Here is a 114542-nt window from a genome sequence, read left to right on the forward strand (position 1 = left end):
GAGGCGATTGCAGCCGTATCCGGCGCTTACGTGACGATTTCCGGCGGTTATATCGGGACGAAGAACCCTGATGCGGCGATGATCTGGAGCGGAGCAGCCCTTGACCCGGCGTACTGGAGCATCACCGGAGGGTATTTCACTTCGAAATACTACAGCGATGGCGGCCAGAAGGAGATTGCCAACTTCGTAACACAGGGTAAAGTGACCGAATTGGATGCAGCCCAGACTTATGCTGCCATCTCGGGAGCTACGGAGTACAAATATCATCTGACGATGCCGCGTACGGTTGCTTTTGACGGCAATGGCGGCGACAGCCCGGTGACAACGCTGGTGACCGATTTGTCCGGCAAGCTGGACGCACTGCCTGGAGCTGCCGTTAAGAGCGGAGCCGAATTCATCGGCTGGTTCACTGCGGCAGCCGGGGGAGAGCAAGTTACTGCGGACTACATTTTCAACCGGGATATGACCGTGTACGCGCAGTACCGGGGACCCGGCATTGATTACAAGGCAGAGCAATTAAGCGGCCTGACACCAGGCGCAGGCTATAAGCTCACTGATGCATCAAGTGTAACCGGGGCCACATATATAACGGCTGACACATCCGGCAATATTGCGGTAGAGGAAGCCTGGCTTAGCGGCTCTTGGTCCCTGGAAGAGGACACTGGAGGCGGGACCCCGGCTTGGTCCGTCCTCCTTCCGCCCCGGCCCGCTGCACCAACCGGCGTTAACGCCGGAAGTGTATCGGAAGCAGGTGCGGCAGACGGCAAGCTCACGGGCCTGAACAAGAATATGCAATACCGTATCAAGGGGACAGGCCCGTGGACCACAGCAACAGGCCCGGCGGCCACCGGACTTGCTGCCGGCATGTATGAGGTGCGGACAAGTGCGACAATGTCTTCCTTCGCTTCTGCACCGGTTGAAGTAACCGTAGGTGTTCTGGTTCCGCCCGCTCTAAGTGCTGTCGGCGATAACGAGAACAACCTGGTGAAGCTGAACTGGACCTCCTCTCTGGCAGGCCAGGAGTATTACATGGTGTATCAGAGAGATACCGGCGGGGACGGGCTGGATGAATTCCAATCCATTCCGCTGAAGAATGATATCAAGGTGCTGAATGTGTACCCGGATATGCCCGGCTCTGACGGCCTGCAGAACTGGATGAGCACTTGGGGCAATCCGAGCGGTTATACGATGCAGGTGGACAAGGTGTCCATGAGCGACTTCAACGGCGATGATCCCGCGGTCAACTACGCCCATTATCTGGCGAAGGATGACAACGGGGCTTACGCTTATGATGTGCTCTACTTCGGCGCATGGGATGCCAATAACCGGAGAGACCTGTCGGGAGCGTCCCATGAGGCAGTGGAGGCTTTCATCCGCTACGGCGGAGGTGTGCTGATGGGACATGACACGGCCAGCTTCAACCATGAGCATCTGATTGATCTGGCAGCCAAGTATCTCAATCTCGATGTGAAATTCCAGGAGGGATACCCTGACCCTGAGATCCCGACAACCGGAGGGACCCGGGTCGTTGTTGAACGCCGCGGCTTCCCGATGAACTATCCGTATGCGCTGGGCGATGTCGGGACGGTTCTGAGTGTTCCGCAATCGCACAGCTACTTCCAGTTTGCCAAAGGCGATGTATGGTTCAAATATTCATCACCTGACTGGGGAAGCACCCGGGAGATTACAAGCTACAACGGCAATTCCGGCACCAATAACTTCTACCTGACCACCTGGAACAATGCGGCTCTGATTCAGACGGGGCACAGCAATGGCCGGGCAACAACGGATGAGCAGAAGATTCTGGCCAACACGCTGTTCTACCTGGCGCAGACCTCCACCTCGAACAGCTTCGCTGACCGGATGTCGCAGGATGTGGCAGCGCCTGACGCGGTCAGCGGTCCGGTCAGACTGACTTATGACAGTGTTTCAGGCAGACCCATGCTGTCGTGGAATGAACCGAAGGATAACGGCAGCAGCTATGCCTACTATCTGAAGGCGGTATCCTATGTGGACGGCAGCAGCCGTCAGTCATCTGAGACTACTGCCACTGTAACGACAGGTGTACAAGGATACGCTGTGACCATTGACACCGACCCGGAGGGGAATGATCCCGGAAATACGGTGACTACTGCAACATACAGCTACGTGATCCCGGGTACTCTGGACCGGGGAGTAACCTATTACGCGCATATTAAAACGATCGACCGTGCCGGCAATATTTCGCAGGTCTACACGCTTCCGTTCAATGCGGACGCTTCCGGCTTGACAGCGGTGTCCACCGATCCTGCCGGCAAGAGCAATGACGGCAAAACAAAGTTGTCCGTCCTGGAGACCGTGATGCCGGGTAACCGGCTGGTGTACCTGAATGTTAAGGACGGCAATGTGGAGATTCCTGCCGTCGGCGAGGAATTAAGCGGTTATACCGCCATCCCGGACAATGGCTTGGTGGAAGCCGCCAACGGCGATAAGATCGCAGTGGCTGAACTGGATGCCAGCGGCAAGGTTGTCCGGTTCGGCCAGACGGTAGCCAAGGTATTGCCTTCACCTGCTGCGCTTCCGGTAGCTTCAGTTGATCCGGCCGGAGCCGTGAACGATGGTAAGACCCGGATGATCGCCGGAGCGCGCAGCGGCAACAAGCTGGTGTATGTGAACTTCGCCAGAGGCGAGGTCACAGAGCCAAGCTTGGGTGAGGAACTGACGGGCTATACCGATCTGCCGGCGGATGGAGTGATTCCGGCGGAGCGGGGCGACAGGATCGGAATTGCCGAGGTGGATGCAGACGGCAAGGTGATCCGCTACGGGGTTGCCGAAGCGGAGGTGTCCTCTGAGGCGGAAGCGAAGGGCCTCAGCGCTGCGGCCAGTGATCCGTCCGGCAGCGGAACCGACGGCAAGACCCGGGTGAGCGCCAGCGCGGCCAGCGGCAACAAGCTGGTAGTTGTGAACTTCAAGCGGGAGCCGGTGCGTGTCCCGGATACCGGCAGCAGTCTTGAGGGTCTGGGATACACAGAGCTTGCGGCAGACGGTCTGGTGGATGCGGATCACGGGGATTACCTTGGAATCGCCGAGGTGGATGCCAGCGGGAAGGTCGTCCGGTTCGCAGCGTTACAGGCAGTTGTGGAAGCGGAAGATGCAGCTACAGGTCTTAGTGCCGTCACAACCGACCCGTCTGGAGCAGGCACTGACGGCAAGACGAAGCTCAGTGTCCAGACTCCGGCCGCAGACGGCAATAAGCTGGTCTACATGAATTTCGGCAGATATGCCGTACAGAAGCCAAGCACAGGCGATACCCTGGAGGGTTATCTTGTTATTCCTGAAGACGGCCTTATTCCTGCCGCTGACGGGGATCATATCGGAGTTGCCGAAATCGATGCCAGCGGCAAGGTGGTCAAGTATGGCGTCACCACAGCACTTGTTGTTTCCGATTCCGCCGCCGGCGGGCTAACCGTGACCTCTTCTGATCCGGCTGGCGCAAGCAATGACGGCCTGACGCTCATCAGCGCACAAGCGGAGACAGGCAATACGCTGCTGTATGTCAATTTCGGGCAAGGCCTGCTGCTGACCCCTGAGACGGGCGAGCTGATGTCCGGTTATTTGAAATTGCCGGAGAATGGCCTGATTGCGGCCAGAGAAGGGGACCGGATTGCTGTTGCTGAGGTAGATGCCGCTGGACGGGTGGTACGCTTCGGCTGGGTGAATGCTGTTGTGGCAGATGAACCTGTTGTCGTGCCGCCTGTTGAGACTACACCGACACCAACGCCTATACCGTCCGCAACTCCGGCGCCAGGCGGAGGGACGGGTCCGGCTGTAACGCCAGCACCGGCTGCTTCTGTTAAGCCGAGCACCCAGAGCGTGGAAGTGCTGGTCAACGGCAAAGTGGAATATGCAGGCATTGCGTCTATTACCCGAGTGAACCAGCAGGTGGTCACCACCATTGATGTAGATCCGGCTAAATTGCAGGCCAAGCTGGATGCAGCAGGCCGGGGAGCGGTAGTGACGATTCCCTGGACCGCCGCTTCAGACATTGTGATTGGGCAGTTAACAGGCCAAATGATCCGCAACATGGAGGAGCAGGAAGCGACCCTCGTTCTGGATACTCCTGCCGGAGCCTACAAGATTCCGGCTAGCCAGATCCGTATGGCCCGGCTGGCGGACCAACTGGGCAGCAATGTGAGGCTGGAGGATATTACGCTCCAGGTGCATATAGAGCTGTTCAGCGCCGAGGCTGCCAAGGCCGCAGAAGCCAAAGCTGCCAAGCAGGGCGCAACCCTGGCCGCAGCTCCGGTTACTTTTACCGTTAATGCGGTATACGCGGGCAAGAGTATCGAGATTAAGGATTACAGTATCTACGTGGAACGAACGGTTGCACTGCCTCAGGGAGTGGACCCGAACAAGATCACTACCGGAGTGGTGCTTGAGCCCGATGGCACACTGCGCCATGTGCCAACCAAGGTGACCAAAGTAGCTGAGGTGTATTATGCGCAGATCAACAGTGTGACGAACAGTGATTATGCTGTGGTCTGGCATCCGCTTGAATTCGCGGACGTGGCGTCCCACTGGTCCAGGAACGCCGTTAACGATATGGGCTCACGCCTTGTCGTTAATGGTGTAGACGAAGGGGTCTTCCAGCCGAATGCAGATATTACCCGTGCTGAATTCGCGGCCATTCTGGTCCGCGGCTTAGGGCTCCGCCTGGAACAAGGAGCGGCTCCGTTCTCTGATGTGGACAGCTCCCGGTGGTATGCCTCCGCCGTGAACACGGCTTACCGGACGGGGCTGATCTCCGGGTATGAGGATCATTCCTTCCGGCCGCAGGGCAAAATTACCCGGCAGGAAGCGATGACCATGACCGCGCGGGCGATGAGCATCACCGGTCTTAAGGGCAAGGTGGCCGGCGCCGATGCTGCGAAGGTGCTTGAGCCTTACAAGGATGCTTCATCAGTAGCCGGCTGGGCTCAGGAAGCAGTAACGTATTCTGTAGCTGCACAGGTGATGAAGGGAAGAACCGCTTCAACGCTGGATTCCCGGGCATTCATTACCAGAGCAGAGGTGGCAGCAGTCGTTCAGCGTCTTCTGCAGCAATCCGGCCTGATCTAGAGCAAGGCAAGCTTTATAGGGGGGTCCTTTCCTTGGTCTTCAGGGGAGGACACCTCTTTTCTGCGTGTTGCCAGGCGTAAGCGATGAGGTATAGATAACTGGTTACAAACAGGATTGTTTCGGGTAAAGAATATAGTTAAATTGTAATGAAACGTAGAGGAATTCCTGCCTGTTGTATGGCAGCAGGCCAGGGATCTGAAGGAGGAGGACAACATGGATTACCGGCCATATCAAGGTGGAGATTACCAGCCGCTTGTGGTGAAGGGTTCCAAGGTGAAGATCTTTTTGCTGTTTGCGGGATCGCTGATGTTTACGTATGTGGGGGTCCAGTTTCTGGTGTGGTCAGGAGAGGTGCAATCGGATCTTGCTAATCTTCTGCGGACGCTGGGGATCGCCTGCACCGCAATGTTCGGCCTGGCGACTGTAATCTACCTTATGATGCTGCTGCGCCGTTCGCCGCTGCTTGTAGTGGATGCCCAGGGCATCGATGACCGGTCTTCCGCGATTCCCGGAGGGCGCATCATGTGGGAGGATATTACGGATATCCGCCTGATCCGCTTCTCCGGACAAAAGAACATTTGCATCCATCTGGCTGATCCCAAAGCATATCTCGCCCGGCAACGCGGAGTTAAGCGGTGGCTGATGGCGATCAACTTCCGTCTCTCCGGCACTCCTGTAAATATTACGGGCCAGTCCATGGGGATGTCCCTGGATCGGGTATATGAAGAGATGGAGCTGAGAAGACGGCTGTGGGCGGGGCAGTGGTAAGCGTGAGAGTATAAAAAAGATCTACTTCTTCATCACCAGCGGAAGGTACACCTCGTCCACAATATTGGCGATCGTCTCTTCCGACATGGGGGCGTTATACAGCATCAGCTCATGGCGGGCCAGATCAGACGGCAAAGTGAGCATTCGGGGAGTAACGGATTCGGCTGACACTTCTCCACGCTCAACAGCCCGTTGCAGCAGTATTGACATCGTCCGGTTTTGACGCCCATTGGGAAAAATGTAGGAGGCAAGCGGCATATCGCCCATTTCTGCTACCAGCCCGTAAAAAGCGTTCAACATCACTTGAATATTATTGTGATTCATGGCCCGCAGCACCCCGCATATGTCATCCCTCAGGTTCCCGTTATCGGGCACCTCCTCCAGCGGCAGGGGCACACGTTCCCGGATAGCCGCAAGCACAAGCTCCGCACGGTTAGCCCAGCGCCGGTAGAGTACAGCCTTGCTTGTTCCCGCCCGTTCAGCGACGCTATCCATCGTAAGATTGGCATAACCCTGCTCCTGCAATTCTTCCCTTACGGCTTGCAGAATAGCTGCCTCCAGCTCCTTGCCTCTGCGTCTGTTCTTCAATTTATCCTGTTCTTGAGAAGTGGACATGTCTATATCAACCTCCATTGGAGAATTTCGTTGCGTTTCCTATGTGGATAGTATATCATAGGCTCAAATAAGAAACTTCAAGTTTCTTATTTGGTATCCCAAGGGAGGTAATTCACTTGCCAAAACAAGCCGCAACAGTCCATGAACCTGCCCGGCAGCAGGCGTCCGAGACCAAATTACTGTGGATTCTAATGCTTGGCATCCTGGCCCCGATGTTTGATACAACAATAACGAATGTGGCAATTGACACGCTGGCACGGGAATTCCAGAGTCCGGTGTCCATCATTCAATGGGTGATGACCGGTTATCTGCTTGCACTGGCGATGGTGATCCCTGTGACCGGCTGGGCCGTAGAGCGGTTCGGGGGGCGGACGATGTGGCTGTTCTCGCTGAGCCTGTTCTTTCTCGGCTCGGTGCTGTGCAGCATGGCCTGGAATTTGGAGAGCCTGATTGTGTTCCGGGTATTCCAAGGGATCGGCGGAGGCTTGCTGATGCCCATTATGCAGACCTTGGCCGTGCGCGCCTCAGGAGGGCAGAATATGGGGAAAAGAATGGCCACCGTGTCGCTCCCTGCGCTGCTTGGGCCCATTCTCGGACCGGTGCTGGGCGGATTGATTATCAATCATCTGAGCTGGCGCTGGATCTTCTTCGTCAATATTCCGCTGTGCCTTGTTGCCATCGTGATGGCCTGGAAGGGACTTCCCGGGGAGCAAGCCGGCGCCCGGACACTGCGGCTGGATCTGCCGGGACTGCTGCTGTTGTCGCCAGCTATCGTACTGATCATTTATGGTCTTGGCGAAGTCAACAGCAGCCACGGCTTCGCGCATATGAAGGTTCTCGTTCCGCTGCTGGCCGGAATCCTGCTGCTTGCCTTATTTACAATTTATGCCCTGCGCAAAGGAAGCGAAGCGCTGATCAATGTCATGCTGTTCAAGGAACGCCCGCTGACGGTATCCTCGGTTCTGTTGTTCCTCTCCGGGCTGACCAGCTACGGAGCGATGCTTCTGCTGCCGCTGTATTTCCAGCAAGTCCGCGGGGAGTCGGTGCTGGTCTCCGGCTTGCTGCTTGCCCCGCAGGGCATCGGAATGCTGCTGACCCGCTCCCTGGCCGGCAAGCTGACCGACCGGATCGGTGCGAGACCTGTGGTGCTGGCCGGAACACTGCTGACGATACTGGGAACCTGGCCGCTGACAACGCTCAGTGCGGAGACCAGCTATTATTTTGCGAGCGCGGTATTGATCCTGCGCGGGGCTGGACTGGGAGCTGTGTTTCTGCCGGTGATGGCTTCCGCTTATACGGGCCTGACGCCCGGACAGATTCCCCATGCCAGCAGCACCACCCGTATTATGCAGCAGATCGGCGGGGCGTTTGGGGTGTCGGTCATCGCGGTTATTTTGCAGAATCAGCTCCAGTCTGTGCTGCCGCACGACCCTGCAGCTATGGTTATTGCCTTCGACCATACGTTTATGTGGACGATTGCCTTCTCGGTCTTGGGACTAATTCCTGCGGCGTATCTGCCCAGAATACGAAGATCATAGCTCAGGTGTATGGATGAGGCTGGTGCTATAAAGCGAAGAGCAGTAATCCTCCATTACTGGAAGATTACTGCTCTGTTAGAATGTATGATACAGACTTTAGATTAAGAAGAAAATGGTCGAGACGACAGGATTCGAACCTGCGGCCTCTTACTCCCGAAGCAAGCGCTCTACCAAGCTGAGCTACGTCTCGACGTCTGAACAACTAGTATTATACGCCTCGATGTAAACGCTGTAAACACCCTTTTTAGCGTACAATATGTACTTATCGGCTGTCCGCCGCTGGCCCCTGAACCAGTCCTGATTGACAGAACCCGGGCCGCTGGCTATACTTGAGGTGTTATTGATGCATATCGGACAATACGTTGATGAGAAGAAGTACGCCGGGGCATGGCTCCACCAGAGAACAGGTTCCTTTGCGGATTCCGCATTGGCTGTGAGAACCTCGAAGACAGGCCGGCAGAAAGCTACTCTCGGAGTGCGGTAACAACCGCCGGGGGCCCCCGTTAACAGCCGCACAAGGCGATCGTCTGCAAGCTGCCCGTAAGTGTAAGTAGCGGGTCCAGGCGATAACCAGGGTGGTACCGCGATAATCATCGTCCCTGAATAACATTCAGGGGCGTTTTTTTGTTTTGATTTTTCGGGTAACCTTGAGCTTTCCGGCCGGCAGGCCATATTAATCAAGAGACAGGAGCTGTACATGATGAAAGCAAGTGAAATCCGTTCCAAGTGGCTGCAGTTTTTCGAGAGCAAGAACCATAAGATTGAACCAAGTGCGTCGCTCGTGCCGCACAATGACCCTTCGCTGCTGTGGATTAACGCAGGCATGGCGCCGCTGAAGCCGTACTTCGACGGCCGGGAGGTTCCCGAGAATCCCCGCCTGACCAACTCGCAGAAGTGCATCCGCACCAATGATATCGAGAACGTGGGCAAGACGCGCCGCCACCATACCTTTTTTGAGATGCTGGGGAACTTCTCCATCGGCGACTATTTCAAGGAAGAAGCGATTACCTGGGCCTGGGAATTCCTGACCGGCAAGGAGTGGATCGGGTTCGACCCGGACCGCATCTCTGTTACCGTCTACGCTGAGGATGAAGAAGCCTTCAAGCTGTGGAATGAGAAGGTCGGCCTGCCCGCAGAGCGCATCATCAAGCTGGGTGACGACAACTTCTGGGATATCGGCGAAGGCCCTTGCGGCCCTTGCTCGGAGATCTTCTATGACCGCGGTGAAGCCTATGGCAGTGATATGAGCGATCCCGAGATGTATCCGGGCGGCGAGAATGAGCGCTGGCTGGAGGTATGGAACCTCGTATTCTCGCAGTTCAACCATAATAAGGACGGCAGTTACACGCCGCTTCCGAACAAGAATATTGATACCGGTGCCGGTCTGGAGCGCTTCGCGTCCATTCTGCAGGATGTGGATTCCAACTTCGATACCGATCTGTTCCAGCCGATTATTCAGAAGACCGCAGGGCTTGCCGGAGTGAAGTACAAGGATCAGGTTGAACAGGACATCGCGTTAAAAGTCATTGCTGACCATGTGCGTACCGTTACATTCGCTGTGGGTGACGGCGTGCTTCCTTCTAATGAAGGGCGCGGCTATATTATCCGCCGTCTGCTCCGCCGCGCCGTACGCTACGGGAAGACGCTGGGCCTGGACCGTCCGTTCCTGCATGAGCTGACCGAGACGGTTGGTGAGATTATGGGCGTGTACTATCCGTCCGTGGTGGAGAACCGTGAATACATTGCCAAAATCATCCGTCTGGAAGAGGAACGCTTCCACGAGACGCTGTCCGACGGCCTGGCGATTCTAAGCGAGATCAGTGCCAAGGCCAAGGCTGACGGCTTAAGCACCATTGCCGGCGCCGATGCGTTCAAGCTCTACGACACCTACGGCTTCCCGTTTGACCTGACTGAGGACTTCGCGTCCGAGCAGGGGCTGACGGTAGACCGCGCCGGCTTCGATGCCGCGATGCAGGAGCAGCGCGACCGGGCCAGAGCGGCCCGCCAGGACAGCGCCAGCATGAAGATTCAAGGCGGCGCACTGGCCGATCTGACGGTTAAAAGTGAATTTGTTGGATATAATGACACGGTAACCGAATCCAAGGTGCTGGCTATTGTAGTAGATGGCGCGCTTCAGGATACGGTCAGCGAGGGCGCCGAGTGCCAGGTGGTTCTGGAGAGCACTCCGTTCTATGCGGAGAGCGGAGGCCAGGTCAGCGATACCGGCGTATTGACCGGCGGATCCGTGACCGCCAAGGTGACCGGGCTGTTCAAGGCTCCGCACGGCCAGCATGTTCACCTTGTTACGGTAGAAGCCGGCGATCTGAAGGTAGGCGATACCGTCCGTGCCGAAGTGAACCGGGCTGAGCGTGAGGATATTGTGAAGAACCACACCGCTACCCACCTGCTGCACAAGGCGCTGAAGGAAGTGCTCGGCAGCCATGTGAATCAGGCAGGTTCTTTAGTAGAAGGCTCGCGTCTGCGCTTCGACTTCTCGCACTTCGGAGCGATCACGGCGGAGGAGCTTAGCGACATCGAGCAGCGTGTGAACGCCCAGATCTGGCGGAGCCTCCCGGTAGTTATCGAGAACAAGCCGATTGATGAAGCTAAGGCAATGGGAGCGATGGCACTGTTCGGTGAGAAATACGGCAATATCGTGCGTGTGGTGCAGGTCGGCGACTACAGCCTTGAGCTGTGCGGCGGATGCCATGTTGCCAACACCTCGCAGATCGGCATCTTCAAGCTGCTCAGCGAGAGCGGCATCGGCTCCGGGGTACGCCGGATTGAGGCTGTGACCGGCCGCTACGCTTACCAGTTCACGGAGAGCCAGCTGGATCTGCTGAAGCAATCCGCTGCCTTGCTGAAATCCTCGATCACCGATGTGCCGAAGCGGATCGAAGCCCTTCATGCCCAGGTGCGTGAGCTGGGCCGTGAGAACGAATCGCTGCAGTCCAAGCTCAGCGCAACCTTTGCTGCTGAACTGACCAGCAGTGTCATCACAGTGGGCGGAGGTACACCGCTGCTTGCGGTCTCTGTGCAGGCCGGAAGTATGGACGCTCTGCGCTCCACGGCGGACGAGCTGAAGTCCAAGCTCCCGGATGCTGTTCTGGTGCTCGGGGCTGCGATGGACGACAAGGTCAACTTTGTGGTAGCCGTGCCTCAGGAGCTGGTCAAGAAGGGCTTCCATGCCGGCAAGCTGGTGAAGGAGATCGCCGCAGTCTGCGGCGGCGGCGGCGGCGGCCGGCCTGATATGGCACAGGCCGGCGGGAAGGATGCCTCCAAGCTGAGCGAAGCCCTGAAGAAGGCAGAAGAGCTGGTAGCCGCACTGGCATAGTATTGCTTGCAAGAAAATATTAATATCGATTAATAAATGGAATGAGGCGGTACTGGGGGCAAGGACTCAGTACCGCTGCTTTATTCACAAAAAAGTTGTTTTTTTGGGGTATTCATCATTGACCTCAGGCTTGCAATAGCTCAAAACCCAAAAAAACAGCTGGTTTTGTAGACAAAATGCCAAAAAAAGCGCTTTTACAGCAGGAGGATTTCCTCGCCGGGGCATGAATATGTTATGATGAAGGCAGCAAGTGAGCTGTACAGCAGCAACTTTGCGAAGCCGCCCGCAGCAGGGTGATTTTGCAGAAGGAAGGTGTCACCAGATGGACTCCATGGACAAAACGGTCAAATTCAATGTGAAGGGCGACGAAAAGGAAGCCTCTCCCCAGGAAATACTGCTCGCAGTGTACGATGCACTGGTGGAGAAAGAATATCATCCGATCAATCAGATCGTAGGATATCTTCTTTCCGGAGATCCGGCTTACATTCCGCGCCACAACAATGCGAGAAGTTTAGTCCGGAGGAAAGAGCGTGATGAGCTGATTGAAGAACTGGTCCGGTTCTATCTGGCTAATCACCGGGTGGACCAGCCGAAATGAGCAAGAAGCTGGGACTGGACTACGGCGACCGCAGAATCGGCGTCGCCACAAGTGATATTTTCGGATGGACAGCGCAGGCACTGGAGACGATCGAGCGGCGCGGGAACGGCAAGGAATTCGACCGGATCCGCGAGCTGGTTAAGGAGCATGAGATTGCTGAGATTGTCGTTGGGCTGCCTAAGAACATGAACGGCTCAGTAGGACCCCGTGGCGAAATATGCATCGAATTCGCCGAACAGCTACGGGAGCAATTAGATCTGCCCGTACACCTATGGGATGAGCGTCTGACGACGGTATCTGCCGAGCGGGTGCTGATTGACGGGGACGTCAGCCGCAAGAAACGCAAAGGGATTGTGGACAAAATGGCCGCAGCTCTGATTTTGCAAAATTTTTTGGATGCTAACAGTAAAAGGTGAGGGGTGTGCGGATATGACAAACGAACAGATCGGCCAAGAAGAAGAACCGGAAATTATCTATATTCCCGATGAGGAAGGTAATGAAGAGGAATTCGAGGTCATCATGAAGTTTGAAGTGGACGGATCGGATGCCAAGTATATGATGGTGGTTCCGCTCGATTCCGAGGACGAGGAGACAGATGAGGTATATGCCTTCCGTTACGAGGAAGACGGCGACGATTTGCAGCTCTTCATGATTGAGAATGATGAGGAATGGGCCATCGTGGAGGAGACCTTCAATACGCTGGTCGATGAGCTGGACGGAGGCCCGGAGAATGGCTGAGTTCTCCGCTGCAGAGGCAGTATGGACTTCGAAGCTCAAGGATGTATATGGAGAAACAGTAGAACTGGAAGATGAGCAGGGGAAGTCTTCCGTTTACGATATTATTGCCGAATTTGCTGTCGGTGACCGTGCTTACGCTGTTCTGGCCGGCCCCGGGAGAGGCGCAGAGCCGGAGATTCTGCGCATCGTTGTCTCCCCGGACGGGCTGCCTGAGCTGGAGAGCATCATGGATGACGAAGAGTGGGAGGATGTTTCCGAGCTGTATGATGAGCTTACCCTTCCCTCTGAAGACAGCCAGTAGGTCAGCGGCAACTTCATCTAGCACGGGTACGGAAGAGGGCGGAATTTTTCCGCGCTCTTTTTGCTTATTTGCTGCACGCAGCATTCTGTATAGATTGAACTAAAAATTTAAGTTAAAGGAAAAGTGGCGGAGGGGAATTTTGGAACTGGAGGAGCGGTAGCGTCCGCCTTTGTATGCGGATTTCAACCCTTAATAACGGGATAAATTAAGAAATCTGCAGAAGGGCAGCGGCCGGAAGTCCAAAACTTCTCTGGAGTCACGGCTAATCCTAAAACCTAAAAACATTAGTTCAATTTATATAGGACTGAAAAAATAAGTTGAATTTTAGACAATACAATTTTATACTTTATAGTCGGAAAGTGAGGCGTAACATTTGAAAGCCGTGATCCGCACTGTGCTGATCCTCATTCTTGTCCTGGTGCTCGCTGCCGGGGGAGGGGCATGGTACATTTGGAAGGGAATGCAGCCGGTAGAGCCCGCCGGGCCCGCCGTAACGGTAACTATAGAGAAGGGTATGGGCAGTGCGCAAATCGCCGATCTGCTGAAGCAGAAGGGTATTATCAGGAACAGTCTGTTCTTCAAGGGGTATCTGAAATGGGTGCAGGAGGGCTCAAGCTTCAAGGCGGGAACCTATAGCCTGAGTCCCGGCGACACCTATGATACGCTGATTAGCCGGATGAATGCGGGTGATGTTGTGAAGGAAGAGACAGTTGTATTCACCATCCCCGAAGGATATACCGCGGTCCAGGTGGCAGAGAAGCTCGCAGCGGCCTGGAACCAGAAGCCCGAGGTGTTCCTGCAATTGATCGATTCCGGCAAGGGGCTGGAAGCCGTAAGCAAGCTGGAAATCCCGGACAATCCGCAGCTGCGCCACCGGCTGGAGGGATATCTGTTCCCTGAGACCTATGAGCTGGCGAAGGACAGCACGCCGCAGGAGGTCATCGAGGCCATGCTGGAGCAGCTCGTGAAGAAGCTGGATACCATTCCGGAATGGAGAGCGAAGCTGGCGAACCGGGGGCTTACACTCCATGAACTGCTGACGGTGGCATCACTTGTGGAACGTGAAGTAGTTGTGGATAAGGAGCGCCCGCTGGTGGCCGGCATTATCTATAACCGCCTGGACAAAGGTCAGAAGCTGGAGATTGATGCTACCGTCCAGTATCTGCTGGACAAGCAGAAGGAACGGCTGTACGAGAAGGATCTGAAGGTAGACAGCCCTTATAACACGTATAAGCAGGCCGGCCTGCCGCCCGGGCCGATCAGCAGTCCCGGTCTGGCTTCCATCGAAGCGGCGATGACCCCGGAAATATCGGATTATTTCTTCTATGTGACCAAGAAGGACGGTTCTCAGGGGCATCTGTTTGCAAAGACCTACAAGGAACATTTAGCCAATATTCAGAAAAGCAAGCAAAATCAATAGCAACAGGCGTAGAATGGTATAGATGCGCTAGGCACAGGAGGTAACACAATCATGAATAAAACACCGGAGCTGCTGGCGACAGCAGCTTCTCTGGAAGAAGCCGCGGCCTTACTGGATGCGGGGGCTACAGCTCTGCTGATCGGTGATGACCGCTTCGGAATGCGGCTGGCCGGGCACTTCACGCTGGAGGATACCGCAGCTGCTGTTAAGCTGGCTCATGGACGGGGCGGCAAGGTATACGCCAGCATCAACGGGCTGATTGCCAATTCCATGCTGGGGGAGCTTCCGGCTTATGTGAAGGCAATCGGGGACCTTGGAGTGGACGGCGTGGAGTTCGGAGACCCGGCTGTGCTTGCGGCAGTGAAGGCGGAAGCGCCGGGGATGAAGCTGCACTGGAATGCGGAGATGACTTCAACCAATTATGCTACAGCGAACTATTGGGGCCGCAAGGGGGCTTCACGGGTTGTATTGGCCCGGGAGCTCAATATGGATGAAATGACCGAGATGGTGCCGCATCTGGAGATCGAGGCCCAGGTGCAGGTGCATGGCATGACCAATATCTATCATTCCAAGCGCAAGCTGGTCGCAAGCTATATGACCCACCAGGGCCGGCCGAGTGACGGCGGAAGCCTGGGCAAGGAGCGCGGGCTGTTCCTGATTGAAGCCGAGCGCCCGAATGAGAAGTTCCCGATCTATGAGGACGAGAACGGCACGCATATTATGAGCTCGGATGACATCTGTATACTTGAAGATCTGCATTTCTTATTGAAGGCGGGTGTTCACAGCCTGAAGATTGAGGGACTGCTGAAGCCGGTAGCCTACAATGTCGCAGTCGTTAAGGCATACCGTCACGCCATGGACGTATATGCCGCTGATCCCGAAGGATATGCCTTCGATGAGGCTTGGCTGGAGGAGATCCGGGCCTTACAGGACCAGGAGCGTGAGCTGTCATTCGGCTTCTTCTACAAAGAGCAGGTCTATTAATATATAAAAAAGGTATTGTCTCAGCTCTTGCAAGGTTTTTCCGGCAACATAAGGGTTAGCAGCGGAGGGGGATTTGGAACTGTAGGAGCGAATGCGTCCGCCTTTGTATCCGGATGTTATCCGCTAAGTGGAATAAACAAACATCTGGAGACAACAGCGGCCGAAAGTCCAAATTCACCGCAGCAGCGTTTATACCCGATGTTAGTCTTTTATCTTGCACAAGATGAGACACAGAAAGGAGAACAGGAATGGGAACTATGACGAAGCCCCAATTCAAGGGCAAGCGTTACCGTCTGGACAAACCGGAGCTCCTGGCTCCGGCAGGAAACCTGGAGAAATTGAAATTCGCCGTGCATTATGGTGCGGATGCAGTATATATCGGAGGACAGAAATACGGCTTGCGCTCGGGGGCGGATAACTTCACCTTCGAGGAAATGCGCGAGGGCGTGGAATTTGCAAAGAAATACGGGGCTAAGGTATTCGTCGCTACCAATATTTACGCGCACAATGAAGATATCGCCGGCATCGAAGAATACCTGCGCAATCTGTATGAGGCCGGCATCGCGGCTATTATTGTTGCCGATCCGGTGATTGTGGATACTGCCCTCCGTCTGGTGCCGGGCCTGGAGGTGCATCTCAGCACCCAGCAGTCCACGCTCAACTGGCAGGCTGTCTCCTACTGGAAGCAGGAAGGGCTGCCGCGGGTCGTGCTGGGCCGGGAGACCAGCCTGGAAGAGATTGCGGAGATTAAGCAGCATGTGGATATCGAGATTGAGAGCTTCATCCACGGAGCGATGTGCTCCTCTTACTCCGGCCGATGTGTGCTGTCCAACCACTTCACTGACCGCGACTCCAACCGCGGAGGCTGCTGCCAGTCCTGCCGCTGGAAGTATGATCTGTTCGAGGATGCCCGTCCGGAAGGAACATGGGTATCAGAGGAGGAGCAGGCGGATGCGCCTCAGGCTCTGCAGCCAGGAGTTACCCAGCTGCCGCTGCACCAGCCGGAGGACAATCCTTTTACCATGGGGTCTAAGGATCTCTGTATGCTGGAGAGTATTCCTGACCTGATCGAAGCCGGAATCGACAGCTTCAAGATCGAAGGCCGGATGAAATCCATTCATTACGTGGCAACTGTTGTGAATGCCTACCGTAAGGCCATTGATGCGTATATGGCGGACCCGGAAGGGTATGTGCTGCAGCCGGAATGGCTGGAGGAGCTGCAGAAGGCGGCGAACCGTCCGCTGAACACGGGCTTCTTCTACGATACGCCGGATCACGAGGATCATATCTATGAGCCGGAGGAGAAGGCGGCTCCTTATGATTTTGCCGGTCTGGTGCTGGAGTACGATGCAGAGAGCGGCACGGCGCTGGTTCAGCAGCGTAATCACTTCAAGCCGGGGCAGGAAGTCGAGTTCTTCGGCCCGGATCACACCTCCTTCAAGCAGACAGTAGGCGAGCTGTGGGATGAGAACGGCAATCCGCTGGATGCGGCCCGCCATCCGCTGCAGCGGGTGCGTCTGAAGGTGGAGCAGCCTGTAGCTTATTTCGATATGATGCGCAAACGTAAATAATCCGCTTACAATCCGAGGGATGTCCGTTTACAATGGGACATTCCTTTTTTATATGCCATTTGACTTATGCATTTCGACAAATATTATGAAATATTGAAGCAAAATATCTAAAAATGCTAAGAAATATGAGTCTTTGTGCCGATATATATGTCAGTTAACGCTTACATACGTCTTCTAATCTAAGGGATAGGTAGGGTGAGGTAATGGAGGCTCCAGATCCGGAAAGTAAGAGAGACAAACTGAAGGAGAGAAGGATTAAAGTGGCAAAAAACAACAAAAAGCCAAAGACTGTACAGAAGACCGAGGCAGGGAGTAAAAACGATTCACAAAGTGTAAAGCAAATCGAGCAAAAGAGCGGCTTCAAGGGCGTGTTAAACGGCTCATTACGTCAGGTGAAGAGAGTGAACCCGATGAAGTCTGTCGGGGTGAAGCTGTTTCTGATCTTTTTATCCTCCATTGTAGTTGTAGTGTTATTCTTGGGGTTCCTGTCGTTTAACAAAGCCAAGAATACAATCAAAGACAATGTTGCTGAAGCTAACCGGCAGACGATTATTCAGACCTCGGAGAAGCTTGATATTACTCTGAAGCAATATGAGAATCTGGCGCTTCAGCTCTATTTCGATACACAGATGCAGGCTACACTGACTGAATTGTCCACAGCGAAGAACAGCTATGACAGCTTCGTAGCTACGGATGCGATCAGCAAGAAGCTGTCCAGCCAGACAACCACTGATGCGAATATTGTCGCTATTTCGCTCATTCCGCAGGATCCGAAGATGGCGATTATCTCCAGCGGAAGCTCCGGCTTCGATGAGGATGATCTGCGTGACCAGGAATGGTTCAAGAAGGTAGTCGAGAACTCTTCGACCTATGAACCTTATTATACAGCGGAGGCCAAGGCCGCTCAGAACTATTGGTTCCCGACGGCCGTTGCGGGCAGCGGCGGGAAGAATATTGCCATGGTGAGAACGCTGAAGAACCTGGGCTCCAATGCTACTTATGTAGTGATGCTGGAGCTGAAGAGCAGCCTTCTCGAAGAAGCGTTCAAGAGTGTGCAGCTAGGCGATGGCTCACGGATTCAGCTGGTGGCCCCGGATGGAATGGTAGTCGCTTCCTCGCAGCCGGAGGAGGACGGGCAGGCCTCGGCGCTGGCCTTCATTAAGGACAGCAAGCAGAACAATGAGAGCAAAGAGGCCAAGGATGAGAATGGCAAGGATATCCTTGCGGTCTACAATCCGATGCAGAAGGCAGACTGGAAGCTTGCAGGCGCAGTGCCTACAGGGGAGCTGGTTCAAGCGGCGACGCCGATTCTCACCACTACCTTCTTGGCTGCCGGAGTTGCAGCACTGCTGGCTATTCTGGTCGGCTTCTGGATGGTGCAGCTGATCGCCAAGCCGCTGGCCCGTCTGAAGGATCTGATGCTGAAGGGCTCCGAAGGCGATCTGAGCGTCCGCACCGAGTTCGTCTCCAAGGATGAGATCGGCCAGCTGTCGGCTTCGTTCAACCTGATGATGGAACGGATTACCGATCTGGTCGCGCAGACGAATGATACGGCCCGCGAGGTGCTGGAAACCGCCGGCGAGCTTGGTGAGGCCTCCCGAAAGACAGCTATTTCAGCCAAAGAGATTGCTGCTGCTACAGAAGAGATTGCCGGAGGGGCCGGAAGTCTGGCCCAGGAGGCAGAACGCGGCAATGAGCTGACCGATCTGATCGGTACGCAGATGCAGAGCGTGATTGCGGCGAATGCCGAGATGGATCAGGCTGCCCGCGGTGTCGGCGAAGCCAGCGGCCAGGGAGCGACGCAGCTGGAAGAGCTGCTGGAGCAGACCGGACGCACCGGCGAGATGACTTCTGCCCTTGTGGAGAGAGTCAATAACCTGAAGGAAACGGTCTATTCCGTCATCAAGGTGCTGGATGTCATGAAGAATATTACCCAGCAGACGAATATTCTGTCGTTGAATGCTACGATTGAGGCAGCGAGAGCAGGCGAAGCCGGCCGCGGCTTCATGGTTGTAGCCGGGGAAGTGCGCGAGCTTGCGGACCAATCCAAGCAGTCCATTGCCCTGGTGGCCGGAATTACGGACAAGATTATCGCTGAGATGGATGAGACGGTGGTGGTGCTCTCAGAGGTAGCTCCGCTGTTCAAGCAGCAGATGGCTTCCGTGAAGGACACCAGCGAGATCTTCGTATCGGTGAAGGGACAGATGGAAGACTTCATCACCAGTCTGGAGTCTGTTACCGGTGCAATCGACAGCCTGAACCATTCACAGGGCGTGCTGTCGGAGGCGATGGGGAATGTCAGTGCGGTCGCGCAGCAGTCCTCAGCCACCTCCGAAGAGGTAGCTTCCCTGAGCAGCGAGCAGCAGAATGTCAGCGACCATCTGGTATCGCTGTCCGGCAAGCTGGAGAGTGCTTCAACCCAGCTGGAGAGCAAATTGTCGCTGTTTACCATCAAATAAACATCAGAGCCGTTCAGTATCTGAAGCAAGGGCGTCACGCAAGCCGAATAGGGCTGCGTGGCGCTTTTTTAGGTTGGCCTAAAATACAACTGAATGAAATCACAATAAGCGGATAATATAAATCAGGTGTTGACAAGAAAGATGAATGTAACTATTATAATTACATGTAACTGAATTGGTTACAGACTGAAAAGTACATTATAAAGGATGGTATTAATAATGGCAAAAGTACTATATATCACAGCTCACCCACATGATGAATCTAAGTCTTACAGTATGGCTGTCGGCAAAGCGTTCATTGAATCCTACAAAGAAGTAAATCCGCATGATGAAATTATTACTGTTGATTTGTACAAAGAGCATATCCCATATATCGATGCAGATGTATTTAGCGGCTGGGGGAAACTCCGTTCAGGTACAGAATTTGGTCAATTACCAAAAGAGGAACAAGCAAAAGTATCACGTCTTGCTGAATTATCTGATCAATTTATCGATGCCGATAAATATATATTTGTAACACCTTTTTGGAACTTCTCATATCCGCCCGTTATGAAAGCTTATATTGATGCGGTCTCCGTAGCCGGGAAATCGTTCAGATATACTGAGGAAGGACAGCCTGTGGGGCTTTTGACAGATAAAAAGGCATTACACATTCAAGCGCGCGGCGGGTTTTACTCCGAAGCACCGGCCTCGGAACTTGAAATGGGGCACCGTCATCTCCAGGTCATGATGAATTTCTTTGGCGTCCCGTCTTTTGAAGGGTTATTCGTTGAGGGTCATAATAAAGCCATAGATAAAGCTCAGGAAATTAAAGAAAATGCTATCCGCCGTGCACAAGATCTTGCCCAGACGTTCTAATGACTATACATGGCGGGAACAAGGGAACTAAACAAACACTTTGTAGTTGTTGGTGAGCGAGTCAGCAAAAACTGATTTGGAAGGAGTCCTCATGAATACTGATAAAGAGCTTATATATGCGTGGGATGCCTATTGCGGATGGTGCTACGGGTTCTCACAAACTATCCGCAGTCTGCATGAAAATCACCCCGAATTGCCACTTACCGTGTTGAGCGGAGGTCTTTTTGTTGCTAATCGAAGTTATTCTATCGGATCATTCCCTCATATTCCAGAAGCAAATAAGCGGATTAGTCTGCTTACTGGCGCCGAGTTTGGAGCAGCTTACCAAGAACTCTTAAGGGAGGGCAGTTTCGTTTTGGATTCTGAGTCCGCAGCAATCGGATTTAATGCTTTGCGTTCTCTGGCGCCTGACCGTGCTCTATATCTTGCCTCTGCCATGCAACATGCATTCTATTACGACGGGTTGAGTCTCAGTGATCCAGAGACTTATCATAGTATTGCCTTGGCCAATAATATAGATCCAAACGCAGTCATGGAACTCTTAGATGACCCGGCTGCAAGGACCGAAGCCCGCACAGACTTCATAAAAGTTAAGGAGCTCGGGGTGAATAGCTATCCTACCCTCCTTCTCCGTAACGGGAATGAGTTAATTTCGCTTGGGGGAACTGTGGGTATTGAGGAGCTTGAAGAGCGTCTGGCTAGCACGAACTTAATTCAAGATACAGCAGGGGAACATTGTTCACTGGATAACAAGAACGGCTGTTAAAATCAGCCGAGAAGAAAGCTCTGATTCTGCATTCGTGCGGTCAGAGCTTTTTAATTTGATTCTGATGACAGTACTTCTGTCCTTGTGTATCCTTAAACGAATGCGTATAATGATTTTGTTAGGGTTTTGTTATCGTTGTTTGCTGAATTAGTTATGGATTTTGAACCAGGGAGAAGGCAGAGTGAAAACAGCACGCAGCTACAACTGGTGGTCTTATATCGTGGACATGTCCATGGAACGCAAGCTGTTCCTGGTCTTTCTGCTGATTATTACGCTCCCGCTGTCTTTTATCAGTGTGATCAGCTTCAAGAGCTATTCTGCATCCATCCAGGCGAACACGATTGCCTATTCCGAGAAGCTGATTGACCAGATGATGGATTCCATCGATGATTACATAGAAGATATGAAACGGATCTCTTCCATGCCTGCCTATGTGAATGAGATCAAGCAGAATCTGATCCGCTCGAACCGCTATTATGAGCAGAAGCAGAGCATGGAAGGTAGGGCAGGTACGGCTGCGGTTGCACCCGGCGATATGGATCTCCTGCTGTCCATTCAGCGGGGGATTGAGGAGAATATATCGTTTATCAACAATATCAAGCGGGGAACCAATTCGGTCTATATTTTTGACAGCTACGGGAATGGTTATTATTCGGCCAAGGATGGCGGTGTCCGGCTGGACCTGAAGCAGAGCTACACCTACTGGAGCGGGCAGACCCAAGACTCCGGCGGAGAAGCAACCCTGCTGGGAACGCAGGCGTATACGAGCAATCTGCAGAGTACCCGCTATGCCTTCACCGTAGTACGTAAAATTCTGGACGGGCTATGGAAGCCTGTCGGGCTGATCGCTGTGGAGGCCAACTTCAGTAATCTGGAGACTCAGGTGGCTGAGCTGGATAAGGTGACCCATGGCAAGTCTGTTATCGTGGATCAATCCGGCAAGGTCATCTATGACAGTGACCAGAAGCTGCTGACTGCGGATATCTCCCGTTCCGCCTTGTTCCAGTCCGCAGCGGGGAGCTCCGGCAGCTTTTATGATACGGTATCCGGGAAGGATAGGCTGAATATCTATTCAAGCTCATCCAAAACAAACTGGAAGGTCATTATCTCGATTCCGGTGGACGAACTAACTCATGGGGTGAAGCTGACCCGTAACGCTACGATAGGCGCGACTCTTATCATCATTGTGCTGGCTCTAATTATCTCCATTATACTGTCGTTTGCCCTGACCAAGCCCTTGACCCGGATGATACAGCTTATGAAAAGAGTGCAGGGCGGCGATCTGGATGTAACCTTCCGCGTCAAGCGCCGTGACGAGATCGGTCTCCTGGGGCATCAATTCAACCGTATGCTTGCCCGCATCCGCCAGCTGATCCAGGATATCTACCGGATGGAGGAGCAGAAGAAGGAGGCGGAGCTGCAGGCGCTGCAGAGCCAGATCAATCCGCATTTCATCTATAACACTCTTGAATCCATACGGATGACAGCGGAAATTAATGATGATACGGACGCGGCGGACATGATCTCCATCTTAGGGAAGCTTCTGCGCTATAGCACCAGTGATGTGTCCGGCTGGACCACAATGAAGCAGGAGCTGCTGTATGTCCGTAACTATGTGGAGCTGCTGGGCTGCCGGTACCCGGGGAGATTTGAGCTGATGATTGATGTTCCAGACGCACTCGGCGACTATTCTATGATTAAGCTGGTGTTTCAGCCGATCATCGAGAATGCCGCGTATCACGGGCTGGATGATACCAAGCCGCAAATGCACCTGAGCATCACATGTGAACATACGGAGCAGAAGCTTCTGTTTCATATCCGGGATGACGGCTGCGGCATGGATCAGATCACGCTGGATAAGCTCAATCAGAGGCTGAGACACGATGCCCCTCCGAAGAAAAGCATCAATGGCGGAATTGGCATGATCAATGTGCACCAGCGCATCCGGCTCCATTACGGGCCGGCCTATGGAATTCAGGTGTTCAGTACGCCCGGCGAGGGGACGGATGTCATTCTATCGCTGCCGCTGCGGGAAGCTGAGCGCCGGTAATGGAAGGGAAGATCCAGCAAGGGGGAATTGGCTTGATACGGATGATGTTACGCTATCGGGTACATACGGCGCTGCTGCTCCTGCTGATTCTGCTGCTGGCGGGCTGTGACAGCCGGAATAGCAGCCGTGAGGCATCTTCAGCCTCCTCTGCCGGAGAGGAAGCGCCCGCTGAGCTGTCCGGCACCATCGTCATGCTGACGAACCGGATTGATCTGATTGAGAACGGGACCTTCAAGGCTTATGCAGAGACTTTCAGAAAACGGTATCCTGAGGCTCATGTGGAATTCGAAGGACTGTCGAGCTATGCTACTGATATTCTGGTCCGCTTGTCCACCAAGGATATAGGGGATGTTCTGCTGCTTCCGGTCAATCTGCCGGCGAAGGAGCTGGGACTGTTCTTTGAACCGCTGAGCGGGGAGCTGGCGGCACAGGAGAGGTTCACTACCTTCGCCAGCTTCGGGGGCAAGAGATACGGGATGTCTACAGGCACCAGTACGAGCGGAATCGTCTACAACAAACGGGCGTTCGAGCAAGCCGGAATTGAACGGGTACCGCAGACCCTGAATGAATTCTACGCTGCCTGCGCCAAGCTGAAGCAGTCGGGGATTATCCCGCTGTATATGAATTACGGGGCCGTCTGGCCGCTGCGGGAATGGGGGAATAATCTGGTTAATTATATGACGGGGAACCCCGATTATCTGAACGAGATGGTCCATGAAGACAGCCCCTGGAAGCTGGATAACGAATGGGGACAGGCTTTGGGGATCGCCAGAACTTTGATGGCCAAGGGCTACACTGAGGAGCAGCTATTCTCCAACAACTGGGAAATATCCAAGACCAAGCTGGCCAAAGGAGAGGCGGGCATGGTTCTGCAGGGGAACTGGACCATCCGGCAGATCATGGACGCAGGAGCTTCCCCGGAGGACATAGGCTTTTTTCCATTTCCATATAACAATGATCCGGCCCACTATGCTGCGCTCAATCCCGATTGGTTCATGGGCGTCAGCAGGTTCAGCGACAATAAAGAGCTGGCTATGGCCTGGCTGGAGTATTTCATCACGGAGACCTCATATGCGAAAGACTGGGGATTCCTTCCGGCAAATAACTCGGACGAGCCTGCTCTACCGCAATACCGTGAATTCCTCTCCTATCATCCGAAGCTGGTTGAGGCTACAGTGCAGACGGATGCGTTCATTGACATGGCGAACCGGGCGAAGCTGAGCTTCTGGTCGGGAGATTACATTCAGGACCTGCTCGCTGCGCCGGATTTACAGAAGTCCTTCGACCAGTTGAATACGAAATGGAGGGAAGCGCGCATGAGCCAGCAGACTTTGCCCTAACCGCAAGGCTCTGCACAGGAAGCAAGTTCATATTCTGGAGGTAGTATTGTGGCCAAAAAAGTAACGATGCAAAAAATAGCCGACCATCTGGGTGTATCCAAGTTCGTGGTCTCCAAATCACTATCCGGTAAGGAGGGGGTCAATGAAACCACCCGGGAACGGGTCATTCAAGCCGCCTCCCAGCTGGGGTATTTCACCCAAAAAAACGCCTACGGGCAAAATCCGCTGCGCCGGCCGTTAACCGGAGCGCATGACCGCAATAAGCAATCCGTGCTGGTACTGATGCCTAATATCCGTTCCCAGACCCAGGATTCCCTGTATTGGGGCAAAATTGTCGACGGCATCGCGCTGGCTCTTGATCAGGAGGGGCTGGGGATGGTGATCATCTCCGAGCACCGGGCTGATCATTTTGTCAATGTGCTTAATCCTGACGGTCTGCTGGGTCTGATCGGAGTGGGCGCGATCTCTACCCCGCAGCTACTAGAGGTGCGCCGGATCGGGCTGCCGATGGTCATGATCGACCATGAGGATGCCTTAATCCCCAGTGATACGGTATTTGCGAATAACATCGATTCGATGTCCCGGCTCGTTAATCATCTGATTGGCACCGGACATACGTCATTTCACTTTATCGGCAATATCCGCTACTCCCGCAGCTTCCGTGACCGCTGGATCGGCTTCCGCAGCGCGCTGGAGGAGAATCATCTGAAGGTCCCGGATATAGATGGTGATCTGCTGCTGGAGAGAATGGAGGATTACGATATGCTCCGCGAAGAATTCAGACGCTGGGTAACGGCCCGGAAAGAATCGGATACCCTGCCAACTGCACTGGTGTGTGCGAATGATTTTACAGCCCTGGCGGTCGGTGAAATGCTCCGGGAAGCGGGGCTTGATATTCCTGGTGATGTTTCACTGACGGGCTTTGACAATATTGAAGATTCCCTGCGCGGGGTTACTCCGCTTACCACCGTTCATGTTCCCAAGGAAGCTATGGGCCGGGCTGCGGTCGAGAAGCTGCTGAACCGGATTCAGAATCCCGCTGCGCCGCTGGAGAAAATTCTGATCGCGGCAGATATTGTTCACCGGGACTCTGTAGGGAATCCCCGGGGTTGAGCAGCAAAACAACCCCCAAAACATATAAATTCTTTCAAAAAGAAACGGTACTGTCCTATGAAAGGAGGGTACCGTTTCTGCTTGTTTACGTTATTTTATTTCGTTATTTTAACTGTAAATTCCGGTCAATTAATGCGATCCGCTGCTGTACGCAGGCATAGGAGCGAAGCGGATCTTTCGGAGTATTCACAACATAATCCAGCAGCTGGTTCACTGTGGTGGTGGCTACATGGATACGGGTATCGGAGGAAGCATAATAGATATACACCTCGCCGTTGTCACGGGCAATGACACCGTTGCAGAAGACAACGTTAGATACGTCGCCGAAGCGTTCTTCGCCGTCCGGAGCAATGAAGTGTCCACCCGGGGCATGGGTAACCCGGTTAGGCTCAGCAAGGTCGGACAAGAAGGCATAGAGCACATAGCGCAGCCCGGCAGCGGTGCCCCGGACACCATGGGCGATGTGCAGCCAGCCGAGCGGCGTTTTGATCGGGGCCGGGCCTTGACCGTTCTTCACTTCTTTGATGGTATGGTAGTAGCGCTGGTCGATAATCGTCTCACTGGTAATAACGGCGTGCTCAATCTGTTCCGCTAAGCCCCAGCCAATACCGCCGCCGGAACCGGCGTCGATGAACCCGTCCTGCGGACGCGTATAGAAGGCATACTTGCCGTCTACGAATTCAGGATGCAGCACCACATTGCGCTGCTGGGCGGAGCCGGTCTTGAGATCGGCGAGCCGCTCCCAGCTCTTGAGATTCTTGGTGCGGGCAATGCCGCATTGGGCAACGGCGCTGGACAGATCGCCGGGGAGAGCGTCCGGGTCCTTGCGTTCCGTACAGAACAGGCCGTAGATCCAGCCGTCTTCATGCTTCACCAGGCGCATGTCGTAGACGTTAATGTCCGGGTCTGCGGTCTCGGGAAGCACTACCGGGTGATCCCAGAAGCGGAAGCCGTCCACTCCGCTGCTGCTCTCGGCAACGGCGAAGAAGGATTTGCGGTCATTGCCCTCCACACGGGCAACGAGGTAGAAGTTGCCATTCAGCTCAATGGCACCGGGATTAAATACGCCGTTCACTCCAATTCGCTCGGCGAAGTAGGGATTGCTCTCCTCATTGAAGTCGTAACGCCAGATCAGGGGGGCATGTCCGGCTGTGAGCAGGGGATACTTGTAGCGGTCATAGATACCATTACCGTAAGGCTGCTTTGCATTGGGACGGCCGATCAGTGCTTCATAGCGTTCAGTTAATACCTGCTTACGTTGTTCAAAGATTGTGCTCATTGAATAGTCTCCTCTACATGTGATGATTCGCCAAGCCGTCTGATCATCTCAAAGCAGGCGCGGCCGTTGTGGTATGGACATTTCCAGGCGCTAACCTTCGGGGCAGAGGCCAGCGGCTGCAGGGATGCATCCACACCCCAATACCATTCGCCCAGCTTATGATCAATGATATAGTTGTCGATGAAGCTCCAGGAGTTCTCAGCAGCCTGCAGGAAACGCAAATTTCCGGTTAACTGATATGCATTGTAGAATCCGACCATGGCTTCAGCCTGCGGCCACCAGTCTCTGGTCTCATGGGCTTTGTCAATGAAGCCGTTAAGATCGGCCTCATTCCAGATTCCGCCATCCGGCTCTGTCCCCTCTGCCAGCACGGCTTCGGCCATTGACAGTGCTACCTTGCGCGTACGCTCAAGCAAGGCAGTGTCCCCAAGCACCTCCGCAGCCTCATAGAGCAGCCAGCTTCCCTCGATGTCATGGCCGAAGGAGATATGCGCTGACTTCACCCGCCACGCTTCATCCATGAACAGATGGAAATGCCTGCCGTCAGCATCAAGGATATGGTCTAGCATCGTTTCGATCAGTTCTGCCAGCTTGTTCCTCAGCACCTCTGATTTCCATACCCGGTACAAGCCGGTGTACCCTTCCAGCACATGCAGATGTGTGTTCATGGATTTCTTCTCATTCATATCCTTCGAGCTGAGACATAAGGCCTCAGTCATCTCCCATTCCCGTGACAAGGCTTCAATATACCCCTGGTGAATAGGATCATAGCCGTATTGCTCGATCAGGTGAAATAGATCAGCGGCTTGCTTAAGAGAGTCTTCCCGGCCGGTAGCATGATGAAATTCAGCCAAGGCGTAGACGGTAAAAGCGAGTCCATAGATTTGTTTCTTGGTCTCTGCAGGCCGGCCGTGTTCATCCACCATCCAGAAGAACCCGCCGAACTCCCGGTCGGTGAAATGCTGAATCAGATAGTCATAGGCACGTTCAGCGGTGGCTAAATATTCTGCGGCATGATAGATTCTGTAAGCACTTGCAAAAGTCCAGAGAATTCTGGCATTCAGCACAAGGCTCTTACCGGCGCCGGGGATCACCTTCATCTGGTTGTCCATTTCACCAATAAAGCCGCCATAAGTATCATCCGGTGTGTGCTTCATCCAGAAGTCCAGAATATTGGCCTTCAGCTCGGCTTCCAGCCGGTTGCCCCACACGTTGGTTTCATCTTTCATTCTGTTCACTCCTTATATTCTGTTATTAATATGTTAGTATATAATGATAACGAGTTATAAACATGTTATAACCCTTTTCAGGCTGCAATTCAAGCGGCAAAACGATAAAGTAAATTGAAGACTATAAAAGTGAATACGGACACATTTTCTACTGTGCCTGATAAGGCTATAATTAAATTGAGAGCGCTATCATGGCGTAAAAGATGATGGAGGCGATAGGGTGGTAATCCGGATCATGATTGCGGACGATGAGGAAGTGATCCGCCGCGGGCTTGAGAAGATTGCTTCCAGAATGGATTTGGAAGTCAGTGTTACGGGTTCATACGGCAACGGGCTTGAGGCCTGGAACCATCTGCAGAAGCTGAGCCGAAATGAGCTTGATCTTCTCATTACAGATATCAAGATGCCAAGAATGGATGGATTCAAGCTGATTGAAGCGGCGAGAACTCATCTTAAGCAGCTGCCCATAGCTGTGCTGAGCGGCTTCAGTGAATTTGATTACGCCCGCAGAGCGATGCGCTTCGGTGTGCTTGATTATCTCCTGAAGCCCATTGATAAGGCGCAATTATATGAATTGCTCCGGAGTGTCGGAGAGAATAAGCAGACGGCTGCGGCTGCTGTCCCTGATCATATGCCGCCGCAGCCGCCCGAAGGCGGGGAGCATTATGTGGTAGAGCAGATGAAGTGCATTCTGGAGCAGGAATACGGACTTAATTTCGAGCTGGAGCGTCTGGCTGAGGGGGTAGGAATGAATGCGAGCTATATCAGCCGGCTGTTCAAGCATAAGACTGGGCAGACCATTACCGACTACCTGATCGGTATCCGGATTACGGAGGCCAAGAAGATGCTGCTCGATCATCCCGATCTGAAGAACTATGAAATTGCCGACAGAGTCGGCTATAGTGATCCGGTCTATTTCAATAAGCTGTTCAAGAAGATGTGCGGTATGACGCCTAAGGAGTATAAAGGCCGGTACAGATCCTGACCATCGCCTCTTTGATTATTGCACTACCCTATCACTTCTTAAGGAGTGGCAGGGTAGTGTTTTTTGTTTCAGACATATTTTAAATAACAAAAATAACAAATACAAGACCAGAAAAAGCAATTCAAACCATCGTTTTAAGCGTTTTGGCGGACTATACTTATTTTGTAAGCGATAACAGTGGTATGACCGAAAGATATTGTTATTATTTTTGTTAGTGTTGCATTCAGTTCCAAATGAAGAGAGGGGTCAACAAGACGATGAAAAAGACCAAAGCAGTTACCGGTTTGGCAGCCTTGACGTTAATGGCAGGCTTGGTTGCAGGCTGCGGCTCGGGCAACAACGGGTCTACAGATGCAGCAGCAACCAATGCGGGCGGGAACACAGGCACCGCTGCGGAGGCAACTGCCGCTCCGGCGGGAGATGCCGCTAAGGATATCAAAGGTGATATTACGGTCATTACACAGCGGACGGATATCGTGGATACCGTGTTCAAAGACTATGCCGCTAAGTTCAACGAGAAATATCCGAACGTCAAAGTGAATTTCGAGGCCTTATCCAACTATGAGGATCAGATCAAAATCCGCATGAGCACCAGTGATTACGGGGATGTTCTGCTCCTGCCGACCAGCATTGCAATCAAAGATCTGCCGGACTTCTTCGAGCCGCTGGGTAAAAAGTCTGACCTTGAGCAGCTATATACAGGCCTTGAAGAGCGGACGGTTGACGGGATCTCCTACGGCATTCCGATTACGGTTAATTTCTCCGGCGTGATCTATAACAAGCAGGTGTTCAAGGATGCGGGGATTACCGAGGTTCCAAGAACCTTCGACCAGTTCTCTGCCGCACTGAAGAGTATCAAGGAGAAGACCAAGGCTGTTCCTCTCTATACGAACTACGCTGCGGGCTGGACGCTGACACAGTGGGAGGCAGATCTGGCGACCGTTGCCGGAGACCGTGAGTATGTCAATATCGGGCAGGTGGCCTCTGATGATAACTTCGTGCCGGGCCAGCCGCACTACGAGCTCTACAAAGTGATGTATGACGCAGCCAAAGACGGCCTGATCGAAGAGGACCCGACAACCACAGACTGGGAATCCTCCAAGGCGGATCTGGCAAGCGGCAAAATCGGTACGATGATGCTTGGCTCCTGGGCCATCGGGCAGATTAAAGGGCTGGCGGCAAACCCGGATGATGTAGGCTTCATGCCGTTCCCGACCAATGCCAACAAGATTCTGGTTCCGCTGTCTGACGACTATAACCTGGGCATCAGCATTCACAGCAAAAACAAAGAGGCTGCCAGAGCGTGGGTAGACTGGTTCATTAATGAATCTGATTATCCGACGGTGCAAGGCGGAGGCATGAGTCCGGTAAAAGGAGCAGAGCTGCCTGAAATTCTCAAACAATTCGAAGGCACAGACATTACCTTTGACACGCTGGCTCCAGCCAAACCGGGTGAAGAAGGCTGGGTGGACGCCATTGATAAAGAGGCTGAAATCGGCCTGTGGCAGCCTGACTTCAAGAAAGTCATCATCGAAGCGGCGATCGGCAACCGCAAGCAATCCTATGATGACATCATGAAAGAGCTCAACGATAAATGGAAAGCGGCCAGAGCGAAAATTGTTAATGCTAAATAGCATGTGAGCCTGTCTGCAAAAGTGAAATAAGCGGGACAAGAACGGGGAGATGCCGGCAAGGCATGATCCCCTTCACTTTTGCAGGGGGCAAGCTTGGCAGCAGCAAGTTCTCAGGAGGTGTGGGGGAGTGCCCAAATTATCGGATATGAGCTATAAAAATCAACGGATTCTGATCATCTTTCTATTCTCGCTAATACCTGTAGTTCTGCTGGTAACGTTCTCTTATCTGCCGGTATTCAAAATGTTCCAGTACAGCTTCACGAGCTGGGACGGCCTCAGCAAAAAAATGGAGTATATCGGCTTCGACAACTACAAGACAATCTTCACCAAGCCGGAGTACTTCGCCGTGTTCAAGGTCAGCCTGTACTACTTCTTCGCCACCTTTGTCCAGATGGGGCTGGCGCTGTATTTTGCGACTATCCTCAGCTTCAATGTCCGGATGAAGAACTGGTTCAAGGGGATTCTGTTCTTTCCGACCCTGCTGAACGGGGTGGCCATCGGGTTCATCTTCCTGTTCTTCTTCAAGCCGGAAGGCACCCTGAATACCATTCTTGATCTGCTCGGACTCGGGGCGCTGCAGCAGAAATGGCTGCTGAATCCGCAGCTGATTAACATCTCGCTCGCTTTTGCCTCGGTATGGAGATATATGGGGATGAACTTTATTATCTTCCTGGGCGCGATCTCCTCGATCGGCAGCGATATCTATGAAGCCTCGGAGATAGACGGCGCGAACCGCTGGCATCAGTTCCGGCATATTATCATCCCCAGCATCAAGCGCATCCTGCAGCTTAATCTGATCCTCGCGGTCAGCGGGGCGATCGGTGTATTCGAAATCCCGTATGTCATGACCGGCGGCTCCAACGGCAGCGGCACTTTTGTCATCCAGACCGTCGATGTGGCCTTCAAATACAGCAAGCTGGGGCTGGCTTCGGCAATGGCTGTGGTGCTGCTCGGCATCGTTATTCTGGTAACGATTCTGCAGCGCATTCTGATCAAGGAGGAGAAATAGAGCGATGCATACCTTGAAATACAACCTGGCGGCCTTCTTCAAATATCTCTCCCTGGTGCTGGGTGCACTGATGGCGCTGATCCCGATTATCGTCGTCTTCTTCGCCTCCTTGAAGACCAATGCCGAATATGCCTCAACCGGTCCGCTGACCCTGCCGGAGAACTGGCTGAATTTCGCCAACTATTCTAAGGCCTTCGTAGACGGGAACATGCTGCTCGGCTTCATGAACACGATCATTATCGTGCTGATTTCCATTGCGGGTGCTACGCTTACCGGTTCAATGATGGCTTATATTCTGGCCCGGTTCAAATTCAGAGGCAGCAAGGCGCTGATGGGCGCTTTTCTGCTGGCCACGCTGATTCCCGGAGTCACTACGCAGGTAGCCACTTTTCAGATCATCAATGCCCTGGATTTATTCAACACCCGCTGGGCACCGATTCTGATGTATCTGGGAACCGATATTATCGCTGTCTATATCTTCATGCAGTTCCTGGACTCGATCTCTGAATCGCTGGACGAATCGGCCATGCTGGATGGGGCCTCCTACTGGACGATCTACTGGAGGATTATTCTGCCGCTGCTGAGTCCGGCCATTGTAACGGTGATTATCGTGAAGGGCGTTAATATCTACAATGATTTCTACACCCCGTTCCTGTATATGCCCAAAAGCAGCCTGCAGGTCGTGTCCACTGCACTCTTCAAATTCAAAGGGCCCTACGGCTCCCAGTGGGAGGTCATCTGCGCCGCGATTATGATCGCCATCATTCCGACGCTGATCGCGTTTGTGGCGCTGCAGAAATACATTTATAACGGCTTCGCCCAAGGGTCGGTCAAATAAAGCGGTCCGCCGGGGAGCAACACATAATCGCAGCGGCTGCTGCAACAATCATTCTGGAGGGATACGTGATGATGAGAGAAGTTAAGCTGACCGGCAGCGACAGCCTGTCGAATATACCTTGGCAGGACAGACCTGCCGGGAATGACAATCCGGTCTGGAGACATAGCGATAACCCGGTGATTAAGCGCAATCCGGCCAAAGGGGTTGCCCGTATTTTCAATAGCGCAGTGATCGCATACGGAGACAGCTTCCTCGGAGTTTTCCGTGTGGAGGACAACACCACCCGACCTCATCTGCGGATGGGCCGCAGCGCGGACGGACTGGATTGGGTCATTGATGAGCAGCCGATCCAGTTCAAGGACGAGGCAGGTAACCCGTATATGCCGCGTTACGCGTATGATCCCCGTCTGGTGAAGGTAGAGGATACGTATTATATCATCTGGTGCACGGATTTCTACGGGGCGGCGATTGGCGTTGCCAAGACTCAGGATTTCAAGAGCTTCGTCAGTCTGGAGAATCCGTTCCTGCCGTTCAACCGTAACGGCGTGCTGTTCCCGAAGAAGATAGGCGGCAATTTCGTCCTGCTCTCCCGTCCAAGCGACAGCGGGCATACGCCGTTCGGCGATGTTTTCCTTAGCGAGAGTCCAGACTTCGTGTACTGGGGCAAACACCGGCATGTCATGACCAAGGGCGGACAAGGCTGGTGGCAGAGCACTAAGATCGGCGGCGGGCCTGCGCCCATTGAGACCTCGGAGGGCTGGCTGATGTTCTACCATGGGGTTACCGGGACCTGCAACGGTCTTGTCTACAGCATGGGCGCCGTTATTCTGGATGCGGATGAGCCTTCAAGAGTGAAATACCGCTCCCGGAATTTCGTGCTGACCCCGGAAGAGTGGTATGAGGAGAGGGGGTTTGTCAATAATGTGCTATTTCCTTGTGCGGCGCTGAGTGACGCGGATACCGGCCGGATTGCCATCTATTACGGGGCTGCGGACACCTATGTTGGTGTTGCCTACACCACTGTCCAAGACATCGTTAACTACGTCATCGATACTCATGAAGAGGTTGGCGATGACGCCGGCCCCGGCAGAATCTAGCCTGTTACCCTCTGTCCGCCGTCGACACAATTTGCCGCATAGAACAAAATCACAGCCGTAACAGATCTGTTGGTATATCATATATAAAGTTATGAATATCAAGAATACATAGAATCTGGCGGTGATTTTTTGAGCAAGTCAACAGTTCGAAGTAAACGTTTGCTTACTCGGCTGCGTCCCTCCAAGTCGCTGGGGATGCGGCTCTTTCTCGTGTTTTTCATAGCGACCATGGGAATTGTGCTGTCTCTGGGTTACACCTCTTACTCCGTTGCCAAACATACGATTGAGAACAATGCCCTGTCTGCTAACCAGCAGACCGTTGAGCAGACCGCCGAGAAGCTGGATGTGGTTCTGCAGCGCTACGAGGATAATCTCGGCCAGCTGTTCTATAACAAGGACGTCCAGGAGGCTCTCTCTAAGGGAAGCCTTGCCCCTGCAGGTTCTCAGGAGCGCATTGAACGGTTCAATAGGATTACCGCGGAACTGAGCGAATGGCTCTCCGCTGTGTCCGGTGTGCAGGCTGTCTATCTGATTCCGCTGAATGAAGCGTTGCCTGTAGCGGCCGCCGGTGCATCCGACCAGGAATTCCTGGCAGGGGCCCGCAGCACTGACTGGTACAAGCAGCTGCAGAAGGAGCCGCAGAAGCTGTGGATCACAGAGGCGCTGGGGCAGGGTGAAGCCTCCGGGGTGTTGCGCTTCGCCAAGTCAGCGGTTGCCGAAGCCGGGGGCTCCGGCTATCTGGCTGTCTGCGACATCAAGTCCACCGAACTGGACAGCCATCTTGGCATGGTGGATCTGGGCCAGAATTCGTATGTCCAGCTGTTAACGGCCAGAGATGAGCTGATCGCTTCTTCCCAGCATGAGAGCACCGATACCTATCTGCGTCTGGGCGGAACCTTATTCAAGGGCCTCAGCGAACGCGCCGGCTCGCTGCCGACCAAGGACGAGCAGGGCAACTCTATTCTTGCCGTATACGGTACGCTGCAGAGCTCCGGATGGAGGCTGCTCGGGGTAGTGCCTTCGGCGAATCTGATCAAGGATGCAGGGCGGATTCTGAATACCACCTACATCGCGGTGGCTGCCGCTGCTGCCGTAGCTGTTCTGATCGGCTTCTGGATGGTACGGATGGTCTCCCGGCCGCTCTCCTGCCTGCGGGATCTGATGGTCCGAGGCGCAGCGGGGGATTTGCGTGTGCGCACACAGACGGTCTCCCAGGATGAGATCGGCCAGCTGTCGGGCTCCTTCAATACGATGATGGAGCAGATCACCGAGCTGGTCGTCCACACTAATGAGACGGCCCGGGAGGTGCTGGAGACAGCGGACTCCCTGAGCCAGGCCTCCCATGAGACAGCGGTGGCTGCGAAGGATATCGCTGCTGCCACGGAAGAGATTGCCGGAGGCGCAGGCAGCCTGTCGCTGGAGGCAGACCGCGGCAATGAGATGACTGCGCTGATTACCGAGCGGATGGATGCGGTTACGGCGGCGGCCCATGAGATCGGCGGAACAGCCCATCAGGTCGAGCAGGCGAGCAGCGAGGGGGTAGTCAAGCTGCAGGAGCTGCTGGGCCGGACACAGGAGACAGGTGATAGAACCGGCCATCTGGTGATTAAGGTGAACGAGCTCAAGAACTCGGCCTCGTCCGTCATTCAAGTGCTGGAGGTCATGCAGGGTATTGCCCAGCAGACCAATATTCTGGCCCTGAACGCTTCCATTGAAGCGGCCCGGGCAGGCGAGGCCGGCAAAGGCTTCACTGTGGTCGCCGACGAGATCCGGCAGCTGGCGGAGCAGTCCAAGCGCTCGATTGAAGTTGTGGCCGGGATTACGGACAGCATCCGTAAGGACATTCATGAGACGGTAGAGGCATTGACCGAGGTGGCTCCGCTGTTCGGGGAGCAGATCGCCTATGTTCAGGATGCCAGCGACATCTTCGTTAACGTCCAGGGGCAGATGCATCAGCTCATTACCCGGCTGGATTCGGTATCAGCCTCCATTGACGGACTGGACCATTCGCAGAAGGTGCTGTCGGAGACCATCGGCAATGTCAGCTCCTTCGCCGAAGAGTCCTCCGCCGCCTCCGAGGAGGTGGCCTCCCTTACCGGAGAGCAGGAGAACGTCAGCGAATATCTGGTTAATCTCTCCGCCAGGTTAGCAGGCGCGTCTGCCCGGCTCGAAGAACGGCTATCCAAATTCAGCGTGTGAGCTTAATTCTATATAAGGCCGCTTTCCTAAGTGGAGGGCGGTTTTTTTGTTTGCGAAAAACCGAACACAATGAGACCGGGGGCAGCGTGCAGGCCGAATGTAATCGAAAAACCGATTACATTGCGCTGGATGGTGACGTACGGACCGAATGTAATCGAAAAACCGATTACATTGCGCCGGATGGTGGCGTGCAGGCCCAATGTAATCGAAAAACCGATTACATTGCGCTGGATGGTGGCATGCGGACCAAATGTAATCGAAAAACCGATTACATTGCATCGGATGGTGGCGTACGGACCGAATGTAATCGAAAAACCGATTACATTGGCCCGGTGCGGGGCGTGTGGCATCCAAACTCCCCCGTGCGGCGCCGCTCCCCTGGTTAACGCTAGCGCCCGCCAGAATGCAGCAGATGAAGAAACGTGAAGGACTGCCAATGCGTGGCATGAGGCATCAGCATCGTTACCCGTTAGGGTTATTTTGCTTTTAGAGCTGGGTATACTAATAGCCATGGTTTTCAGCCCACTGGATGGAGGAATAGCATTTGCACAAGCGGATTCATATACGTATCTTTTGGGGAGGGGCGATCCTGTGTATTCTGCTGGCCGGTCTTATGATCCGGCTGGCCTGGGTACAGCTGCTGCTGAAGGATCAGCGGGTCAACGGTACCCGGTACACCATGACTCAGATGGCAGAAATCCAGAGTGAGCGGGAGACAGTGCTGGACAGCGGGCGGGGCCGGCTCTATGACAAGCATGGAAGAGCGCTGGCCGGTGAGACGGTCTGGACGGCTGCGCTCTTCCCGCCGGAGGAGAAGCTTCCCGGCCAGCACGGTGCGGAAGCTACGAAGGATGACCGGCAGCTGCACCGGCTGGCCGAGATTCTCGGCGTCAGCTTCAGTGAGCTGAAGGCCCGGCGCACCGGGCTGAAGGAGCCTCTGCTCTGGCCCTCCGGCCAGGGAAAGGCTCCGCTAGCCCTGACCCTGCCGCAGGCCAGGGAGGTGGAAGGGCTGAAGCTTGACGGCGTAAGGGCGCTGCCGTTCGCCCGCCGGTATGATGGCCTCTCTACCGGCAGGCAATGGCTCGGGTACCTCTCGGAAGCATCGGGCGAAGCGCTCCGGCAATCGCCCACCGGCCTGAGAGTTCCAAGAACAGGGACTGACGGGCTGGAGAAGACGCTGGAGCCGCTGCTGCAGGGCGTAGGGCACACCGAGGCGGTGGCACAGGTGGATGCGCGCGGCAACCGGGTTCCGGGCAGCCCGATCACGATTAAGGCACCGGGTAATCCTTACTATCCATTGTCTTTGTATACCACCATTGATCTTAGGCTGCAGGAGGGCATTGAACAGCTTGCCAGAGAAGCGGGTGTGAAGGAAGGGGCGATTGTTGTACTGGACAGCGAGACCGGGGATATTGCAGCGATGGTCTCCTTGCCTTTTTATAATCCGCAGCAAATCTCTCCGCTGGGCGGGGAATGGAATAACCGTGCGCTGCAGGCGGCAGCCCCCGGCTCAATATTCAAGATCGTAACGGCTGCTGCGGCACTGGAGGCCGGGCTGACGGAACCGGCGGAGCCGTTCTTCTGCAGCGGGGACTACGGCAAATACGGGCTGACCTGCCTGCACGGCAAAGGACACGGCGCCCTTACGATGGCGCAAGGATTCGCCGTGTCCTGTAATACGGTATTCGCCACGCTGGCCGAGCGGCTGAGCGGGATGCAGCTCCAGTCGGCTGCGCTTGCGCTGGGGCTGGGCCGGGATATCGGGTGGCAGGCCGAGAATACACTGGGCCTGTCCCTGCTCCGCCCGCTCTCCGGGGAGCAGCCGGGAACGATCTTCACTACCCTGCTGCCCGATGACGGCGGGGCCAGGGTCCAGACTGCCATCGGGCAGCGCGATGTACGGATCACTCCGCTGCAGGCGGCGAATCTGGTGGTTACGCTGCTGCACGGCGGTGAGGTCCGGGCGCCGCGGATTCTGCAGCGGGTTGCTTTTGCCAACGGGCAGACGCTGAAGGAGCTTCCGGCACATCTGGCACCTGCGCCGGGCGGCAGAATCTCTAAGGCCACAGCGCATGTGCTGCTGGATATGATGCGAAGTGTGGTGACGGAGGGGACCGGCAGAAGCCTGAACCGTTCCCGCTGGCCGCTCGCAGGCAAGTCAGGCACGGCCCAGACGCTGGTCCAGGGCGCTGCCCGCAACAATCAGTGGTTCATCGGTTACGGCCCGGTCGACAAGCCGCGTTATGCGGTGTCTGTTGCAATTGAGAATGTTGCTCCGGGCAGTCCGCATCTGGCCACCCGGCTGTTCGGTCAGGTGTTTGGATTGTTGTCTGAGCCGGAGCCGGGGTCTACCGGAGCCTGAGTGCCCGGCGCGGCGGGTACCGGGTCCGAAGGAACCTCCGGTGCCGGATTACCGCTTACCGGACCGCCTGCAGTCGAGGCCTGAGAGGCGGCGAAGGGGGATACGACGAATTCCTCCTCCGGCAGGTGAATCCACTGCTGCAGGTAACCCTGCTGGATCAGCTCCTTCAGGAGAATCAGCAGAATCGGCGACAGGATGAGCCCGGCGATGCCGAACAGGGACGAAGACAGAATGACGAACGAGAGCATCAGGAAGGCGGAGGAGACGCCGATCGAATTCCCGGTGATTTTGGGCTCAAGCAGCTGTCTTACCACCATCACCACCGCCAGCAGCACGATTAGGCCAATCGCCAGCGGCGTGTTGCCGACGATGAACAGATAGATGATCCAGGGGATCAGCACCGCCGGTACGCCGAGCAGCGGCAGCACGTCGACCAGCGCGCAGACCAGGGCTATGGTGAGCACATTGCCCGTGCGGAGAATCAGCAGGCCGGCAAGAATAATCACAAAGGTGATACTGATCAGGATCAGCTGGGCTTTTAGATACGAACCGATGGCCTTGAACACATTCCCCTGCAGGAAGGCGTAAGCGGTCTTGAACGTCTTCGGCAGCTTCTCATGGGCGATTCTGCGCCAGTCCTTGATCTCCATGCTCAGGAAGAAGGCGAGAATGATCGCAATCCCGAAATTAGCCATGAAGGAAGAGAAAGAACCGAGCACCCCGACCATATATTTGAAGAAGGTGACCATCCACTTTGAGAGAATATTGGTGGCATCCGTGAAGTAACCGTTCAGCTTCTCCGTCATGTCGGCGGGAAGCGCATCAATTTTATGCTGAAGATAGTTGGTCGTTTCGGTGAATTGCTGCTGTACAATGTATGTATATTGAGGCAGATTATGCTGAAGGCGGATCACCTGGGTCGTAATCAGCAGCCCGGCACCGAACAGCACGCCCAGCAGAATGACCAGGAACAACACCACAGAGATCGCGGAGGCAAAAGGCTTGGCCATCCCCTTACGGTTCAGGAAGCGGGCCAGCGGCTCAATGAGCAGAAATACAAAAAAAGACAGGAACACCGGCGCGGCCAGCTGGTACAGCTTGCTGAAGGCAAGCATCACGAGGTATACCGTAAGAATGACCAGCCCGATGTCGAAAAAGGTGCGCCAATATTTTTTGTACAGTGGCAGCATAGATATAAACGACCCCTTTTTTAAATGATTTGTAGTCCGACCTTCCACCCATTGTACACGATTTTAATAAAAACCGTCTATTTCTTTGATACCTGTGTTAAAATAGGGGGTGATGCTTTTGGCCGTATCACTTCTTTTTATGCAGACGTAGGGCGAGCCAAAGTCAACTCAGGAAAAGCGGTGAATATACATGCAGACTTTGCTGCTCTGGCTATTTTACATTTCTACCTTTTATGCTTTTATTCCCGGCATGATCAGCCGCCTGTTCGGCTATCGTGTCTTCCGCAAAGGAATCAGCCGCACGGACTACTGCTTAACCTTCGATGACGGCCCTGATCCGCATTACACGCCTTTACTGCTCGATCTCCTGAAGCGCTACGGGGCGAAGGCTACCTTCTTCGTAGTTGGCTCCCATGCGGAGCAGCATCCCGAGATTATCAAGCGCATGCATGAGGAAGGGCATCTGATCGGGATTCATAATTATGTCCACAAGACCAATTGGCTTATGCGTCCGGCCACGGTGCGGAAGCAGATTGACCAGACCAGCGATATTATCTTCGCGATTACCGGTGAGCGCAGCACGTATTACCGTCCGCCCTGGGGAATTGTGAATCTGTTTGACTTCTCCAAGCGGCGGCAGGTACAGATTGTGTTATGGTCTGCGATGTTCGGCGACTGGAAAGAGAAGCTTGGGGTGGAGCGGCTGACCGAGAAGCTGCTCGCCAAGCTGGGACCCGGTGAGGTCCTGCTGCTGCATGACTGCGGGACAACGCTTGGCGCTGACCCGAATGCACCGGAGCATATGCTGATTGCGCTCGAACGGATGCTGGAGGAAGCCAAGAGCCGCGGTCTCAGCAGTGTACGGATTGACGAGATGATCAGGGCGGTGCGCAGCTCCCCTGTTGCAAGCCTGTCGTTCGGCAAACGGCTGCTCGTCGGATTATGGCTGGGCTGGGAGAAGCTCTTTCAGCTGCTGTTCCAGATCAAGACGGTTTCCAGGGAAGATCCGTTCCTGCATTACCGTCTGCGCAAGTATCAGGGCCACACGGTCCACATGGATAACGGCGAGACTTTAAGCAAGGGCGACAAGGTGATTGAGCTGCATTTCGATAACAGGCAGCTGTTCGAGCTGGGGATTCATTCCCGCTCCACTGCCCAGCTGGCGATCCGCCTGATCCGCCGGATGGAGAAGGATCTGCCGGTGCTGGCCGAGCGGATTGCCGGTGATGTGGAGCTGGCTGAGGCCAAGGCGCTCTACGGCGTCAGCATGATCAACCGCGGGCCGGAGAAGTTCGGCTTCATGGTGCTGGATCTGCCTAGTGGTCTGTTCGCCAGCAGCACCAAGTTCTACCTCAGTATTCTGCTGAGCGTGATTCATCCGTCAGGCGGCGCAAGACTCAAGGAGCGCAGCGACCAGCTGGTGCCCAAGATGATGCTGATGCCGGTATCACAGCTGCTGGACCAGATGAACCACCAGCGTCCGCAGAAGCCGGTGCCGCAGGAGCGGATATTGGAAGATGAGCTGGCGCTTAACGCCGAGCTGCCTGGAGCAACGGTTGTTCATTGAAGCAGCCAATGATTGCAGTGATTTAATGCAGATATTGAATGCAGAGATTGATCGCAGAAATTTATTACAGCTATCATAGGATTCGCCCCGCCGGCCCATTGAGGGTTGGTGGGGCTTTTTGGTGCGATGGCTCGGTGGACAAATGAGGTGCACAAGTACACTTGATTTCGGCAAAATCAGGGTAGGATAACGAGCCGTGATGGGGTACGGGACAAAAAAGAGCAGCCCCGGCCGCATCTGCGGCAGGAACTGCTCTTCAATATACGCGACTGATTAGATCTTCAGTACGCCGCCCTTACTTGCGTTGGTAACCAGCTTGGAATAGCGGGCCAGGTAGCCGGTCTTCACCTTCGGCTCGAAGCCCTTCCAGCCCTGGCGGCGGACCGCCAGCACTTCCTCGTCTACCAGCAGCTCGATCTTGCGGTTGATGAGGTCCAGCTCGATGATATCGCCATCCTCCACGAAGGCGATCGGACCGCCCTCGGCGGCTTCCGGCGAGATATGGCCGATACTGATACCGCGGGATGCACCGGAGAACCGGCCGTCCGTGATCAGGCCAACCTTCGCGCCCAGCCCCATACCGACGATCTGCGAGGTTGGTGCCAGCATCTCAGGCATCCCCGGGCCGCCCTTTGGACCCTCATAGCGGATAACAACAACATGGCCTTCCTTGACCTTGCCATTCGCGATCCCTTCCAGCGCTTCCTCCTGGGAGTCGAAGCAGATGGCCGGTCCTTTGTGATAGCCGCCGACGGAAGCATCCACCGCACCCACCTTGATGATGGAGCCTTCAGGCGCCAGGTTGCCGTAGAGCACAGCCAACCCGCCGACTTCGGAATAAGGGTTGTCCAGTGTATGAATGACTGAGGTATCCTTGATCTCATGGCCGCGGACATTCTCGGCCAGTGTCTTGCCGGTAACGGTCATGCAGTCGCCGAAGATGGCGCCCGGCTTCTTCAGCAGCTCGTTCAGCACAGCGCTGACGCCGCCTGCCCGGTCCACATCCTCAATGAAGATATCGGAGGCTGGAGCCAGCTTGGAGAGGTAAGGCACCCGGTTAGCAACTTCATTGATGCGCTCCAGCGGATACTCGACCTCTGCTTCCTGAGCCAGGGCAAGGGTATGCAGAACCGTATTGGTCGATCCGCCCATTGCCATATCCAGTGCGAACGCGTTATCGAGGGATTCCTGGGTGACGATATCACGCGGCTTCAGGTCCATCTTGATCAGCTCCATCAGCTGGGTGGCCGATCTGCGGACGAACTCTCTGCGTTCTTCAGCAACCGCCAGGATCGTACCGTTGCCCGGCAGTGCAAGGCCCATAGCTTCAGCCAGACAGTTCATGGAGTTCGCGGTGAACATCCCGGAGCATGATCCGCAGGTAGGACAACCGTATTGTTCCAGCTCGAGCAGCTCAGCGTCATTGATCTTGCCGACCTGATGCGCACCAACGCCCTCAAATACGGAGGTCAGGGAGAGCTTCTTGCCCTTGCTGTCCACGCCGGCCTTCATTGGCCCGCCGCTGACGAAGATGGTCGGAATGTTCACGCGCAGGGCGCCCATCATCATGCCGGGGGTGATTTTGTCACAGTTGGGGATGCAGACCATACCGTCGAACCAGTGCGCCGAGACTACGGTCTCCAGGGAATCGGCAATGATCTCGCGGCTCGGCAGCGAATAACGCATTCCGATATGGCCCATAGCGATTCCGTCGTCTACGCCGATGGTATTGAATTCGAATGGAACCCCGCCGGCTTCGCGGATCGCTTCCTTCACGATTTTGCCGAATTCCTGCAGATGCACATGACCTGGTACAATATCAATGTAGGAATTGCAGACCGCGATGAACGGCTTGCCGAAATCCTCCTCCTTCACGCCGGCAGCACGCAGCAGACTGCGGTGCGGAGCGCGGTCGAAGCCCTTTTTGATCATGTCTGAACGCATTTTCTTGTTTGCCATGATGACATTTCCCCTTAAAAGTATTGGTCTAGCAATTATATTGCCGCATTAACGCATTGCAATCCCGGAATTCGCGAATCTGCGGTTTATAGAATGTTCACGGTCCAGCTCCTGTGTTGAACAGAAGTGGGGCAGAGCCGTTCTATAAAATAAAAAGGGCAATAGGATACGAACGTTAATAGAGAGTCTATCACAAAAAGCCTGTTTTTTCTACCGGACAATGTGAAGTTTGCCGCAGGAAGAATCAAGGAAAAGCCTGTGCTGGAACGAAGAAAAGCCCATCCCGGCGGGACAGGCGGCAGTTAAGCAGTAGCTGGATTCAAGGCGGGTAGACTGAGCACTAGAGTGAACGTCTTAGTGCTGCACGCCGCAGGGAGATCATCCAGCCGACAGACGGTTCTACCAGCGGATGCAGCGCACGTCTGACGGCAGGCAGGGCGAGAAGCACCGTGCATCCTGTTGCGGCGGCGATCAGCACGGCTGCGCCTGCAGGATTGCTGATATAAGCGTACAGGCCGGATGCCGCTGCCGCGCGGACAACCAGTCCGTGAAGCAGGAAGACGTATAAGGTGCGGCGGCCCAAATCAGTCATGCGGCTTAACCCGTAAGGAACCAGAGCCAGGAAGCCCAGGGAAGAGACCGCTTGCAGCGCGTATATCCCCAGTCGGAACACACCCGCATACCACTCAGGGACGCCAAGCTGCGTATAGGTCAGGCTTCCGTATAACCAGCCAAGCGGAAGGGTGCGGCCCAGCATTCCTATGGCGATGAACATGACCAGGGAGATTACAGCGGCAAGAATCCGGAAATACCGCTGGTACAGCTTCAGGAAGGCAGCGAAGGAGAAGTGATATCCGATTACAAAAAAAGGAAGGTACACAAAGGTGCGGCTGAGGCTGAACCAGATGCCGTCCACGTGCAGATAACCCACAGCCGTACCGGCGGCAACGGCGAAGGCGAGCTGGGCGCTCCGGCTCCAGCGGCCCATGCCCAGCATCAGCAGACGCCAGCAGGCATGGCTGGCCAGGAACCATAACAGCAGATAGGGGGCGAAAAAGGAGTGATGAATGCTGCTGACCTGGAAGAACGAGACGTCGAGTACGGAATACAGGCTCTGAAAAATAAGGTATTGCAGTCCAATCTGCAGCAGGACCTTACGGCCGGCCGGTCCGCATAAGGAGGGGCGGGCGAAGTAACCGGTTACCAGCACAAACAGCGGCATATGGAAGCTGAAGATCCAACGGTACAGGGTGTCCAGCCCGCTCATTGCGGAAATCAGGGGTTCGGCCGCATTGGCCACAAAAACAGTAACAATAAGCATAAAGCGCAGGTTAAGGAAAAAAGTCTCTCCGCGCCGGTCAAGCGGGCGTTCCCGGGTCATGACGTTACCTCCGTATATGGGATATGCGACAGGCTGACTTTTTGGGATTGCATCTTCGGATAGCTATGGGGGGACGTTGTGAATTGCGTTTATAATTGCAGTGAGTGATACTTTAATTTTAAACTACATGATTTGCAGCAGATTAATTGTGAACTTCATCACTTTGATCAGCTTGGTAAGCGCTATCACTGCGGAGAGTTGTGGCGAACTCTTGAAGGTTGTTTGATTTCTGCGATTACTTTATAATTTTCGTATGCAGTATACCGGGAGTGAACGCTATTGAGAAGAAGCCTTACCAGACGCCGTGTGCTTATAGCAAGTGTAGTTATTTTAATGGTTGCAGGTGTGCTTATATGGAGGTATTTGACCCCGTACAAGCCTGAAGAGCGTGCAGAGACAGCCATGGTTTCTGCCGGGAGCATTGCTGTGGAGGAGAACGACAACTGGATCTCGTTCGAGCCTTCTGCCGCCCGCGGCACAGCCGTCATTCTGTATCCCGGTGCACTGGTTAAGCCTGAAGCTTATGCCCCGCTGGCCAGAGCCATTGCACAGGCCGGGCACCCGTTCTATATTGCCAGAATGCCGCTTAACCTGGCGGTGATCAAGGGGGATGCCGCAGAGGAGATTCTCCGTGTCCATCCGAAGCAGAGCTTCGTCCTTGGCGGCCACTCGCTCGGCGGCGTTATGGCTTCGCGCTTCGCTGCGGAGCATGCCGGCCAGCTGGAGGGCGTTTTTTTTCTGGCCTCCTATCCGGATGAGAAGGGGAGCCTGAAGGACACCACATTGTCCGTATTGTCTGTGCTGGGCACGGAGGATAAGGTGGTTGACCGGGACAGCTACAACAAGGGCCGGGCTTATATCCCGTCCAATACCGTATACGTGTCCATTGAAGGCGGCAACCATGCCCAGTTCGGAAGCTACGGTCCCCAGAAAGGGGACGGCACCGCTACCATTACAGAGGAAGAGCAGCAGGCGCGCACCGTGCGGGCCATGCTCGATTGGATGGGCAATCTGCGCCAGAGCAAGTAATAATATAGATCGCACGTAATGTACTCAATGCAGAGGAGGGATGGAATGCCTGTATTGCATATTCATGAGCATTCGGTTCCCTGCAGCGGCATCCTGTTCGACAAGGACGGTACGCTGCTTGACCTGCTTGCTACCTGGGGCAGCTGGGCCGGGCTGGTGCTGGAGGGGCTAGGCAGCCAGCTGGCACTGATCAAGGGCCAGCCGGTGCACCGGGAAGAGCTGGCCCGGGTGCTGGGAACGACCCATGACACGGATGGGCGTATCACCGGCTATGACCCCGCCGGACCGCTCTCGATGGCGACTGCCGAGGAATCAACCGGGGTCCTTGCCTGGCAGCTGTATTCGGCCGGTGTCCCCTGGAACGAAGCGGTGACGCGGGTCAATGCTATATCCAAGGAAGCTATGACTGAGCTGCGCCGACAGCGCATTGCTGTACCGGTGCCGGGGCTGCTGCCCTTCCTGGAGCAATGTGCGGCAGCCTCTTTGAAGCTGGGAGTCGTGACCTCGGACAATCAGTCCACCACCCGCGAGCATCTGGAGTGGCTCGGCATTGCCGGGTACTTCGGGACAGTCGTTACCCGTGACCGGGTGAAGTACGGCAAGCCTGCGCCTGAGATGGCGGAGACGGCCTGCCGCGAGCTGGGCCTGCGGCCGGAGGCGGCGGTTATCATCGGAGACAGCAATGCGGATATGCAGCTTGGCAGAGGGGCCGGGCTGAGGCTTGCTGTCGGCCTCTCTCCCGGCGGACCGGGCGGACATCTGCTGGATGCCGATGTGGTGGTGTCTGGTTATGGGGAGCTAAGGCTAACCATCTGAATTCATAACGTATAGAGAGGAAACGTGTGAAGACTATGGATCAATTTCAGCAACTGGCTTCATGGATCAAGGACAGCGGGAATATTGTTTTTTTCGGCGGTGCAGGAACATCGACCGAGAGCGGCATACCGGACTTTCGCTCTGCAGCGGGCTTATACCAGACCCAGCATAACTCTCCCTATCCGCCTGAGGTGATGCTCAGCCGCAGCTTTTTCATGTCCTCACCGGACATTTTTTTTGATTTCTACCGCAGCAAAATGATTCATCCCGAAGCGAAGCCAAACGGCGCACACCGCCTGCTGGCGAAGCTGGAGGATGAAGGTAAGCTCAAGGCGGTAATCACGCAAAATATTGACGGCCTGCACCAGATCGCGGGCAGCCGCCGGGTGCTGGAGCTGCACGGCTCCATCCACCGCAATTACTGCATGGGCTGCCGGCGGTATTACAGCCTGGAGGAATGGCTGGCGATGACAGAGGCTGTACCGCGCTGCCCGGACTGCGGCGGCATCATCAAGCCGGATGTGGTGCTCTATGAAGAGGCGCTGGACCAAGAAGTGCTGGTGGAAGCCGTGGACTCCATTGCACGGGCAGATCTGCTGATCATCGGCGGCACCTCGCTGACGGTGCATCCCGCAGCCAGTCTGGTCACTTATTTCAGCGGCCGGCATACGGTGCTGCTGAACAGAGACCCAACCCCGTACGACGAGCAGGCCGATCTGATTATAACGGAGCGGATCGGGGATGTAATGGGAAGGCTGCAGGGACTGCTGGCATAACCGCCGTGCTTTTCGCGAGGAAGAAGATTATAAATTCCGCCAAGCGTTTATTATAGGGTATTGCAGCACACAGGAAACGAGAGGCAGGGATAGATTATGGGATATACAGCTAGTGATGAACGGTATGAAGGGATGCGTTACAACCGCACCGGCCGCTCCGGTCTGAAGCTTCCGGCGATCTCACTGGGCCTGTGGCATAATTTCGGCGGCATCGATGCTTATGAGAACGGCCGTGCAATGATTACCCGCGCTTTTGATCTCGGTGTTACCCACTTTGACCTGGCGAATAATTACGGGCCGCCGCCCGGATCGGCGGAAGAGCTGTTCGGCAAGGTACTGGCCCGTGATCTGCTGCCTTACCGTGATGAGCTGGTGATCTCCACCAAGGCAGGATACCGAATGTGGCCGGGTCCCTACGGGGACTGGGGTTCACGCAAATATATGCTGTCCAGTCTGGATCAGAGCCTGAAGCGGCTGGGGCTGGATTATGTCGATATTTTCTATTCCCACCGCCCGGACCCGGAGACACCGATGGAAGAGACGATGGGCGCCCTGGATTATGCTGTCCGTTCCGGCAAGGCGCTCTATATCGGGTTGTCCAATTATACGGCTGAGCAGACTCAGCAGGCGCTCGCCATTCTGAAGGAGCTCGGAACACCGCTGCTGATTCATCAGCCGAGGTATTCCATGCTGGACCGCTGGATCGAAGGCGGGCTTCAGGATGTGCTGGAGGAGCATGGAGTAGGGACGATCGCCTTCACCCCGCTGGCGCAGGGCCTCCTGACCAATAAATATCTGAACGGCGTCCCTGCGGATTCCCGCGCCGCCGGACCATCAGCGGCGCTGAACGAGAACGGTATTACCCCGGATGTGTTGCGCAAGATTCATGCGCTGAACCAGCTGGCGGTAGCGCGCGGCCAGAGTCTGGCTCAGCTCGCACTGCTCTGGACACTGCGCGGGGGCAAGGTCACCTCGGCACTGATAGGTGCAAGCAAGGTCAGCCAGATTGAAGATAATATTGCCGCACTCTCCCAGAGTGAGCTGTCACAGGAGGAACTGGAGCGGATTGAGAAGATTCTGAAGACAGACAGTGAAGCCTGAGCTTAGCCATATTCTGAATGAAACAGCCCGTCTCCGGTTACAGGAAGCGGGCTGTTGGTCTATCATGTCTCGCCTGGCTTCACCGTAGCCAGGCGGTAGGCGCTGGGAGACTGGGCGCAGAAGCGCTTGAACTGCCGGGAGAAGTACAGGGCATCGGTGAGCCCGACGGAAGCGGCCACCTGCTCCACCGACAGCTCGGGACGCTCACGCAGCAGCTGGCGCGACTTCTCAATCCGCAGCTTCAGCAGGTAGGTCACCGGAGACAGCCCGGTCTCCTGCTTGAAGATGCGGGACAGATAAGCACGGTTATACCCGAGGCTGCTGCACATTTGTTCAATGGAGACCGGATGGGCATACTGTGAAGACATGTAGTTGATCATCTGCTTCACAGTGCGCTTGACCTGGGATTCTGCGCCCTGCAGCCGGGATGAGGAGACCAGCAGCTCAGCAGCCTCGCCTGCGATCAGATACAGATGGCCGAGGGCTGTGAGCGAGGCGCTCTCTGTGTGGTTATAGAAGGCTGTCATCATCCCGGCAAGCGCGCCGGGAATGACACTGTCCCCCGTGGTGGACAGCACCGGGGCCAATGGGGTGAAGCCCGCCTGCCGGGCCAGTGCTCCGGCCTCTTCCCCGGTAAATGCCGCCCAGCGGTACCGCCAGGGCCTCTGCTGATCCGAGACATAGCTTACGAGCTGGCCGGGGTGGATCAGGAAGCAGTTGCCCGCTCCCAGCTCATAGGTGCGCTCCTCGGTCCGGAAGACCCCGGAGCCGGATTCAATATAATGAAGCAGATAATATTCATAGATTTTGGGGCCGGCCTGATGCTGCGGCAGGGTCTGGCTCTCTCCGGCAAACAGGACATGCAGCGGCTGCTGGCCGAAGTATACGGGATTTGATCCTACGGAATAGGTATGTTGCATTTGCCGTCCGCCTTTCTGGAATGGATCGCTGCCGTAGCCTTACAGCCTGAGCAGCATGAATTCACGGTATAATCACTATAGGAATAAAAGTCACATTTGTCCATACATTGCACACATGATTGCATTATCAGGGCAAGTCTGATTTTATTATAATGTAACCATGAAGGACGCAAGTGAAAGGCAAGGCCCAAGCACAAGCAGCGAAAGGATGGAGTGGCAATAATGAGCATACAGGAGCTTAACAGCAAATTTATCGAGAAATACGGGGAGAGCGGGGAGCAGGCCCGTGTCTTCTACGCCCCGGGGCGTGTGAATCTCATCGGAGAGCATCTGGACTACAACGGAGGTTACGTCTTCCCGGCCGCACTGGACTTCGGAACGACACTGATTGTCCGCCCGCGCACAGACGGCAAGGTGCAGTTCGCTTCGACCAATCTTCCTTATGAAGCTTCTATCGACTACAGCGAGATCGGCAAGTCCAAGACTGGTGAGTGGGTAGACTATCCGATCGGCGTCATGGTTGAGCTGGCCAAGAAGGGGACTCCGGTATCCGGCGGCTATGACCTGCTGTTCCACGGCGAGATTCCTAACGGCTCCGGCTTGTCTTCATCGGCCTCGATCGAGGTCGTGACCGGCTTCGCCTTCCTGACGCTGCTTGGCGGGGATACGGATACCGTAGAGATCGCCCTCCTGTCCCAGCGTGCGGAGAACCAGTACGTGGGCGTGAACTCCGGCATCATGGACCAGTTCGCCGTAGCCAACGGCAAGCGCGACCACGCGATCCTGCTGATGTGCGACACCTTGGAGTACAGCCTGGTGCCGTTCGTGACCGGCAGCTATAAGCTGGTGATCGGCAACACGAATAAGAAGCGCGGCCTTGTAGATTCCAAGTACAATGAGCGCCGCAGCCAATGCGACGAAGCGCTGGCCATTCTGAAGCGGGAGGTTCCAGCCCTGTCTTATCTGGCGGAGATGAAACCGGAGCAATTCGAGCAGCTTCAGGCGTCCATCCCGGATGAGACCGTCCGCCGCCGCGCCCGCCATGTGGTGGAAGAGAACCAGCGCGTGCTTGACTCGGTTGAGGTGCTGAAGAAGAATGACCTGAAGCAATTCGGGCTGTACATGAATGATTCCCATGTCTCGCTCCGCGACCTCTATGAAGTCAGCTGTGAAGAGCTTGACGTGATGGTGGAAGAAGCACAGCGCATTCCGGGAACCCTCGGCTCACGGATGACCGGCGCCGGATTCGGCGGATGCACGGTATCTCTGGTGCATGAGGATGATGTGGAGCGGTTCATTAAGGAAGTGGGCGAAGCCTACAAGAACAGAACAGGTCTTACAGGTGAATTCTATGTATGCAGCATCGGCAACGGCGTTGAAGAACTGAAGGGAGAGATCTAAGATGGCGATTCTGGTGACAGGCGGGGCCGGGTATATCGGTTCCCATACGGTGGCGGAGCTGCTGGAGCGCGGAGAAGAGGTTGTGGTGCTGGACAATCTGGTGACCGGACACCGCGAAGCACTGCTGGGCGGCAAGCTGTATGAAGGAGATCTGCGCGATAAGGCGCTGCTGAAGAAGCTGTTCGCAGAGAACAGTATCGATGCGGTGATTCACTTCGCAGCCAGCTCCCTCGTAGGGGAGAGCATGAAGGACCCGGTCAAATATTACGACAACAATGTCTACGGCACACAGTGTCTTCTCGAAGCGATGCAGCAGGCAGGCGTGGACAAAATCGTCTTCTCCTCCACAGCTGCCACCTACGGCGAACCGGAGAAGGTACCGATTGAGGAGACCGACCGCACGGAGCCGGCGAATGTCTATGGCGAGACCAAGCTGACCATGGAGCGCATGATGGCCTGGTTCGACAAGGTGCTCGGCATGAAATATGTGGCCCTGCGCTACTTCAATGCCGCAGGCGCACATGCCAGCGGCAAGATCGGCGAAGACCACCGTCCGGAGAGCCATCTGGTTCCGCTGGTGCTGCAGGCGGCACTGAAGCAGCGGGAGAACATCGCAGTCTTCGGCGATGACTACCCGACCGAAGACGGGACCTGCATCCGCGATTACATCCATGTCAGCGATCTGGCGGATGCGCATGTCCGCGCTGTAAACTATCTGCGCAGCGGCAGCGCCAGCAATGTCTTCAACCTCGGCAACGGCCACGGCTTCTCGGTGAAGCAGGTCATTGAGACGGCGAAGAAGGTCACTGGCCTGGAGATTCCGGTCGTAATTCAAGAACGCCGAGCCGGAGACCCGGCGGTGCTGGTAGCTTCTTCTGCGAAGGCCCGCCAGGTGCTGGGCTGGGACCCGCAGCACGATGGTCTGGAGGACATTATCCAGAGCGCCTGGAACTGGCACTCTGCCAAACCGCAAGGGTATGGGGAGTAAGCTGAAGATAAGGAGAATAAGAAATGCAGAATGATAACATGACGGCTGCCGCCGCTGAGAAGGCGCTCTATGCGATCGAACAGCTGGTCCTGTTCGCCGGACACTCCGGGCTGATTCAGCCCGCAGATGTGGACTACAGCCGCAATGAGCTGCTGGACCAGTTCGGCTTCAGCGAGCCGTATGCCGGTGAGTTTGCAGAAGCTCCGCTCAGCAGCCCGCAGGCCCCGCTGGATCAGCTCATTGACTACGGGTTCGAAATCGGGCTGATCCCGGAGAATACGGATACGTACCGCGATCTGCTCGATGCCAAGATTATGGGCCTCCTGATGGCCCGTCCGTCCGAAGTGAACGCCGAGTTTGCCGCGCTCCGGGCGGAGCAGGGGATTCAGGCGGCTACCGACCGCTTTTATAAGCTGAGCATTGATTCCAACTATATCCGTATGGACCGCGTAGCCAAGAATGTGTATTGGCTCCAGGATTCGCCGTACGGCCAGATTGAGATGACGATCAATCTCTCCAAGCCGGAGAAGAGTCCGAAGGAAATCGCCATGGCCCGGCTGCTCCCGCCGCCGGTCTATCCGAAATGCCAGCTCTGCCGCGAGAATGTCGGCTATGCCGGACGGGTCAATCACCCGCCGCGCCAGAATCTGCGCATCATTCCGCTCTCAATGAACGGTGAGAAATGGTTCTTCCAGTACTCGCCCTACGTGTACTATAACGAGCACTGCATCGTGTTCCACCACGATCATGTGCCGATGAAGCTGACCAAGGATACGCTGAAGCGTCTGCTCAGCTTCGTGGAGGCCTTCCCGCATTATTTCATCGGCTCTAACGCCGATCTGCCGATTGTCGGCGGCTCCATTCTGACCCATGACCACTTCCAGGGCGGACGGCATACGTTCCCGATTCAGAAGGCGCCGGCAGAGGATACCTTCAGCCACGCTTCATATCCCGGCGTCCGCCTGAGCACCGTGAAGTGGCCGATGTCTGTCCTGCGGATGCACTCGGCGGATCCGGCCGTGCTGCTGGAGGCAGGCAATCACATCTACGAGTCCTGGAAGGCTTATAGCGATCCGGCTGCCGATGTGCTGGCCTTCAGCGAAGAGGATGGCGGGTCCGTGCCGCACAACACGGTTACACCGATCGTCCGCCGCGCGGAAGACGGCGGCTACGAGATGGATCTGGTGCTGCGCAACAACCGGACCAATGAGGAATATCCCGAGGGGATCTTCCACCCGCACCGGGAGATGCACCACATCAAGAAGGAGAACATCGGCCTGATTGAGGTGATGGGCCTGGCGATCCTGCCGGGACGCCTCAAGGAGGAGCTGGATACCATCGCCGGTGTACTGGCGGGCGATACCGCGCTGCTTGCAGCGGTCCAAGCAGGAGGCGCGGATCATCCGCTGGGACATCATGCCGCCTGGATCACAGAGCTGGCTGAACGGTTCGGCACTTCGCTCGGGCGCGAGGAAGCGGTGAAGACCATCCAGAATGAGGTGGGCATCAAGTTCACTCATATCCTGGAACATGCCGGTGTCTACAAGCGCACGCCGGAAGGGCAGGCGGCGTTCCGCCGGTTCTTGAACAGCAGCGGGTTTAATTGAGGCTGTATAGCTGTATATTGGTTTTGAATGTCCCTGCCGGAGTCGGCGGGGGCATTTTTCATTGGGAAATGATAATATGCGCCTCTAATGATGATACGCGCTGCTATTGTGGGTTGATTACTGAAGCCTGCGGGTGAAGCGGACTGAGAAGCGCTTATCTTGTTCATTTGAGCGTAAAATGACGGGTATCAGGGCGCTTAACGGAATCTCAGTCCGTTTATCCTGTCAGTTGATCAGGTTTGCCACGATAACGGAATCTCAGTCCACTTACGAGTGGAGGAGTCGAGTAAGCTGTCTCCGTCTGGCTCCATTGCTCGATTTGAATGAGGCAATCAGGAGGACTATAATAGACAAGTGCTTCACAATCACATACTCATGGAGGTTTACACATATGCGTAAGTTTGAATTTTATAATCCGACCAAGCTGATATTTGGGAAGGGAACGCTGCAGGCGCTCCGCACCGAAGTGCCGCAATACGGCAAGAACGTCCTGCTGATGTACGGCGGCGGCAGCATCAAGCGCAGCGGCCTGTACGACAATGTTATTGCTGAGCTGGCTGCGGCCGGAGCAGCGGTTACCGAGCTGGCCGGGGTGGAGCCGAATCCGCGCCTGTCCACGGTTCATAAGGGTGTAGCTTTGTGCCGTGAGCACAGCATCGACCTGATTCTGGCTGTCGGCGGCGGCAGCGTGCTGGATTGTGCCAAGGCGGTGGCGGTCGGGGCGAAGTACGACGGGGATATGTGGGACTTCGTGGAACGCAAGGCAGCTCCTCAGGGCGCACTTCCGCTTGGTACGGTGCTGACCATGGCGGCTACCGGCTCGGAGATGAACAACGGCTCGGTGATTACCAATGAAGTGACCAAGGAGAAGATGGGCTGGGGCAGCGTGCACGCCTATCCGGCCTTCTCGATCCTGGACCCGGAGAACACCTTCTCCCTGCCGAAGGATCAGACGGTCTACGGCATGGTGGACATTATGTCCCATACGCTGGAGCATTACTTCCATACCGACGGCAACACGCCTGTACAGGACGGCTTCTGTGAGACCCTGCTCCGCACGGTCATCGAGACCGGGCCGAAGCTGATCGAGGATCTGAACAATTACGAGCTGCGCGAGACGGTTATGTACTGCGGAACGATGGCGCTGAATGGCATGGTAAGCATGGGCTTTGCCGGTGACTGGGCTACGCATAATATCGAACATGCGGTATCCGCAGTGTACGATATTCCGCACGGCGGCGGCCTGGCGATTCTTTTCCCGCAGTGGATGAAGTATAATCTGAGCACCAATCCTGCCCGCTTCCGCCAGCTTGCCGTGAACGTATTCGGCATTGATCCTGCCGGCAAAACGGATGAAGAGACCGGTCTCGAAGGCATCGAAGCACTCCGCCGCTTCTGGGATTCCATCGGTGCCCCGAAGACGCTGGGCGATTACGATATTGACGACAGCGAGATTGGCGTTATGGCGGACAAGGCGGTCCGCTTCGGCCCGTTCGGCAACTTCCGCAAGCTGGAGCGAGAGGATGTTGTAGAGATTTACAAGATGGCGCTGTAAGCCACGCAAGGAGCTATATAATTTGTATACAAGCCGCTTTCCCGCCGTTTCAATGGGGAAGCGGCTTTTCATGTCATTATAAGGTGCCTGCCTGGGTAAATATAGAGGAACACCGTTAATTTTGCCGCTCCCTACATACATTAATGAGAGGAATCCCCAAGTTTGTGAAACCAAGGACGTGGTTGCTGCGTTTATACTGGTATGGCAGTCCGGAAGTAACGACGGGAGGAGAATGATATGCAAACGCTGTATTTGGGCTGTTTGGTACTTGGGATCTTATTTGCCGTTGTCAGTGTAGTTATAGGCGACCTGATCGGGAGCGCGCTGGACGGGATCTTTCACATGCCGTCCTTCGACTTCTTTAACCCCTCGATCGTAGCGGGAGCGGTGACGGTCTTCGGCGGAGCAGGCGTGCTGCTGAACCGCTACAGCGGGCTGGAGGATGGCATCATCCTTGCTCTGGCGCTGCTGATCTCGGCCTTCATGGGGGTGCTCATGCATCTGCTCGTGGTGAGACCGATGCGCAACAGCGAGATGTCGAACGGCTTCTCCATGAGCGAATTACCCGGGCGGATCGGTGAGGTTACCGTACCGGTTCCCGCTGCGGGCTATGGAGAGATTATGGTGAAGTTCGGCGCAGGCAACAGTCTGCATACAGCAGCCAGCTTCGAAGAGCAGGCACTGCCGGCCGGCAGCAAGGTGGTTGTCGTGGACGTCCGCGAAGGCGTGGCCCTAGTGTCAGAATTTGAAAAGAGAAGAGGAGAGGATTCATAATGCTAGAGAATATTCCAGAAGCCGTACTTATCCCTGCCGTTGTCATCGGCGTCCTGCTTGTCCTCGGACTTGCGTTCTGGGCGCGGTACAAGACCGTCGGACCCGACGAGGGCATGATCGTAACCGGTTCCTTCCTTGGTAAGAATCATATTTCGGATGACGGCTCCGGCCGCAAAATCAAAATCGTCCGCGGCGGCGGTGCCTTCATCCTGCCGGTCTTCCAGAAGGCGGAGTTCATGTCCCTGCTCTCCCATAAGCTGGACGTAACGACCCCTGAGGTCTACACCGAGCAGGGGGTGCCGGTTATCGCCGACGGGGTAGCCATCATCAAGGTGGGCAGCTCCACTGAAGATGTGGCAACGGCAGCCGAGCAATTCATGGGCAAGCCGATTGACTCGCTGAAGAGTGAAGCACAGGAAGTACTGGAAGGACATTTGCGGGCGATTCTCGGGACGATGACCGTAGAAGAGGTCTACCGGAACCGCGACCGGTTCGCCCAGGAGGTTCAGGGCGTTGCCGCCCGCGACCTGAAGAAGATGGGACTGCAGATCGTCTCCTTCACCATTAAGGATGTCCGTGACAAGCACGGATACCTGGAAGCGCTCGGGAAGCCGCGGATTGCCGCAGTGAAGCGTGATGCGGAGATCGCTGAAGCGGAAGCGCTGCGCGATGCGCGGATTCAGAAGGCCAATGCTGAAGAGCAGGGGCAGAAGGCGGAGCTGCTGCGCGATACCAATATCGCCGAAGCCTCCAAGGAGAATCAGCTGAAGGTTGCAGCGTTCAAGCGTGACCAGGATACCGCCAAGGCGGAAGCTGACCAGGCGTACCACATTCAGGAAGCGCGTGCCAAGCAGACGGTGGTAGAAGAGCAGATGAAGGTCGAGCTGGTCCGCAAGGAACGCGAAATCGACATTCAGGCGAAGGAAATCCAGGTCCGCGAGAAGCAATATGACGCAGAGGTCAAGAAGAAGGCCGAAGCGGACCGCTATGCGGTTGAGCAGGCGGCAGAGGCCGACAAGGCCAAGCGGATGCGCGAAGCTGACGCCCTGCAGTACAGCATCGAGAAGCAGGCTCAGGCAACCTCCGAGCAGAAGCGTCTGGAAGGTCAGGCCGTTGCGGATGCAGAGCTGGCCAAAGGTAAAGCGGAGGCAGAGGTTATCCGCCTGCGCGGTCTGGCCGAAGCCGAAGCCAAAGAGAAGCTGGCCCAAGCCTTCGAGAAGTTCGGCGAAGCGGCCGTACTCGATATCATTGTCAAAATGCTGCCGGATCTGGCGGGACGTATCGCCGAGCCGCTGGCTTCCATTGACAAGCTGACGGTGGTGGATACCGGTAACGGCGAAGGCGCTGCCCGGGTCAGCAATTATGTCACTCAACTGATGGCAACCGCTCCTGAGATGCTGAAGAGCGTATCCGGAATTGATGTTGAGTCGCTGATTAAGGGACTCACCAGCAAAGGAAGTAAGCCGGAGCAGAACAATGTGATCAGACATACGGCTGAACCGATCACCTCTGTGGTCTCCAGACCGGTCCCGGCCACCCCGGCCCCTCCAGCCCCTAAGGCGGATATAAGTGATAAGGGCGTGCACCCGGAAGAGTAAGAGAATGAACATTCAGGCATGGCCGGCAGCAGCATCAAGCCTGCCATGCCTGTTTGGTACATAGAGAATGGAGGGATAGCGTGGAGCTTATCTTGGATAATATACGCAAGAGCTTTGACGGTAAGGAAGTGCTGAAGGGGATTGATTTTACGTTCCAGCAAGGTAAGATCTACGGCCTGCTCGGCCGCAACGGCGCAGGTAAAACCTCGCTGTTCAACTGTCTGAGCGGGGAGATTCCGATGGATAGCGGCGGTGCTTTTCTGAAGAGGAATGAGGTCAGCCTGCCGCTGCTGGAGGAACATATCGGTTATGTCTTCTCGCTGCCGATCCTGCCGGATTTCCTGACTGGCTATGAGTTCGTGAAGTTCTATATGGATATTAATAAGGACAAGATTGAGCCCGGGCGGACCATTGAGGATTACTTCGAAATCATCCGCTTCGAGGAGGAGGACCGGCACCGGCTGATCAAGGGCTACTCCCACGGGATGAAGAACAAAATCCAGATGCTCTGCTTCATCATTACCCGCCCGCCGGTTATCCTGCTGGATGAGCCGCTGACCTCGTTCGATGTTGTGGTGGCGCTGGAGATCAAGAAGCTGCTGCGCGAGATGAAGCAGGATCATATTATTATTTTCTCCACCCATATTCTGCAGCTGGCCGCCGATCTGTGCGATGAGCTGGTTATTCTGAACAACGGCTCGCTGCGGGAGATTCCTGCGGAGACCCTGCACAGCCCGGAATTTGAGGAGCAGATCATTGGCCTCTTGAAGGATGAGCACCATGATTAAGACACTGAAGGCCATACTTGAAATACGGGGGATGTCCGGTGCTAACCGGCTGATGTTCTTCATACGGAAGCTCCCGCTGATCGGCAGGCTGCTGCCGGCTTCAGTCTACTCCAGAACATCCATGAAGCGGAAGCTATCCGTAGTGGTGCATATTCTGAAGGTGCTTCTGGCATTCATAACCAAGTTCGCCTATCTGGGAATCATGATCTATCTTCCGGTGAAGCTGGCCGCGCGTGAATCAAGCTTATCACTCCCCGTCCAGTATCAGCTCTATCTGCAGATTCTGCTGTGCATCAGCTTCCTGACAAGTGCGGTGTCCAGTGCCATAATTCTGGAGCCGAAGCGGGACAAATATATATTCGTGAAGCTGATGAGACTGCCGGCAGAGCGGTATATGCGGACTACCCTGACCTTGCGCGGCATCAGCTTTCTGGTCACGTTCCTCCCTGCGATGCTGCTGTTCGGCAGCCTGCTGGGCGCTCCGCTGTGGCAGTCGGCCGTGCTTGCACTGCTGCTGACGTTCTGGCGGATCGCCTGCGAGGCGGTACATCTGCTGGTATTTGACCGGACAGGCATTGTTATTGTCAAAAAAACAAGCTGGGTCTGGATCTCCATTGGCGTAGGATATCTGCTGGCATATCTTCCGCTGCTGCCCGGCTTCGTTGTCGTGGACAGCGGGATGCTGTTCAATCTTCCTGTGCTGCTGGGTGTGCTGATTCTGGGCTCCTTAGGTTTAGTCTATATCGCACGGTATAGAGATTACCGGAAGGCTGTCGATGCCGTTACCAAAATCGATGATCCGCTGCTCGATCTCGGACGCATGATGAAGGAGGCGCGGGTGAATGAGGTTGCTACCCGGGAGCAGAAGTATACGGTAGAGCAGCTCAGGCCCGGCCAATTCTCCGGCAAAAGCGGGTACGCGTATCTGAATGCTATTTTCTTCGCGCGCCACCGGCGTTTTCTGATCCAGCCGATTCAGCGGCGTCTGGCGATTATCGGCGGGCTGTTCGCCGCCGGGGTGCTGACGATGCTGTTGTCCGGGGAGGCTTTTTCCATACTTGTGCAGCTACTGATCCGTATGTTACCGGCCTTCCTGTTCATTATGAATTTCACCTCCATCGGAGAAAGGGTCTGCAAGGCGATGTTCTACAACTGCGATCTCAGCCTGCTGCGCTACGGCTTCTACCGCGAACGCAAGGCCATTCTAAGCAATTTCCGTATCCGGCTGCTGCGCATCAGCCTGCTCAATCTGATTCCCGCTGCGGCCATCTGCCTGGCGGTGAATGTGCTGATCCTGCTGTCGGACGAGAGCTGGACGGCAGCGGATGCTGCCATCTTCAATGTGACCATTGTAGCGCTGTCGCTGTTCTATTCGGTGCATCACATCTTCATGTATTATATCTTCCAGCCGTACACTACGGAGCTGAATGTAAGGAATCCGTTCTTCACCATTGTGAACAGCATTGTGCTGGGGGTGGGCATTGTGGTGATGCAGCTTCAGAGCGAGCCTGGAATATTGGCCTTGACTGTTGTAATCTTTGCTGCCGTTTATATGCTGCTTGCCCTGATTCTGGTCAGCCGCTTCTCGGTCCGCACCTTCCGGGTGAAGTGATCCGGCACCTGCCTTGCCGTACACTTCTATTTTGCGGGGCCTGATGGTATGATAGTAGCTCAAGGTTAACATGAGATGCAGACCCGCGAAGCTGCAGTGACCGAATAGATGGGAGATTCAGAATGCAAAGAGGTGTGACCCGTGAGCAGCATAACCGTGGCTAAGGTGCTTAATAACAATGTAATCATTGCCGAGCATCCCCAACATGACGAGGTTGTGGTGATTGGCAAGGGAATTGGCTTCAACCGCAAAATGCGGGACCGGATCAGCCTGTCCTCCGTAGAGAAGATGTTTATTCTGCGCAGCCAGGAGGAACAGGAGCAATATAAGCAGCTGGTGCCGCAGGTGGACGAGAAGCTGATTGAAGTGGTGCAGGAGATTGTGCTGCATATTATGCAGAAGAGCCATCAGACGCTGAACGAGCATATTCATATTGCGCTCACAGACCATATCTCCTTTGCGATCCGCAGAAGCGAGCAGCAGATGGCGATTCATAATCCGTTCCTGTATGAGACCCGGGAGATTTATCCTGAGGAATACAGTCTGGCCGAGTATGCCGTGGACCGGATCAACAGGGCGATGGGGGTGACGCTGCCGCCGGATGAGGTCGGCTTCGTGGCCCTGCATATTGTCAGTGCGCTGAGCAATCAGCATATCTCCGAGGTCAAGCAGCATTCCCAGCTGATCGGCGATCTGGTGGGGCTGGTGGAGGATAATCTGGAGTACCGCATCCCGCGTGATTCCCTGGACTATTCCAGGCTGGTCACCCATTTGCGGTTCGTTCTGGAGCGGCTCCGCCGGGGGGAGACCGTGCGTGAGACCTCTTCCCTGGATGGGCTGATGAAGCGCGAGTATCCCGAGATGTATATGCTTGCCTGGAAGCTGACCAAGGTGATTGAGCAGCGTGTTCACATCCCGGTATACCCTGCCGAGGTGAGCTATCTGACGATTCATCTGCAGCGCCTGACCCAGAAGAAGGAAGATGAGGCAGATATGAAGCCGCAGGAAGACGTTTAGTCGATTTTGCCGCTTGCAACTTCATATCATTGATGCTACAATGTTCCCTGTTAAGATATTCAACAGAATAACAACGTGTAACTGATACGATCAGGCATGAGTGATTTACAGTATTATGGTTGTCCTGCCCCGGCTTGGGGTACGCTAACGGTAGCGTTAGTAGGGCGATCAGTGTACTGTATTGCTCATGCCTTTTTTGGCTTTCTGTTACAAGAAATTCAGGGTAAGGAAGTGAATTCAATGTTCAAAAAGTTATTCGGTGTCCTGCAGAGAGTCGGTAAAGCGCTCATGCTGCCGGTCGCCATTCTTCCGGCAGCGGGACTGCTGCTCGGAATCGGGAACATGCTGGTCAATCCGGACTTCCTGCAATACGTGCCTGCCCTGGAGAACCATATCGTACAGGCAATTGCCACGGTGCTCATGAATTCCGGGCAAATCGTGTTCGACAATCTCTCCCTGCTGTTTGCAGTCGGCGTAGCCATCGGGCTGGCCGGGGGCGAGGGTGTCGCCGGACTTGCGGCTATTATCGGCTTCCTGGTCATGAACGTGACCATGGGTACGGTAGTCGGAGTTAACGATTACGTGCTCAGCTTAAAGGACTTCGCGTATGCCCGGGTCCTGGGGATTCCGACCCTGCAGACCGGGGTGTTCGGCGGTATCCTGGTAGGGATTCTGGCCGCATCCATGTACAAAAGGTTCTTCCGCATAGAACTGCCGTCTTATTTGGGCTTCTTCGCAGGGAAACGCTTCGTACCGATCATGACGGCGGTGACCTCGCTGCTGCTCGGCCTTGCGCTCACGATTGTATGGCCGCCGATCCAGCATGGGCTGAACTATGTGTCGCAGAGTATGATCAACACGAACCTGACGCTGTCGGCCTTCATCTTCGGGGTCATTGAGCGTTCACTGATTCCGTTCGGGCTGCACCATATTTTCTATTCACCGTTCTGGTACGAATTCGGCAGCTATATCGACAAGGCAGGCGATCTGGTCCGCGGGGACCAGCGGATCTTCATGCAGCAGCTTCGCGACGGTGTGGAGTTCACAGCGGGAACCTTTACTACCGGTAAATATCCGTTCATGATGTTTGGCCTTCCGGCTGCTGCACTGGCGATCTATCACGAGTCCAAGCCGGAGAACCGCCGGATCGTGGGAAGCTTGATGATCTCGGCCGCACTGACCTCGTTCCTGACGGGGATTACAGAGCCGCTGGAATTCTCTTTCCTGTTCGTGGCACCGCTGCTGTTCGCTGTACATGCGGTATTCGCCGGCTTGTCCTTCATGACGATGCATATCCTGAATGTCAAAATCGGCATGACCTTCTCCGGCGGCTTCATCGACTACGTGCTGTTCGGTATTATTCCGAACCGCACCGCCTGGTGGCTGGTCATTCCGGTAGGTCTGGTGCTTGCGGTCATCTACTACTTCGGCTTCCGCTTTGTCATCCGCAAGTTCAATCTGAAGACGCCGGGCCGTGAGGATGCGTCTGAGGATGAAGAGGAAGTAAGCACAGCGAGCGTGTCCAAGACGGGCGACGATCTCCCGCGCAACATTCTGTCCGCTCTGGGCGGCACGGAGAACATCACTCATCTGGACGCCTGCATCACCCGCCTGCGCGTGGAAGTGAAGGATAAAGCGGGTGTGGACAAGAACCGGCTGAAGAAATTAGGTGCTTCTGGAGTTCTGGAAGTGGGTAACAACGTACAAGCGATCTTCGGAACCCGTTCGGACACCATCAAGTCCCAGATTCAAGATGTCATGAACGGCAAAACACCTGCCGCAGCGCCTGTGGCTCCGCAGCCGGAGCTGGAACAGGCGGCGGGCGAGCAAGGGGACGCCATTATCGCGGAGGATATCGTCTCCCCGGTGAACGGCGAGCTGCTGGATATTACGGAGGTTCCGGATGCGGTCTTCTCCCAGAAGATGACCGGTGACGGCTTCGCGTTCCTGTCCGCAGACGGCAAGATTGCTTCGCCGGTATACGGCAAGGTATTCAACGTCTTCCCGAGCAAACACGCCATCGGCATTATGTCGGACGGCGGCAAGGAGGTCCTGGTGCATATCGGGGTCAATACGGTGAAGCTGAAGGGTCAGGGCTTCACGGTGCTGGTTGAGGAAGGCGAACTGGTTGCTGCCGGACAGCCGATTATGGAGGTCGATCTGGAGTATGTGAAGGCGAATGCGCCTTCGGTCATCTCCCCGGTCATCTTCTCTAATCTGCCGGAAGGCTCCAGCGTCACCTTGAAGAAGCCGGGCCGGGTATCGATTGGCGATAAGGACATCATCACCATTCAGTAGCATGTGCAATGGCGAAGCGCTTCCATTATAATGAAAGGAAGCGCAAGCCTTCACCATAAATAATGAATCCAAATTACAGAAAGCGAGATGGATGATATCATGCAGACAACTTTCAGAATTATTGACGAAGACGGAATTCACGCACGCCCGGCAACCGCGCTGGTAAATACAGCTACGAAATTCAAAGGCACTGAGGCTTTTGCTGAAGCCAAAGGCAAGAAGGTAACCCTGAAATCGATCCTGGGCGTGCTGTCCCTGGGCCTTGAAGCCGGAGATACGCTGACGCTGATCACAGAAGGCAGTGAAGAAGCAGAAGCACTGAGCGCATTGCAGGAAGTTATGGTCAAGGAAGGGCTGGGAGAAGTTCATGAGTAAACTTTCAGGAATCGCGGCTTCCGCAGGGATTGCAGTTGCCCGTGCCTTTATCCTGGAACATCCGGACTACACCATTACCCGGACCGAAATTACTGATGTGGATGGTGAGCTTGCGAAGCTGAATGCCGCCCTGGACCAGTCCAGAGGCGAGCTTCAGCGTATCAAGGAGCGTACGCTGGCAGAGCTTGGGGAGAAGAAGGCGGAGATTTTTGAATCCCATCTGCTGATTCTGGATGACCCTGAGCTGATCACCCCGGTAATGGACAAAATCCGCGAGGAATCCGTGAATGCGGATTACGCCCTGCATGAAGTAGCCAATCAGTTTGTGGAAATGTTCCAGAACATGAAGAGCGCCTATCTGCAGGAACGTGCCGCCGATATGCGTGACGTGACCAAGCGTGTGCTGAACCATCTGCTCGGCATCCACTATGTGAGCCCGGCAGAGATCAGCGAAGAGGTTATCGTGATTGCCCAGGATCTTACCCCGTCCGATACGGCACAGCTGAACCGCAATTTCGTCAAAGGCTTCACCACCAACATTGGCGGCCGGACCTCCCATTCGGCAATCATGGCCCGCTCGCTGGAGATTCCGGCGGTAGTCGGAACCAAGAACGTCATGTCGCTGGTCAAGGCCGGAGATCTGGTCATTGTGGATGGTCTGAACGGCGATGTGCTGATCAACCCTTCGGAGGCTGAGGTTGCCGAGTATACAGCGAAGCAGGAAGCTTACGACCTTCAGATTGCGGAATGGAAAAAGCTCCGTGACGAGCCTACCGTATCTGCTGACGGCAAGCATGTCGAACTGGCGGCCAATATCGGCACGCCGAACGATGTGAACGGCGTCATCGAGAACGGCGGCGAGGGCGTCGGCCTGTACCGGACCGAATTCCTCTACATGGGCCGCGACAAGCTGCCGTCCGAGGAGATTCAGTACAACGCCTACCGTACCGTGCTTGAGAATATGCAAGGCAAGCCGGTAGTTGTTCGTACGCTAGATATCGGGGGAGACAAGGAGCTGCCTTATCTGGAGCTGCCGAAGGAGATGAACCCGTTCCTGGGCTTCCGCGCGATCCGTCTCTGTCTGGACCGTCAGGATATCTTCCGCACCCAGCTGCGCGCCCTGCTCAGAGCAAGCGCCCACGGCGACCTGCGGATTATGTTCCCGATGATCGCTACGCTCGGCGAGTTCCGGGCAGCCCGTGAGCTGCTGCTGGAGGAGAAGGCCAAGCTGCGTGAAGAAGGCAAAGAAGTGTCCGACAACATTCAGCTCGGCATTATGGTGGAGATTCCTTCCACAGCGGTGCTGGCTGACCAGTTCGCCAAGGAAGTCGATTTCTTCAGTATCGGCACGAATGACCTGATTCAATATACTATGGCCGCTGACCGGATGAATGAGCAGGTATCCTACCTGTATCAGCCGTACAACCCGGCGATTCTCCGTCTGGTCAAAATCGTCATCGACGCGGCCCATGCCGAAGGCAAATGGACCGGTATGTGCGGTGAGATGGCCGGCGACGCAACAGCGATTCCGCTGCTGCTGGGCTTAGGCCTGGATGAATTCAGTATGAGTGCCACCTCCATCCTGCCGGCACGCAGCCAGATTTCCAAGCTGTCTGCTGCAGAGATGAAGGAGATGGCTGCCGAAGCGCTGCAGCTCGGCACCGCTGAGGAAGTGGCTGCCCTTGTGCAGTCCCGCGCGAAGTAATCCGTTAGCTCTGTTTTCCGTCTTTTCAACTTTTCCAACAACATTTGCCGGTTCCCGCTCCAGGGGGCCGGTTTTTTTGTGGGTTGTTTTGCAGGAAGACAGCAATTCTGGAACCGTGTGTTCTACGGAATTTTTATATAATGGGTCCATTACTTCCGGAGGTGGAACGATTCTTGCACAAATTCAGCGCTTCACAAATTTACTTGTTGATTACCTTTATGATGTCTTTGGCCGCGAGCACGATCTTCACAACCTACAGCATCTATTACGTAGTGGAGCTAGGACTTAACCCGCTGCAGCTGGTGCTGATCGGGACGGTGCTTGAAGTTACCGTGCTGATCTTCGAGGGAATTACGGGGGTGGTTGCAGATACATACAGCCGCAAGCTGTCGGTAATTATCGGCATGCTCGTATTAGGGATTGCTTTTGTCCTGGAGGGCAGTATTGTCTGGATGATGCCGGCTGAGATTCTGCCCGCATTCGGCTGGCTGCTGATCTCCCAGATGCTGTACGGGATCGGCTGGACGTTCTTCAGCGGTTCGGATATCGCCTGGATCGTAGATGAACTGGAGGAGGGGCAGACAGGGAGGCTGTTCATGCGTTCCAAAAGGTTCGGGTTAAGCGCATCTCTGCTGGGCATCGCCGCCAGCGTGGGCTTATCACTCATTGCGCCTAACATGCCCTTCCTGGCAGGGGGAGCCATCTACATCCTCCTCGGCCTGCTCTTGATCCGTTATATGAAGGAGACGGGCTTCACCCGCCGGGAACGGGCGCCGCAGTCTTCGCCTCTGCGTGAGCTTGGCAGGACCTGGGCCAGCGGCGCATCCATTCTAAGAAGTCACCCGCTGCTGCTGTTGCTGACGGTTGTAACTTTATTCAGCGGTGCTGCGTCTGAAGGGTATGACCGGCTGTGGCCAATCTACCTGATGAACGACATCGGCTTCCCGGCGGGGATGCTCTCGATGGCCACCGCGTTTGGGGCGATCAGTGCAGGGACTGCATTATTGGGGCTGTTGGCGGTTCATCTGGCGGAGAGACTGCTGGATTTGAACAAGGAGCGGACCGTCGCCGCCGCCCTGTTCCTGCTGACCTTGGCCCGGGCGGGCTGTATTCTGATGCTGGCGCTATCCGCCAATTTCTACACTGCGGTCGGAGCTGTGCTGCTCCTGGGCGTCCTCGGTTCTGTGAGCGATCCGGTCTATACGACATGGCTGAACACGAAGCTGCCCGCCCGCAGCCGGGCGACGCTCCTGTCGATGATCAGCCAGACCGATGCACTGGGTCAGAGCGCAGGCGGTCCGGCTGTAGGCTATATCGGCAGCCGCTTCTCGATAAGAGCCTCCCTGCTGTCCGCCGGCTTCCTGCTGCTTCCTGTCATCGCGCTGTACGGGAGGGTGCTGCGCAAGTCTAACAAGGACATCAAGCAGTCACAGAAGTCCTGAACACCTTGGTTTAGGTCTTAATTCCCTGGCACCGGATGCCGATATTGGATAAATAGGACCAATGTTTCCTCTAACCCAAACCTGTAAACCTATGGTTACGTATGATAAGATGAACCCAGTAACCGAATTCGGGCAAGACCCGGCTGCAGAGCGGTGCAGCCCCGTACAAGTATTAGTTGCCGGCAAAGTGGAAATAGCTTGGACTACTAGCAATATAGGAATTCGTTCTCTGCGGTTCCTGCGGAGAGCCTGGGGATGGTGAATATTTATGAGCAGCAATTATATAAATGCAGAATCCGATGTCGGAATCTATGAAGGCAATGATCTGGGCTTAACGTATACTGCGGAATCCAGCCTGTTCAAGGTCTGGGCACCTACAGCCTTTACCGTCTCTCTTGTATTGTATGATACGGGAGGGAACGGACTGGCCGCCGGGACCGGGAGCTACCGGGAGGGCAGCAAGATTCTAAGGATGCAGCGCGCAGACGGCGGGGTGTGGGAGCTTAAGGTCCCCGGGAATCTTAAGGGCAAATATTATATGTACCGCGCTGTATTTGCAGACGGTTCAATTCATGAAGCAGCAGACCCTTATGCAACCGCTGTATCGGCCAATGGTCTGCGCACAGCGGTCGTAGACCTGGCGGAGACGGACCCGGACGGCTGGGCGCAGGATGTTTCCCCGGCTCTGCCTCATCCGGCCGATGCGGTCCTCTATGAGCTTCATGTCCGTGACTTCTCCATGCATGAGAGCTCCGGGCATACGTATAAGGGGAAATTCAAGGCATTCACAGAGGGCGGACTCCGCGATGCGGCAGGTCACTCTCTGGGCATTGACCATCTGGCTGAGCTGGGCATTACCCATGTCCATCTGCTGCCGGTCTTCGATTATCAGACCGTTGATGAGCTTGCAGCAGAGGGTGCGGAACCGGCATCCCCGCTCTTCACCGAATACAACTGGGGGTATGATCCGCAGCATTATAACGTGCCTGAAGGCTCCTACAGCACTGATCCGGCTACGCCGGGAACACGCATCCGCGAGTTCAAGGAGATGGTGCAGGCGCTGCACAGCCGCGGCATCTCGGTCATTATGGATGTGGTCTACAACCATACGTATAGTCTGGAGCAGGGGCCTTTCCAGCCGCTGGTGCCGGATTATTACTACCGGCATGATTCCAGCGGCAGGCTATCCAACGGCTCGGGTGTCGGCAATGAGCTGGCGACAGAGCGCCCGATGGTCCGCAAGTATATTAAGGATTCCTTGGCCTACTGGGCGAAGGAATACCATATTGACGGGTTCCGCTTCGACCTGATGGGCCTGATCGACAGTGTCACTATGCGCGAGATTACGGAAGAGCTGCGGCTCAAGATCAATCCGAATCTGCTGCTCTACGGCGAGCCTTGGACAGGCGGCGACTCTCCGCTGGGGGCGAAGACGCTGAAGGGCGCACAGAAGGGCAAGGGCTACGCGGTCTTTAACGATAACTTCCGCTCCGCCATTAAGGGAGACAGTGACGGCTGGGGCCGGGGCTTCGCCACAGGCGAGCAGGGGAAGGAAGGGGCAGTGGCCGCCGGTATTCTGGGGGCGATTCATGATTTCACCGATTCGCCAGTTGAGACCGTGAACTATGTAACCGCCCATGACAATCTTAATCTGTGGGACAAAATTCTCGCCACGCAGGGTCTGCGCGGGGAAGCGCGTCTGCCCGAGCTTAGTAACGGCAAGCTGCGGGCCGGCGGTGATCTGCAGGCTGCCCTTGCACAGGCTGATCCGTACTTTGCGGTGGATACCCGGAATGTGCTGGAGAATGAGACCGTACGCCGCTCCCTGCTGGCCAGCGGGATTATTCTAACCTCACAGGGCATTCCGTTCCTTCACGCCGGAGATGAGCTGCTGCGCAGCAAATTCGGCGATCACAACAGCTACCGCAGCCCGGACGCGATCAATGCGATCCGCTGGGAGAACAAACAGAGATTCATCCCGGTCTTCCAGTATTACAAGGGCCTTATCGAGCTGCGGCGGGCCCATCCGGCCTTTCGCCTGCACGGGCGCCAGGAGATTGAACGCAGCCTGGAGTTCCTGCGCTGCGACGGCGGTGTTGTGGCCTATATCCTGAAGAATCATGCCGGCGGCGATGCCTGGCAGAATATTGTGGTCATCTGTAATGCCAACATGGGACCGGTGACCCAGGCTCTGCCCGAAGCCGCAGGCGGCTGGAATGTAGCCGTTGACCATACCCGTGCGGGTGCGGAGGCTTTCCGGCAGACGGAGAGCGGCTGTGTAGAGGTCGCCGGTCTGTCGATGATGGTACTCTACGATCAATACGGCGAGCCGGGACCAAGGTCGAAGCTGGTGGAGGTTCATTATGAACGGCCTGACGGCGATTACCGGGGCTGGAATCTATGGGTATGGGGTACAGGCATTCAGGATGGCCAGCGCGACTTCCAGCATATGGAGAACGGCCATGCGGTGGCCCGGATAGAGGTGCTGCCGGAGACGGCTTCCATCGGATATATTCTCCGGCTGAATGACTGGGAGGAGAAGGACGGTGCCTCGGACCGCTTCATCGACTGTCCGGCCGGGGAGAATGTTGTCAAGGTCAGTGTACGTGAGCGCAGCCTGGAGCACCGTATCGAACGGGCTGATCCGCTGCCGCAGACCAGCTAGAACTGAATAAGAGCGGGCCCTGCTCTCCTTGCGGAGAGGGCCCGCTCTTATTTGCATTCCGGCCAGGGCAGCCTTCAGTGCTAATTCCGCTGGCTGTTGTAGTTGTTATCCAGATGCTCACTGTACAGGCTGGCTTCATTGCCCCCGTTATTCTTGGAGCGGTACATGGCGAGATCCGCGGCCCGCAGCAGCTCGTTGATGGTACTTCCATGCTTCGGATATAAGGCAACGCCGATGCTGGCAGAGGTGTGGAAGCTTGCGCCATGGTTGAAGGACCATGTTTTGTTGAACAGCTGCAGCAGGCGGTTCAGCATTTCATCCAGCACCTGCGGGCTGTTGAACCGGTGAAGCACTACAGCGAATTCATCCCCGCCGATACGGAAGGCCTGGCCGTAGCCCTTCACGGTCTGCTGCAGCTCCCGGGAGAGCATCTGCAGGAATTCGTCTCCGGCCAGGTGGCCGAGCGTATCATTAAGATGCTTGAAGCGGTCGCAGTCCAGCAGTGCGACGGCGATCTCCTGCCTGTGGTCCTCCGGCTGGTTGATCAGGTTCTCCATGTACATTTTGAAGTGGGCACGGTTCGGTATAGCGGTCAGATGGTCATAGAAGGCCAACTTGTGCAGCCGCTCCTCGTATTGCTTGCGCTGGGTGATCTCCCGCGATACCAGCATGAACTGCGCCGGGAACGTGCGGCTTCCCGTAATCGGGGTCACCTTGGTCTCCAGCCAGACCCAGTGTCCTTCGGCTGAACGCATCCGCAGCTCAGAGATTCTGGGCGATGACTGGACCACACTCTTGAGCTTGGCCCAGGAGATTTCTGCCTCCCGGATATAATTGGACAGCGGCGCCCCTTTGCTGGGCACATAACCGAGTGCGCTGGCATGGGAGGGGGATGCGTACAGAATCAGGCCGTTCGGATCGGTCAGCACAATGAAATCAGACATCGTCTCACCGATCAGCTGGTACAGGGATTTCTCCTCCAGCATTTCATTCTGCAGGGTAATCAGCCTGCGGCTGAGGTAGATAATCACCAGAACGAGCAGGAACAGGAAGACAGAATAGACGGCGAACAGCGAGCTTTTGAGATTCCTGAACTCCTGCATCACCTGGCGGGCATAGCTGTCAAGCAGCTCTTCCGCCTGATCCAGGCTTCCTCTCGTCTCATTCAATTCTGTATGTACAGTCAGCAGGGAATAGGAAGCCGGATTCCAGTCGTGCTGCACCCGCTGCGAGATCCATTCCCTGCCGGTATTCTTCCACTCGGCCAGCGAGAGATTGAACTGGTCCAGCTCGCCCCGGAGCTCATCCAGCAGCAGCTCACTCTGCTTCATGCCGTTAAACGGACTCTTCACGGCATCCAGATTATAGCTGGCGGTAGCAATCCGCTGTTGCGCCTGGGCATTGTTGTCTTCGAATTCCTGGGAGAGCCTGCTGCGCTCTTCGCCGGTCAGCGCTCCGCCGACAGCGGTCTGAAGGGCAAGGGCGGCCTGATGCAGATCCCGGTCCGCATTCAGGAGGAGTCCGGAATTCTGGTAGACATCACTGTACAGCGAGTCTGATAATTTATTAATCGTGTGGCTTAGATACAGCAGGGAAGCCACGCTGGCACCGACCAGAAGAACGGAGATTGAGGTGAATAATAGGATTAATCTGCGTGTACTCGTCATTTCGGATAGAACAGCCACTGTCATCCTCTCCCCGCACAGAACTTTTGTGAATCCAAAGGGGTATATCGTTGATGCATCGGAACTTGTCCATATGCGGAATCAGGTATATTGCAGGTAAGATTAAGAGAGTACAGGTTAGCGAGTCCTAGCAAGCAGGGGAAGAAGGAGGCAATGGAAACAATAGCTTCCGGTCTATTCGCGGTTACTTTTCACCAGTATATAGGACATCTCTTAAACAGAGCAATTGCTGAAAAAAATAATAAGCCCCGTCAGCTTCCGCTTCCTGCTGTACAGGCTGTGAAGCGGATCATGGAGCCGGAATGGAAGCTGTGGAGACATATCAGGTTACAGCCTATACGAAGAACTATTATGTATTCCCTGCTACTATGTAAAAGGTATTCTGACCTTTGAGTCCTATTACCCACTTTTACTGCAAACGATACCCCTTTGGTATCAATTGTGCATTAAAAATATAACCAAAAAATCCGCCAGCCCAGGGATCTGAGACCGGCGGATTGAACAGCAGATTAAGAACTGCAGCGTACAGGGGACGCTACTCGTTGCGAAGCGCATAGATCGGGCGCATTCTTGCAGCCTTGCTTGCAGGAATCATTCCAAACAGGACACCAATCATTAAGGAGAATGAAAAGGAGATCAGAACCATATTCCAGGAAGGCGCCACATTCAAGGTGGTATAGTTACCGACAGCCCAGCTGGTCCCAAGTCCCAGAGCAACTCCGATCAGGCCTCCGGTTCCGCTTAGGACCACGGATTCAATCATGAACTGCATCATGATATTCTTTTTTTTGGCCCCGATGGCCTTACGGATGCCGATCTCCCGGGTTCGCTCATTGACGGAGACAATCATAATGTTCATAATCCCTATTCCGCCTACAAATAATGATATGCCGGCGATACCGCCAAGTGCCATGGACAGTGTGGCGCTGGTTGCATTTACCGTCTCCAGCATCTCCCGGGAATCAAAGACAGAGTAGGCATTCTCGGCTGCATTGAATTTGGCATCAAGGCTGGCCTCCAGCCTGGTTTTGACATCATCCACATTGTCATTAGAAGTGGTGGTGACGGTAATGGAACGGACGCCCTTGCTCTGCAGGAACCGTTCGGCTGTAGAGATGGGGATCAGCAGCTTCTCATCGCTTGAACCAACACTGGTGGAGCCTTTACTCTCCAGCAGTCCGACGATTTTGAAGCTGCTGCCGTTAATCTGTACCTTCTGGCCTACAGGATTATCGGTACCGAATAGATCCTCCGATGTATCTGAGCCGATTAAAGCCACCTTTTGCCGGTATTCTGTATCCATCTCAAGCAGAAATCTTCCGGATTGCACATGGAAAGCCTGCACCTCTTCGTAGGCAGGTGTAATCCCTTCGATGGATACCGAAACGTTCTCGGTACCGTGCTTGGCGGTAACGTTCCCGCTGATTACCGGGGATACCTTGTCCACCCCTTCAATCTCACCCAGGGCCAGAGCCTCCTCGTAAGTTAGAGAAGTGGTGGCTCCGCGGCCCATGATGTTGACGGTCAGCTGGTTGGTTCCCAGGGAGCTTAGGGACTCTGTAATCTGCGAGGTGGTGCCCTGACCCACAGAGACAAGTGCAATGACGGAGGATACCCCGATAATGATGCCCAGCATGGTAAGAAAGGCTCTTATTTTACTGCTGAGGATGCTTTTGAAGGCCATTTTCATACTCTGGTACAGCATCATGAGGGCACCACCTTCCGATCCTCTACGAGATCCCCGTCTTGAATCCGGATCACCCGCTTGGCCTGCTCGGCAATCTCCAGGTCATGCGTGATCAGAATAATGGTATGCCCCTGTCCGTTAAGCTCTTTAATCATCTGCAGAACCTCCTTGCCTGTCTTGGAGTCCAGCGCTCCGGTTGGCTCATCGGCAAGAAGGATAGGGGGTGTTCCGGCAAGGGCGCGGGCAATGGCCACGCGCTGCTGCTGGCCTCCGGACAGCTCGGAGGGGCGGTGATCCATTCTGCTCGCAAGGCCTACCCGGACCAGGGCATTACGGGCTACTTCCCTGCGCTCCCTGTGTGACATTCCACGGTAGATCAAGGGCAGCTCCACATTCTCAACCGCTGATAATTTCGGCAGCAGATTGAAGTTTTGGAAGATGAAGCCGATCTTCTCGTTGCGGATCTGGGCCAGCTTGTTGTCAGACAGCCTGCGGATCTCCTGGCCGTCCAGGAAGTAGTCGCCTTCATTGGCCACATCCAGGCAGCCCAGCATGTTCATCAGGGTAGATTTGCCTGACCCTGACGGACCGATGATCGCAACGAATTCACCGTGATGAATGGTGAAGCTCAGGCTCTTCAGAACCGTCATCGATTCTCCGGCCATCGTGTAGCTGTGTTGCATCTTCTCAACCCGGATCAACGGCTCTGCTGAGATCATCGTCCGCCACCGCCTCTGCTGCTGCTCCCGCCGGTGAAGCCGCCGCCGCTGCTCCCGCCGGTGAAGCCGCCCCCGCCGCCACCGCCGGGAAAGCCTCCGCTCCCGCCGGTCATTCCTCCACCGCCGAAGCTGCCCATACCGCCCATGCCGCCCTGCTGCGGAAACTGCGGAGAGGCGGCATTGCCTGAAGAAGTCACGGTCGGGAGGATCACTTCATCCCCTTCACTTAAGCCGCTGACGATTTCGATGCTGCTCTCATTGTGGATACCCGTCTCCACCGCCATTCGTTTCATACCTGAGGCGAAACCCGCTTCACCTCTGCCGCTGGCTGCTTTGCCGGGGAACTCTGCACCGGCAGGGGGCTTAGATTCAGCAGCATCCCGGTCCCTGCTGCCGGCTTGCTCATCCCCGGTTACCGCCACATTGACGAAGGATTTCCCGTTCATCTTCGTTACAGCTTCGATGGGAACGGTCAGAATATTCTTTTTCTCTTCAATCGTAATCGCCACCTCTGCTGACATGCCAACCAGTACGCCCGCTGAGTCATTTAATCCTACAGTGACGTCGAACAGGGAGACGCCATTGGATGAGGTGCCTTCTTTGGCGATATCTATAACTTTACCGGTAAAAGACTTGTCCTCCAGGGCATCCACTGTAATGGTAGAGGCTTGATCCAGCTTGATCGAGGGGATATCCAGCTCGTCTACCTGCACCGTCACGCTTAGGTTAACGTAATCGGTTATGGTGAACAGCTCTGTGCCATTCTGGGCCTGCTCACCGTCCGTAATATTCACGGCGGTAATCGTCCCGTCGATAGGAGCGGTCAGCGGATCAGGCGGAGCCATATCTTCATGGATGGCAGCGATGGATTCCTGCCCGTCCGCAATATCGCTGTTGGCCTTATCAATGGCTTTTTTGGCGGATTCCAGCTCTTCCTCTGTTGCGTCATTCATCGCCAGCGTCTTGTAGCTCTCCTGTTTATTCTCAAGCTCTGTCTTGAGATTCTCCAGTGACTTTGTGGCTTCCTTCAGCTTGTCGTCCAGATCGCCCGCGACAAATGTAATCAGCACAGCGCCTTTTTTAACGACATCTCCTTTCTTGACCATTACCTTGTCGACCTTCCCGGCCTCTTTGGTTCGGATGCTCTCACTGTTGACCGCCGATACTGCACCTGAACCTGAGACACCCACAAGGATATCCCCCTTACCGGCAACCGCCGTATTCAGCGGAGCGGCATTAGTCTGCCGGTTCTGATCCGGCCAGAGCCTGTAACCCGCAATCCCTGCAATAACGACGATAACTATAGCTGAAGCGATAATAATGATCTTCTTCTTGTTCATTGGGCAGCTCCTTCAGAAGAGGTGGCGGCGGCTGCTTTGGCGGTAACCTCAAGGGCATAGGCCTGGCTTGCAATCTCCGTCCGCACTCCCTGGAATTCATCGTAGAATTTAAGGGCATAGGTGCCGGAGCTGAGGTTTTTGAACAGAACACTGGATAGCGTCGTAGAATAAGAGTTATTTGTTCCCAGGGTCAGGTCGGTTCCCGGCGTCAGTGCTTTCTCGTGAGACTGTCCATAAGGATCTATAATCTGAAGGATGAGCTTATGCTGGTAAGCGCCCGTCTGATAGGTAGTATCCTGATTGAGATTGTAATTGAACGTCACCGCAATGCTGTTTGCGCCTTTGGTGAGTTCTCCTGTAGAGCTTGTAACGGCCAGTGTATAAGGGAAAAGCGGAACGGAAGCCAAATTGGTCATTGGCGTAACCTCTGCCGGTGTCAGTGTCAGCGCTGCTGTATTTACGTATCCCGTTGCAGCCGTTCCTGCTGCAGTCAGCTTGCCATCGGCAATAGCCTGGCTGACATACAGCTGAAGACCTGCGGTGTCCAGGGTAGCCGGGACCTTCGCCCAGAAGGTAACCAGTGTTTTGCCTCCAGGACTGGTCGACAGCTCGGACTGGCTTACGGTTGCTTCAAAAAATTGCCCGTCAGCAGTCCTGAACTGTGCGTACAGACGGGCCAGATCCGCCTGCCGGACTTCGTCGCTGTTCATTTCCACTTCGCTGTACACCAGATTCGAGCCGGTTCCGGTATACAGGAGGGTGGACCGTTCCTTCACGGTGGCTTGTTTGCCGGTGGCCGTGATCTTGAAGGCTTCTCCTGCAGCCAGCGGAGCTACACTCTTAACGGGGCTGTCGCTTGTGCTGAGAGAGAGGAACTGCGACACCTCTGTACCCTTGGTCTCCTGGAGGATGAGCTTGATTTGTCTGACATCCAGAGTGTAGGGAATACGGCCTTGAACCGTGATCTGAGTGCTGGCACCAGGGGCAAGCACCGAAGAGCTGTTGTCCGTATAAGTCTGCGAAGAGGAGCTGAGATCCTGCTGATCCGCCAGGAGTACGCCGGTAAGAGGAGGTAAGGTAATGGATTTGGACGTTGCATTGCGTATCGTAAGCTTGGCCAGCACCAGATCCTCGCTGCCCCAAGGCAGCCGCAGCAGGGAGTCCAGCGAGACCGCGAAGGTGCCGTAGGTATTGGTTACGCCGGTCTCAGAGGCGAGATGAATCTGGCTCTCCGGCGTATACGGGATGCGGAAATAGGCCACAGGCAGCGTTATTTTATCCGCGCTGGCCGCAGGAGCAATCATCTGCAGCTCCAGCGAATTCTGAGCCAGCTCCAGCGGAACCTTCGCGCTCAGCTCAATCAGCTTCTCTTCCAGCGGCTTCAGGGTCAGGCTGTCGAAGGCTGTGGCTGTTACCGGGAAGCTATAGCCCTCCGCAGACTGGACATTAAGCTCATAAGCAGGCAAAGTCACGGCTTGGCTGCCGGTATTCTTCACCCGAAGCTGATAGCTCCAGACGCCATTCCCGTTATCTGCGTGCACACTTGCCTTCAACAGCTGCATATCCACATGATTGCTGCCTACGGAGACCTTCTTGGTGTAGCCCGCCGCTACAGTGAAATCTGCGGTGACCGCAGCCGGAAGTATGTAGGAAGAGACAGGCAAGTACAGCTTGAGTCCTTCATCCAGCTTGGCGATCTGCAGCGTCAGCTTGCTGACGTTCATGTAAGAGGGGATTTCGGTCATATAATAGAGTGTCTTCTTCTCCTGAGGCTGGAGCTTGAATTCGGAGCTGCTGTCATCCAGTGCAAGCGTGAAAACAGAGCCGCCCGAGGATTTCAGATACCAGGCATAGCCCGGATCTGTAAGCACTTTGGTACCCAGATTGGTCAGGCTAAGCCCGACCTTGGCATAGACTTTGCCGTTATATTTGTAGATTTGCACGGATTCGGCTGTAGTGCCGGCGGTAATGCCGCCGAGTTCAACCTTCCGGGTCTCCCCTATAAGAGAAGACAGTGAATAGTTGGCAGGAATCGTGAAAGTGCCGATGCGCTGTTCATAATTAGCGGCGCTGAAATTCCAGCCGTACAGGTTGATTTTGAGTCCCTTAACTGAGGCGGCAGCTCCAATATTCGCATAGTATGTAAGGCTGATGCTCTGTTTTGCGGGGATTTTCTTGACCGCACTGTCGGCGCTGACCGGTTTACCCTTGAGGGTGCTGCCGCCCGCAGTGACAATTTTGGAGAAATAGTCCGCCAGATTGACGCTACTGCCTGCATTGTTGGTATAGGTAAGCGTGTAGGTGAGAATATTACCGCCGGTTTGGCTCTGAATTCCTACATTGCTCAGCTTCACCTGCAGCGTGGTGCCGAGCTTGAGTGCGCTTAGACCGTTAAGTGTGGAGACTTCCGTGACTGTCTTTGCTGCTGCGGCAGCCGTTGAACCGGATGAAGCAGCATAGGCTGCGGTTCCCGGGCTTCCTGCGGTTTGAATCGCGGCAAATGTGCTGAGCAGCAGCAGAGCAAATGCCTTTTTTCGTGTAAGCATGAAATGTCCTCCCTTTATAAAAAGCCTTAAGCAGCCGCCTTCCACGGAAGGACAGCCAGATGACCTTATAAGGCAAAATATCAACATTGACTGAATGTCCGCTGAAAATAAGGCCTTCAAACCGCGCTGAAGCTTAAAGGAAGCTTAAGAGAAGATAAAAAATAAGCAAAATTTGCGCGGCTTGTCAAAATGGCTGTTATTGCATATAATAGATGGGCATATCCTCTCAAATGGAGGATCAGAGTGCAGAGGTTTTATTCCGCATAAATGCATTGATGGAGAAGAGTACGCAGTGCCTGGCTTACAGGGAGGAAGCGCCGCAGATTGAGAGCGTTTCTAGGAGAGCAGAGCTGCCGAAGTTCACTCCGGAGCAGTTCCCTGAATTTCTGCCCAAGGCTTCCTTGGGTGAGGATAGTAGGGGAGACCGGCCGCAGACCGTTATATCTGCATAGAGTGAGACAGGTCTTGGCCGCACCGGAAGAGGGAATAGTACTCTTAAGGGAAGCATCCGGCCGTCTAACAAGGGTGGTACCACGGTCTTTTCGTCCCTTACCGGGAGGAAAGGCCTTTTTGTGTTGAACAATACGAGATTTGAGGGGGCAGTACAAGCGATGAAGGAGAAATTGGAAGCATTGAAGGCCGAGGCGCTGGCGAAGCTGGAGGCGGTAACCGATCCGCAGGTCCTGAATGATTTGCGTGTCAAATACCTTGGCAAAAAAGGTGAGCTGACCGAGGTTCTGCGCGGCATGGGCGGGCTGAGCGCCGAGGAGCGTCCGGTGATCGGCCAGGTAGCCAATCTGGTGCGCAGCGCCATTGAGGAGGTCATTGGCACGAAGCAGGAGTTCTTCCAGCAGGAGGAGACCCGCAGCCGGCTGAACGCCGAGAAGGTGGATGTCACGCTGCCGGGCCGCGGCCTGCCGCAGGGCGGGATTCATCCGCTGAGCCGGGTGCTTCAGGAGGTCGAGGATATCTTCATCGGCATGGGCTTCCGGATCGCCGAAGGCCCTGAGGTGGAGACCGACTATTACAACTTCGAGGCGCTGAACCTGCCGAAGAACCATCCGGCCCGCGACATGCAGGATTCCTTCTATATTACGGAGGATATTCTGATGCGTACCCAGACGTCTCCGGTGCAGGTGCGCACCATGCAGGCGGCCAAAGGGGAATCACCGGTCAAAATCATCTGTCCCGGCAAAGTCTTCCGCCGCGACGATGACGATGCGACCCACTCCTTCCAGTTCCATCAGATTGAAGGCCTGGTCATCGGCCGCAATATCCGTATGAGCGACCTGAAGGGGACCCTGCAGCAGTTCACGAAGGAGATGTTCGGACCGGCAGCGGGTATCCGCCTGCGTCCAAGCTTCTTCCCGTTCACCGAGCCGAGTGTGGAAGTGGATGTGAACTGCTTCAAATGCGGCGGCAGCGGCTGCCGTCTCTGCAAGCAGAGCGGCTGGCTGGAGATCCTGGGCGCCGGTATGGTGCATCCGAACGTGCTGCGGATGGGCGGCTACGACCCTGAGGTGTACAGCGGCTTCGCCTTCGGCATGGGCCTGGAGCGGATTGCGATGCTGAAGTACGGCATCGATGACATCCGCAACTTCTACACGAATGATATGGGCTTTGTGCAGCAGTTCAAGGGGATTTAGGGATTTGGCGGGGGTGTGCGGGGCGCGTTGGGCGATTGTTTGAAAAGGTAGTGAGGTGCTGGTTTACTTGGTATCAAAGACTGTAATAGAAGGGCCGGAGGGGAATTTTGGAACTGTAGGAGCGTTAGCGTCCGCCTTTGGATTTGAATTTCTACCGCGAACAGCGGTTTTAATCAGGAAATTCAAATACAACAGCGGCCGGAAGTCCAAACATTCTTTGGAGGTTCTGCTATTACAGGATGCTCTGAAGTAAGCTTAGGAGCGCAATATCTTTTCCTGCATGTCCTGCGTTCAGGCACCACCGGCATGGGGATAAATACATCTGAACCAAAAGGAAGTGTGCGATCATGAAAGTATCAACCGCCTGGCTGGCCGATTATATATCGCTGGAAGGGGTGACCGCCGATGAGCTGGCGGACAAAATCACCACCGCCGGTATCGAGATTGACGGAGTAGAACGCCGCAACAAAGGACTATCCGGGATCGTAACCGGCTATGTGAAATCCAAAGAAAAGCACCCGGATGCCGATAAGCTGAATATCTGTATTGTGGATGCGGGACAGGGAGAGGACCTGCAGATTGTCTGCGGAGCGAAGAATGTTGCAGCGGGCCAAAAGGTGCCTGTCGCGCTGGTAGGCGCTAAGCTGCCGGGCCTGGAGATCAAAAAAGCCAAGCTGCGCGGTGTCCTGTCGCAGGGCATGATCTGCTCGGCCAAGGAGCTGGGTCTGAACGATAAGCTGCTGCCCAAGGAGCTGCAGGAGGGCATTCTTGTTCTTCCTGAGCAGACCGAGGTCGGCCAGGATATTCTCAAGGTGCTGGGCCTGAATGATGAGGTGCTTGATTTCGACCTGACACCGAACCGTTCTGACTGCCTGAGCATGATCGGTGCCGCCTACGAGGTTAGCGCGGTGCTGGGCCGTGACCTGAAGCTGCCTGATCCGGCGGCAGAACTGGTAGAGACCGGCGGTAAGGCTGCTGATTCCATTGCGGTTACTGTGGAGGACGAAGCTTTGTGCAGCCATTATGCCGTGCGTTATATCACCGGTGTGAAGGTGGCTCCATCCCCGTTGTGGATGCAGAACCGCCTGATGGCCGCCGGGGTGCGCCCGATCAACAACATCGTGGATATCACCAATTATGTGATGCTGGAATATGGACAGCCGCTGCACGCTTTTGACGGAGGAGAGTTGAAGGGGGGAACCATCGGAGTGCGGTTCGCCCGTGAAGGCGAACTGCTGACCACCCTGGACGGGCAGGATCGCAAGCTTGAGCCGCAGATGCTGGTCATTGCCGACGGCTCGGGAGCCATCGGGCTGGCTGGAGTGATGGGCGGACTGTCTACCGAGGTTACGGAGAACACCGTCAGCATCGTCCTGGAATCGGCCAAGTTCGACGGCGGAACTGTCCGCAAAACCTCGCGCCAGCTCGGCCTGCGCTCGGAAGCTTCCCAGCGGTTCGAGAAGGAAGTGGACCCGAATGCTGTAATTCCTGCGCTGAACCGTGCCGCTGCACTGATGGCCCGCTATGCCGGCGGAGCCGTGCATGAAGGTATTGTCCAGGCCGGAGGCGCTGCTGTCGCAGAGAAAGTAATTACTCTCTCGCTGGAGAAGCTGAACCGTTATCTCGGCACAGAGCTGTCCCTGCTGGAAGTGAAGACCCTGTTCGGGCGTCTGCACTTCAAGAGCGGCGATGCGGCTCAGGGAATCGTTGAGGTGCAGGTGCCGACCCGCCGCGGCGATATCACCCAGGACGTTGACTTAATTGAAGAGATTGCCCGTCTGTACGGGTATGATAATATTCCGACCACCCTCATTGAGGGCACGACAACGCCTGGAGCGTTCACCAGACAGCAGCTCCTGCGCCGGGAGCTCCGCCGTATGCTCTCACTAGGCGGATACCAGGAGGTTATGGGCTATTCCTTCATCCAGCCGGAGCAGACCAAGCTCTTCCCTGCGCTTACGGGCGGCAAGCTGCCGGTGAAGCTGGCGATGCCGATGAGCGAGGAGCGCAGCGTGCTGCGCACCAGCCTGCTGCCGCAGCTGCTGGACATTGCCCTCTACAATACGAACCGCCGCCAAGGCGACCTGGCCCTGTTCGAGATTGGCAATGTGTTCCTTACAGAAGAAGAGGTGCTTACCCGCCAGCCAAGCGAGCTGCCGGTGCTTGGACTGCTGCTTAGCGGCACCCGTGCCACCAAGCAGTGGAACGTGGCTGCGGAGCCGGTGGACTTCTTCGATCTGAAGGGTGCACTGGAGACGGTATTCGGGCATCTTGGACTCACTGACCGGATTACTTATGAAGGCGATGCGCCTGAAGGCTACCATCCTGGACGCTCCGCCTCGGTCTATCTGCAGCAGGCTGAGGGCCGCGTGAAGATAGGTACGCTGGGCCAGCTGCATCCCGAGCTTCAGCGCCGCATGGATCTGGAGGATACTTACGTATCCGAAGTGCTGCTGCAGCCGCTGTATGATGCGGCCCGTACCCACCTGCAATACAGTGAGCTTCACCGATTCCCGGGTGTGGAGCGGGATATCGCAGTAGTGGTTGATGCGCAGGTGCCTGCAAGCCATCTGACCGCTTCAATCCGGGAGCATGGCGGCACGCTGCTCCAGCATGTGCAGGTCTTCGATGTCTATACCGGAGGTAAGATGGAGGCAGGGAAGAAGAGTATAGCGCTGTCGCTGCTGTACCGTCATACCGACCATACACTGACCGATGAAGAGGTCGTGGAAGTGCATGAACGGGTGGTCGCTGCGCTGGAACAAACTTTTGGCGCTGAATTAAGAAAATAGCAGGAATTGTGTAAAGCCGCAGCGAATCCATTTAGAAACAGAGATTCGCTGCGGTTTTTTCTGTACCCTTGTGAAATGCGGAGGATTACCGTTCTTTTGCCAAAGGTTAAGAAATAACGCTACAATAGGAGCAAGGAAACCAACTTAGAATCCGCACACATACAAAGGAGGGCACAACTGTGGCTATGGACCGGACCCGTGTCGCCGTGGAGATATACGGAACTTCCTATAAGCTTGTTGGAAGCAGTACTGAATATATGAAACAAGTTGCCCGTTATGTCGATGAGCATATGCGTGCTATATCCAAATCACATACCCGCCTGGATACCCCGCGAATTGCGGTGCTTGCTGCTGTGCATATGGCCGAGCAGGCGATTCAGGTTCAGGATTTCAAGAACGAGCTGAACATGCTGACCGGTGAACGAACTGAGCTGCGTGCAGAGGTGTCACGCCTTCAGGATGCCCAGCGCGAGCAGCAGGAAGCCTACGAGAAGCTTGATGCAGCGGCGAAGGAAGAGGCAGCGCGGCTGATCGCTGCTGCTGAAGAAGAACGCGCAAGACACCTGGAAGCGCAGGAGCAGGAGCGGCAGCTCCATGCCGGGCTGCTGGAGGAAGAGAAGCAGTCTGCGGCTGCCGGCCGCGAGCAGCTCGCGCAGGAACTGAGGGAACGCGAGGCCGAGCTGAAGACGCTGCGTGAGAACCACGCTGCAGAGCAGGCGGCGGCCCGAGAGGCTGCGCGGCAGGAGCTGGAGGCTGCTGAAGCACTGCGGCTGAAGCAGGTGGAGGAGCTGCAGGCTGCCCATCTGCAGGAATTGGAGGAGCTGCGGGAGACGCTGAACCGGGAGCGGACAGAGACGCTGTCTGGCCTGGAGCAGGAGCTGCTGCAGACCCGGGAATCGATGGGCAGCGAGATCGTGGAGATCCGCAGCACCTTGAGCAAGGAGCTTGCCGATACGAAGGAGGCGCTCACTGCTGAGCTTACCCGGGAGCGGGAAGCGCTTGAGAAGGAGCAGGCCAAGACCAAGGAGCTGCGCCAGTCCCAGGGAACGCAGGAGCACAGACACAAGCAGCAGCTTCAGGAGCTGGAGAAGCAGCTTGCCGAGCTGCGCGGCGGAACCGGGCAGCTGCAGTCCCGGCTGCGTGCGGCGGAAGCCGGGCTTAAGGGCGAACGCGATGCGCGCCAGACCCTGCTTGCGCAGTACGAAGCCGTGCTGAAGCGCGAGGAGCAGCTTGGCGAAGAGCTGAAGCTTGCCGCTGAGCAAGGAGAGCAGCAGAGCGCGGCGCTGGAGGAAGTGCGCCGGCAGGCTGCGGCTTCGCAGAGCGAGGCGGAAGCGCTCCGCAGCGAGCTGCGGGAGGCAGGGGGCAAGCTAAGCGCTGTACTGGAGGAGCTGCAGACGGCGAATGAGCTGGGCACCCTGCTGAACGAAGAGCTGGACGAGCTGCGTAAGCAGGTTACAGCATCGCAGAGCGAAGCTTCGGTGCTCCGCAGCGAATTACAGAGCGCAGAGGGCAAGCTAAGCGCTGTACAGGAGGAGCTGCAGACGGCGAACGAGCTGGGCGCCCTGCTGAACGAAGAGCTGGATGAGCTGCGTAAGCAGGTTACAGCATCGCAGAGCGAAGCTTCGGTGCTCCGCAGCGAATTGCAGAGCGCAGAGGACAAGCTAAGCGCTGCGCAGGAGGAACTGCAGACGGCGAGTGAGCTGGGCACCCTGCTGAACGAAGAGCTGGATGAGCTGCGTAAGCAGTATGAGCAGGCTCAGGAGGAAGCGGCGGCTGTGCGCCATTCGCTGAGCGAGACGGCGGATCAGCTGAGCCGTACCCGGACAGACCTGAACCGGACGGCAGAAGAGTCCGCATCATGGGAGACACTTGCGAACAAGCATATGGAGGATATCAGCGAGCTGGAGATGAGTCTGCTGGAAGCCGGGGAGAAGACGGAAGCGCTGCAGCGTGAAGTCGAGACTCTCCGGGGGCAGGCTGACGGCATGTTGCAGCAGCTCGACCGCGAAGCGCGGCTTCGTGCCGAGGCGGAGCAGGAGCTGGCCGTGCAGCAAGAGGCGGCAGAGACAGCCCGCAAGGAGTTGGCAGCGCTGCGCGGCCGTTACGAGGAGCTAATCGCCCAGTACGACGAGATTCTGCAGGAGGGCGAGCAGCTGAAGGAGCGGTACGAGCTGCTGGAAGCGGAAGGCGAGGAAGCCGCACTGCGTCTGGAAGAGCTGTACGAGGCGGGCCGCGAAGCCGCGGCGGCGGCGGCGGAGCAGCTGGACGCGCTGCGTGAGACGAGGGAGAACGAGGCTTCCTGGAAGCAGAGAGCTCAGGAGCTTCAGGAGCGGGAGCAGCAGTGGATCGAGCAGGAAGCGAAGCTGCGTGAGGAGATCGAGATCTGGCAGCAGGAGGCGGGAAATGCCGAGGCCCAGGCGGAATCGGTGAGCCGCTCGCACAGCGAGACCGTGCAGGAGCTGGAGCAGATTGGCGAGAGTTACGAGCTGGTCCAGGGCCAGCTGCGTCTGCTGCAAGCCCAGTTCGGTCTGCAGCAGGACGAGCTGGAGAAGCTTGCCCAGGAGCACCGCAGCCTGCAGGCGGAATATGCCAAGCTGCAGAGTGAATATAATGAATGGATTCAACTGATCGAACAGGACAGTTGAATGGCGGACGCAATACAGGAGGAGCCGTTGTATGCAGGGAACTGTGTACAATGGCTTTTTCTGCTGTTCTGTGACGGAGGGATGGTCTCCTTCTGAGGAAGGCAGGTGTCGCTGAACTTGGCTGAAGGGAAGTAAAGCTGAGCTGGGGAGGTTAGGTTGAGGGGATTACCAGTAACCATACATCCAGGTGATCAAGGGGATAATCCCTCTGGTGCTGCTGAAAGTGGCCCGTTCTCTGGAATGAAAGGGATAAATCCCTCTGATGCTGCCAAAAGTGGCCCGAGTGCCGGAATGAAAGGGATAAATCCCTCAGATGCTGCCAAAAGTGGGCCGAGTGCCGGAATGAAGGGGATAAATCCCACTGATGCTGCCAAAAGTGGGCCGAGTACTGGAATGAAGGGGATAAATCCCACTGATGCTGCTGTCTCAGGTTTGATAGTAGTATGGATGAGGCGTATTCATGCACGTAAACTCTACTGAGCGCAGGAAAATGAGCAAATGATGTACTGTGCCCAGGCTACGATCAAGCACGAATGCTGCAATAAATACAACATTTCTGCCACTTAGAAAACAAGTTACTTGAAATCCTGCTCAGAATGCAACATTTCAGCGCCAATGACCCGCCCTTCCGGTAACAATCCTGCAAAACGTGCAACATTCGGCGTGCCTAGGCTAATTTTAAAGAAGTATCCTGCAAAATATGCAACATTTGGTGATTTCAGGCCGCTAAGAGGAGCATTAGTGCACCTGAATTCGTGAATAGTGGGCGGAATGAGCGGATGAGGAGCACAAGTGCACCTGAATTCGTAGTTAGTGGGCGGAATGAGCGAATGAGGAGCACAAGTGCACCTGAATTCGTGGATAGCGGGCAGAATGAGCGAATGAGGAGCACAAGTGCACCTGAATCTGTTTAAACCAGGCGCAGGCCGTAATGGGCAGCACGAGAGCCCTATTCGACCTTTACAAACTTCTTATTGCAACCGTTTACAACCCGGGGTAGGATGGGGATTGAGGTGAAGGTGGATGGATAAGAAGTGGGTTAGCGGTGCGGGAGTGGTTGTGCTTTTTGTGCTGCTGTTGTATCTGTTTATCGGGTTCGCTCGCCATTCGGCGCGGATGGGGCATATTGTCAAGGAGCTGAGCGGGCATCCCGGCCAGGATAAGCCCGGCTATCATATTGTGCTGATCGAACAGGAGCGGTATCACCCGTACTGGGAGATGGTGGAGAAGGGGGCGCGGGAGGCAGCAGCGAAATATGGCATGGATATCGAATTTACGGGGCCGGTCCGCAATAATATGGAAGAGCAGCTCAGTCTGCTGGAAAAAGCCATCGCCGCCCAGGTCGACGCGATCATCGTGCAGGGGCTCAACGACGAGAAGTTCACGCCGGTGATTGATAAGGCCGTGAACCGGGGGATTCCGGTTATTACGATCGATACCGATGCCCCGGCCAGCCGCCGGCTGGCTTATGTGGGCACCGACAATGTGGCTGCCGGTGAGGCGCTGGGCCGCATGGTCGTGCAGACCACCGGCGGCCAGGGCAAGATCGGCGTCATCATCGGCAGCGAGCTGGCCAAGAACCAGCTTCAGCGCCTGGACGGTCTGAAGAATGTCGTGCAGCATTACAGCGGCATGGAGATTGTCGATATCCGCAGCTCCAATATCTCGCATATGGAGGCGATTCAGCAGGCGGCGGACATGCTGCGCTTCCACCCGGAGATCGACGTCATGGTCGGCACCAGCGCCACCGATGCGCTCGGGATGCTCCAGGCCTCGCGCAGCCTGAAGCGCAGTCCGCTGACGATCATCGGCTTCGATAACCAGGCCGGGACGCTGGAGGCCATCAGCCGCGGAGAGATTGCCGCCACGGTCGCCCAGCAGCCTTATCTGATGGGGGATATGGCGGTGAGGCTGCTTTATCAGCATTTTCAGGGAATGAAGATAGAGTCCCGGTATTATACCGGAGTGAAGGTGCTGGACCGGTCCAATGTGCAGGAAGGAGAGAGCTTATGAGCATCCGTCTCAAGCTGCTGATCTGCATTCCGCTGCTGGTCCTGCTGATGAGTTCCGTCTCCTTCGTGCTGTTCGAGAGCGGGAAGAATGTGCAGGAGAGTTATCATCTGATGATGAACCGGATCATGCTGTACAAGGAAGTGTCTTATGAGGTCGGGGAGAATATGCGCTCCCTGAACCGCTTCATTATGCAGGTTGACCCGGAGAGCTTCCCGGAGGTCGAGAAGCATCTGGCTGCGGTGATGGACCTGCGCAGCAGGCTGGACGGGATGGCGACCATTGGCGGCAGCGATCTTCCGCTGAAGAATTACAGCCATATTATCGATACATTCCTGGAGCAGGCCGGCAAGCTGATTACGGAGATTGACGGCCAGGACGCCAACACCCTGGCAGGCGCGTATATCGAGGCTGAGCAGACGCAGCGGTTCATTCGTGAGGAAGCGCAGGAGCTGGTGGACCTGGAGCTGGACCAGTACAAGCCGATCTACGGGGAGATCATGCAGACGACCGAGAAGCTGAACGGGCTGGGCAGCCTGCTGGTCATCACTGCCGCGCTGCTCAGCATCTGCATGGCCGTCTGGCTGTCCGGCAGCATTACCGGGCCCATCCGCCGGCTGGTGGCAACGGCCAAGCAAATCTCCAAGGGGCGGATGGATACCAAGGCGCCGGAGAGCGTTAACAACGATGAGATCAGCATTCTGTGCCGCGCTTTTAACGGGATGATCGATAATATCCAGGAGCTGATGAAGGAGAATATCAAGAGTGCGGAGAAGGACCGGCTGGTCAAGGAGCTGGAGCTCAAAATGCTGCAGAGCCAGATCAACCCGCACTTCCTGTTCAACACGCTGAACTCCATCGCCAAGCTGGCGTATCTGGAGGGGGCATCAAGAACCAGCGACCTGACCGTATCCGTCTCGCGGCTGCTGCGGTATAACCTGCAAAAGCTGGATCAGGCGGTTCCGCTGCGCGAGGAGGTTGAGCATCTGAATGAATACATCAATATCCAGCGGGCCCGCTTCCGGGACCGGGTTGCCTTCGTGATGGAGATTGAGGAGGAGGCGCTGGACGGGATGGTGCCGTGCCTGACACTGCAGCCGATCTTCGAGAATGCCTTCGTCCACGGGCTGGAGCAGATGGAGGAGGGGGCGGTGCTGACCCTGTCGATCCGCTGCCACGGTGAGGAGCTGGACATCAGAATCAGCGATAACGGGGCGGGCATGAACCGGGAGACGGTAGCGAGGCTGATGGGCTCGATCCAGAAGGAGGCGCCGCCGTTTGGCGGCAAGGGCCAGTCTACGGGGCTTGGGACGCATAATGTTTTTAAAAGACTGCATTTGTTCTTCGACGGCCAGCAGAGGATTGAGATCAACAGCAGCGAAGGGCAGGGCACGGAGGTACGGTTCCGGCTGCCCCTGGTATCGGCTTAGAGCATGTAAAGAGAAAGAGAAAGGGGAGCGAAAATAATGTTCAAGCTGCTGATCGCCGACGATGAGGCACTGGAGCGGGAGGGGCTGGAGCTGATGATCCGGCATCTCTACCCGGACCGCTTCGAGTTTCTTCATGCCGAGAACGGGCGCAGAGCCATTCAGCTGGCGGAGGAGCACCGGCCGGATATGATCTTCATGGATATCAAGATGCCGGGCATTCAGGGACTGGAGGCGGTGCGGCAGATTCTGGAGAAGCTCCCCTCTGTGCAGATTGTGATGATTACAGCCCATGATTACTTCGCTTATGCCAAGGAGGGGCTGCTGCTCGGCGTGCGCGACTATCTGCTGAAGCCTGCACGGCGGGAGGAGGTGGCGAATGTACTGGAGCAGCTTATTGCGGTCATCCGGGAGGAGCGGCGGCGCAGGGATGAGCAGCTGGGGCTGCAGGAGAAGCTGGCCCATCTGCTGCCGCTGGCCGAGAATGAGCTGACCCTGATGCTGATGCTGGAGCATGTGCAGGAACTGGAGCCGGAGCAGCTGGCCGGACTGCTGGAGCTGAATCTGAGCAAGGGCTACGCAATGGTCCTGTCGTTCCCCCGGCACGGGGAGGCGGGCTGGGAGGTGTTCCGGCATGCCAAGCGTGAGATCTATGAAGCGGTCAAGCAGTTTGCCAAAATAGGGCTCCCCTGCCTGGCCAGCCCGCTGATCGGGCATCAGCTGGCATTGTTCGTCCCCTTGCCGCCGGGCCGCACCGGATACTCCCAGCGCGTCAGCTCGCTGGATCTGGGGGAGCGGCTGCGCCAATATGCGGAGCAGCGCTTCGCACTGCCGGTCAGCATCGGCATCGGTTCGATCCGTGAGGGCTGGGACGGGCTAAGCCGCTCATACCGGGAAGCCGTCCGCGTCTGCGCAGAGTACCATGATGCCTTCGGAGTGCACCATTATGACGATATCATCCAGAGCTCAGGGCAGACCGCTGTCTCTCTGGATGAAGAGAAGAAGCTGCTGGCGGCCCTGCTCCAGCGCAGCAGACCGGAAGCACAAGAGCGCTTCGGCGCGCTCTATAGCTACTTCGAGCAGAACGGGCAGCCGCTGCCGGCCCTGCGGGGCGAGGTAACCGGCCTGCTGCTGTTCCTGGCCAGAGGCGTTCACTCCCCGGCCGGCGCGGAGATTCTGGCCTCCTTGAATGCGGTGGAGGATCCCGCCTCACTCCGGCAGAGTGCGGAGTCCTGGCTGGAGCGGCTCATCCATGGACTGGAGGAGGAGCAGGCGCATAACCGTTCCCATGTTCACCAGCGGGCGCTGCTCTATATCAGCCAGAAGTATAAGGAAGAGATCTCGATGGAGCAGACGGCAGAATATGTGAACCTGAGCCCGCATTACTTCAGCAAGCTGTTCCGCCAGCATGAAGGCGAGACCTTTATCGACTATGTGACACGGCTGCGTATTAATGAAGCGAAGCGGCTGATCTCCGGGGAGCAGATGAACCTGAAGGAGATTTGCTATGAGGTGGGGTACAAGGACCCGAATTATTTCAGCCGGGTCTTCAAGAAGGCGGAGGGAATGACGCCCAGCGAATTCCGCCAGCTGCAGGAGAAGGGTCCTTGCTGACAGAGCAAGGACTTTTTTGTGCCCAAACCCCGGTTTATGCTATGAAAGACCAGAGGAGGAATTACATTACAGCAGAGCACCCGGGAATGCGGGTGGAGGATAAAAAAGTGCAGGGATTAGCAGGGGCGGAGCTGTTTTGTTCATGCTACACTTTTTATGTAAGCGCAAACAAATCTAGGTCAATGAAAAGGGGCGTAGAAATCGTTGAGAAAATACGGAAGAGCCATTTCCCTGGGGATGGCGGCATTATTGCTGGCGGCGTCGATGGCGGGCTGCGGGGTGGTCTCAAGCGGTAACAACGAGAAGAAAGAATCCGCTGGAGCGGCCAAGGACGGGGACAATATTGTGATCGGCATGTCGATGGATACCTTGAAGGAGGAACGGTGGCAGAAGGACCGGGATATCTTCACAGCGAAGGTCCAGGAGCTCGGCGGTGAAGTGAAGGTGCTGGCAGCGAACGGGGATGATGCCACCCAGCTCAGCCAGGCGGAGCAGCTCATCTCGCAGGGCGTGGATGTCCTGGTGGTGATTGCGCATAATGCCGAGGCGACCGCTCCGATCGTGGAGAAGGCGCATAAGGAAGGCATTAAGGTGATTGCCTATGACCGGCTGATTAACAATTCGGAAGTGGACTATTATATTTCGTTCGATAATGTGCGTGTCGGCGAGTTCCAGGCTCAGGCCGTCATTGATAAAGCTCCGAAAGGCAACATCGTCTACATCGGCGGTGCAGACACCGATAACAATGCGCATATGTTCAAGGAAGGCGCGATGAATATTCTGAAGCCGCTCGAAGAGAAGGGCGACATCAAGATCGTCTACGACCAGTTCTCCAAGGACTGGAAGCCGGAGGAAGCGCTGAAAAATATGGAGAATGCGCTGACCGCCAACAATAACGATGTACAGGGTGTAGTGGCTGCAAATGACGGGACAGCGGGCGGTTCCATTCAGGCGCTGACCGCGCAGGGTATGGCCGGGAAAATTCCGGTATCCGGCCAGGATGCTGACCTTGCCGCCGTGCAGCGCATTGCCGAAGGCACCCAGCTCATGACTGTCTACAAGCCGATCAATGCGATTGCAACCAAGGCGGCGGAGATGGCGGTAGCGGCCGCTAAGGGCGAAACAATCACGACAGAGAAGACAGTTAACAACGGTAAAATTGATGTTCCATCCGTATTGCTTGATCCGATTGCGGTCAATAAGGATAACCTGGATGTGCTGATCAAAGACGGCTTCCACAAGCTTGAGGATGTTTACAAGAACGTTCCGAAGGACCAGTGGCCGAAACAATAAGGGCAGCCTGTACGGCAAGCAGATGCGGCGCCAGTGGCGATACTGCATCTGCTTTGCCGCTTATAGGCCGGAAGGAGGAACGGCAGGCATGAATGTACTTGAGATGGTGGAGATCAGCAAGACCTTTCCCGGCGTGAAGGCGCTGGACCATGTTAACTTCAAGGTGAAGCAAGGGGAGATCCATGCGTTATGCGGGGAGAACGGCGCCGGCAAATCCACGCTGATGAAGGTGCTGAGCGGCTTGTACCCTGCGGGGACGTATGAGGGCGAGATCCGCATCGGCGGCGAGACAAGGGCATTTCATAAAATAGCGGACGCAGAACAGGCCGGAATTGCGATTATCCACCAGGAGCTTGCGCTCGTGAAGGAGATGACGGTTGGCGAGAATATTTTCCTCGGGGCAGAGCCGGTGAAGCGGGGAGCCATCCAGTGGAACGAGCTGTATCATCAGGCCTCCCAGTGGCTGAAGCGGGTCGGGCTGAATCTGTCGCCGGATACGAAGATCGGCAATCTGGGCATCGGGCAGCAGCAGCTGGTAGAGATCGCCAAGGCGCTCTCCAAGCATACTAAGATTCTCATTCTGGATGAGCCGACCGCGGCGCTGACCGAGAGCGAGGTATCCATCCTGATGGGCATTCTGAATCAGCTGCGGCGCGAGGGAGTGACTTGTGTCTATATCTCGCACAAAATGCCTGAGGTATTCGCGCTGGCCGATTCTATCACCGTGCTGCGGGACGGGAAGACGGTGGCGACGCTGGACCGCCAGGCGACGAATGACGACCAGGTGGTCTCGCTGATGGTCGGCCGTGAGCTGACGGAGCGTTATCCCCGGGTAGCGCATTCCCCCGGCGAGAAGGTGCTGGAGGTTAAGAATTATCAGGTATGGCACCCGGAGAAGCGCCAGCAGAGGGTGCTCCATGATATTGAATTCACGCTCCGCAAGGGCGAGATTCTTGGCATTGCCGGGCTGATGGGCGCCGGGCGGACCGAGCTGGTCAGCAGCCTGTTCGGCGCGTATGGCGGAAAGAACGAAGGCACGGTGCTGATAGAAGGCAAGCCCGCCCGGATCCGTTCGGTGGCTGATGCGATCAAGGCTGGAATTGCTCTGGTGACGGAGGACCGCAAGCGCCAGGGGCTGGTCATGGGCATGGATGTGAAGCGGAATACGACCTTGGCTACACTAGGCAAAATCGCCAGATTCGGCGTGATCAACGAGAACGAGGAGATCCGCTGGTCGGAGCGGTACGTGAAGGATCTGAAGACGAAAACAGCTTCGCTGGAGACACTGGTCGGCACACTCTCCGGGGGGAACCAGCAGAAGGTGGTTATCGGCAAATGGCTGATGAGTGACCCCAAAATTCTGATCATGGACGAACCTACCCGGGGTATCGACGTCGGGGCGAAGTACGAAATATACAATCTGATGAACAAGCTGGTCGAACAGGGAGTAGCCATTATTATGATCTCCTCCGAGCTTCCCGAGGTGCTGGGGATGAGCGACCGGATTCTGGTGATGTGCGAAGGGCAACTGGTACGGGAATATGACTGGCGCGAAGCCACGCAGGAGAATATTATGCTGGCCGCCACAGGAGGTAAATAAAGATGCAGCTGCAAAAAGAACTCAGGGAGCCGGAAGCGGCTCCGGCTGCCGCAGGCTCGGGACTGCGCGGTCTGTTCGGCAAAATGGATGTCCGTGCCTACACCATGGTGGGCGCATTAATTCTGATCTGGGTCCTGTTCGGACTGCTGAATCCGACCTTCCTGACCTCACGGAACCTGTCCAATCTGTTCACCCAGATGTCCGTAACCTCCATTCTGGCGATTGGCATGGTGCTGGTTATCGTGGCCGGGCATATCGACCTGTCTGTCGGCTCCATTGTCGGCTTGACCGGCGGGATGGCGGCGATTCTCAGCAACTGGCTGGAGCTGCCCGCGATTGTAGTCATTCTGGGCACGGTGGCCGCCGGTGCGGTGCTGGGTCTGGTCCAAGGCTGGCTGGTCGCCTATAAAATGATCCCCGCCTTCATCGTCACCCTCGGCGGAATGATGGTGTTCCGCGGGGTGCTGATGGGCGTAACCGAATCGATGACCATTCCGGTGTCTGATCCGGTGCTGGCGCTGCTCGGCAATGCCTATTTTGCCCCAGGCTTCGGCATTATTCTGGGTATACTTGCGGTGGCTCTGCTGCTCTATAGCGCGTTCACGAAGCGCCGCTCCCGTAAGAAGTACGGATTCACTGTTGCTCCGCTCGGTATGGACATCGCGAAGGTAGCAGGACTGTCGCTGCTGGTGGTGGTCTTCGTAGCCTTGATGAACAACTACAAGGGGATTCCATTCCCGATCATCTTCGTCATTGTGCTGGCAGCCATCTTCTACTTCCTGTCGACCAAAACGACCTTCGGGCGCCATATCTATGCGATCGGCGGCAATATTGAGGCCGCGCGGCTCTCCGGGATCAACATCAAGCGCAAGACGATGCTGGTCTTCATCCTCAGCGGGCTGCTCGGCTCCATCGCCGCGATCGTGCTGACCTCCCGTCTGGCTTCGGCGACGATAACCGCCGGCAATATGGCGGAGATGGATGCGATTGCCGCCTGCGTCATCGGCGGCACCTCGCTGATGGGCGGAGCCGGGACCGTGATCGGCGCTCTGATCGGGGCGCTGGTGATGACCTCGCTCGATAACGGCATGTCGCTGATGGGACTGGAATCGTTCTGGCAGTATGTGGTCAAAGGGTCCATCCTGGTCATCGCCGTCTGGCTGGACATCTCGAACCGCAGCAAGGGTGTGAAATAGGAGCATTTAACATGAATAAGCCGGCAGGGGGACACCCCTGCCGGTTTATTTGTCAAGACGAGTGGATCCAATGTAGTCGAAAAACCGATTACATTGCGCTGGATGGTGGCGTACGGACCAAATGTAATCGAAAAACTGATTACATTGCGCTGGATGGTGGCGTACGGACCGAATGTAATCGAAAAACCGATTACATTGCATCGGATGGTGGCGTGCGGACCGAATGTAATCGAAAAACCGATTACATTGCGCTGGATGGTGGCGTACGGACCGAATGTAATCGGAAAACCGATTACATTGCGCTGGATGGTGGCGTACGGACCGAATGTAATCGAAAAACCGATTACATTGCGCTGGATGGTGGCGTACGGACCAAATATAGTCGAAAAACCGACCACATCGGGCGCTGCGGAGGCTCGCGAGCACAATACTGTCGAAAGACCGACCACAATGTGCTGGCGCGTAGGTAAGTTAACCGGATACAGTCTACAGGGTGCTAAAAGAAGAGCACTAATGCACCTGAAGTCCCCTCAATTTCCCCGATCCCCCGGGGCAGGCGGATGGGCAAGAGGTGTTACTCCACGATAATCTTGGCGATCATTCCGCTGTGGCCGGAGCCGCACATGATCGCGCAGGTCATCTCATAGGTTCCGGCCTTCTCGGGCACAACCACCTTTGAGGAATTCTTGGTATCCAGCCTCAGCTTCATCTCGGGCACCAGGATGCCGTGATTGCCGCTCTCGTTCACGAAGGTGATTTTGACAGGGACGCCCTGCTTCAGATGATATTCCTCCTGGTCGAAGCTGTAATTGGTAGCGGTAATGACGATTTCCTCGTCTGCTGTCAGATTACTCTCCGAAGCTGCGTTGTTAACGCTACCAGAATTGCTGTTGCCGTTGGCTCCGCAGGCGGTAAGCAGAAGGGTGAGCAGCAGAGAACCAGCCATAGCGGACTTCCTAATCATATGCATCCTCCTCAATCTAGCATTTTACATTAGCATAGCGTAAATCTGCCGGGTTGTCTCGGGGAATCTATGCGAGCATACCAGACGGCTATCCCTCTGCAAACTTTGTCGAAATTTGCAAAAATATGATGCAAAAGAATTTAAAATTCTTTATAATTAAAGCTGTTGTATGATCGGATTATGACTTGGCTGAGAAGTAGGGGATTTACATTAATAGCGCCCATGAAGCGGAACGTGCGGAGAAATGGCACCGCCGGATTTTGAACGGATATTGGATGATTGTGCTCTGCCTGCTGGCTGCCCAGTACCTCTTCGTACTGTTCTCCCGCTCTGCTGACTCTGCGGTGACCCTTAGCCCCGGCAAAGGGCATATGTTCATCGCCTGCAACGTGATGATTATAGTGACTATGGCTTCTGCGGAGATCTGGCTGCGCCGGTCGTGCCGTTATCATAAGCAGGCGGTTGTTGTCTGCGGGTTCATTGTTTCCTATCTGATGTATTTTGTGCTGGAGCCTTATGTAGACGGTGCGCAGATGACGGTGATGATGCCGATTATGATTGCCTTGATCTACTTCGACCACCGGCTGCTGTACTCTCTTGGGGTCTTTAGTACGATATTCTATGCCGTTATCTACTTCGCGCTGGAACGGCCGCTGCTCGGCAAGCCGTTTTTGGAATTCCTGCTGGTCGAGTGTGTGTATATCATCTTCGGCATCATGGCGCGGGCGGTAATCATCCGGGGGCGGGAGACCCGCGAGTACCTGGAGCAATTGACCAAGTCGGAGCAGGAGCTGATGGTTGAGCGGGCCATTTCCGACAAGCTGCTGAAGATGGACGCGCTGACCGGACTGTACAACCACAAATCGTTCCATGAATATCTGGATTCGCTGCTGGAGCAGTGTGAGAGCAATAGACTAAGGCTGCAGCTGGCGTTGTTTGATATCGATAATTTCAAGCATATTAATGATACGTACGGACACTGGGTCGGCGACCTTGTCCTCAAGGAGGTGGCGGCGAAGGTGAACAGCATGATCGGGCTGAATGACTTCGCGGCAAGATATGGCGGGGAAGAGTTCGCAGTGATTTTTACGGACAAGAATGTTCACGACGCTTATGCTGTGGCCGAGCACATACGGGCTGGCATTGCAGCGATGGCTCATCCGTATGCCGGAGGCAAGCCGATTACGGTCAGTATCGGGTTCTGCCATTACCAGCTCGGGGACGGCAAGGAAGCGCTGTTCCGCAAGACGGACGATGCCCTCTACACCGCCAAGCGGAGCGGCAAGAATACTGTTGTTGTGTCCGGTGTGGCCCATGGCGATGATCCGCTGATATCCTATGCCTAAGACAAAGAACCCCCAATGTCGGATGAATCCGGGAGCTTGGGGGTTTCGTTTGTCCGCTTGCCTATTTGCCCGCTTCGAACGGTGTGGAGACCGGAAGGAAGAGGTCAATAATACCGATGACCAAGGCGGCAAGCAGAGCGCCGAGAATCGAGACACTGACACCGCTGACGATGAACTGGGCAATCCAGATGACCAGGGCGCTGACCAGGAAGCCGACGATTCCTCGTCCGAAGGGCGTTGTTTTTTTGCCGAAAATCCCTTCAACCACCCAGCCGAGCAGAGCGATCACCAGCGCAAGCATGAAGGCACTCCAGAAGCCCCCGACTGTGAACTGCGGGACGATCCAGCCCACCACCATCAGCACGATTGCTGCCACTACGAAACGAACCACATGACCTAAGAATCTCAATGAACTAACCTCCTTTGGCGTTCGCTTAAGGATATGTGCGTTGTTATTGTGGCCCTTATACACTTTATTATGCCCAGAAATCATACCCAAATAGCGAAAATGGGCTAAATTAGGTATAATGGTTCCATCTATGAAGGGAGCTGTGACGGTAATTGGACGACAAAATTTTGCATACGCTTGAATATCGCAAGATTTTAAATACATTGATGCAGTATACGCAGACGCCGATGGGACGGCTCAGGGCTGAAGCGCTTACGCCTTCCGGTGATTTCGAGGGAGTGAAGCTGCTGCTGCAGGCGACAGATGAAGCGGTGAACGTGGACCGGCTGAAGGGGATTCCTTCATTCGGCGGCGTGACCGATATCCGGCCTGCGCTCAAGCGTGCCCAGATCGGCGGAATGCTCGGAACCACGGAGCTGCTCGCTGTCGGGAACACGATCGGCGGAGCCCGCCGGGTGAAGCGGTTCCTGAATGCCATGCATGAGGATGAGAATATTCCGATGCTGTATGCGCAGAGCGATCTGCTGTCCGAGCAGAAGCCGGTGGAGGATGCAATCCGCCAATGTATTGATGAGAATGCTGATATTATGGATTCGGCCAGCCCGGAGCTGGCGAATATCCGCCGCGAGCTGCGCGGCGGCGAGACCCGGATCCGCGAGAAGCTGGATTCGATGATCCGCTCGTCTTCGGTGTCGAAGATGCTGCAGGATCAGCTGGTTACCATCCGCGGGGACCGGTTCGTCATCCCGGTTAAGGCGGAGTACCGCGCCCACTTCGGCGGTATCGTACACGATCAGTCCGGTTCGGGGGCGACGCTGTTCATTGAGCCGGAATCGATTGTGGCGATGAACAACAAGCTGCGGGAGACCCGGCTGCGCGAGGAGCGGGAGATCGAGATTATTCTCCACCGTCTGACTGCACTTGTCGGCGACATTGCCGAGGAGATGACCTATGACATCGACATCCTGGGTGACCTGGACTTCATCTTCGCTAAGGCGCGTCTGGCGCGCAGCATGAAGGCGATCCAGCCGCGCATGAATGACCGCGGCTATCTGCGGCTGCGCAAGGGCCGCCATCCGCTCATTCCGGCCGAGCAGGTCGTGCCGCTGGATGTGGAGCTGGGCAACCAGTATAGCTCAATCATCGTGACCGGCCCCAATACAGGCGGTAAGACGGTTACGCTGAAGACGATCGGCCTGCTCAGCCTGATGGCGATGTCAGGCTTATTCATTCCGGCAGAGGAAGGCAGCCAGCTCTGTGTCTTCGATGCCATCTATGCAGATATTGGCGATGAGCAGAGTATTGAACAGAGTCTCAGTACCTTCTCCAGCCATATGACCAATATTATCTCCATTCTGAAGCGGATGACTCCGAAGAGCCTCATTCTGCTTGATGAAGTGGGCGCAGGGACAGACCCGGCGGAAGGCTCCGCGCTGGCTATTGCCATTCTGGAGCATATCCACCGTACTGAATCGCGGATGGTGGCAACGACCCACTACAGCGAACTCAAGGCTTATGCCTATGAACGCGCAGGTGTAATCAATGCCAGCATGGAATTCGATGTACAGAGTCTGAGTCCGACGTACCGGCTGCTGGTTGGTGTGCCGGGACGAAGCAATGCGTTCGCGATTGCCGAGCGGCTCGGGATGCCAAGTGCGATTCTGGAACATGCACGCGGCGAGGTCAAGGAAGAGGATCTGCGCGTAGAGCATATGATTGCGTCCCTCGAAGAGAACCGCCTGACCGCCGAGAATGAGCGCGAACGGGCGGAAGCGGTCCGCCGCGAGGCGGAGGAATTCCGCAAGCGGCAGCAGCTGGAGCTGGAGAAGCTGGAGAGCCAGCGCGACAAGCGCCTGGAGAAGGCCGAGAAGGATGCCAGCGATATTCTCGCCAAGGCGCGCAAGGAAGCCGAGGAGATTATCAGCGACCTCCGCCGTCTGGCGATGGAGGAAGGGGCCTCTGTCAAGGAGCATAAGCTGATCGAGGCGCGGCGGCGTCTGGATGAGGCGGAGCCTGCTCCGCGTAAGAAGGCGGTACCGCGCAGCACCTCCAAGGCGCCGCGCAAGATTCAGCCTGGGGACGAAGTCAAGGTAGCGAACGTGAATCAGAAGGGCTTCGTGGTTGAGCTGAGCGGCGCGAAGGAAGCGGTTGTACAGTTCGGCATCATGAAGATGAAGGTGAACCTGAGCGATCTGGAGTTCGTCGCCTCTGCCCCGGATAATCCGCCGCCGGCGCTACGCCGGGCCACAACCGTCAAGCGTACGCGCGATGAGAGCATCCGCAGCGAGCTTGATCTGCGGGGGGCGAACCTGGAGGAAGCCATTATGGAGACGGACCGCTTCATCGACGAAGCCTTCCTTGGTAATCTAGGGCAGATCTCGATTATCCACGGCAAGGGGACGGGCGTTCTGCGGACCGGGATACAGGAATATCTGCGCAAGCATAAGCATGTCAAAAGCTACCGGCTCGGGAATTACAATGAAGGCGGCGCAGGGGTTACCGTGGCTGAACTGGAGTAGCAGCCTTACATTCCGGCAGAAAGAGGGAGAAGTATGCAGGATAATATAGATCATTTGCTGGAAACTCCGCTGGGCGCGCTGCTCGGTTATTTTACGGTGGCCACTGTGGGCCTTGTCGTCTTCCTGTCTTTCTTTGAAATGGTGACGAAATACAAATGCTGGGAAGAAATCCGTAAGGGGAACGTGGCTGTAGCGATGGCGACCGGAGGCAAAATCTTCGGAATCTGCAACATCCTGCGCTTCAGCATCGAAGCAGGGGCGTCGATCTATGAGACCATGAAATGGTCGCTTGTAGGCTTCCTGCTGCTCTTGCTGGCTTACTTCCTGTTTGAATTTATGACTCCGGTCTTCTCGATTGATGACGAGATTGCTGCAGATAACCGGGCGGTGGGACTGATCGCGCTGCTGATCTCCGTCTCTCTGTCCTATGTGATCGGTGCTTCTATATTCTAGAAGGGGGAGCGGAGCTTATGAAGCTATTGGTACGGATTCTGTTCTTGTCCGCTCTGGCTTTTCTGGCGGCCGGCATCATCTATTTAACTGTGAATTGAACCGAATGTGAAAGACGAAGGAGATAGTGACAGATGGAAACAACAGTATGCCCATGGTGCCATACCGAGATCGTATGGGACGAGGAGTTCGGCCCGGAGGAGACTTGTCCTCATTGCAACAATGAGCTTAGCGGTTACCGCACGGTAACGATTGGAGCCGAGGATCTGGAGGATGAAGAGCCGGAAGCAGAGGAGAGCTCCGCAGATGATGTGGTGAGCGATGACCATCTGTGGGATGACGAGGATAAGGAAGGTGTCGTGCCGATCTTCAATACGCTGGTCCAGTTCGGTGACGATTATGACCTGAAGCGTTACGAGCAGAGCGTCTCGGAGATTCTGGCAGCACAGCTTGAAGCACCGGAATGTCCGCAATGCCATGAACTTATGCTCCATTCCGGAACGCAGCAGGTGGAGGGGTTCACCCCGGCAGCACCGGAAGCGCTGGGCGGCGGCTCCGTCCTGAGGGCACCGTTCGCGCTTAATCTGTTCGTTTGCCCTTCCTGCTTCCATGTGCAGCACAGCCTGGCCCAGGAAGACCGTATCCAGCTTGTGCGTAATCTGAGCAAGCCGGCCAAATAATTGATTCATGATTTCCCTGCCGGTTGGACATCTTAGTTAGAGATGAGTAACCGGCAGGGAGGATTCGCATGACAAGTTCAGTTCGGAGACAGGCGGCGCTGCTGCTGGCCGTAGGCGGGCTCTATCTGCTGGCTACGGTGCTTGCGGGGACGTTCCTGAATGTATACCTGTGGAAAAGCCGCCAGAACTTCGCCATGCTCGGCTGGTTTACGGTGGCACAGCAGATTGCCGTAGGCTTAAGCTTCTGGCTGGGCGGCAAATGGGTGAAAGAGCATAACAAAATGAATGCCCTGCGGCTGGGAATTGCCGTATCGGGCTTTTTTTATTTGCTGGTGCTGTGGCTGCGGGGCGATGCGGTTCATTACATCTGGCCGCTGGGCGGGATTCTTGGCCTTTCGATCGGGTTATACTGGCTAGCCTTCAATATTGTGTTCTTCGAGATCACGGATGCCGCGAACCGGGATTTCTTCAATGGCTGGATGGGGCTGCTTGGTTCCTTGACGGGCATCGTCGGCCCATGGGTCTCAGGCTGGTTGATCTCCTTCTGGCACGGCGACCGGGGGTACCGGATCGTCTTCATCCTGTCGCTCTGTATCTACGGCGCTGCAGCGCTTCTTAGCTTCGGCCTCCAGCAGCGTCCGCGCGGCGGGGCCTACCTGTGGCTGGAGCCCTGGAACGAGCTGCGCCGCAAGGGCAGCCCGTGGAGACCCGCCGCGGCGGCGCTGATGTTCCAGGGCATCCGCGAGGGCGTGTTCTCCTTCCTGCTCGGGCTGCTTGTCTACATTGCCGCGCAGCAGGAGAGTAAGCTGGGGCAATACGCGCTGATTACCTCAGCCGTCTCCCTAATCAGCTATTACGCAGCAGGCAAATGGTACAAGCCCCGCGCCCGCCGCCGCAGCATGCTGGCTGGCAGCCTGCTGCTGACCGGTTTCGTCCTTTCCCTGCTGTGGAAGGTCAATTATACTACCTTGCTGGTGATGGGCATTGGCACCTCGCTGTGTATCCCGCTCTATATGCTGCCGATGCTCTCCACCACCTTTGATCTGATGGGCGTCTCCGAGGAGAGCGCCGGCAAGCGCGTCGAGCTGATGGTGCTCCGGGAGCTCAGCCTGATGAGCGGCCGCCTCCTTGGCCTGCTGATCTTCATCGCCGTGCTGTCGCAGAGCCAGTCTCTGCGTACCATCACGCTGCTCGTTCTGGTGCTGGGTGCAGCGCCGGTTGGGAGCTGGGTGGTGTTGAGGCGGGTGCTGGAGTATAACGTTCACAAAAATAACAATATTATATGATTCAAATATAGGGTATTATTGCCAAGGTGAGTATAGATTGTAATTGAAGAGAATTTCAAACGGATTATTATGAATGAACCATTAGAACTAAAAAGGCAAACCTGGACGAAAGCCAGGGACGCAAAGCCACGGGCCTTAACCACAGTGCGGGAAAACAACACTCTGTGACTGGCAGCCGGGCCGCTCTTTCCGGTGGTTTTTTTGCGCCCATTTTTTGCGTGAATTCATTTTATTGAGCGGAGGTCTTTTATGGCAAATAGGAAAAGGTTTATAAGTAAAGTATTGTGTTTCATTATTTTGGCCCAATTTCTCACACCTTTTGTGGGTTTCTCCGGAATGGAGATATCTGCACAGGACAGTATGATCAAAATCCGCTTCCAGCCTGAAGAAGTCTCTGTCCAGGACGGGGAGCTTGCAGACTTTGGAGCCACTTTTGGTGAAAGAGGCAATTACTCTTACGGCTGGAACATGGACCATACCGATACTACAGTCTCAAGAGATACATACGACAATTCGGGCATGAGCAGCCTGACACGAATCCATCCGGATGGGAAATGGGAGATTCTACTAGACAATGGTACATATGAGGTCTCGGTAACCGTAGGAGACTCTGTTTATAGCAGCAACAATTCCCTTGCACTAGAGAATATCAACGTTATGGAGGGTCTGTCACTTGAAGCCGGGGAGCATAGAACAATCAAGAAAAAGGTCGCTGTCGAAGATGGAAGACTAACATTAAGTCAACTGAGTGGTCCCGGCATAGAGACTGCTCTAAACCGCATTGATATTTCATTGGTGAATACATATACCCCCACGTTATTGCCGCCTCAAATCCGCCTTCCTTTTGAACCCAATAAGGTTGTTGGAGACAAAGTTCTTCTGTCTGGAAATATGACCAATGTACATAACGCTCCGCCGTTTATTAAGGTGAATGGCCTGCAGGGAGAGATCTCCCGGCATATCCGTGAACAAATAGAATCCATCGGACAACAAATACAGCAGCATAGCAAAAATGCAGTGGCAATAAGAAATGCTGATATTGAAACGATTCAAAGCTCTATCCGCTCCATCGGCAACAAGCCTGCAGTGATAGCAGTAGGACAGTTGAATCTAGAATCAAGTGTAACCTTCGGCAGTGAAGAACAGCCGGTCATCTTAATCGCAGATGGCATCAATACGAACCGGAATCTGAATCTGACAGTGTACGGATCGTTGATCCTCCACGGAGGATTGAATGCAAATACGGAGTTAGATATTAATGTGATCAACCTTGCACAGGATGAGAAGCTTGGTAATCTATGGGTCCAGGGGACCGTGCATCTAAATAATAATTCCAATGTACATGTAGATAATGAGCTGTTTGCCGGTTCTTTGGTTTACAACAATGGCTCTCTCGATCTATCGGCGAAACGGGTATTAGTACAGGGCAACATGAACATCAATACTCTGGTAACTATGAATGTTGATGAGGAAATGTCGGTAGGAGAAGTGGTCTCCAATAATTCAAAAGCAGAACTGAATGTAACCCAGGGAGATCTGTTCGTCCGGGACAATGTAAGTGTGAATAATCATCTGAGTATTACCACTGGCGGGTTATTTGCCGTAGGCGGTAATGTCATTTCTAACCAAAGACCTATTATCCACACCGGGAATGAAGCACAGGGACATACATTATTAAAGTATGTTTTATCAGGCCTAAAGGCTGAGTACTACAGCAATAATGATTTTACGGGCAAGAAGGCAGTGAAGGTTGATGATTCTATCTCTCTATCAGGGCAGCCTCTCCTGGGTGTGCCGGGAATAGCGGACCAGCGCTTCTCCGTAAGATGGACAGGGCAGATTCAACCTAACTATACAGACCAATATACTTTCTCGGTTAGAACGTCAGGCGGAGTCAGACTTTGGGTGAATGATCAGCTCCTGGTCGATGCCTGGACAGCGAAGCAGCATGTGGAGCAAGGAACCGCCATGCTCGAAGCCGGCAAAAAATATGACCTGAAGATGGAATACGCGAATGATATGGGGAATCCTCAGGCCAGCTTATTGTGGGAGAGCGAGCAGCAGCTTCGTGAAGTGGTTCCCTCTGTATCTTTAAGACCTTTTTCTATACCCGCAGTACATGCAAGCGCAACCGACTCAGCCATTACACTGAACTGGCCTTCTTTGTTCAATGCGGACGGCTATGAGGTGGAATTTGATAAGGAAGTCACCGTTCTTGGCAGTGAACCTGGTTTTGTCAAGGAGGGACTTAGTCCGGGAACTGAGCATTTCTACCGGATGCGGGCCATCAGTGGTGACATCAAGGGGGAGTGGTCAACAGCCTCGTCTTACTGGACCTTGCCTGCGGCTCCCTTGAATATTCAATTGAATGCAACAAGCCATACCATTACTCTCGTATGGGAGCCGGTAACCGGGGCAACCAGTTATGAAATAGAGGTTAATAACAGCACGAAGAATATAGGACCGGTGCTGACTTACCAGGAGAATGATCTGAATCCTAACATGCCCAAAGTATTCCGTATCCGGGCGGTGAACAGCAGCGGAGCAGGAGCATGGAGCGAAGTGGTTACGAAGACTACTCTGGTTGGAGTCCCTTCCAAGCTGCAGGGAACGGCAGATGAGCAGTCTGTTCATCTGCACTGGGATGCTGTATCAGGAGCCGCCTCCTATGACTTGGAGATAGACGGAACCATTAGTAATAACATCATGGATAATTCGTATATACATGACAACCTGCAATCTAACAGCAAGCACAGTTATCGTGTACGGGCTAAGAACGATGATGGAATCAGTGAATGGAGCGAGCCCATTACAGTGTATACTGCGCCTGGAGTTCCTCAGAACCTTGCAGCGCAAGTGGAAGGAAACTCTGTTCATGTGACCTGGGATCAAGTGGCCGGGGCCACAGGATATGACATCGAGGTAGATAGTGAAGTGCTGGATAATGAATTGAAGCTCGAATTCACACATTCACAGCTTCCGTTGAATTCAGAGCATACCTACAGGGTGCGGGCCAAGAATGAGAATCGAGTCGGAAGCTGGACGAAAACGATGGTTTATTCCACTCATGCGGGAGTTCCTAATAATATTCAGACGTTAGCTAACAGCAACGAAATTACCATAACTTGGGATATCGTTGTGGGTGCGTTAAGCTACGATATTGAGTTGGATGGGACAACAATTCGCAATGTCGCGGATAACAGCTACATCCATAAGAAGCTGGCGCCCTTCTCTACGCACAAATATAGAGTAAGAGCAGTTAATGCGGCAGGATCAGCCGAATGGAGCGGATACGTATCAGCAACCACTACCTTTGGCAAACCCTCTAATCTGAAGGCATTAGCCAAGAATACAAGTATTGAGCTTACATGGGATAAGGTTGAGAATGCGACTGGCTACGATGTTCTGGTGGATGGCGAAGTTCTGAGTAATGAAGAATCATTATCCTATAAGCATACCGGATTAGAACCCTATTCCTGGCATAATTACCGGGTTCGGGCTAAGCATGGCAGCTTCCTTGGAGAATGGAGCGAACCTCTGACGATTTCAACAGTGCTCGGTATTCCGGGAAATGTAAAGACAGTAACCAAAAGCAATCAAATTCTCTTATCCTGGGATTCTGTTACTGGCGCTACCGGCTATGAAATTGAAGCGGACGGCACAGTTATAGACAATGGCAGCAAGGTTACTTTTACACACACCGGATTGTTGCCAAACACTAAGCACAGTTACCGGATACGGGCCAAGAACACTCAGGCCGTCAGCGATTGGAGTGAGTGGACGACGATTGTTACTGGTGTCACCGCACCAGAGGTGCCGAAGAATCTTAGAGGCGAAGTGACGGTGAACTCCGTTCAGCTTGCCTGGGATTCCGCGAATGGCGCATCCAGCTATGATGTGGAAGTAGATGGACAAGTCATTTCGAATTCCAATCAGCTCGAATACACACACAGCGGACTTGAGCCCAATACAATGCACGCTTATCGCGTTCGGGCTAAGAATGCAGGAGCGACCAGCGACTGGTCAGAGCTTTTGAAGAAAACAACAACTCCTGCAGTAACGATCAAGCCGGAAAAAGATACTCAGCTCAACTTTGTAATGATTATCCCTTATAAGAGTGACAAATCCGAGCGCAGAGTTACGGTCACCTATAATGCCAATGATCTTGAGGTCATGGATCTGCGGGCAGAGACTCCGGACATGGAGCTTGGAACTGGCAGTATTGCAGGCACACCAGTAAATGTCATCCAGTTTGAACCGGGAAAGATTGTCTTCAGTGTACTGATGAGCAATAAAGCTGCGATGAACACAATTATCTTCAATGCGAAGACGAATCAATTTACTAAAGTAACCTATACCATAGAATAGATTCAAGGTGGTAGGAGAGGAACTATGAAAGATATGCTAAGAAAATGGACATCTATTTTATGTGTTTTTGTAATGGTTACGTTGATTCTATTTCCAGGCGGGACACCGGTTAAAGCAGCAGGGGAGTCTAATATTATCAGCTTTGCCGATCTTCACTTTGATGGGTTCAGGAAAACGGCTGAATATGTGTCAGACATGGGTAATATTGCAGAAATCACGTTGGACATGCCGGGAATTACGCTCAAGAATATTCGCTTTGATCTATCAACAAGACAAATGATCTACGACATCGCCTTGGACCATGCAGCCGTTATGACCTCAGGCTCAAGAACCCGTTGGGACAATGGATATCAACGTACAAGATACTTGGACATAGCTGTTTATGCGAGTAATTCGGGCAATAGTTCAAGTGCAGACTACTATACACATACAAGTGTAGAAAATTTGGATTGGAATTTCACTACCAGCAACACATTCATATCTAATGCAAGTGATTTTGTTGCGCAGCATGGGGGAGAACTGACTGGTGGAATTCCAACAAAGATCAGCATTGGGGTATATGCAGGGGATAATAACCATAGGCCAAATGAGCCTTCTAATGGCTGGAGAAACTCACTCTCTGAGTATCTCCCGGAGAAGAACCTTACCTCCAATGCGGCCCCTACGATTACCATACCAACACCGAACGGCCAGCAGCTCGGTCCAAGCTCTCTGTTCGTCCCTGTGATAGGGGTAACAGATTCTAACGGTGATGCGCTTGAGCTGAAATACTATATGGACTCAGAGGCAGCAGCAAGGGAAAGTAAGACGATAACGAATACAGCTACCACTCAAAATGTATCTTTTAACCCGTTGAACATAGCAGCTTTATCGGAAGGCAGCCATACCATCCGCTTTACTGCCAGCGACGGAAAAGCCACCACCCAGAATTCGGTTACCATTGTTGTAGATAAATCACCACCTGTAATTGGAAATGTCAATATCATTTCTTCCGACTCTCAGGTTCAAGTATCGGGAACCGCGGCAGATGCTATATCTGGGCTGGATAACGTTCCTTATCGTTATACAGTGGGAAGCCAGTCGAGCGGCTGGACCACAAATCCAAGCTTTACGGCAACAGGATTAACCTCCAATACCGCATTTTACACGAAGATTGAAGCGAGAGATACAGTGGGGAATATCGCTGTTCATGAGCAGAATGTCTATACGAGAGCGCAGGTTCCATCACTATCTGTTCAGCAAAATGGTGAAACCTCGCTATTGATGCAGCTTCATGATCAGAATGCCGCTTCAACCCAATATTTAATTCAGACGGGTACTGCTTATGTTAATTCATCCGGTACGCTCACCTCTTCACCTGTATGGGTTACCCCGTCTGGCAAGGCTGTAGTGATTAACGGATTAACAGCCAATACCTCGTACTCCTTCCAGGTGAAGGCAAGGAATAATGAAGGGCTGGAGACAGCATTGGGAGGTCCGGCAACCGGAACTACATTAGCCGCTGCACCTGAAGGAATGACTGCGGAAGCTTCACAGCAATGGATTAAGCTATCATGGCCGCCATCAGCAGGTGCGTTAGCTTATGAGGTAGAGGCGGGGGGAACAATTATCAATAATGGAACTTCCACCTCATATACGCACAATGGATTATTGCCGAATACTCAGCACACCTACAGAGTTAGAATTATTAATCCGGGAGGTGCGGGTAGCTGGAGTCAGGCTTTTACTCAGATGACACTGCCTGAACCGCCGGCTTCACCACTCAATCTATTAACTGTCCCTTCGCAGAAATTCGTTTCATTAACTTGGGATCTGGTTCCTCAAGCCACACGGTATGAAGTAGAGGCAGACGGAGTTGTGACGGACAATGGAAAGCTTAACTCCTTCACGCACAAAGATCTGGAAGCCTCCACAGAGCATACGTATCGTGTGCGAGCCGGTAACGCAGGAGGGGTGAGTGAATGGAGCGCACCCGCTGTGCAGCAGACCTGGCCTAATCCGCCAGAGACCCCCACGAAGATATCTGCAGTGCAGGATATTCATACGGTAACTGTGAACTGGGAGGAGATGGACCGGGCCAGCGGCTACGAGATTGAAGTGGACGGGCTAATTATCTATAACAAGCAGATGACCAGTTATACGCATGAAGGATTAGAGGCGCTGAGCGGTCATACTTACCGAATTCGCGCTGTTAACATAGGAGGCAAAAGTAAGTGGAGCTCTCCTCTGGATGTAACTACCCACCCGGAAATACCGGATGTACCCACGAACATCATGACTACAGCGGATGAAGGACAGATTACAGCATCATGGCACAATGTTCCTCATACGGATAGCTACGATATTGAAGTGGATGGCGGGACTATAATCACGGTAAAGGATAACGTGTTCGTGCATGACCAGCTTGCTGCAGATTCCAAGCATACCTATAGAATCAGAGCCGCAAATATTAGCGGGACCAGCGAATGGTCCAAACCGGTAACCATGACTACCATGCCTGCAGGAATAAACACAGAATCCCTAACCAATGTAGTAGCAGTAGTGACAAACAAGTCGATTACCCTGTCGTGGGATACGGTTGCAGCGAATGCACGATATGAAATAGAAGTGGACGGCAAAATATTGGATAACGGTGCAGATACCATTTACAATCATACCGGTCTGAAAGCAGAAGAGTACCATCTCTATAAAATCAGAGTGAAGCAAGGCACTGAACGTGGAGACTGGGTGGCCGTACTGGCGCTCTCTACACTCCCTAACCTGCCTGACGCCCCTTCCAAAATAGAGGGATTCGCTCAAAACAACTCGATTGAATTGCGTTGGGAGAAGATGGAGGGGGCTAATGGCTACCAGCTTGAAGTAGACGGGAAGACGATTGATGTCGGCAACAATATCACCTATCTGCATAACGAGCTTGCTTCAGGAACCGCCCATACGTACCGGGTAAGAGCGAAGAATACGACAGGGGTGACTGCGTGGAGCCCATCCCTGCAGAAGAGTACTACCAGTCCGGATTACGTTCTTAAAGTGAAGAAGGATCAGGAAGCTAGTCTGACACTGCTGGCTCAGAATGTACAGGATTTCAGTGAACTGGAGTTTGTAGTGACCTATAATCCCGATGAGCTTGAATTGATCGACTTATATGATTTCACTCCAGCCAGTGATCTCGCTAATGGAAAGATTCCCGGTTCTAATCTGGCTGCCACCTATGCCCCCGGGACAATCACAATTTCCATGGATCAGAATGTTGTCCCTGGAACCTCCTGGTCTGGAGAGATTACGACGCTCACGTTCAAATCGAAAATAACGGGCGACAGCAACGTAAAAGTTACAGTAGATTGAATGATACCGAAGGAGAATGGTAATGATCCGCAAGCGAACATACAGATATATATCCATTGCAATCATAGTCGCGTTGCTGGCTGAAGCTGCAATTGTGACCTTTCCAAGGCTTAGCCGAGAATCAGCGGTACAAGAGTCTTCCCGGCAACAAGATGAACAAACGGCCGCAGAGCTCTCGAACCTGAGCGGAGTTGCCGCAGGTAAAATATTAGAAATGAAAAAATCGGGCTCTTCCTGGAATGAAATTACGGAGACTTTAAAGCAGCAACTCCCGGCGAACAATAATGAGGATAAGCTGGGACGCTCAACTCTTTTGCATGAGGCGGGGCTAGGTGAGGAATTGCTTAAGGAATTGCGGCAGAAGGGCTTTCATGATGATGAGATTATGGAAGCCAAAATGCTGGCAGAGAGAACCATGCAGCAGTTAAAGGAAGTAGTCAGCAACGCAGCGTCTATGGTGGAGAAACCGGAAGCCTCCGCTGAACCGTCCGGCTCAGCGGAGGAGGTCATGCAGTCTGCATTCGTAACGATTAATGAGCAATTTAATGAGGGAGAGGCCGTTACTCTCCTTCTTACCTTGCAGCAGGAGTTCGGTTCCCTGGAGGCCGTAATGAATGAATATTTACTGTCGCTTCAGCTTGGGCTGAATCTCAAGGACTATATCACTGATCCCAAAACCTATCAGGAAACTAAAGAGCAGCAAACGATCACGCTCAAAGATAGCGAGATGGTCACGCTGGACGCTCTGGAGAAGCGGATGCTGGAGCAATTGCGGCAGGCGAGTGAAGCACCCGACCTTGAAGTTGCAGAGAAGGTTAATGCCCCCGGAAATATTGTAACCGAAGACACGGAGTCACTGATTCCGGATATTAATCCGCCTACGGTGCAGGATGTAAGACCGGAGAATCCGGCTGAAGCGGTCAGACAAGAGATTCAGGCGATGAATCCTAATTACAAATAGAGGAGTTAAGAGGAATGAACAAACGCAAGGTCATTCAAGCTTCTGCTTTAATCATCATTCTGGTTCTGGTATTCCAGGCAGGAGTATTTGCCTATGCCAAGGTGGCCGTTACTCCTAAGGCGGAGACTGAGGAAAGTCAGGAGACGAATTCGGGACCTGTTCAGTCTGAAGTGGTTCGGAGTACATATGACCAGTTCCTGAAGGAATTCAGTGTTCAAGAGACATACCGTAAGCAGATTGAAGAGCTGGTTGCCGGCGGTTATAGCCGTGCTGCGGTCATGACCGCTTATGACTTTTTATACCACAATTTCGGTAATGTGAATGATTGGACCGCTATGCTTGAGGCCAGAAATACAGGCAAGACCTGGGAGACGCTTTTCACACAATATCGTGAGACCCATAAGGAGTTTATCCCCAGATCCTTCGAATCGGAAGAACTAGAGCTTCTAATGCAGGTGCAGGGAGCGAATTCAGACGATATTATGATCGCCGACAGACTTTCTTTCGTAACCGGCAAGCTGTTTGGAGATTTACTGAATGCGAAGCTGAAAAGTGGCAATTGGAGCAGTGTTTTTGAACGGGAAAAGGTATTGTACAGCGGAAATCCGTTTCCTAGAGTTCAGATAACAGAGGAAGAAGTTCGTAAGTATACTGGGCAAGGCAAGCTTTCTGATCAGCAGGTTACCCATGCCTTTGTCCTCGCACAGAAGCTTGGAGAGTCTGCCAAGGTTGTAGTGACTCAAGTGGCGCAAGGGATTTCAGATGAAATAATCATGGCCCAAAGTTATACGGAAAAGTACGGGCAATAATTTAACAGGCAGACGGAGGTAGCTTTGTGAAGAAAGCATGGATGCGAATATCATTGGCTTCTTTTATCTTGATGATGTTTTTCTTACCGGCGGCAAGCGCCGAGACTTTACAGGATCAGCTCAATAATCTGGTAGGTCCTAAGCAAAAGTATAACACTATGCTCTCACCGGCTTATTTGCGGACAAATGAAACGGTTGAAGAGATTAGCCCGCAGAGCGGCTCGCTGACGATCACTCAGACGGACTATGTTCTGCCCGGCAAGAACGGACTGGATCTTGAGTTTAAACGTATCTATAAGAATGAAGCGGCCAATGTGCAAGAGATGGAAGTAAACTACGTAGATGGAGCCTGGGTAGACAGGGCCTTCTCGTATGCCAAAACCTCCTCCTTCTATGAAGACAGATATAACCTGGGAATGGGGATGCGCTTCTCCTTCCCGAATATGGAGATAAAGGAGAATTCGGACGGCTCCAGCCATAAGTTTTTGCATACAGAGAGCGGAGATGTCTACCGTCTTAAGCCAGCGAATCTGGACGGAGCCTATGTATTTTTGCCGGAGGGCCAGACGGTTAAGGATGTGGTAGTCCGTGAAGCTGCCTCTTATAAGAATGGGCAAACGGATGGAACCTCGAAGTATGTAATGACAGGCAAGGACGGAAAAAACACCTATTTCGCCGAGGATGGCCGGATCTTGGGTATCGTAGACCGGTACGGCAACACTATTAATTTTCAGTATGAATCATTGAGTTATTATATGGATGGCCATTCCATTACCAAGAAGCTGATCTCCAAGATTACGGATTCAGTGGGCCGTGACACGACGATTGAATACAAAGAGGATGTCAAATATACCGTAGGTCCTGCCAGCATTGACTCTCCTGTAAGTGCAAGCAATTATTACAATGCATCGCAAAGCCCGAATAATACGGATTCCGGAGATTTGAAGGGGAAATTCCAAGTGATTCTCCATCTTCCGGGCGATAAAAGTATTGTCTATGACAAATCAGCGGCGCTTGTGAATGACTCGAAGCATGTCATACGTACCCGGCTGCAGCGGGTGTATGATACAGATGCCAAACCGAAATACATGTTCTGGTATGAGCAGCCGGATCTGGGTTTCACCTATTTCAATAAAGATAAATATTCCGCCTATTCCCGTTACGAGAATCTTGTATTGGTGGATGAATTGAAAAGCAATAAAGCGAAGAGCTTTGTATATAACACCTATACCAGAAGGCTGAATGAAGGCAGTATGCAGTACAGAAAGATTTTTGAGAGTAATGATTTGATCAAAAAAGGGTACGATTCGGCCAAATCCAGCTTTCTGGATAAATTCATCACCGATACCTACAACAAGAAGACCTATACTTACACCAATGAAGCTGACGGATATGGCACCGCAGATTACAAGCAGGATGATAAGACCTATCTTAAAGACACATATCGTTACTACACAACGATCACCGATGTTAACGGCAGCACGGTCAAATATACATACAACGGTAATCAGGAGCTGATCCTTACAGAGAAGCTGGGCAAGAATCATAAAGAGACCGTGACCAGTGAGCATGATGAGCTGAAGCTGGTCAAGAAGCAGGAGACCCTTGTCTATCAAGTGAATAACGGGCAGGCTACAGGGGAATCGGTCCGTTCCATTGAGAACTACCGTTATGACGAGTACGGCAATATGACCAGTCATACCGGACCGATTGCAGAGCGTGACAGCAAGGGGTATCCGGTGAACAATGAACACACTGAACTGTATACCTATGATATTAATAAATTTCATGTTCTGACCCAGAAGACCTGGAAGCTGGACGAAAATACAACGGCTCAGACCAACTATGAGCTGGATAGTAAAGGTAACGTAATTAAAGAGAGTAGAGCTACGAATGATCCGGCGAATCCCTGGCTGATCACAGATTACGCTTATGATTCCTATGGCAATCTAATCCGCAAAACGGCCCATGACCGTTCGCAGGATTTCACCACTTACTATGAGTATGGTATGGACGCAAATGGTACAAACACCAACGGAGCTTACCTGACCAAGCAATATCAGCAGGCGGATGGCAAGACCTATGCCAAAACCTATGCCTATGATATGCAGACCGGCAATATCGTCAGTGAGATCGACGCGAATGGCAATAAGACTTCGTACCAGTATGACGCAGTAGGCCGTGTACTGAAGAATATCCGGCCGGACAATAAGGCACTGCAGTACGACTATCATGAGAGCCCGTATGCCAACTTCAAGATTCAGTATACCGACGCGGGGAATTACAAGTATCTGAATGAGTATGATATTGAGGGGAATTTGTTGAGCCATAGCATCAATGATCAAGGCATATGGAAGCGGTTGTCCACACTGCAATATGATGCTTTTGGCAATCTGACTAAAGAAATTGATAGTAATGGACACAGCACACGCTACGCTTATGACAGTAATCAGCAGATTGTAGAGAAATCGTTCTATGACAATGACAAGGCACTCAAGAGTGCTGTGAAAATTGATTATCAGATTAACTCTGCTCCACAGTATCCGATGCTTATGACGATTACGAATGAAGAGGGTTATGGTAAGAGGTATTATTATGATCTTGAGAATCAGTTGGTCAAGCAAGAGGTTACGCCGGATCGCCAGAATTATTACGCCTCAACCTTCACTTATGACTATGTGGGCAACCTCTTAACTGACACTGACGAAGGCAATCATACTACACGATATACTTATGATTCCTTGGGGCGAAAGATCAGTGCCACTGATGCTCTGGGTAACAAGACAGATTACGGTTATAATGCGATGGAACAACCGGCCTCCGAGAAGGCACCTGGCGGTAAGATTACAGAGTGGATCTACGACGGGCTAGGCAGAAACATCACTCAAAAAATCTATCAAGCGGGTGCCAAGGATTATTTCTATACCAATAGCCAATATGATGGGGTAAATAACAGAATTAAAGTCATGCAAGGGCTGTATTCAGCAGGAGTTAGCAGGGATTCCTCAATTGTCTCCTATTCATACGATTCTTTAAACCAAGTGACTGAACAGTACATCAGCGTGGATTCCACTACCCGGTCACACACATCTAACGAATATGATGCAAATGGTAATAAAGTAAAGATCATAGAGTATGCAGATTCAACTGGCGTTAAGCAGATCGTGCAGAATTATCAATACGATTTTGCCGGAAATATAACTTCAGAGACAGGATCTTCTATAGAAAAAATGAATGATGGATCCATTGTAGAAAGAGGGGCCTATAAGACATTAAATGAATATGATCTCGAAGGCAATCTGCTGAAGACGAGGCATTTCAATGGTACAGGTTATGATACTGAGGAGAATACATACAACTATAGAAATCTCAAGGTATCTTCCTCCAAGCCGTTTAATGACAAGGGATCTATAATCAGTCGTTATCAATATGACAAATCCGGCAATTTGGTTACCGAGACAGCAGTAATTAACGGAACTGAGCACACAACTTCCTATACCTACGATGGATTAGGTTTCGCAAACGGTACAACTGATCCTCTGGGAAATTCAACCCGATATCTTTATGATACGATGGGCAATTTGCTTAAAACGGTGGATTCAAGGTACTCGTCTCTTGCTATGGAACAGGCTCCTGGTATTGAAAATGAATATGATGCAGACAACCGGTTAATTAAGACCGTTGCCTTTGACGGGACTAACCGTGAGGTCATTGCTTACAAGGAATATGATGGCAGGGATAACCTTATTAAGGATGTGGACGGAGAAGGGTACAATGCCACTCATCCAGAGCAGTCTATAGGTGTGTTATCCCAATATAATGTTATTGACAAGCCTATAGAGATTATCTCTGCCCAAGCTGCTTATGACAATAAACAACTGGGTTCCCGTAAAGTAAGCAAACAGCTTGCCTATGATGGTTCTGGTAATGTATTGAGTGAAACTGATGGGCTTGGCCGTACTACTTCATATCTCTATGATCTTGGAGGCCGGCTGAAGCAAACCACTTATGCTGACGGCTTTCGGACGATGACTGATTACGACCTTACAGGCAAATGGATGACTATTAATACAGATAAAGCAGGACAGCAGACCAAGAGCTATAATACTATTTTTGGAACTCCATATCTAATTGAATATCCGGACGGCACCTCTGAGTCCTTCCGTTATTCAGCACAAGGCGAATTGCTGGAAAGCACAGACCAGAATGGAAAGTCTAATTACTATGGATACGATCTGGCAGGCAACCAGGTATCCAAAAAAGAATATATTCGTGCGGATGAGACCAATACGTATTACCGGCTCACCGTTATGAAATATGATGAAGCTGCTAAATTGCTCTCATCAGAAACCTTCCAACTCACCGTCTCTAAGAAAAATGGAGCTGTAACCCAGTCTATATAAGTTGAACTAGAATTATTCAGTAAGTCGGTCGTTCTCTAAACGAAGACAAAGACGATCAA

General features: G+C 54.4%; 79 protein-coding genes, 1 tRNA gene, 1 riboswitch and 1 other annotated feature (1 of these 82 only partly in view). Of the genes, 64 read left to right on the forward strand and 16 right to left on the reverse strand.

Features of this window, described 5'->3' with window-relative positions:
- Positions 1–5097, forward strand: the 3' portion of a protein-coding gene (locus tag K1558_RS23250) for an S-layer homology domain-containing protein (protein ID WP_238654153.1). It extends 570 nt beyond the left edge of the window; only the last 5097 of its 5667 coding nucleotides appear in the window; its start codon lies beyond the left edge, outside the window; its stop codon occupies positions 5095–5097.
- Between the two features lie 213 nt (positions 5098–5310).
- Positions 5311–5865 (forward strand): STM3941 family protein, encoded by a 555-nt coding sequence (locus tag K1558_RS23255; RefSeq protein ID WP_238654155.1) that lies wholly within the window; start codon positions 5311–5313, stop codon positions 5863–5865.
- 21 nt (positions 5866–5886) lie between these two features.
- Here the strand turns inward: K1558_RS23255 and K1558_RS23260 are convergent, their stop codons facing one another.
- Positions 5887–6480: a TetR/AcrR family transcriptional regulator gene (locus K1558_RS23260; protein WP_238654157.1), complete on the reverse strand. Its 594-nt coding sequence runs from the start codon at positions 6478–6480 to the stop codon at positions 5887–5889.
- 116 nt (positions 6481–6596) lie between these two features.
- Between K1558_RS23260 and K1558_RS23265 the strand changes: the two genes are divergently transcribed.
- Positions 6597–8018, forward strand: coding sequence for an MDR family MFS transporter (locus tag K1558_RS23265; RefSeq protein WP_238654159.1), 1422 nt, complete (start codon positions 6597–6599; stop codon positions 8016–8018).
- A 113-nt stretch (positions 8019–8131) separates the two neighbouring features.
- Here K1558_RS23265 and K1558_RS23270 read toward each other — a convergent pair.
- A tRNA-Pro gene (locus K1558_RS23270) sits at positions 8132–8208 on the reverse strand.
- A 510-nt stretch (positions 8209–8718) separates the two neighbouring features.
- Here K1558_RS23270 and alaS point away from each other — a divergent pair.
- The 14 genes from alaS to K1558_RS23340 all read left to right on the forward strand — a co-directional run bounded on the left by alaS (position 8719) and on the right by K1558_RS23340 (position 25550).
- Positions 8719–11352, forward strand: a complete 2634-nt coding sequence (gene alaS / locus K1558_RS23275; protein ID WP_238654303.1) for an alanine--tRNA ligase — start codon at positions 8719–8721, stop codon at positions 11350–11352.
- A 322-nt stretch (positions 11353–11674) separates the two neighbouring features.
- Positions 11675–11950 carry an IreB family regulatory phosphoprotein gene (locus K1558_RS23280; RefSeq protein WP_036696603.1) on the forward strand — a complete coding sequence of 92 codons (276 nt, stop codon included), beginning with the start codon at positions 11675–11677 and terminating at the stop codon, positions 11948–11950.
- The gene (gene ruvX / locus K1558_RS23285) at positions 11947–12366 is read left to right on the forward strand and encodes a Holliday junction resolvase RuvX (protein ID WP_238654161.1); all 420 of its coding nucleotides are present in this window, start codon (positions 11947–11949) and stop codon (positions 12364–12366) included. The genes K1558_RS23280 and ruvX overlap by 4 nt, the downstream gene beginning before the upstream one ends.
- Positions 12367–12379: 13 nt before the next feature.
- Positions 12380–12688, forward strand: a complete 309-nt coding sequence (locus K1558_RS23290; protein WP_238654163.1) for a DUF1292 domain-containing protein — start codon at positions 12380–12382, stop codon at positions 12686–12688.
- Positions 12681–12989 carry a DUF1292 domain-containing protein gene (locus tag K1558_RS23295; protein ID WP_238654165.1) on the forward strand — a complete coding sequence of 103 codons (309 nt, stop codon included), beginning with the start codon at positions 12681–12683 and terminating at the stop codon, positions 12987–12989. Before K1558_RS23290 ends, K1558_RS23295 begins: the two co-directional genes overlap by 8 nt.
- Positions 12990–13362: 373 nt before the next feature.
- Positions 13363–14409, forward strand: a complete 1047-nt coding sequence (gene mltG, locus K1558_RS23300) for an endolytic transglycosylase MltG (RefSeq protein WP_238654168.1) — start codon at positions 13363–13365, stop codon at positions 14407–14409.
- 51 nt (positions 14410–14460) lie between these two features.
- Positions 14461–15393: a peptidase U32 family protein gene (locus tag K1558_RS23305; protein WP_238654170.1), complete on the forward strand. Its 933-nt coding sequence runs from the start codon at positions 14461–14463 to the stop codon at positions 15391–15393.
- Positions 15394–15641: 248 nt separating this feature from the next.
- Positions 15642–16964, forward strand: coding sequence for a peptidase U32 family protein (locus K1558_RS23310; RefSeq protein ID WP_238654172.1), 1323 nt, complete (start codon positions 15642–15644; stop codon positions 16962–16964).
- A 260-nt stretch (positions 16965–17224) separates the two neighbouring features.
- A complete protein-coding gene (locus K1558_RS23315; protein ID WP_238654174.1) occupies positions 17225–19423 on the forward strand; it encodes a methyl-accepting chemotaxis protein in 2199 nt (732 codons plus the stop codon).
- Between the two features lie 219 nt (positions 19424–19642).
- On the forward strand, positions 19643–20281 hold the full coding sequence (locus tag K1558_RS23320; RefSeq protein WP_238654176.1) for an FMN-dependent NADH-azoreductase: 639 nt from the start codon (positions 19643–19645) through the stop codon (positions 20279–20281).
- Positions 20282–20372: 91 nt separating this feature from the next.
- Positions 20373–21047 (forward strand): DsbA family protein, encoded by a 675-nt coding sequence (locus K1558_RS23325; protein WP_238654178.1) that lies wholly within the window; start codon positions 20373–20375, stop codon positions 21045–21047.
- Between the two features lie 181 nt (positions 21048–21228).
- Positions 21229–23097, forward strand: a complete 1869-nt coding sequence (locus K1558_RS23330) for a cache domain-containing sensor histidine kinase (RefSeq protein WP_238654180.1) — start codon at positions 21229–21231, stop codon at positions 23095–23097.
- 41 nt (positions 23098–23138) lie between these two features.
- The gene (locus K1558_RS23335) at positions 23139–24437 is read left to right on the forward strand and encodes an ABC transporter substrate-binding protein (protein WP_238654305.1); all 1299 of its coding nucleotides are present in this window, start codon (positions 23139–23141) and stop codon (positions 24435–24437) included.
- Between the two features lie 48 nt (positions 24438–24485).
- Positions 24486–25550 carry a LacI family DNA-binding transcriptional regulator gene (locus tag K1558_RS23340; RefSeq protein ID WP_238654181.1) on the forward strand — a complete coding sequence of 355 codons (1065 nt, stop codon included), beginning with the start codon at positions 24486–24488 and terminating at the stop codon, positions 25548–25550.
- A gap of 103 nt (positions 25551–25653) precedes the next feature.
- Here K1558_RS23340 and K1558_RS23345 read toward each other — a convergent pair whose 3' ends face one another.
- Positions 25654–26829, reverse strand: a complete 1176-nt coding sequence (locus K1558_RS23345) for a glycoside hydrolase family 130 protein (protein WP_238654183.1) — start codon at positions 26827–26829, stop codon at positions 25654–25656.
- Positions 26826–28058, reverse strand: a complete 1233-nt coding sequence (locus K1558_RS23350; RefSeq protein WP_238654185.1) for an AGE family epimerase/isomerase — start codon at positions 28056–28058, stop codon at positions 26826–26828. Before K1558_RS23350 ends, K1558_RS23345 begins: the two co-directional genes overlap by 4 nt.
- A gap of 220 nt (positions 28059–28278) precedes the next feature.
- On the opposite strand from K1558_RS23350, the gene K1558_RS23355 reads away from it, so the two are divergent.
- The 6 genes from K1558_RS23355 to K1558_RS23380 all read left to right on the forward strand — a co-directional run bounded on the left by K1558_RS23355 (position 28279) and on the right by K1558_RS23380 (position 35820).
- Complete coding sequence (locus tag K1558_RS23355; RefSeq protein ID WP_238654188.1) at positions 28279–29043, forward strand: response regulator transcription factor; 765 nt, start codon at positions 28279–28281, stop codon at positions 29041–29043.
- Between the two features lie 257 nt (positions 29044–29300).
- The gene (locus tag K1558_RS23360) at positions 29301–30677 is read left to right on the forward strand and encodes an ABC transporter substrate-binding protein (protein ID WP_238654190.1); all 1377 of its coding nucleotides are present in this window, start codon (positions 29301–29303) and stop codon (positions 30675–30677) included.
- Positions 30678–30822: 145 nt separating this feature from the next.
- Positions 30823–31686, forward strand: a complete 864-nt coding sequence (locus tag K1558_RS23365; protein ID WP_274528749.1) for a carbohydrate ABC transporter permease — start codon at positions 30823–30825, stop codon at positions 31684–31686.
- A 4-nt stretch (positions 31687–31690) separates the two neighbouring features.
- Complete coding sequence (locus tag K1558_RS23370; RefSeq protein ID WP_238654193.1) at positions 31691–32524, forward strand: carbohydrate ABC transporter permease; 834 nt, start codon at positions 31691–31693, stop codon at positions 32522–32524.
- Positions 32525–32595: 71 nt separating this feature from the next.
- Positions 32596–33621: a glycoside hydrolase family 130 protein gene (locus tag K1558_RS23375; RefSeq protein WP_238654307.1), complete on the forward strand. Its 1026-nt coding sequence runs from the start codon at positions 32596–32598 to the stop codon at positions 33619–33621.
- A gap of 129 nt (positions 33622–33750) precedes the next feature.
- On the forward strand, positions 33751–35820 hold the full coding sequence (locus K1558_RS23380) for a methyl-accepting chemotaxis protein (protein ID WP_238654195.1): 2070 nt from the start codon (positions 33751–33753) through the stop codon (positions 35818–35820).
- A 26-nt stretch (positions 35821–35846) separates the two neighbouring features.
- Here K1558_RS23380 and K1558_RS23385 read toward each other — a convergent pair whose 3' ends face one another.
- Positions 35847–36170, reverse strand: coding sequence for an LbetaH domain-containing protein (locus K1558_RS23385; RefSeq protein WP_238654197.1), 324 nt, complete (start codon positions 36168–36170; stop codon positions 35847–35849).
- A 194-nt stretch (positions 36171–36364) separates the two neighbouring features.
- Here K1558_RS23385 and K1558_RS23390 point away from each other — a divergent pair, with 194 nt between their 5' ends.
- Positions 36365–38182, forward strand: coding sequence for a peptidoglycan D,D-transpeptidase FtsI family protein (locus K1558_RS23390; protein WP_238654199.1), 1818 nt, complete (start codon positions 36365–36367; stop codon positions 38180–38182).
- On the opposite strand, the gene K1558_RS23395 is transcribed toward K1558_RS23390, so the two are convergent.
- The gene (locus tag K1558_RS23395) at positions 38131–39372 is read right to left on the reverse strand and encodes an AI-2E family transporter (protein WP_238654201.1); all 1242 of its coding nucleotides are present in this window, start codon (positions 39370–39372) and stop codon (positions 38131–38133) included. The genes K1558_RS23390 and K1558_RS23395 overlap by 52 nt on opposite strands.
- A 190-nt stretch (positions 39373–39562) precedes the next feature.
- Between K1558_RS23395 and K1558_RS23400 the strand changes: the two genes are divergently transcribed.
- Positions 39563–40939 (forward strand): polysaccharide deacetylase family protein, encoded by a 1377-nt coding sequence (locus tag K1558_RS23400; RefSeq protein ID WP_238654203.1) that lies wholly within the window; start codon positions 39563–39565, stop codon positions 40937–40939.
- Between the two features lie 273 nt (positions 40940–41212).
- On the opposite strand, the gene ilvD is transcribed toward K1558_RS23400, so the two are convergent.
- Together ilvD and K1558_RS23410 are read right to left on the reverse strand one after the other, a co-directional pair.
- Positions 41213–42898, reverse strand: a complete 1686-nt coding sequence (ilvD, locus tag K1558_RS23405) for a dihydroxy-acid dehydratase (protein ID WP_238654205.1) — start codon at positions 42896–42898, stop codon at positions 41213–41215.
- Positions 42899–43238: 340 nt separating this feature from the next.
- Entirely contained in the window at positions 43239–44279 is a 1041-nt protein-coding gene (locus K1558_RS23410) for an acyltransferase family protein (protein WP_238654207.1), read from the reverse strand.
- Between the two features lie 279 nt (positions 44280–44558).
- Between K1558_RS23410 and K1558_RS23415 the strand changes: the two genes are divergently transcribed.
- The 4 genes from K1558_RS23415 to mgrA all read left to right on the forward strand — a co-directional run bounded on the left by K1558_RS23415 (position 44559) and on the right by mgrA (position 48001).
- Positions 44559–45308, forward strand: coding sequence for an alpha/beta hydrolase (locus tag K1558_RS23415; RefSeq protein WP_238654208.1), 750 nt, complete (start codon positions 44559–44561; stop codon positions 45306–45308).
- Positions 45309–45353: 45 nt separating this feature from the next.
- Positions 45354–46124: an HAD family hydrolase gene (locus K1558_RS23420; protein ID WP_238654211.1), complete on the forward strand. Its 771-nt coding sequence runs from the start codon at positions 45354–45356 to the stop codon at positions 46122–46124.
- Positions 46125–46159: 35 nt separating this feature from the next.
- Positions 46160–46900, forward strand: coding sequence for an NAD-dependent protein deacylase (locus tag K1558_RS23425; RefSeq protein WP_238654309.1), 741 nt, complete (start codon positions 46160–46162; stop codon positions 46898–46900).
- A gap of 96 nt (positions 46901–46996) precedes the next feature.
- On the forward strand, positions 46997–48001 hold the full coding sequence (mgrA, locus tag K1558_RS23430) for an L-glyceraldehyde 3-phosphate reductase (RefSeq protein WP_238654213.1): 1005 nt from the start codon (positions 46997–46999) through the stop codon (positions 47999–48001).
- A 62-nt stretch (positions 48002–48063) separates the two neighbouring features.
- On the opposite strand, the gene K1558_RS23435 is transcribed toward mgrA, so the two are convergent.
- Entirely contained in the window at positions 48064–48921 is an 858-nt protein-coding gene (locus tag K1558_RS23435; protein WP_238654215.1) for an AraC family transcriptional regulator, read from the reverse strand.
- 222 nt (positions 48922–49143) lie between these two features.
- Between K1558_RS23435 and K1558_RS23440 the strand changes: the two genes are divergently transcribed.
- The 14 genes from K1558_RS23440 (at position 49144) to pulA (ending at position 68746) form a co-directional block, all read left to right on the forward strand.
- The gene (locus K1558_RS23440) at positions 49144–50322 is read left to right on the forward strand and encodes a galactokinase (RefSeq protein ID WP_238654218.1); all 1179 of its coding nucleotides are present in this window, start codon (positions 49144–49146) and stop codon (positions 50320–50322) included.
- A gap of 1 nt (position 50323) precedes the next feature.
- On the forward strand, positions 50324–51310 hold the full coding sequence (galE, locus tag K1558_RS23445) for a UDP-glucose 4-epimerase GalE (protein ID WP_238654219.1): 987 nt from the start codon (positions 50324–50326) through the stop codon (positions 51308–51310).
- Positions 51311–51333: 23 nt separating this feature from the next.
- The gene (locus tag K1558_RS23450) at positions 51334–52917 is read left to right on the forward strand and encodes a UDP-glucose--hexose-1-phosphate uridylyltransferase (protein WP_238654221.1); all 1584 of its coding nucleotides are present in this window, start codon (positions 51334–51336) and stop codon (positions 52915–52917) included.
- Positions 52918–53308: 391 nt separating this feature from the next.
- Complete coding sequence (locus K1558_RS23455) at positions 53309–54472, forward strand: iron-containing alcohol dehydrogenase (RefSeq protein ID WP_238654223.1); 1164 nt, start codon at positions 53309–53311, stop codon at positions 54470–54472.
- 237 nt (positions 54473–54709) lie between these two features.
- The gene (locus K1558_RS23460) at positions 54710–55246 is read left to right on the forward strand and encodes an NfeD family membrane protein (protein WP_238654225.1); all 537 of its coding nucleotides are present in this window, start codon (positions 54710–54712) and stop codon (positions 55244–55246) included.
- Positions 55246–56844: a flotillin family protein gene (locus tag K1558_RS23465; RefSeq protein WP_238654228.1), complete on the forward strand. Its 1599-nt coding sequence runs from the start codon at positions 55246–55248 to the stop codon at positions 56842–56844. The genes K1558_RS23460 and K1558_RS23465 overlap by 1 nt, the downstream gene beginning before the upstream one ends.
- Before the next feature lie 80 nt (positions 56845–56924).
- Complete coding sequence (locus K1558_RS23470) at positions 56925–57632, forward strand: ABC transporter ATP-binding protein (RefSeq protein WP_238654230.1); 708 nt, start codon at positions 56925–56927, stop codon at positions 57630–57632.
- A complete protein-coding gene (locus tag K1558_RS23475) occupies positions 57625–59244 on the forward strand; it encodes a hypothetical protein (protein ID WP_238654232.1) in 1620 nt (539 codons plus the stop codon). The genes K1558_RS23470 and K1558_RS23475 overlap by 8 nt, the downstream gene beginning before the upstream one ends.
- A 141-nt stretch (positions 59245–59385) precedes the next feature.
- Positions 59386–60261: a glucose PTS transporter transcription antiterminator GlcT gene (gene glcT / locus K1558_RS23480; RefSeq protein WP_238654234.1), complete on the forward strand. Its 876-nt coding sequence runs from the start codon at positions 59386–59388 to the stop codon at positions 60259–60261.
- A gap of 240 nt (positions 60262–60501) precedes the next feature.
- Positions 60502–62559, forward strand: coding sequence for a glucose-specific PTS transporter subunit IIBC (gene ptsG, locus K1558_RS23485; protein ID WP_238654237.1), 2058 nt, complete (start codon positions 60502–60504; stop codon positions 62557–62559).
- A 99-nt stretch (positions 62560–62658) separates the two neighbouring features.
- On the forward strand, positions 62659–62934 hold the full coding sequence (locus tag K1558_RS23490) for an HPr family phosphocarrier protein (RefSeq protein WP_238654238.1): 276 nt from the start codon (positions 62659–62661) through the stop codon (positions 62932–62934).
- Positions 62927–64639, forward strand: a complete 1713-nt coding sequence (ptsP, locus tag K1558_RS23495) for a phosphoenolpyruvate--protein phosphotransferase (protein ID WP_238654240.1) — start codon at positions 62927–62929, stop codon at positions 64637–64639. The genes K1558_RS23490 and ptsP overlap by 8 nt, the downstream gene beginning before the upstream one ends.
- Before the next feature lie 173 nt (positions 64640–64812).
- Positions 64813–66081 carry an MFS transporter gene (locus K1558_RS23500; RefSeq protein WP_238654242.1) on the forward strand — a complete coding sequence of 423 codons (1269 nt, stop codon included), beginning with the start codon at positions 64813–64815 and terminating at the stop codon, positions 66079–66081.
- Between the two features lie 268 nt (positions 66082–66349).
- Positions 66350–68746 carry a type I pullulanase gene (pulA, locus tag K1558_RS23505; protein WP_238654244.1) on the forward strand — a complete coding sequence of 799 codons (2397 nt, stop codon included), beginning with the start codon at positions 66350–66352 and terminating at the stop codon, positions 68744–68746.
- Between the two features lie 80 nt (positions 68747–68826).
- Here pulA and K1558_RS33100 read toward each other — a convergent pair whose 3' ends face one another.
- From K1558_RS33100 to K1558_RS23530, 5 genes are all read right to left on the reverse strand, one after another.
- Positions 68827–70431: a diguanylate cyclase domain-containing protein gene (locus tag K1558_RS33100; protein WP_238654245.1), complete on the reverse strand. Its 1605-nt coding sequence runs from the start codon at positions 70429–70431 to the stop codon at positions 68827–68829.
- A 535-nt stretch (positions 70432–70966) separates the two neighbouring features.
- A complete protein-coding gene (locus tag K1558_RS23515; protein WP_238654246.1) occupies positions 70967–72139 on the reverse strand; it encodes an ABC transporter permease in 1173 nt (390 codons plus the stop codon).
- On the reverse strand, positions 72136–72837 hold the full coding sequence (locus tag K1558_RS23520) for an ABC transporter ATP-binding protein (protein ID WP_274528731.1): 702 nt from the start codon (positions 72835–72837) through the stop codon (positions 72136–72138). Before K1558_RS23520 ends, K1558_RS23515 begins: the two co-directional genes overlap by 4 nt.
- The gene (locus tag K1558_RS23525; RefSeq protein ID WP_238654247.1) at positions 72834–74177 is read right to left on the reverse strand and encodes an efflux RND transporter periplasmic adaptor subunit; all 1344 of its coding nucleotides are present in this window, start codon (positions 74175–74177) and stop codon (positions 72834–72836) included. Before K1558_RS23525 ends, K1558_RS23520 begins: the two co-directional genes overlap by 4 nt.
- Positions 74174–76723 carry a hypothetical protein gene (locus K1558_RS23530; RefSeq protein ID WP_238654248.1) on the reverse strand — a complete coding sequence of 850 codons (2550 nt, stop codon included), beginning with the start codon at positions 76721–76723 and terminating at the stop codon, positions 74174–74176. Before K1558_RS23530 ends, K1558_RS23525 begins: the two co-directional genes overlap by 4 nt.
- A 263-nt stretch (positions 76724–76986) precedes the next feature.
- Positions 76987–77276: a binding site (T-box leader), on the forward strand.
- Positions 77277–77334: 58 nt separating this feature from the next.
- Here K1558_RS23530 and pheS point away from each other — a divergent pair.
- The 11 genes from pheS (at position 77335) to K1558_RS23585 (ending at position 93416) form a co-directional block, all read left to right on the forward strand.
- Positions 77335–78369, forward strand: coding sequence for a phenylalanine--tRNA ligase subunit alpha (pheS, locus tag K1558_RS23535; RefSeq protein ID WP_238654249.1), 1035 nt, complete (start codon positions 77335–77337; stop codon positions 78367–78369).
- 347 nt (positions 78370–78716) lie between these two features.
- Positions 78717–81161: a phenylalanine--tRNA ligase subunit beta gene (gene pheT / locus K1558_RS23540; protein ID WP_238654251.1), complete on the forward strand. Its 2445-nt coding sequence runs from the start codon at positions 78717–78719 to the stop codon at positions 81159–81161.
- A 179-nt stretch (positions 81162–81340) separates the two neighbouring features.
- Entirely contained in the window at positions 81341–83806 is a 2466-nt protein-coding gene (gene zapA / locus K1558_RS23545; RefSeq protein ID WP_238654253.1) for a cell division protein ZapA, read from the forward strand.
- A gap of 1023 nt (positions 83807–84829) precedes the next feature.
- The gene (locus K1558_RS23550; RefSeq protein WP_238654255.1) at positions 84830–85819 is read left to right on the forward strand and encodes a sugar-binding protein; all 990 of its coding nucleotides are present in this window, start codon (positions 84830–84832) and stop codon (positions 85817–85819) included.
- Positions 85816–87246 (forward strand): sensor histidine kinase, encoded by a 1431-nt coding sequence (locus tag K1558_RS23555; protein ID WP_238654257.1) that lies wholly within the window; start codon positions 85816–85818, stop codon positions 87244–87246. The genes K1558_RS23550 and K1558_RS23555 overlap by 4 nt, the downstream gene beginning before the upstream one ends.
- 36 nt (positions 87247–87282) lie before the next feature.
- Positions 87283–88857: a helix-turn-helix domain-containing protein gene (locus K1558_RS23560; protein ID WP_238654259.1), complete on the forward strand. Its 1575-nt coding sequence runs from the start codon at positions 87283–87285 to the stop codon at positions 88855–88857.
- Positions 88851–89153: a hypothetical protein gene (locus K1558_RS23565; RefSeq protein WP_238654260.1), complete on the forward strand. Its 303-nt coding sequence runs from the start codon at positions 88851–88853 to the stop codon at positions 89151–89153. The genes K1558_RS23560 and K1558_RS23565 overlap by 7 nt, the downstream gene beginning before the upstream one ends.
- Positions 89095–90150 carry a D-xylose ABC transporter substrate-binding protein gene (gene xylF / locus K1558_RS23570; protein ID WP_238654262.1) on the forward strand — a complete coding sequence of 352 codons (1056 nt, stop codon included), beginning with the start codon at positions 89095–89097 and terminating at the stop codon, positions 90148–90150. Before K1558_RS23565 ends, xylF begins: the two co-directional genes overlap by 59 nt.
- A gap of 88 nt (positions 90151–90238) precedes the next feature.
- The gene (locus K1558_RS23575; protein ID WP_238654264.1) at positions 90239–91750 is read left to right on the forward strand and encodes a xylose ABC transporter ATP-binding protein; all 1512 of its coding nucleotides are present in this window, start codon (positions 90239–90241) and stop codon (positions 91748–91750) included.
- Between the two features lie 2 nt (positions 91751–91752).
- On the forward strand, positions 91753–92946 hold the full coding sequence (locus K1558_RS23580) for a sugar ABC transporter permease (RefSeq protein WP_238654266.1): 1194 nt from the start codon (positions 91753–91755) through the stop codon (positions 92944–92946).
- Positions 92947–92957: 11 nt separating this feature from the next.
- The gene (locus tag K1558_RS23585; RefSeq protein WP_238654268.1) at positions 92958–93416 is read left to right on the forward strand and encodes a hypothetical protein; all 459 of its coding nucleotides are present in this window, start codon (positions 92958–92960) and stop codon (positions 93414–93416) included.
- 104 nt (positions 93417–93520) lie between these two features.
- Here the strand turns inward: K1558_RS23585 and K1558_RS23590 are convergent, their stop codons facing one another.
- Positions 93521–93910, reverse strand: a complete 390-nt coding sequence (locus tag K1558_RS23590; RefSeq protein ID WP_238654270.1) for a cupredoxin domain-containing protein — start codon at positions 93908–93910, stop codon at positions 93521–93523.
- Positions 93911–94170: 260 nt separating this feature from the next.
- Here K1558_RS23590 and K1558_RS23595 point away from each other — a divergent pair, with 260 nt between their 5' ends.
- The gene (locus K1558_RS23595; RefSeq protein WP_238654272.1) at positions 94171–95256 is read left to right on the forward strand and encodes a GGDEF domain-containing protein; all 1086 of its coding nucleotides are present in this window, start codon (positions 94171–94173) and stop codon (positions 95254–95256) included.
- Positions 95257–95317: 61 nt separating this feature from the next.
- On the opposite strand, the gene K1558_RS23600 is transcribed toward K1558_RS23595, so the two are convergent.
- Entirely contained in the window at positions 95318–95665 is a 348-nt protein-coding gene (locus K1558_RS23600) for a phage holin family protein (protein ID WP_238654274.1), read from the reverse strand.
- Between the two features lie 152 nt (positions 95666–95817).
- Here K1558_RS23600 and K1558_RS23605 point away from each other — a divergent pair, with 152 nt between their 5' ends.
- From K1558_RS23605 to K1558_RS33105, 9 genes are all read left to right on the forward strand, one after another.
- On the forward strand, positions 95818–98184 hold the full coding sequence (locus K1558_RS23605; RefSeq protein WP_238654277.1) for an endonuclease MutS2: 2367 nt from the start codon (positions 95818–95820) through the stop codon (positions 98182–98184).
- Between the two features lie 33 nt (positions 98185–98217).
- Positions 98218–98637 carry a DUF350 domain-containing protein gene (locus K1558_RS23610; RefSeq protein ID WP_238654278.1) on the forward strand — a complete coding sequence of 140 codons (420 nt, stop codon included), beginning with the start codon at positions 98218–98220 and terminating at the stop codon, positions 98635–98637.
- Positions 98638–98768: 131 nt separating this feature from the next.
- The gene (locus K1558_RS23615) at positions 98769–99314 is read left to right on the forward strand and encodes a hypothetical protein (RefSeq protein ID WP_238654280.1); all 546 of its coding nucleotides are present in this window, start codon (positions 98769–98771) and stop codon (positions 99312–99314) included.
- 68 nt (positions 99315–99382) lie between these two features.
- Positions 99383–100600 carry an MFS transporter gene (locus tag K1558_RS23620; protein ID WP_238654281.1) on the forward strand — a complete coding sequence of 406 codons (1218 nt, stop codon included), beginning with the start codon at positions 99383–99385 and terminating at the stop codon, positions 100598–100600.
- An 84-nt stretch (positions 100601–100684) separates the two neighbouring features.
- Positions 100685–100788, forward strand: a riboswitch (cyclic di-GMP riboswitch).
- 61 nt (positions 100789–100849) lie between these two features.
- Positions 100850–104968: a fibronectin type III domain-containing protein gene (locus tag K1558_RS23625; protein WP_238654283.1), complete on the forward strand. Its 4119-nt coding sequence runs from the start codon at positions 100850–100852 to the stop codon at positions 104966–104968.
- 24 nt (positions 104969–104992) lie between these two features.
- Entirely contained in the window at positions 104993–108310 is a 3318-nt protein-coding gene (locus K1558_RS23630) for a fibronectin type III domain-containing protein (protein ID WP_238654284.1), read from the forward strand.
- Between the two features lie 22 nt (positions 108311–108332).
- Positions 108333–109271 (forward strand): hypothetical protein, encoded by a 939-nt coding sequence (locus K1558_RS23635; RefSeq protein ID WP_238654286.1) that lies wholly within the window; start codon positions 108333–108335, stop codon positions 109269–109271.
- A 14-nt stretch (positions 109272–109285) separates the two neighbouring features.
- Positions 109286–110080: a hypothetical protein gene (locus K1558_RS23640; RefSeq protein WP_238654288.1), complete on the forward strand. Its 795-nt coding sequence runs from the start codon at positions 109286–109288 to the stop codon at positions 110078–110080.
- Between the two features lie 26 nt (positions 110081–110106).
- A complete protein-coding gene (locus tag K1558_RS33105; RefSeq protein ID WP_238654290.1) occupies positions 110107–114483 on the forward strand; it encodes a hypothetical protein in 4377 nt (1458 codons plus the stop codon).
- Positions 114484–114542 lie beyond the last annotated feature (59 nt).

The organism is Paenibacillus piscarius (assembly GCF_022234545.1).
GTDB lineage: Bacteria > Bacillota > Bacilli > Paenibacillales > Paenibacillaceae > Paenibacillus_AQ > Paenibacillus_AQ piscarius.

Excerpts from the sequence above, each read along its gene's own strand:
- K1558_RS23255 (WP_238654155.1), top strand. The coding sequence starts at position 5,311 with ATGGATTACCGGCCATATCAAGGTGGAGATTACCAGCCGCTTGTGGTG.
- K1558_RS23260 (WP_238654157.1), bottom strand. The coding sequence starts at position 6,480 with ATGTCCACTTCTCAAGAACAGGATAAATTGAAGAACAGACGCAGAGGC.
- alaS (WP_238654303.1), top strand. The coding sequence starts at position 8,719 with ATGAAAGCAAGTGAAATCCGTTCCAAGTGGCTGCAGTTTTTCGAGAGC.
- K1558_RS23280 (WP_036696603.1), top strand. The coding sequence starts at position 11,675 with ATGGACTCCATGGACAAAACGGTCAAATTCAATGTGAAGGGCGACGAA.
- ruvX (WP_238654161.1), top strand. The coding sequence starts at position 11,947 with ATGAGCAAGAAGCTGGGACTGGACTACGGCGACCGCAGAATCGGCGTC.
- K1558_RS23290 (WP_238654163.1), top strand. The coding sequence starts at position 12,380 with ATGACAAACGAACAGATCGGCCAAGAAGAAGAACCGGAAATTATCTAT.
- K1558_RS23295 (WP_238654165.1), top strand. The coding sequence starts at position 12,681 with ATGGCTGAGTTCTCCGCTGCAGAGGCAGTATGGACTTCGAAGCTCAAG.
- K1558_RS23305 (WP_238654170.1), top strand. The coding sequence starts at position 14,461 with ATGAATAAAACACCGGAGCTGCTGGCGACAGCAGCTTCTCTGGAAGAA.
- K1558_RS23310 (WP_238654172.1), top strand. The coding sequence starts at position 15,642 with ATGGGAACTATGACGAAGCCCCAATTCAAGGGCAAGCGTTACCGTCTG.
- K1558_RS23320 (WP_238654176.1), top strand. The coding sequence starts at position 19,643 with ATGGCAAAAGTACTATATATCACAGCTCACCCACATGATGAATCTAAG.
- K1558_RS23325 (WP_238654178.1), top strand. The coding sequence starts at position 20,373 with ATGAATACTGATAAAGAGCTTATATATGCGTGGGATGCCTATTGCGGA.
- K1558_RS23335 (WP_238654305.1), top strand. The coding sequence starts at position 23,139 with ATGATGTTACGCTATCGGGTACATACGGCGCTGCTGCTCCTGCTGATT.
- K1558_RS23345 (WP_238654183.1), bottom strand. The coding sequence starts at position 26,829 with ATGAGCACAATCTTTGAACAACGTAAGCAGGTATTAACTGAACGCTAT.
- K1558_RS23350 (WP_238654185.1), bottom strand. The coding sequence starts at position 28,058 with ATGAAAGATGAAACCAACGTGTGGGGCAACCGGCTGGAAGCCGAGCTG.
- K1558_RS23360 (WP_238654190.1), top strand. The coding sequence starts at position 29,301 with ATGAAAAAGACCAAAGCAGTTACCGGTTTGGCAGCCTTGACGTTAATG.
- K1558_RS23365 (WP_274528749.1), top strand. The coding sequence starts at position 30,823 with ATGAGCTATAAAAATCAACGGATTCTGATCATCTTTCTATTCTCGCTA.
- K1558_RS23370 (WP_238654193.1), top strand. The coding sequence starts at position 31,691 with ATGCATACCTTGAAATACAACCTGGCGGCCTTCTTCAAATATCTCTCC.
- K1558_RS23375 (WP_238654307.1), top strand. The coding sequence starts at position 32,596 with ATGAGAGAAGTTAAGCTGACCGGCAGCGACAGCCTGTCGAATATACCT.
- K1558_RS23385 (WP_238654197.1), bottom strand. The coding sequence starts at position 36,170 with ATGCCACACGCCCCGCACCGGGCCAATGTAATCGGTTTTTCGATTACA.
- K1558_RS23395 (WP_238654201.1), bottom strand. The coding sequence starts at position 39,372 with ATGCTGCCACTGTACAAAAAATATTGGCGCACCTTTTTCGACATCGGG.
- K1558_RS23400 (WP_238654203.1), top strand. The coding sequence starts at position 39,563 with ATGCAGACTTTGCTGCTCTGGCTATTTTACATTTCTACCTTTTATGCT.
- ilvD (WP_238654205.1), bottom strand. The coding sequence starts at position 42,898 with ATGGCAAACAAGAAAATGCGTTCAGACATGATCAAAAAGGGCTTCGAC.
- K1558_RS23410 (WP_238654207.1), bottom strand. The coding sequence starts at position 44,279 with ATGACCCGGGAACGCCCGCTTGACCGGCGCGGAGAGACTTTTTTCCTT.
- K1558_RS23420 (WP_238654211.1), top strand. The coding sequence starts at position 45,354 with ATGCCTGTATTGCATATTCATGAGCATTCGGTTCCCTGCAGCGGCATC.
- K1558_RS23425 (WP_238654309.1), top strand. The coding sequence starts at position 46,160 with ATGGATCAATTTCAGCAACTGGCTTCATGGATCAAGGACAGCGGGAAT.
- mgrA (WP_238654213.1), top strand. The coding sequence starts at position 46,997 with ATGGGATATACAGCTAGTGATGAACGGTATGAAGGGATGCGTTACAAC.
- K1558_RS23435 (WP_238654215.1), bottom strand. The coding sequence starts at position 48,921 with ATGCAACATACCTATTCCGTAGGATCAAATCCCGTATACTTCGGCCAG.
- K1558_RS23440 (WP_238654218.1), top strand. The coding sequence starts at position 49,144 with ATGAGCATACAGGAGCTTAACAGCAAATTTATCGAGAAATACGGGGAG.
- galE (WP_238654219.1), top strand. The coding sequence starts at position 50,324 with ATGGCGATTCTGGTGACAGGCGGGGCCGGGTATATCGGTTCCCATACG.
- K1558_RS23450 (WP_238654221.1), top strand. The coding sequence starts at position 51,334 with ATGCAGAATGATAACATGACGGCTGCCGCCGCTGAGAAGGCGCTCTAT.
- K1558_RS23455 (WP_238654223.1), top strand. The coding sequence starts at position 53,309 with ATGCGTAAGTTTGAATTTTATAATCCGACCAAGCTGATATTTGGGAAG.
- K1558_RS23460 (WP_238654225.1), top strand. The coding sequence starts at position 54,710 with ATGCAAACGCTGTATTTGGGCTGTTTGGTACTTGGGATCTTATTTGCC.
- K1558_RS23465 (WP_238654228.1), top strand. The coding sequence starts at position 55,246 with ATGCTAGAGAATATTCCAGAAGCCGTACTTATCCCTGCCGTTGTCATC.
- K1558_RS23475 (WP_238654232.1), top strand. The coding sequence starts at position 57,625 with ATGATTAAGACACTGAAGGCCATACTTGAAATACGGGGGATGTCCGGT.
- ptsG (WP_238654237.1), top strand. The coding sequence starts at position 60,502 with ATGTTCAAAAAGTTATTCGGTGTCCTGCAGAGAGTCGGTAAAGCGCTC.
- K1558_RS23490 (WP_238654238.1), top strand. The coding sequence starts at position 62,659 with ATGCAGACAACTTTCAGAATTATTGACGAAGACGGAATTCACGCACGC.
- ptsP (WP_238654240.1), top strand. The coding sequence starts at position 62,927 with ATGAGTAAACTTTCAGGAATCGCGGCTTCCGCAGGGATTGCAGTTGCC.
- pulA (WP_238654244.1), top strand. The coding sequence starts at position 66,350 with ATGAGCAGCAATTATATAAATGCAGAATCCGATGTCGGAATCTATGAA.
- K1558_RS23515 (WP_238654246.1), bottom strand. The coding sequence starts at position 72,139 with ATGATGCTGTACCAGAGTATGAAAATGGCCTTCAAAAGCATCCTCAGC.
- K1558_RS23520 (WP_274528731.1), bottom strand. The coding sequence starts at position 72,837 with ATGATCTCAGCAGAGCCGTTGATCCGGGTTGAGAAGATGCAACACAGC.
- K1558_RS23525 (WP_238654247.1), bottom strand. The coding sequence starts at position 74,177 with ATGAACAAGAAGAAGATCATTATTATCGCTTCAGCTATAGTTATCGTC.
- K1558_RS23530 (WP_238654248.1), bottom strand. The coding sequence starts at position 76,723 with ATGCTTACACGAAAAAAGGCATTTGCTCTGCTGCTGCTCAGCACATTT.
- pheS (WP_238654249.1), top strand. The coding sequence starts at position 77,335 with ATGAAGGAGAAATTGGAAGCATTGAAGGCCGAGGCGCTGGCGAAGCTG.
- pheT (WP_238654251.1), top strand. The coding sequence starts at position 78,717 with ATGAAAGTATCAACCGCCTGGCTGGCCGATTATATATCGCTGGAAGGG.
- K1558_RS23550 (WP_238654255.1), top strand. The coding sequence starts at position 84,830 with ATGGATAAGAAGTGGGTTAGCGGTGCGGGAGTGGTTGTGCTTTTTGTG.
- K1558_RS23555 (WP_238654257.1), top strand. The coding sequence starts at position 85,816 with ATGAGCATCCGTCTCAAGCTGCTGATCTGCATTCCGCTGCTGGTCCTG.
- K1558_RS23560 (WP_238654259.1), top strand. The coding sequence starts at position 87,283 with ATGTTCAAGCTGCTGATCGCCGACGATGAGGCACTGGAGCGGGAGGGG.
- xylF (WP_238654262.1), top strand. The coding sequence starts at position 89,095 with ATGGCGGCATTATTGCTGGCGGCGTCGATGGCGGGCTGCGGGGTGGTC.
- K1558_RS23575 (WP_238654264.1), top strand. The coding sequence starts at position 90,239 with ATGAATGTACTTGAGATGGTGGAGATCAGCAAGACCTTTCCCGGCGTG.
- K1558_RS23580 (WP_238654266.1), top strand. The coding sequence starts at position 91,753 with ATGCAGCTGCAAAAAGAACTCAGGGAGCCGGAAGCGGCTCCGGCTGCC.
- K1558_RS23585 (WP_238654268.1), top strand. The coding sequence starts at position 92,958 with ATGAATAAGCCGGCAGGGGGACACCCCTGCCGGTTTATTTGTCAAGAC.
- K1558_RS23590 (WP_238654270.1), bottom strand. The coding sequence starts at position 93,910 with ATGATTAGGAAGTCCGCTATGGCTGGTTCTCTGCTGCTCACCCTTCTG.
- K1558_RS23610 (WP_238654278.1), top strand. The coding sequence starts at position 98,218 with ATGCAGGATAATATAGATCATTTGCTGGAAACTCCGCTGGGCGCGCTG.
- K1558_RS23615 (WP_238654280.1), top strand. The coding sequence starts at position 98,769 with ATGGAAACAACAGTATGCCCATGGTGCCATACCGAGATCGTATGGGAC.
- K1558_RS23620 (WP_238654281.1), top strand. The coding sequence starts at position 99,383 with ATGACAAGTTCAGTTCGGAGACAGGCGGCGCTGCTGCTGGCCGTAGGC.
- K1558_RS23625 (WP_238654283.1), top strand. The coding sequence starts at position 100,850 with ATGGCAAATAGGAAAAGGTTTATAAGTAAAGTATTGTGTTTCATTATT.
- K1558_RS23630 (WP_238654284.1), top strand. The coding sequence starts at position 104,993 with ATGAAAGATATGCTAAGAAAATGGACATCTATTTTATGTGTTTTTGTA.
- K1558_RS23635 (WP_238654286.1), top strand. The coding sequence starts at position 108,333 with ATGATCCGCAAGCGAACATACAGATATATATCCATTGCAATCATAGTC.
- K1558_RS23640 (WP_238654288.1), top strand. The coding sequence starts at position 109,286 with ATGAACAAACGCAAGGTCATTCAAGCTTCTGCTTTAATCATCATTCTG.